Source organism: Kitasatospora sp. NPDC059599 (assembly GCF_042735125.1).
Taxonomy (GTDB): domain Bacteria; phylum Actinomycetota; class Actinomycetes; order Streptomycetales; family Streptomycetaceae; genus Kitasatospora.
The window spans coordinates 1-85718 of record NZ_JBHWCL010000023.1; the positions used below are offsets into that span (position 1 = coordinate 1).

67 protein-coding genes are annotated in these 85718 nt (G+C 74.2%); 24 read left to right on the plus strand and 43 right to left on the minus strand.

Translation table 11 applies throughout. The annotated features are described in order from the left end of the window. Positions 1 to 14: 14 nt before the first annotated feature. Positions 15 to 617: a superoxide dismutase gene (locus tag ACFV04_RS11325; protein WP_380345860.1), complete on the minus strand. Its 603-nt coding sequence runs from the start codon at positions 615 to 617 to the stop codon at positions 15 to 17. A 390-nt stretch (positions 618 to 1007) separates the two neighbouring features. On the opposite strand from ACFV04_RS11325, the gene ACFV04_RS11330 reads away from it, so the two are divergent. The 5 genes from ACFV04_RS11330 (at position 1008) to ACFV04_RS11350 (ending at position 6727) form a co-directional block, all read left to right on the plus strand. Continuing rightward, complete coding sequence (locus ACFV04_RS11330; protein WP_380345862.1) at positions 1008 to 3281, plus strand: M9 family metallopeptidase; 2274 nt, start codon at positions 1008 to 1010, stop codon at positions 3279 to 3281. Between the two features lie 345 nt (positions 3282 to 3626). Next, on the plus strand, positions 3627 to 3755 hold the full coding sequence (locus tag ACFV04_RS11335; protein WP_380528481.1) for a hypothetical protein: 129 nt from the start codon (positions 3627 to 3629) through the stop codon (positions 3753 to 3755). A gap of 128 nt (positions 3756 to 3883) precedes the next feature. Beyond that, the gene (locus ACFV04_RS11340) at positions 3884 to 4930 is read left to right on the plus strand and encodes a cytochrome P450 (protein ID WP_380345864.1); all 1047 of its coding nucleotides are present in this window, start codon (positions 3884 to 3886) and stop codon (positions 4928 to 4930) included. 81 nt (positions 4931 to 5011) lie between these two features. Next, the gene (locus ACFV04_RS11345) at positions 5012 to 6061 is read left to right on the plus strand and encodes a JmjC domain-containing protein (RefSeq protein WP_380528483.1); all 1050 of its coding nucleotides are present in this window, start codon (positions 5012 to 5014) and stop codon (positions 6059 to 6061) included. Between the two features lie 168 nt (positions 6062 to 6229). Further along, the gene (locus ACFV04_RS11350; protein ID WP_380528485.1) at positions 6230 to 6727 is read left to right on the plus strand and encodes a DUF6193 family natural product biosynthesis protein; all 498 of its coding nucleotides are present in this window, start codon (positions 6230 to 6232) and stop codon (positions 6725 to 6727) included. Here ACFV04_RS11350 and ACFV04_RS11355 read toward each other — a convergent pair. Together ACFV04_RS11355 and ACFV04_RS11360 are read right to left on the minus strand one after the other, a co-directional pair. Beyond that, positions 6706 to 9972, minus strand: coding sequence for a type 2 lanthipeptide synthetase LanM family protein (locus tag ACFV04_RS11355; protein WP_380528487.1), 3267 nt, complete (start codon positions 9970 to 9972; stop codon positions 6706 to 6708). The genes ACFV04_RS11350 and ACFV04_RS11355 overlap by 22 nt on opposite strands. 164 nt (positions 9973 to 10136) lie before the next feature. Beyond that, positions 10137 to 10316 (minus strand): hypothetical protein, encoded by a 180-nt coding sequence (locus ACFV04_RS11360; RefSeq protein WP_350525036.1) that lies wholly within the window; start codon positions 10314 to 10316, stop codon positions 10137 to 10139. Between the two features lie 340 nt (positions 10317 to 10656). On the opposite strand from ACFV04_RS11360, the gene ACFV04_RS11365 reads away from it, so the two are divergent. Then, positions 10657 to 11229 carry a hypothetical protein gene (locus tag ACFV04_RS11365; protein WP_380528489.1) on the plus strand — a complete coding sequence of 191 codons (573 nt, stop codon included), beginning with the start codon at positions 10657 to 10659 and terminating at the stop codon, positions 11227 to 11229. A 54-nt stretch (positions 11230 to 11283) separates the two neighbouring features. On the opposite strand, the gene ACFV04_RS11370 is transcribed toward ACFV04_RS11365, so the two are convergent. Together ACFV04_RS11370 and ACFV04_RS11375 are read right to left on the minus strand one after the other, a co-directional pair. Then, positions 11284 to 13677: an FtsX-like permease family protein gene (locus ACFV04_RS11370; RefSeq protein WP_380528491.1), complete on the minus strand. Its 2394-nt coding sequence runs from the start codon at positions 13675 to 13677 to the stop codon at positions 11284 to 11286. After that, positions 13674 to 14396 (minus strand): ABC transporter ATP-binding protein, encoded by a 723-nt coding sequence (locus ACFV04_RS11375; protein ID WP_380528493.1) that lies wholly within the window; start codon positions 14394 to 14396, stop codon positions 13674 to 13676. The genes ACFV04_RS11370 and ACFV04_RS11375 overlap by 4 nt, the downstream gene beginning before the upstream one ends. 205 nt (positions 14397 to 14601) lie before the next feature. Between ACFV04_RS11375 and ACFV04_RS11380 the strand changes: the two genes are divergently transcribed. Both ACFV04_RS11380 and ACFV04_RS11385 read left to right on the plus strand, forming a co-directional pair. Further along, positions 14602 to 15843 carry a sensor histidine kinase gene (locus ACFV04_RS11380; protein WP_380345878.1) on the plus strand — a complete coding sequence of 414 codons (1242 nt, stop codon included), beginning with the start codon at positions 14602 to 14604 and terminating at the stop codon, positions 15841 to 15843. Beyond that, on the plus strand, positions 15840 to 16529 hold the full coding sequence (locus tag ACFV04_RS11385) for a response regulator (RefSeq protein ID WP_380345880.1): 690 nt from the start codon (positions 15840 to 15842) through the stop codon (positions 16527 to 16529). Before ACFV04_RS11380 ends, ACFV04_RS11385 begins: the two co-directional genes overlap by 4 nt. Positions 16530 to 16678: 149 nt before the next feature. Here ACFV04_RS11385 and katG read toward each other — a convergent pair whose 3' ends face one another. Next, entirely contained in the window at positions 16679 to 18898 is a 2220-nt protein-coding gene (katG, locus tag ACFV04_RS11390) for a catalase/peroxidase HPI (protein WP_380528495.1), read from the minus strand. 279 nt (positions 18899 to 19177) lie between these two features. Between katG and ACFV04_RS11395 the strand changes: the two genes are divergently transcribed. The 3 genes from ACFV04_RS11395 (at position 19178) to ACFV04_RS11405 (ending at position 21588) form a co-directional block, all read left to right on the plus strand. Next, the gene (locus ACFV04_RS11395) at positions 19178 to 19591 is read left to right on the plus strand and encodes a Fur family transcriptional regulator (RefSeq protein WP_380345884.1); all 414 of its coding nucleotides are present in this window, start codon (positions 19178 to 19180) and stop codon (positions 19589 to 19591) included. A gap of 392 nt (positions 19592 to 19983) precedes the next feature. Next, positions 19984 to 21072, plus strand: a complete 1089-nt coding sequence (locus ACFV04_RS11400) for a PP2C family protein-serine/threonine phosphatase (RefSeq protein WP_380528498.1) — start codon at positions 19984 to 19986, stop codon at positions 21070 to 21072. A gap of 99 nt (positions 21073 to 21171) precedes the next feature. Next, positions 21172 to 21588: a hypothetical protein gene (locus tag ACFV04_RS11405; RefSeq protein WP_380528500.1), complete on the plus strand. Its 417-nt coding sequence runs from the start codon at positions 21172 to 21174 to the stop codon at positions 21586 to 21588. Here the strand turns inward: ACFV04_RS11405 and ACFV04_RS11410 are convergent. Beyond that, positions 21583 to 22926 (minus strand): cytochrome P450, encoded by a 1344-nt coding sequence (locus ACFV04_RS11410; RefSeq protein ID WP_380528502.1) that lies wholly within the window; start codon positions 22924 to 22926, stop codon positions 21583 to 21585. The two genes, ACFV04_RS11405 and ACFV04_RS11410, sit on opposite strands and share 6 nt — an antisense overlap. A 94-nt stretch (positions 22927 to 23020) precedes the next feature. Between ACFV04_RS11410 and ACFV04_RS11415 the strand changes: the two genes are divergently transcribed. After that, positions 23021 to 23641: an L-threonylcarbamoyladenylate synthase gene (locus ACFV04_RS11415; protein ID WP_380345892.1), complete on the plus strand. Its 621-nt coding sequence runs from the start codon at positions 23021 to 23023 to the stop codon at positions 23639 to 23641. A gap of 24 nt (positions 23642 to 23665) precedes the next feature. On the opposite strand, the gene ACFV04_RS11420 is transcribed toward ACFV04_RS11415, so the two are convergent. Further along, on the minus strand, positions 23666 to 24388 hold the full coding sequence (locus ACFV04_RS11420; RefSeq protein WP_380528504.1) for a hypothetical protein: 723 nt from the start codon (positions 24386 to 24388) through the stop codon (positions 23666 to 23668). Between the two features lie 229 nt (positions 24389 to 24617). On the opposite strand from ACFV04_RS11420, the gene ACFV04_RS11425 reads away from it, so the two are divergent. Continuing rightward, a complete protein-coding gene (locus ACFV04_RS11425; protein WP_380528506.1) occupies positions 24618 to 25280 on the plus strand; it encodes an NADPH-dependent F420 reductase in 663 nt (220 codons plus the stop codon). Positions 25281 to 25361: 81 nt separating this feature from the next. Here ACFV04_RS11425 and galK read toward each other — a convergent pair whose 3' ends face one another. From galK to ACFV04_RS11470, 9 genes are all read right to left on the minus strand, one after another. Then, entirely contained in the window at positions 25362 to 26492 is a 1131-nt protein-coding gene (gene galK, locus ACFV04_RS11430) for a galactokinase (RefSeq protein WP_380528508.1), read from the minus strand. Further along, positions 26489 to 27595 carry a galactose-1-phosphate uridylyltransferase gene (gene galT / locus ACFV04_RS11435; RefSeq protein WP_380528510.1) on the minus strand — a complete coding sequence of 369 codons (1107 nt, stop codon included), beginning with the start codon at positions 27593 to 27595 and terminating at the stop codon, positions 26489 to 26491. The genes galK and galT overlap by 4 nt, the downstream gene beginning before the upstream one ends. A 255-nt stretch (positions 27596 to 27850) precedes the next feature. After that, entirely contained in the window at positions 27851 to 29005 is a 1155-nt protein-coding gene (locus ACFV04_RS11440; protein ID WP_380528511.1) for a LacI family DNA-binding transcriptional regulator, read from the minus strand. Positions 29006 to 29047: 42 nt separating this feature from the next. After that, positions 29048 to 30778 (minus strand): glycoside hydrolase family 36 protein, encoded by a 1731-nt coding sequence (locus ACFV04_RS11445; RefSeq protein ID WP_380528513.1) that lies wholly within the window; start codon positions 30776 to 30778, stop codon positions 29048 to 29050. Positions 30779 to 30780: 2 nt separating this feature from the next. Next, on the minus strand, positions 30781 to 31608 hold the full coding sequence (locus tag ACFV04_RS11450; RefSeq protein WP_360263703.1) for a carbohydrate ABC transporter permease: 828 nt from the start codon (positions 31606 to 31608) through the stop codon (positions 30781 to 30783). Next, positions 31605 to 32543 (minus strand): carbohydrate ABC transporter permease, encoded by a 939-nt coding sequence (locus ACFV04_RS11455; protein WP_380345903.1) that lies wholly within the window; start codon positions 32541 to 32543, stop codon positions 31605 to 31607. Before ACFV04_RS11455 ends, ACFV04_RS11450 begins: the two co-directional genes overlap by 4 nt. Next, entirely contained in the window at positions 32540 to 33886 is a 1347-nt protein-coding gene (locus ACFV04_RS11460) for a sugar ABC transporter substrate-binding protein (protein WP_360263697.1), read from the minus strand. The genes ACFV04_RS11455 and ACFV04_RS11460 overlap by 4 nt, the downstream gene beginning before the upstream one ends. 356 nt (positions 33887 to 34242) lie before the next feature. After that, positions 34243 to 35610 (minus strand): diaminopimelate decarboxylase, encoded by a 1368-nt coding sequence (gene lysA, locus ACFV04_RS11465; protein ID WP_380528516.1) that lies wholly within the window; start codon positions 35608 to 35610, stop codon positions 34243 to 34245. Positions 35611 to 35660: 50 nt separating this feature from the next. Continuing rightward, positions 35661 to 35840: a hypothetical protein gene (locus ACFV04_RS11470; RefSeq protein ID WP_380345907.1), complete on the minus strand. Its 180-nt coding sequence runs from the start codon at positions 35838 to 35840 to the stop codon at positions 35661 to 35663. Between the two features lie 320 nt (positions 35841 to 36160). On the opposite strand from ACFV04_RS11470, the gene kdpB reads away from it, so the two are divergent. The 3 genes from kdpB (at position 36161) to ACFV04_RS11485 (ending at position 40033) form a co-directional block, all read left to right on the plus strand. Then, complete coding sequence (gene kdpB / locus ACFV04_RS11475) at positions 36161 to 38347, plus strand: potassium-transporting ATPase subunit KdpB (RefSeq protein ID WP_380528518.1); 2187 nt, start codon at positions 36161 to 36163, stop codon at positions 38345 to 38347. A gap of 169 nt (positions 38348 to 38516) precedes the next feature. Beyond that, entirely contained in the window at positions 38517 to 39002 is a 486-nt protein-coding gene (locus tag ACFV04_RS11480) for a universal stress protein (protein WP_380345911.1), read from the plus strand. Between the two features lie 566 nt (positions 39003 to 39568). Beyond that, positions 39569 to 40033, plus strand: coding sequence for a hypothetical protein (locus tag ACFV04_RS11485; protein ID WP_360266557.1), 465 nt, complete (start codon positions 39569 to 39571; stop codon positions 40031 to 40033). On the opposite strand, the gene ACFV04_RS11490 is transcribed toward ACFV04_RS11485, so the two are convergent. The 7 genes from ACFV04_RS11490 to ACFV04_RS11520 form a co-directional block, all read right to left on the minus strand. Next, on the minus strand, positions 40021 to 40644 hold the full coding sequence (locus ACFV04_RS11490; RefSeq protein WP_380528521.1) for a hypothetical protein: 624 nt from the start codon (positions 40642 to 40644) through the stop codon (positions 40021 to 40023). The two genes, ACFV04_RS11485 and ACFV04_RS11490, sit on opposite strands and share 13 nt — an antisense overlap. 419 nt (positions 40645 to 41063) lie before the next feature. Further along, positions 41064 to 41540: a hypothetical protein gene (locus ACFV04_RS11495; protein WP_380528523.1), complete on the minus strand. Its 477-nt coding sequence runs from the start codon at positions 41538 to 41540 to the stop codon at positions 41064 to 41066. Between the two features lie 159 nt (positions 41541 to 41699). Then, on the minus strand, positions 41700 to 43040 hold the full coding sequence (locus ACFV04_RS11500; protein WP_380345917.1) for a nitrate/nitrite transporter: 1341 nt from the start codon (positions 43038 to 43040) through the stop codon (positions 41700 to 41702). Then, positions 43037 to 43396 carry a nitrite reductase small subunit NirD gene (gene nirD, locus ACFV04_RS11505; protein ID WP_380345919.1) on the minus strand — a complete coding sequence of 120 codons (360 nt, stop codon included), beginning with the start codon at positions 43394 to 43396 and terminating at the stop codon, positions 43037 to 43039. Before nirD ends, ACFV04_RS11500 begins: the two co-directional genes overlap by 4 nt. Further along, entirely contained in the window at positions 43393 to 46002 is a 2610-nt protein-coding gene (nirB, locus tag ACFV04_RS11510; protein ID WP_380528525.1) for a nitrite reductase large subunit NirB, read from the minus strand. The genes nirD and nirB overlap by 4 nt, the downstream gene beginning before the upstream one ends. Continuing rightward, positions 45999 to 47249 (minus strand): NAD(P)/FAD-dependent oxidoreductase, encoded by a 1251-nt coding sequence (locus tag ACFV04_RS11515; RefSeq protein WP_380528527.1) that lies wholly within the window; start codon positions 47247 to 47249, stop codon positions 45999 to 46001. Before ACFV04_RS11515 ends, nirB begins: the two co-directional genes overlap by 4 nt. Beyond that, positions 47246 to 49468, minus strand: coding sequence for a molybdopterin oxidoreductase family protein (locus ACFV04_RS11520; protein WP_380528565.1), 2223 nt, complete (start codon positions 49466 to 49468; stop codon positions 47246 to 47248). Before ACFV04_RS11520 ends, ACFV04_RS11515 begins: the two co-directional genes overlap by 4 nt. A gap of 192 nt (positions 49469 to 49660) precedes the next feature. On the opposite strand from ACFV04_RS11520, the gene ACFV04_RS11525 reads away from it, so the two are divergent. Both ACFV04_RS11525 and ACFV04_RS11530 read left to right on the plus strand, forming a co-directional pair. After that, positions 49661 to 50782 (plus strand): uroporphyrinogen-III synthase, encoded by a 1122-nt coding sequence (locus tag ACFV04_RS11525; protein ID WP_380528529.1) that lies wholly within the window; start codon positions 49661 to 49663, stop codon positions 50780 to 50782. Then, positions 50782 to 51486, plus strand: a complete 705-nt coding sequence (locus tag ACFV04_RS11530; protein WP_380345927.1) for a sirohydrochlorin chelatase — start codon at positions 50782 to 50784, stop codon at positions 51484 to 51486. The genes ACFV04_RS11525 and ACFV04_RS11530 overlap by 1 nt, the downstream gene beginning before the upstream one ends. On the opposite strand, the gene ACFV04_RS11535 is transcribed toward ACFV04_RS11530, so the two are convergent. Further along, on the minus strand, positions 51463 to 52365 hold the full coding sequence (locus ACFV04_RS11535; protein ID WP_380345928.1) for an alpha/beta fold hydrolase: 903 nt from the start codon (positions 52363 to 52365) through the stop codon (positions 51463 to 51465). The two genes, ACFV04_RS11530 and ACFV04_RS11535, sit on opposite strands and share 24 nt — an antisense overlap. 57 nt (positions 52366 to 52422) lie before the next feature. On the opposite strand from ACFV04_RS11535, the gene ACFV04_RS11540 reads away from it, so the two are divergent. Beyond that, positions 52423 to 53031, plus strand: a complete 609-nt coding sequence (locus ACFV04_RS11540) for a TetR/AcrR family transcriptional regulator (protein ID WP_380345930.1) — start codon at positions 52423 to 52425, stop codon at positions 53029 to 53031. 222 nt (positions 53032 to 53253) lie between these two features. Here ACFV04_RS11540 and ACFV04_RS11545 read toward each other — a convergent pair whose 3' ends face one another. Further along, entirely contained in the window at positions 53254 to 54873 is a 1620-nt protein-coding gene (locus tag ACFV04_RS11545) for a purple acid phosphatase family protein (protein WP_380345932.1), read from the minus strand. A gap of 366 nt (positions 54874 to 55239) precedes the next feature. Between ACFV04_RS11545 and ACFV04_RS11550 the strand changes: the two genes are divergently transcribed. Then, positions 55240 to 55902, plus strand: coding sequence for a transglycosylase family protein (locus ACFV04_RS11550; RefSeq protein WP_380528532.1), 663 nt, complete (start codon positions 55240 to 55242; stop codon positions 55900 to 55902). Between the two features lie 218 nt (positions 55903 to 56120). Here ACFV04_RS11550 and ACFV04_RS11555 read toward each other — a convergent pair whose 3' ends face one another. The 3 genes from ACFV04_RS11555 to ACFV04_RS11565 form a co-directional block, all read right to left on the minus strand. Beyond that, positions 56121 to 57932, minus strand: coding sequence for an amino acid transporter (locus tag ACFV04_RS11555; RefSeq protein WP_380345945.1), 1812 nt, complete (start codon positions 57930 to 57932; stop codon positions 56121 to 56123). A gap of 486 nt (positions 57933 to 58418) precedes the next feature. After that, positions 58419 to 60140 (minus strand): multicopper oxidase family protein, encoded by a 1722-nt coding sequence (locus ACFV04_RS11560; protein ID WP_380528534.1) that lies wholly within the window; start codon positions 60138 to 60140, stop codon positions 58419 to 58421. A 107-nt stretch (positions 60141 to 60247) separates the two neighbouring features. Further along, positions 60248 to 60817, minus strand: coding sequence for a hypothetical protein (locus ACFV04_RS11565; RefSeq protein ID WP_380528536.1), 570 nt, complete (start codon positions 60815 to 60817; stop codon positions 60248 to 60250). A 250-nt stretch (positions 60818 to 61067) separates the two neighbouring features. Here ACFV04_RS11565 and ACFV04_RS11570 point away from each other — a divergent pair, with 250 nt between their 5' ends. Further along, positions 61068 to 63464, plus strand: a complete 2397-nt coding sequence (locus tag ACFV04_RS11570; RefSeq protein ID WP_380528538.1) for a collagenase — start codon at positions 61068 to 61070, stop codon at positions 63462 to 63464. Between the two features lie 73 nt (positions 63465 to 63537). On the opposite strand, the gene ACFV04_RS11575 is transcribed toward ACFV04_RS11570, so the two are convergent. Continuing rightward, the gene (locus ACFV04_RS11575) at positions 63538 to 64437 is read right to left on the minus strand and encodes a LysR family transcriptional regulator (RefSeq protein WP_380528567.1); all 900 of its coding nucleotides are present in this window, start codon (positions 64435 to 64437) and stop codon (positions 63538 to 63540) included. Positions 64438 to 64564: 127 nt separating this feature from the next. Between ACFV04_RS11575 and ACFV04_RS11580 the strand changes: the two genes are divergently transcribed. After that, positions 64565 to 65623: a YncE family protein gene (locus ACFV04_RS11580; protein ID WP_380528540.1), complete on the plus strand. Its 1059-nt coding sequence runs from the start codon at positions 64565 to 64567 to the stop codon at positions 65621 to 65623. Between the two features lie 157 nt (positions 65624 to 65780). Continuing rightward, the gene (locus tag ACFV04_RS11585) at positions 65781 to 66182 is read left to right on the plus strand and encodes a YccF domain-containing protein (RefSeq protein ID WP_380528542.1); all 402 of its coding nucleotides are present in this window, start codon (positions 65781 to 65783) and stop codon (positions 66180 to 66182) included. A gap of 135 nt (positions 66183 to 66317) precedes the next feature. Here ACFV04_RS11585 and ACFV04_RS11590 read toward each other — a convergent pair whose 3' ends face one another. From ACFV04_RS11590 to ACFV04_RS11635, 10 genes are all read right to left on the minus strand, one after another. Beyond that, entirely contained in the window at positions 66318 to 67583 is a 1266-nt protein-coding gene (locus ACFV04_RS11590) for an APC family permease (RefSeq protein WP_380528544.1), read from the minus strand. Positions 67584 to 67711: 128 nt separating this feature from the next. Then, positions 67712 to 68152: an SRPBCC family protein gene (locus ACFV04_RS11595; protein WP_380528546.1), complete on the minus strand. Its 441-nt coding sequence runs from the start codon at positions 68150 to 68152 to the stop codon at positions 67712 to 67714. Positions 68153 to 68278: 126 nt separating this feature from the next. Next, positions 68279 to 68467 carry a hypothetical protein gene (locus ACFV04_RS11600; protein ID WP_380528547.1) on the minus strand — a complete coding sequence of 63 codons (189 nt, stop codon included), beginning with the start codon at positions 68465 to 68467 and terminating at the stop codon, positions 68279 to 68281. 167 nt (positions 68468 to 68634) lie between these two features. Continuing rightward, complete coding sequence (locus tag ACFV04_RS11605; RefSeq protein WP_380528549.1) at positions 68635 to 70275, minus strand: AMP-binding protein; 1641 nt, start codon at positions 70273 to 70275, stop codon at positions 68635 to 68637. 162 nt (positions 70276 to 70437) lie between these two features. Continuing rightward, positions 70438 to 70677, minus strand: a complete 240-nt coding sequence (locus ACFV04_RS11610; RefSeq protein ID WP_380528551.1) for a chaplin — start codon at positions 70675 to 70677, stop codon at positions 70438 to 70440. 95 nt (positions 70678 to 70772) lie between these two features. Then, on the minus strand, positions 70773 to 71093 hold the full coding sequence (locus tag ACFV04_RS11615; protein WP_380528553.1) for a hypothetical protein: 321 nt from the start codon (positions 71091 to 71093) through the stop codon (positions 70773 to 70775). After that, complete coding sequence (locus tag ACFV04_RS11620) at positions 71090 to 73660, minus strand: Hsp70 family protein (RefSeq protein ID WP_380528554.1); 2571 nt, start codon at positions 73658 to 73660, stop codon at positions 71090 to 71092. Before ACFV04_RS11620 ends, ACFV04_RS11615 begins: the two co-directional genes overlap by 4 nt. Before the next feature lie 31 nt (positions 73661 to 73691). Then, entirely contained in the window at positions 73692 to 74558 is an 867-nt protein-coding gene (locus ACFV04_RS11625; RefSeq protein WP_380528556.1) for a nucleotide exchange factor GrpE, read from the minus strand. Next, positions 74555 to 74980, minus strand: a complete 426-nt coding sequence (locus ACFV04_RS11630) for a hypothetical protein (RefSeq protein WP_380528558.1) — start codon at positions 74978 to 74980, stop codon at positions 74555 to 74557. Before ACFV04_RS11630 ends, ACFV04_RS11625 begins: the two co-directional genes overlap by 4 nt. 176 nt (positions 74981 to 75156) lie before the next feature. Then, positions 75157 to 79341 (minus strand): hypothetical protein, encoded by a 4185-nt coding sequence (locus ACFV04_RS11635; protein ID WP_380528559.1) that lies wholly within the window; start codon positions 79339 to 79341, stop codon positions 75157 to 75159. A 226-nt stretch (positions 79342 to 79567) separates the two neighbouring features. Here ACFV04_RS11635 and ACFV04_RS11640 point away from each other — a divergent pair, with 226 nt between their 5' ends. After that, on the plus strand, positions 79568 to 81358 hold the full coding sequence (locus ACFV04_RS11640; RefSeq protein ID WP_380348850.1) for a hypothetical protein: 1791 nt from the start codon (positions 79568 to 79570) through the stop codon (positions 81356 to 81358). A 46-nt stretch (positions 81359 to 81404) separates the two neighbouring features. Here the strand turns inward: ACFV04_RS11640 and ACFV04_RS11645 are convergent, their stop codons facing one another. Genes ACFV04_RS11645 through ACFV04_RS11655 form a run of 3 tightly spaced genes read right to left on the minus strand, consistent with a single transcriptional unit; the run spans position 81405 to position 85068 of the window. Beyond that, positions 81405 to 82439: an ABC transporter ATP-binding protein gene (locus ACFV04_RS11645; RefSeq protein ID WP_380528561.1), complete on the minus strand. Its 1035-nt coding sequence runs from the start codon at positions 82437 to 82439 to the stop codon at positions 81405 to 81407. Further along, the gene (locus tag ACFV04_RS11650) at positions 82436 to 84001 is read right to left on the minus strand and encodes an ABC transporter permease (RefSeq protein ID WP_380528563.1); all 1566 of its coding nucleotides are present in this window, start codon (positions 83999 to 84001) and stop codon (positions 82436 to 82438) included. Before ACFV04_RS11650 ends, ACFV04_RS11645 begins: the two co-directional genes overlap by 4 nt. Beyond that, the gene (locus tag ACFV04_RS11655; protein WP_380348855.1) at positions 83998 to 85068 is read right to left on the minus strand and encodes an iron ABC transporter substrate-binding protein; all 1071 of its coding nucleotides are present in this window, start codon (positions 85066 to 85068) and stop codon (positions 83998 to 84000) included. The genes ACFV04_RS11650 and ACFV04_RS11655 overlap by 4 nt, the downstream gene beginning before the upstream one ends. Positions 85069 to 85718: the final 650 nt, after the last annotated feature.

The window sequence follows — 85718 nt, forward strand, 5'->3', positions numbered from 1 at the left end:
CCCGGGGCCGGCGGTCAGGCGCCCGTGACGGCCGCGAAGCGGGCCGAGACGTCCTGCCAGTTGACGACGTCCCACAGGCGGGTGACGTAGTCCGGGCGGACGTTGCGGTACTGCAGGTAGTAGGCGTGCTCCCAGGCGTCGAACGCCAGCAGCGGGGTGGTGCCCTGGCCCACGTTGCCGTGGTGGTCGTAGACCTGCTCCACGATCAGGCGCTCGCCGAGCGGCTCCCAGGAGAGGATGCCCCAGCCGGAGCCCTGGACGCCGGTGGTCGCGGTGGTGAGCTGCTTCTTGAAGGTCTCGAAGCTGCCGAAGTGCTCGGTGATGGCGTCGGCCAGCTCACCCTCGGGGCGGTCGCCGCCCTCCGGGGAGAGGTTCTGCCAGAACAGCGAGTGCAGGACGTGGCCGGACAGGTGGAAGGCGAAGGTCTTCTGCAGGCCGACCAGGCCGCCGAACTGCTCCTTGTCGCGCGCTTCGGCGAGCTGCTCCAGGGTGTCGTTCGCGCCCTTGACGTAGGCGGCGTGGTGCTTGGAGTGGTGCAGCTCCAGGATCTCGGCCGACATCGCCCGCTCAAGCGCGGAGTAGTCGTACGGGAGGTCGGGAAGCGTGTAGGTGCCCATCAGGACACGGCCCCTTTCGGCGGGTTGAACGATGCTGATCGTGCCGGGACAACACTATTGCGTATGACTTGCAGGAGCGAAGTATGGGCTCCCGCTTATTCCGCACGTCACATCGGGCACCACGGCCGCCGACGCCGGGTACGGGTCCCGCAGGGGCGCCGCCGACGTCGGGCGCGGGCCCCTCGGGGGCGCCGGCAACGCCGGGATCCCGGCCCTTCCGGCCGAGGCCTGCAACGGACCTGACAACGTTTCGGTTTCGGCCGGCGGCAAATCCGTTCCCGGGGCTTCCCTCCGCGTCAACCCGTGTGCCATTTTACATGTCACACATCAGGAACCCGTGCGCCCCAATCACCGCACGACCTCCCTCAACGGCCCCGGAGGCCCCCACACATGCGTCCCTTCCGGATAGCGAAGGCGAACGCGCGCAGACTCCCTGCGCTCGGCGCCGCTTTCTTCATCGCCCTCGGACTCTTCGCACCGCAGGCCCAGGCGGCTCCCACCGCCGGTCCCCAGGCCAAGACCGCCGCACCCGCCGCCAAGGCCGCCGTGCCGCACGCGATCCCGGTCCCCAAGTCCCCTGACACACCGAAGGACGCGCGCCCCCTCGCCTCGGACCCGCAGGCCAAGGCCACCGCCCCGACGGCGGGCAGCACCGTCGGGGCCGCCAGGACGGCGAAGCAGCTCACCGCCGCCGCCAACGCCTGCGACGTCTCCGCGTTCACCGGCAACACCGGTGCCGCACTGGTCCAGCAGGTCAAGGCCGCCGGGCTCGACTGCGTCAACTCGCTGTTCACCCTGACCGGCACCAACGCCAAGGCCGCCTTCAACGAGGCCCAGATGGTCAGCGTCGCCAACGCCCTGCGCGACGCCTCCGCCGCCTACCCCGGCGACGACTCCACCTCCGTCGGCCAGTTGGTGCTCTTCCTGCGCGCCGGCTACTACGTCCAGTGGAACAACAAGGACGCCGTCGGCCCGTACGGCGCCACCCTGCAGACCGCCATCCGTGGTGGGCTGGACGGCTTCTTCGCCGCCCCGCACAGCAAGGACGTCACCGAGGCCAACGGTGCCACCCTCGCCGAGGCCGTCACCCTGATCGACAGCGCCCAGGAGAACGCCCGCTACACCGGCGTCGTCAAGCGCCTGCTGGACGGCTACTCGAGCGCCTGGACCGGCTCGATGGCCACCGCCGTCGCCAACACCGAGACCGTCATCGAGCGCGGCTTCGACCTGCCGGCCTTCACCGCCGCCCTGCAGGCCGACCCCTCCTTCGCCACCAGCATGGCGGGCTTCGTCACCCGCAACAGCTCCCAGCTGAACGGTTCCGACCCGGTCACCTCGATCGGCATCCAGCTCGGCAACCTGGTCGCCAACGACGCGCTGCGCGCCCAGGGCCGCCCGATCCTCAAGGACCTGATCAACCGCTACCCGCTGGTCGGCAACACCGGCCCGCTCACCATGAACCTGCTCTGGTTCGCGGAGAAGAAGGACAGCGGCAACTGCTCCTACTACGGCACCTGTGACGTCCCGGCCAGGCTCGTCCCGCTCGTGCTCACCGTCGACCACACCTGCAACGCCAACCTGCGCATCCGCGCCCAGGACATGACCGCGCAGCAGCTCGCCGACACCTGCACCAGCCTGGTCAACCAGGACGCGTACTTCCACAAGGTGGTCAAGGACAACGGCCCGGTCGCCAACGACAACAACACCAGCCTGGAGGTCGTCGTCTTCGACGACTACTACAACTACAGCCTCTACGCCTGGGAGATGTACAACATCGCCGTGGACAACGGCGGCATGTACGAGGAGGGCAAGCCCGACGTCGCCGGCAACCAGGCCCGCTTCATCGCCCACGAGGCCTCCTGGCTGCGCCCCCAGTTCCAGATCTGGAACCTCAACCACGAGTACACCCACTACCTCGACGGCCGTTACGACTTCTACGGCGACTTCGACGCCGGCATGACCACCCCGACCGTCTGGTGGGTCGAGGGCCTGGCCGAGTACGTCTCCTACAGCTACCGGGGCGTCCACTACGACGACGCCGTCGCCCAGGCCGGCAAGGGCACCTACGCGCTGAGCACCCTGTTCGACAGCACCTACGACAACGCCGACTCCACCCGGATCTACAACTGGGGCTACCTGGCCGTCCGCTACATGCTCCAGTCGCACCCCCAGGACGTCGACGCGCTGCTCGCCAAGTACCGCGTCGGCGACTGGAACGGCGCCCGCTCCCTGCTCAAGACCACCATCGGCACCCGGTACGACGCCGACTTCGCCACCTGGCTCAAGGCCTGCGCCGCCGACAACTGCGGCTCGCTGCCCACCTCCCAGGCGCCGCTGTGCACCGCCGCCGACGCCCGGCAGTTCGACAAGAACTGCCGCCGCGACGGCGTGGCCGCCACCACCGGGAACTACAGCTACAGCTTCCTGTACCTCCCGGCCGGCGTGCAGCAGCTGACCATCACCACCAGCGGCGGCACCGGCAACGCCGACCTCTACTACAACGGCGGCGCCTGGGCCACCACCGGCTCGTACCAGGCCAAGTCCACCGCGGGCGGCAACAACGAGACCCTCACCATCGCCAACCCGCCGTCCGGCTGGGTGTACTTCAGCCTCTACGGCCAGCAGGGCTTCGGCGGCGTCACCGTCACCACCAGCTACAACTGACCGACCGGGAGGCTCGGGCGACCGAGCGCTCCCGTACGCACCGGAGGGCCCCGCGGCGACGCGGGGCCCTCAGCCGTTCCCGCCGCCGTTCCCGCTGGCGTTCCCGCCGCCGGGCAGGCCGGTGGCCTCGGTCCTCAGCTCCATACCGCCATCTTCCCCCCACCCGCGGACGTTCCGGATCAGGGTTATAACAATTCCCCCAAGAATGGGCCGTCAACATTCCATAGAGATCCGATCATCTTCTGTCCGAGGGGTGTCGAAACACCGAACGGTCGGTTAGGGTCCAGGCACGAATGAAGCGCTTCGGAGTCCGCCAGCGGAATTACCGATTCGCTTCACGGCTCGGTGCGCACCCTGCGTCGCACCCACAACCACGAATTGGAGAAAGCCATGAAGATGATCAAGGCGATCGTCAAGAAGTTCAAGAAGGACGAGGACCTCGCCGCCAACGCCTGGGTCCTGCACGTCATCTGATGCACCGCTGACGGGTGGGGGCGCGGCGCGGCCGAGCCGCGTCCCCCACCCGACGGCGCGGCACGAACGCACGCCACCGACATTCCGACAAAGGCAGGGAACTCGTGGAAGAAATGGCGCCGGCCGCCGTGCGCAACCATTCCCTGGTTTATGCCCCGAGAATCCGCGACCTGCTGGACCGGACCGAGAAGGTATTCCGGATCGACCCGGCCACGGTCGGCGTCGCCGACTGCCGGCTCCTGGCCGACGTCGTCGCGGCACGCCCCGTGCGGTCCGACGAGCGCTCGGTCTACAAGCCGGCCGCGGGAGCCGACATCCCCCACGACAGCGCGACCCGGACGATCCGCGCGCTCGGACAGGACGTCATGGCGGGCATCCGGACACCGCCGCCCCCGGCCCGCGCACTCGCCGGCGCCTGGCCCTACGCGTCCACCTCCTACCTGCGCCGCTGGCTCTTCGCGTCCGACCCGCTGCCGATCTCCCTGCTGTCCAAGCGCGGCGTCACCCGCTCCGACACGCTCTCCCGGATCGTCGACCGCGCCGTCACCGTCCGGCCGGGCTCCGAGGCCGCAGGACGGTCGACCGCGCTGGCCGGACTGATCCGCGGAGCCTCCGACCCCCTGGACCGCAAGCAGGCCATCGCGATGTACCGGCGGGCGACGGCCACCCTCTGCGACGGCGTGGCCGCACTGGCCGGCAACGCCCTGTGGCTGCTGCGGCAGGAACGGGAGCAGCGGGGCGAGGAGCGGGATGCGGCCCCCGCCGACCTCACCGCCGCCCTCTGGGAGACCCTGCGGCTGCTCCCGCCCGCGTGGATGCTGTGGCGCAAGGGCGGGGACGCCTACACCGCACTGCACCCCGAGATCGGCCCCGGGGACGACGTCGCGCTGTTCCCGCTCCTGATGCACCGGCACCCGGACTACTGGTCCGACCCGATGGAGTTCCGGCCCGAACGGTGGACCGGGGTGGCGGACCCCGAGAAGACGCCCGCCTTCATGCCGTTCGGGTTCGACGGCGCGCGCTGCTGGGCCAAGCACCTGGTCGTCCCGCTGGCCGAACGCCTGCTGACCGTCGCCTTCGACAACGGCCTCGTCATCCGGGGACCGCACCGGGACGCCCCCGTCCCCCTGCGCTCCCTGCTCTCCGTGCGGTTCGACGCGGCGACCGGGGCCTGACCCGGCGGCTCCGGGCCGGAAGCCGCCGACCGCCGACCGCCGACCGTGAGAACCGAACCCCCTGACACCACGGGACACACCATGGAATCGCCCACGCTGGCCCACTGGGTCGGCGACGTCGAGAGCTTCGCCGACCACCGGTGGCAGCGCGAGCCCGCGGTCTTCACCCCGCAGGCCCCCGCCCCGCCGTTCGACCTCGACGCGTTGGACGACGCCTTCGACGGAGGGCTGCTGCGCACCCCCTACCTGGAGATGGTCCGCTCCGACAAGGTCACCGTCCCGGCCGAGGCCTTCACCACCCCGCGCGTCGTCAACGGCGTGACGTACGAGGGCTTCGCCGACCGGGCGAAGGTCCTCGCCCGCCTGCGCACCGGGGCGACGCTGCTGCTGCGGTGCGTCGACCAGTGGCACCGCCCGACCGGTGAGCTGGTGACCCGGCTGTCGGAGGAACTCGACCGGCGCGTCGAGGCGTTCTTCTTCCTCACCCCAGCCGGCAGCCAGGGCCTCGCGGTGCACCGCGACGACGCCGACGTGTTCGTCCTCCAGACCGCCGGACGCAAGACCTGGTACGTCCACGACGCGCCGGCCACACCGGACTGGTCCCTCGGAGAACTCCCGGACGACGAGCACTCGCCGCAACGCCTGCGCCGCGTCCTCGAACCCGGCGACGTGCTCTACGTCCCGCGCGGCTTCGCCCACCGCGCGGTGGGCGCCGGCGGGCTGTCCGCCCACCTGTCGCTGACCGTCCGCGACCTCTCCCTGGACGACCTGCGGACGGCCCTCGCACGCCGGCTCGCCGAGGGGTTGGACCTCCCGGCACGACCGCTCGGCCAGGCCGCGATCGCCGACGCCTGCGCCACCCTGCTCGGCCATGCCAGGACGCGGCTCGACACGGTCGAGCCCGGGGACCTGCTGCGCGCCGCCCGGGCGGCTCGGCCCTCCTCCGCGCAGCCGGCCTCGCCGGACGCACCGGCCGCGCGGAGGGGGCCCGGCACCGCGACGGAGCCGGAGACCTTCGCCGGCACGGCCCAGGCCTGGGAGACCGGCGGCCCCGGCACCGGACGCGCCGGGCTGGGGTCCGTCGGCCGCACCTGGCGCCGGCTGCGCGACGCTGCCCGCGCCGCCGACTGACGCCGGTCCGGCGGGGCGCCGGGCCACCGGGCCGCCGTTCGTCCGGCGGGTCCCGGCGGGTGTCCCTCGATCCGGGCGATTCCGAGCCGGGAACGCCGAGTTGGTGGCGGTCGATCACGGAGGAGTCCGTGCTGTCCGTTCCCGAACGGGACGGGCAGACTGTTCGGCATGCGATCCGACGATCAGAACGACATCCCGCCCAAGCCCGCGATGCCGGACGTCGCCGCCGCCCGCGCGATCGGTCCGGACGCGGCGGTGGAGGCACGGTGGCAGACGGTGATCCCCCGGTGGGAATCGACCGCACGCACCCACGGGCGCGGTCCAGGGAGTGAATGCGTCGACCTCGTCCGGCTGCTGCGGGCGGCGTACGCCGAACCCCGGCTGCGCCGGCTCTACCCCTGGACCAGCCACTACACCCTGCGGTTCAGCCGCTCGACGACCTCCCCGTGGACCGACGAGGGCAACCCGTTCGTGGAGCCGATGGGGGGCGGGGTCTACCGCGTCCACCCCCCGTCCGGCCACGACCCGCTCGGCAGTCCGGCCGGCCCGGAGGCGGCCGTCGCGCTGGTCGTCGAGCACCTCCCGCCGGACCTCGGACCGGTGGTCGACCGGGTCGAGGAGAAGGGGAACCGAGCCGGGGCCGGTCAGGGAGCCACCGGCGGGTGAAGGGCGAGGAGGGACGGCACGCGGGCCGGGGCGGCGAGGCGGAGGAGGCCGTGGCCGATGCCGGCGAGGCCGACCATGAGGGACGGGCTGTGGACGCCGTGCGGGAGCCCGCAGACCCAGCCGCGGGTGTCGAGGGCGTCCATGGTGGCGCGGGCCCGGGCGTGCCAGGGGACGCCGGCGAGGTGGAGGGTCTCCAGGTTGCCGAGGTCGCCGTGGCAGAGCGAGAAGTTGAGGCCGAAGCCCTCGCGGCGAACCGTGTCGAGCGCGGTGTCCCGCTCCTTGCGCAGCAACTCCGCTCCGTCCGGCAGGAGTTCGGCGAGTTCGACCCGGGCCAGGGCGATCCCGGAGGCGCCGTGGCACCAGAGGGCGGGAAAGGAGGGGCCGTCCGGACCGCCGTCCTCGCGGACGTCGCGCCAGTTGGCGGCGGACGGGTCGAACAGGGTGCGCTCGTAGTCGAGCGCGGCGAGCGCGAGTTCGGGCAGCGCCGGATCGCCGAGGCGGCGGCCGGCGCGGGCGAGGGCCCAGGCGATCCCGGAGCCGCCGTGGGCGAACCCGGCCAGGGGGCGGTCGGCGGCCCCGGCGAGGGAGGCGGGGAGCCAGCCGACGCCGCCCTCGGGGTGCGGGGCGGCGGACCGGGCCAGGCGTTCGGCGCAGGCGGCCAGGGCGGCGGTGACCGCCGGGCCCGGCCGGACGGCCTCCCAGGCGAGCAGGCCGCCGATGGCACCCGCGTTGCCGGAGAGCAGGTCGTGGAGGGTGTCCTCGGGTGCGGCGGCGGCGATCCGGCCGATCACCAGCCCGGCCAGGTCGTCGAGTTCGGTGTCGGGGTGGTGGGCGGCGAACTGCGCGAGGGCGTAGAGCACGCCGCCCGTCCCGGCCAGCCCGCCGCCGAGCCGGTCGGCACGGCGGCGGATCTGGCGACGGAGCGTCAGTTCGGCGGCGCGCGCGGCCTCGCCGTGCGACCGGTCCCCGGTGACGACGGCGAGCTGGTGCAGGAAGAGCGTGATGCCCGCGGTACCGCTGTAGAGGTCCGGGCCGAGTTCGGCGGGGGCCCAGCGGCCGGGCGGCGTCCAGTTGGGGCCGGCCCAGGCGAGGTCGGCGCTGCCCCGGTGGGCCTCGCGGAGCAGCTGCTCGCCCGCCTCGACGGCCTTGGCGAGGGCACGGCCGGCGAGCCCTGCCGCCTCGTCGGGCCCGGCCGCCTCGCCCGCTCCGTCGAGTTCGCCGGCCTCGGCGGGTAGGTCCCGCACATCGACGGTGCCCGTCCGGCGCGGCTCGCGAGCACCGTCGGCCGTCGTCACCGACAGCCGCAGGAGCTGGAGTTGGTGGGCGAGGTCCTCCTCGCCGAGGCCGTCCGCCTTGGCGAGCGCGAGGTCCAGGGCGGGCCGGTCGGTGACACCGGGGATGACGGCGCCGGTGGCGGAGCGGGCGTCGACGCCGTCCGGGCGGACGGTGAAGACGGGCACGTCGCCGCGCCACAGGTCGGCGCGCTCGTGGGCGACGAAGGCGAGGGCGTGCTCCTCCCAGGCGGCGAGCGCCCAGAGCCGGTCGAGGTGGCGGTCCTGGTCGAGGGCGTCGCGCAGCAGGTCGGGGTGGCAGGCGGTGTTGAGGAGGCTGCGGTACTCGAAGGTGTCGCGGCGCAGCAGCCGGGTCTCGTCCCCCGCGAACGCCCGGAGCAGCGTGCGGAGCCGGTCCTTGTCGGCGGCCAGCAGCCGGTAGGCCTCGGTGAATCCGGCTTCCAGCGCGCCGAGGTGGTCGGCCAGTCGCAGCGGCTGCCCGGCGGGGACCGGACGGCTGCCGGGCGCTTCGACGGGCAACCTCCGGTACTCCAGGCGCAGTTCGTCCGTTCCCTGGCCGACGAGGACGGGGGCGGGCCGGGGCGGGAGGCTGGCCGGGTCCCAGCCGAGGGCGGAGAGGTCGGTGCCGCCGTTGCCCTCGTCCCACATGCGTTCGGGGAGCAGGCCGGAGCGCAGGACCGAGTGCCGGGCCCGGTGGCGGGCGAGCCGCTCGGACTCGGAGAGGTCCTTGGCGGGCTCGTGCAGGTCGGGGTGGAGGAGTGCCTCCAGGTCGATGAGGACGGGCTGGTCGCGGACGGCGAGCAGGTTCTGGGCGTGGCAGTCGACCGCGTCCAGGACGTACATCAGCGCCGCGAGGGTTCCGGCCCGGTGGTAGAAGTCGCTCAACTCGGCTTCGTCACGGGCCGGTTCCGCGGTGACGTGGGCGACCCAGCCGTAGCCGTCGCCGGGCAGGTGGGCGAGGTCACGCAGGGGCAGCCGCAGCCGGGGGTTGAGCCAGTGCAGGAGTTGCTGGAAGTGCGTCTCGGCGCCGAACGGGCGCGGCTTGTGGACGATCCGGACGCCGTGCTCGAAGCGCAGCGAGCCGACCGTGGCGCCGCCCCGGTGCGGGTCGCCGAGACCGGTGGTGAGTTCGGCGAGCCGGCCGAGCGGGCGGCCGTCCGCGAAGGTGGCGGTGAGGGCGGGCAGATCGGCGGCGAGCCGGCGGAACAGGGTGAGGGTGGTGTCCGTCCACTGCTCGGCGGCGGTGACGAGGCGGAACGCCAGGACCGGGTACTCGGCGAGGAGGTGCAGTGCCCGCTCGGGGCGGGTGAGCCGGTCCAGGAAGTCGCGGTAGCGCAGCTCGGGGGTCTCGCCGGTCGACTCGCCGGTGAGGCGGGCGACATGGAGCTCGGTGATGACGGTCCGGGTGGCCATCCCGTGGACGGTCGCGGTGAGCGCGGGAAGGGCGAGCGCGGTCAGGTCCTCGGGGGTGCCGAGCGCGGGGGCGTCCAGCGCGGCGATCCCGGCGCACAGCCGGTCGCGGGCGTCGGCGAGCAGCGGTGCGACGAGCCGGGCGAAGGCGTGTTCCTCGGGAACGGCCAGGGCGGGCGGTACGGCCGGGGCGGGCGGTACGGCCGGGGCGGCTTGGCCCTCCGGAGCGGCCGCGGGGGCGTGGCGGTGGAACGCGGCGGCGAGGCGCTCGGCCCACGGGGGCACCCCGAGGCGGTCGGCGAGCGCGTCCGGATGCTCGGCGAGGAGGGCGCGCAGGGCCTCCGGGTCGAGGCCGTCGGCGGCGAGGCGACTCTCGAACCAGCCGTCCCGGTCGAACGGCGCCTGGGCCCGCCAGCGGTCCAGCTTCCGGCCGGCCCGTTCGACGGCCTCCTGTTCGAGGGCGCCGCCCTCCGGCACCGGGCCGCGGGCGGACAGCGGGACGGCTCGGGCGGCAGCCCGGAGGAGTTCGGACGCGTCGGCCACGGGGCGGTGCTGCCTCTCTGCTCTGGGCTGGGCTGCCCGGCACTGCATTGCGCTGTGCTGTGCTGCGTTGCGTTGCACAGCGCTGTTGGACGGCCGCCTCCGAAGGGTGCGGCACGGACCGACGCGGACCGCCGGTAGGACCGGCGGCCGCGTCGGCTCCGGTGTCAGAAGCTGCAGACGTGCCCGCAGCTCGACCAGCCGCCGCAGGTGCTCGCCTGCACGGCCGCGGTCACGTAGAGCTCGTCCGTCGGCTCGCCGGCCGGGTGGACCTGGTGGCCCTGACCGAGGGTGAGCCGGAAGTCCTCGTCCTTGAGCGCGCGAACCTGCTCAGCCGTGGGCTGCATGGTGCCTCCTCCAAGCGTTCGGTCTGGCACGGGTGTGCCGGGTCGGGATCCTGACAGCGGCCCACCCGTCACACCAGGGCTCGCGCATCACCGGTTCCGATTTCGGCCAGGATCGAAATAGCGTCCGCCCGGCGCCCTCCTCCCCGTTCCCCCAGGCCACGTCCGGCCCGTTCGCGCGACTCGGCCCCACAGACCCCCGCACACCTGTCCGAAAGCCGGACGGCTGCCACGGGGTGAACCCCGGCTGAGGTTTGAACGCCGCCCTCCTGTGGCACCGCCCTGCACCCAGGGTGACGATGGAGGCCCGGCCACCCGCCAGTCCCGGCCCGATCGGAGTGCGATGAGCGAGCAGCACAACGCCGTCCTGCTGACCTTCCCCGATGCCGCCGACTGGCGCCCGGCCTTCGAGGAGGCGCAGCACCTGCCGGGCCTGCGGGTGGCCGCCGCGCTGGAGCGCAGCACCGACGGGGTGCTCGACATCAAGGACACCTTCACCCGGGGCGCGGGCGTCGCCACCGTCGGCTCGGGCCTGCTGGGCGGGCTGGTCGGGCTGCTCGCCGGGCCGGTCGGCATGCTGCTGGGCTTCGCGGCGGGCGCGGCCCTCGGGAACGCGGCGGAGGAGCGGTACGCGTCCGAGGCCGGCGCCGCGCTGATCGTGCTCTCGACCCGGGTGCCGGACGGTGGCGCGCTGGTCGTCCTGGAGATGCGGGAGGCCTCGCCCGGCCCGGCCGACGACCTGGCCGCCCGGCACGGGGCGACGGTCGAGCGGATCGACGCGCACACGTTCACCGAGCAGGTCCGGGCGGCGGAGAAGAAGGCCGGGGAGCAGCGGGCTGCGGAGCATTCGAAGGAGCACCAGCCCACGGCACAGGGGCCCGCCGACGGGCCCGCCGAGGGGCCCGGCAAGGCCTGACCGCGCCGTCCGGCGCGCGCCGCCCGCCGCCACCCGGGCCTCCCGCGACCGCCGTCACTCCGCCCGCAGGGCGTCCACCGTCCTCGCCCGGGCCGCCCGGACGGCCGGGAGCAGCGCGCCGAGCACCGCGATCAGCACGCCGCCCAGTCCGAGCAACGCCAGCAGCGGGGTGGAGAGGACGTCCAGCGCCGAGGCCGGGAAGTTCAGCCCGGCGGAGTGGCCCATGGCCGGCACCGTGACCCGGTGCAGCAGAAGGCCGACGGGCAGGCCGAGCGCGCCGCCGACGGCGCCGACCAGGACCACCGAGGCGAGCACCGCGGCCACCGTCTGCGCCGGGGTCATGCCGATCGCCTTGGTGACACCCGTGTCCCGTCGGCGTTCCCTGATCTCCAGGACGACGGTGTTGAACACCCCGAGTCCGGCGACCGCCACCAGTAGCGCGGTCAGCGTGGCGGTGAGGGACCGCATCGCGAGGATCACGTCGCTGGAGCCGTGCGGCGCGTCGGCCTCGGCGGTCATGTGGGCGGGGGCGAGTGCGGCGCTGACGGCGGTGGCGAAGGCGGCGCGGTCGGTGCCGGGCTTGAGGCCGACGAACCAGACGGCCGGCGCGGGAGCCGTTCCGGGCGGGAAGGTGGCGGCGTCGGTGAACAGTTCGTCGGTCTGCGCGTGGGGGTCGAAGACCTCGCCGACGATCCGGACGGTGACGGCCCGTCCGTGGGTCGTGAAGGTCACCCGGTCGCCGAGCTTCGCCGAGGCCTCGGTCAGGAAGGTGGCGGGTGCGACGGCCTCTCCCGGCCCCCGGTACCAGCGGCCGGACACCATCCGGTAGCCGGCCCGGCTGCTGTCGCCGGTGAAGGCGGTCACCGTGGTGTCGCCGGCGACGCCGGGCACGGTGACGTCCTCGACGCCGGTGCCGTAGTAGGACGCGGTGCCGGGCTGGGCGGCCAGCGCCGCCGTGACGACGGCCAGGTCGGCCGCGACCGGCCCGGGCACCGGGGCCGGCCGGCCCGCGGCCGGCGCGTCGGGCCGTTGGGGGTGCACCAGGACGTCGGCGACGTCGTGGTTCTTCGCTTCCTGCACCCAGGCCATCGTGCCGCCCATACCGACGGCGAACACCGCCGCCGCCGTGCCGAACAGCACCGCCGCGAGCGTCCCGGCGGCCCGGGCCGGGCGGGCGAAGGGCTGGGCGAGGCCGAGGCTCAGCGGCCGGGGCAGCGGCAGCCGGGCGGCCAGCGCGGCGGCGCGTCGTGCGACGGCGTCCCGCCGGGTGCCGCCCGTCGTCCGGCCGACGGCGAGCGCATCCACCGTGCGCAGCCGTCCGGCACGGGCGGCGGCGGCCCAGGCGGTCAGCGCGACGGCGGCGAGGGTGCCGCCCGCCACCGCGACGTCGACCCAGGGCGCGATGCCGGAGGTGGTGGTGCCGTAGAGCTGCCCGGTGGTGGCGAGCACCGGGACGGTCAGCAGGTTGCCGACGACCACGCCGAGCAGGGTGCCGGCGGCGGCCGGGACCAGGGCCTGGGCGACGTACGCCCGCACCACCTGGGCGGGGGTGCAGCCGAGGGCCTTGAGGACGCCGATCCGCCGGGTCGCGGTGCCGACGGCGCCGGCCACCACGTTGCCCGCCACCAGGACGGACATCGCCAGGCCGAGCAGGCCGAAGGCGACCATGAACGGCAGGAACAGCGCGGTGTTGCGGTCGGAGCCCTGTCTGGCGGTGAGCCAGGACTGCGCGCCGGTGAGCGAGCCGGCGGGCGCGGCGGCGGCCACGGCGGCGCGGTCGGCGGCCACCTCGTCGGCGGTGCCGGCCCGGGCGAAGCGGTAGAGCAGCGCGTAGCCGGGGGTGTCGCCGGGCGCGGTGAGGGCGGCGACGGCGTCCGGGGTCACCCAGGCGTCGGAGGTGCGGCTGACGGACCGGGCGAGGCCGACGACCTTGAGCACCGGTGCTCCCGGCAGGCCGGGCAGGCGCAGCGTGCCGCCGATGTCCGCCTGCTGGTTCCGGTACCCGGTGTCGATCACCACTTCGTCCGGCTGCTCGGGCCACCTGCCCTGCAGGAGGTCGACGTCGTCGACGTCGGCGGCGGCCGGGACGCGGCCGGTGACGGTCATCGGCGCCATGGTCAGGCCGGGCGGGACGCCCGCGTCCGTTCCCGGGCCGGGTTCGGGGTCGACGGTGACGGTGCGGAACGGCCCGGCGGCGGCCGTCACCCCGGCGGCGTGCACGGCGGCGGCGAGCTGCCCGGCGTCCGTCCTGGTGCCGTCGAAGCGCGCGGTGAGGTGGGCGCCGTGCTGACGGTCGAAGGCCCGGTCGAAGGGGGCCTGGGAGGCGACCAGCAGCGAGCCGCCGAGGACCGAGCAGGTGGTCGCCACCATCGCGGCCAGCCCGACCGCGACCGACTGGGTCCGGCGCCTGCGGACCCCGGCGCGCACGACCCGTCCGAGCGCGGTCACGCCGCGACCTCCGAGTCCGCCTCGACCCGGCCGTCGCGCATCCGGACCGTGCGGGTCGCGCAGTCCTCGGCCAGGCTCAGGTCGTGGGTGACGAGCAGGACGGTCTGGCCCTCCTCGTGCAGGTCCCGGAACAGCTCCTTGACGTCCTCGCCCGAGGCCGAGTCCAGCGCACCGGTCGGCTCGTCGGCGAGCAGCAGCGTCGGCCGGTTCATCAACGCCCTGGCCACCGCGACGCGTTGGCGCTCACCGCCGGAGAGCCGGCCCGGGTGGGCGCGGGCGTGCCGGTCGATCCCGAGCGACTCCAGCAGTTCGCCGGCCCGGCGCCGGGCCTCGGTGCGCGGCACGCCGGCCAGTTCACCGGCGAGCACCACGTTGTCGGCGACGGTGAGGTCGTCCAGCAGGTTGAAGAACTGGAACACCATGCCGATGGTGGCGCGCCGGTAGCGGGCCGAGGCCGCCTCGCCCAGCCGGTCGACGCGGACCCCGGCCACGGTGACCGTCCCGGCGCTCGGCCGGTCCAGTCCGGCCACCAGGTTCAGCAGCGTGGACTTCCCGCTCCCGGACGGCCCGAGCACGGCCACCGACTCCCCCGCCCGCACGCTCAGCGTGACTCCGTCCAGCGCCGCCCGGGCCCCCGCGTAGTGGCGGCTCACCCCGTTCAGCTCGATCACCGGGCCGCCGCCCGGCCCCGGTCCTGTCACTCCTCGGACGCCGCTCATCCCCGCTCCTTCGCACGTTCCGCCTGGTGGTCGGCACGACGGTACGGACGGGCGGCGCCCGGTGGCGTCCGCCGCCCGCGGCAACTCCCGTACCGCGCCCGGCGGACCGGACGCGGCGTCATCCTTGCGACGTAGTCGGCGGATGTACCGGTCACCGCCGCCCGCGGGGCTGTGCCGGGCGGCCCGCGGCCCGCACAATGTCCCGGTGATCAACCATCCGACGGTGCGGCGGCTGCGCGCGGCGCTCCGCCCGGCCGACGGCCCGGGCGACGCCCCGCCGCCCCGGCCGACCCGGCGCGGCCAGGCCTTCGACGTCGCCCTGGCCCTCTTTCTCGCCGTCAGCAGCGGTCGCTACGCCACCATCGCGGACAATCCGCAGGTGACCACGGTGACCGGGCTGTTGCTGCTGGTCCCGCTGGTGCCGCTGCCTCTGGTGCTGCGCCGCCGCCACCCGCTGGCGGTGCTCTGGACGGTGCTGCCGGCCGCGCTGCTGGTCCGTCACCAGTCACAGGACATCGCGTACTCGGCGGGCGTGGCGGTGATCGTCGCCGCGTACAGCGTGGCCGCGTACGGGCGCCGTCCGGCGGCCGTGCTGCTCAGCCTCCCGGCCGCGACCGCCGCGCTGGTGCTGCTCTTCGCCGAGGCCAAGCTGCCGCACTTTCCCAACGGGGTGATCGCCGCCCTGGTGCTGGTGCCGGTGTTCGCGGTCGCCTACGAACTGCGGATGTGGCGCCGACGGGTGGACGAGGGGCGAGAACGGCTCTCCGCGCTGGAGCGCGCGCAGCTGGCCGCGCTGCGGCGCGCGGTGGAGCTGGAACGGGCGCGCATCGCGCGGGAGCTGCACGACGTCGTCACCCACAACGTGAGCATGATGACGATCCAGGCCGGGGCCGCCCGCAAGATCCTGGACACCGCCCCGGACAAGGCCCGCGAGGCGATGGCCGCGGTGGAGTCCGGCGGGCGTGCGGCGATGACCGAACTGCGGCACGTGATGGGCCTGTTGACCATCGATTCGGAGACCGGCGGGGACCCTGCCGCCGAGGCCGACCTCAGCCCCCAGCCCGGCCTCGGCCGGCTGGACGCACTGGTCGAGGGCGTCCGCCGGGCCGGGCTGCCCGTCGAGCTCGCCGTCCGCGGCGAGCACCGGTCCGTACCGCCCGGGGTCGAACTGGCCGCCTACCGGGTCGTCCAGGAGGCCCTGACCAACACCGTCAAGCACGCGGGCGGCGCCGCCGCCGCGGTGACCGTCGAGTACGCCCCCGGCCGGCTGACGGTGGACGTCACCGACACCGGCGGCCGCCCCACCGGCGCCGCCGCCACCGGCAACGGGCGCGGCCTGCTCGGCCTGCGCGAACGCCTCGCCGTCTACGGCGGCACCCTGCAGACCGGCCCCCGGCCGCGCGGCGGCTACCGCGTCACGGCCCTGATCCCGTTGGAGAGTCCATGAACGCGCAGCCGATCCGAGTGGCGGTCGCCGACGACCAGGCCCTGGTCCGCACCGGCTTCCGCCTGATCCTGGAGTCGGAGGGGATCGAGGTCGTCGCCGAGGCCGAGGACGGCGAGCAGGCCGTCTCCGCCGTCCGCCGGACCAGACCGGACGTCGTCCTGATGGACATCCGGATGCCCGTCCTGGACGGACTGGAGGCCACCCGCCGGATCCTCGCCGCCCCGTCCGAGCAGCCGCCGCGGATCATCATGCTGACCACCTTCGACCTCGACCACTACGTGTACGCGGCCATGGCCGCCGGGGCGAGCGGCTTCCTGCTCAAGGACGTCACCCCGGAACACCTGGCGGCCGCGGTCCGGCTGGTCCGCACCGGGGACGCGCTGCTCGCCCCCGCCATCACCCGCCGCCTGGTCGAGCGCTTCGCCCGCCCGGACGCCCCGACCGCCGCCGCGCCGCACCGGGAGCTGGGCACGCTCACCCCGCGCGAACTGGAGGTGATGGGGCTGCTCGCCCGCGGCCTCAGCAACGCCGAACTCGCCGCCCGGCTGCAGCTGTCCGAGGCGACGGTGAAGACGCACGTGGCCCGGATCCTCGGCAAGCTGGGCCTGCGGGACCGGGCCCAGGTGGTGGTCGCGGCGTACGAGACCGGGCTGGTCAGCGTGGGGTCGGTGCCCGAGCTGCCGTAGCGGCCGGGGCCGGGCGTGGGTCCGGGCCGGGGCCACGACGGGCCGGTCCCGTCGGCCGACCGTCGGCCGGGGCCGGGGCCGGGGCCACGACGGGCGGGAGCCCGGGGGTCGACCGCCCCCGGGCTCCCGCCGTCACCGCCGTGCGGGGATCAGGCGAGGTCGAAGCGGTCCGCGTTCATGACCTTGACCCAGGCCGCGACGAAGTCCGTCACGAACTTCTCCTTGGCGTCGTCGCTCGCGTACACCTCGGCGACGGCCCGCAGTTCGGCGTTCGAGCCGAAGACCAGGTCGGCCCGGGTGCCGCTCCAGGTGACCTTGCCCGAGGCGTCCCGCGCCTCGAAGGTGTTCGAGTCCCCCGAGGTGGCGGTCCAACGGGTGTCCAGGTCCAGCAGGTTGACGAAGAAGTCGTTCGTCAGCACGCCGGGGGTCGCGGTCAGGACACCGTGCGCGGACCGGCCGTGGTTGGCGCCCAGCACCCGCAGGCCGCCGACCAGTACGGTCAGTTCGGGGGCGCTCAGGCCCAGCAGGTTCGCCTTGTCGAGCAGCAGGTGCTCGGCCGGCAGCCGGTTGCCCTTGCCCACCCAGTTGCGGAAGCCGTCGGCCTTGGGCTCCAGCGCGGCGAAGGTCTCGGTGTCCGTCAGCTCCTGCGGCACGTCCACCCGGCCCGCCGCGAACGGCACCTCGACGGCGAGGCCCGCGGCCTTGGCCGCCTGCTCGACGCCGACGCCGCCGGCCAGCACCACCAGGTCGGCCAGCGAGACCTGCTTCCCGCCGCCCGCCTGCGCGTTGAACTCGCGCTGCACGCCCTCCAGGGCGCTCAGCACCGAGGCCAGCCGGTCGGGCTCGTTGACCTCCCAGCCGATCTGCGGCTGCAGCCGGATCCGGCCGCCGTTGGCGCCGCCGCGCTTGTCGCTGGAGCGGAACGAGGAGGCCGCCGCCCAGGCGGTGGAGACCAGCTCGGCCACCGACAGGCCGGTGGCGGTGATCCGCCGCTTGAGGTCGGCCACGTCCGCGACCCCGACCTGCTGGTAGTCGACCGTCGGCAGCGGGTCCTGCCAGAGCAGCTGCTCGGACGGGACCTCCGGGCCGCGGTAGCGCACGACCGGGCCCATGTCGCGGTGGGTCAGCTTGTACCAGGCGCGGGCGAAGGCGTCGGCGAACGCGTCCGGGTCCTCCAGGAAGCGCCGGGAGATCGGCTCGTAGACCGGGTCGAGGCGCAGCGACAGGTCGGTGGTGAGCATGATCGGCACGTGGCGCTTGGTCGGGTCGTGCGCGTCCGGGACGGTGCCCTCGCCGCCGCCGTCCTTCGGCTTCCACTGGTGGGCGCCGGCCGGGCTCTTGGTGAGCTCCCACTCGTAGCCGAACAGCGTCTCGAAGAAGCTGTTGTCCCAGGTGACCGGGGTGGGGGTCCAGGCGCCCTCCAGGCCGCTGGTGATGGCGTCGCCGCCGACACCGGTGCGGAAGCGGCTCTTCCAGCCGAGGCCCTGCTGCTCCATCGGCGCGTCCTCGGGGTCCGGGCCGACGTTGTCCGCCGGGCCGGCGCCGTGGGTCTTGCCGAAGGTGTGGCCGCCGGCGATCAGCGCGACGGTCTCCTCGTCGTTCATCGCCATCCGGTAGAAGGTCTCGCGGATGTCGCGGGCGGCGGCGATCGGGTCCGGGTTGCCGTTGGGGCCCTCGGGGTTGACGTAGATCAGGCCCATCTGGACGGCGGCCAGCGGGTTCTCCAGCTCGCGGTCGCCGGTGTAGCGCTCGTCGCCCAGCCAGGTGGTCTCCGGGCCCCAGTAGACGTCCTCGTCCGGCTCCCACTCGTCGACCCGGCCGCCGCCGAAGCCGAAGGTCCGGAAGCCCATGCCCTCCAGGGCGACGTTGCCGGCCAGGACGATCAGGTCGGCCCAGGACAGGCTGCGGCCGTACTTCTTCTTCACCGGCCACAGCAGCCGGCGGGCCTTGTCCAGGCTCGCGTTGTCGGGCCAGCTGTTCAGCGGGGCGAACCGCTGCTGACCGCCGCCGGCGCCGCCGCGGCCGTCGCTGATCCGGTAGGTGCCGGCACTGTGCCAGGCCATGCGGATCATGAACGGGCCGTAGTTGCCGTAGTCGGCCGGCCACCAGTCCTGCGAGGTGGTGAGCACCTCCTGGATGTCCCGCTTGACGGCCGGGAGGTCGAGCGCTTCGAAGGCCGCCGGGTAGTCGAATTCCGCTCCGAGCGGGTTGGCCACGGCGGGGTTCTTGGCAAGGATCTTGAGATTGAGCCGTTCCGGCCACCACTGGCGGTTGCCACCGCCCTGGGTGGGGTGCGGCGCGCGCCCGTGGTTCACCGGGCAGCCTTCCGCGTTCGCCCCTACGCCGGTTGCATCGTGGATGTCAGACATGGGAATCCTTCCCTCACAAGGCGGATCACGGTGTCTTCGCTGGCTGCCTTCGGCACCTGTCGGTGCTGTCCGGAGCTTCGTGCCACGTGTTGCTGCTGCGTACCACAGCAACGGGAGCCACGTGCTGTTGCTGACCAGGCTAGCGCCGGAGCCGATCCTACGATGGACGGAATCCAAGTCAAGAAAGACACCAAGCCCATATCCGATCGGGATCCGGAGGCCGCAGGATGTGTATTGGTAAACTCCGGTCTTCCCCTTGACCTGAATAGGTGAACCGATATGAGTGACCTGCTGGAGCGACTGCGCGGGCGCGGCTGGCGCCTGACCTCCCAGCGGCGTGTCGTGGCCGAGGTCCTGGACGGCGAACATGTGCACCTGACCGCGGACGAGGTGCACGCCCGGGCGGCCGAGCGCCTCCCGGAAATCTCCCGGGCGACGGTCTACAACACCCTCGGCGAGCTGGTCACGCTCGGCGAGGTCATCGAGGTCTCCACCGACGGGCGCGCCAAGCGCTACGACCCCAACGCCCACCGCCCGCACCAGCACCTGGTCTGCACCGGCTGCGGCGCCATCCGCGACGTCCACCCCCTCGGCAACCCGCTGGCCGACCTCCCGGCCGAGCAGCGCTTCGGATTCACCGTCTCCCAGGCCGAGGTCACCTACCGGGGGCTCTGCCCGGTCTGCGCGGGCTGACCGCCCGTCCCGCGCGGCCACGGGGACCCCTGACCCGCTTCCGCGACCCCAACCGGGATGCGCACGCCGTCGGGGCGCCGGGAGTTCGGCGCTCCGGATGCTCCTCCCGTACGGCGCGGGGGCGGTGACCGGCAACCTCGCCGCCGGACGGGCCACCGACCGCCGGGGACCCGACACCGTACTGACCGCCGGATACGCCGCACTGGCCGCCGCGCTCGGCGGACCGGCCCGGCTCGCCGCGGCCGCAGGGCTCCGCGGCGCCGCCGGCCGGACCGTCGGTGCTGCTCCGAGGCACCGGCAGCCGGTGCCGGACACGGTCACTGGCCCGAGGTGCCGCCTGCCGGGAGCCCGGAGACAGTGGAGGGTGGGGCCTTTCCCAGCCTGGAGGACACGTGCGTGCCGACAGACCGGACGGGATGCCGCCGCTGCACCTGCCGCGGCACACGAGGCTGCTGCTGTTCTGCGCGTTCCTGCTGCTGGTCGCCGCCGTCGTGGCCGACCTGGTGACCGGGCCCGGGACGACGCTGTCGCCCGTGCTGGCGGTGGCGCCGGTGCTGGCCGGGGCGACCACCCGCAGCGCCCGGGTACCGCTGGCGGCCGGCGGTCTGGCCGTGCTGGCCGTCGGACTGCTGGAGACCACCAACACCGAGCTGCCGACCGAGGTGCACGTCACCGCGCTGATCACCGTGCTCGCCGCGACCCTGGCCAGCGCGGCCAACGTGGTGCTGGTGGCGGCCCGCGAGCGGGAGCTGTTCCAGGTCCGCACGGTGGCCGAGGCCGCACAGCGGGCCCTGCTACGGCCCCCACCGGAGCGGATCGGACCACTGCGGGTCGCGGTGCGCTACGTCGCGGCGGCAGCCGAGGCCCGGATCGGCGGCGACCTGTACGCCGTGGTCGAGACCCGCTTCGGAGTACGGATCCTCCTCGGCGACGTCCAAGGACACGGGCTCCCCGCCGTGGAAACCGCCGCGGACGTCCTCGGAGTGTTCCGCGAAGCCGCCCGCACCGAACCCGACCCGGGCCGGCTCGCCCAGCGACTGGACGCGGCACTCACCGCCCGCCCGGACACGGACCGCTTCGCCACCGCACTCCTGCTCGACGTACCCCCGGACCGGGGCCCGGTCCGGGTCGTCAACTGCGGCCACCCACCCCCACTGCTCCGCCGCTCCGGCCGCGTCAGCGAACTGGAACCACCGTTCCCGGCACCCCCACTGGGCCTGCTCGGACTGACCGACGACCAGTACCCCACACGACACTTCGACCCCGAACCCGGCGACCTGCTGCTCCTGCACACCGACGGCGTGACCGAGGCCCGGGGCGCCGGGGGCGTCTTCTACCCGCTGGAGGAGCGCCTGCCGGGGCTGCCCGCAGGGAGCCCCGCCGACCTGCTGGACGCCCTGCTGGCAGACGTGGGGGAATGGGTCGGCGCCGTCGGCCTGACCGACGACGCGGCGCTGCTCGCGATCCGCTGGGAGCCGTGATCGGAGCCGGGAGCGGCGGCGTCGTAGAAATGAGCACCCCGGCGGCAACCGAGACATCAGTCTCGCCTTGGCTGCGAACGCACAGGATGGAGCCGTGAGTTGGAGCAGACGTACGTCCTTCTGATGACGAATGGTGAGAACCGTCGCGCCGGCTGGCAGATCTGGGCGAAGGACCTCTTGGCGCAGGAAGTGGGTCGAGGCCACGCGCGGGTCGTTTCAGAGCTGCACATCGTCCCGAGCTGGGAGCACCGCCTCTACACAGCCGATCTGCGCACGACGTCCGGCCGACGGGCCAAGGTCGGACTGCTCTTGGCCGAGCCCGAAGACCACCCGCGGATGAAGGACTTCTTTCCTGGGCTGGCGCTGCTTGCCCCGGCTTGGGACGGCGGCTACCGGGACCTGGTGAGGCGGTGCGCCGAGGTGTTCGTGCCGTACCTCGAAGCCGGTGTCCCGATGGATTGGGCACTCCACTGCGAGCGCCCCCTTCGTTCCGACTCTGCCGCGCCGGAATCATGAGGTAAGAGCCATCGGCTGCAGCCGGGGAGCACCTGTCCATCCCCAACGAACACGCAGATCTTTCAGCCCGTTCTGGAAGTTCGAGACCAGTCGCTTCGGCGGCACGGCCGAAACGAGCTCCAAACCCGGCAGGTCGGCGACGATCCGGTGGATCAAGGCCGACATCTGGATCCTCGCAAGTCGCGCTCCCACGCAGAAGTGGGGGCCGAACCCGAAGCCGACGTGGTCGTTCGGCGTGCGAGCGATGTCCAGGCGGTCCGGCTCCGGAAAAACCGCTTCGTCTCGGTTGGCGGATGCGTGGTAGACGACCACCTTGTCCCCGCCGCGGATCAGCTGCCCGGCCACCACCACGTCTCGGGTGGCGGTGCGTCGGAAGTCCAGTACCGGGGGCCAGAATCGAAGCAGCTCATCCACCGCCGTGGGCATCAGGCCCGGCTGTCGACTCAGGCGGGCGTACTCGTCGGCATGGGTGAGCAGGGAGTACAGCCCGCCGGGCAGACCGTTGCGCAGCGTCTCGTTGCCGGCGACGGCGAACAGGAAGAACATCGTCTCGAACTCGGCGGCGGTCAGGCCGGCTTCGCGCATGCGGGCGACGATGCTGCCCGGCGGTGGCTGTTCGGCGAGTGCGTGGGCGTAGGCGAACATGTCGGCGAGCGCCGTGCGGGAACGCGGGTTGAGCGGGCGGCCGTCGGGGGTGGTGAGGGCCGCGGGGCGGTGGGCGAGGGCGGCGCGGCCGAGGTCGGTGAGGTGGGACGGGTCGGCGGTGCTGGATTCGGCGTGGTCGGGGTCCTGGTATCCGATCACCCGGTTCGACCAGTCCACCAGCAGCTGCCGGTCCTGATCGGGCACGCCCAGGATCCGGGCCAGGGTCCACACCGGCAGGTCGGCGGCGATCGGCACGACGTCGGCCTCGCCCAACGGACGGATCGCGGCCACGAGTTCGGCCGCGCGCCGCTCGATGGCGACGGTCAGCTCGGCCAGCGCCCGCGGGGTGAACGCCGCGGCGACGGTGCGGCGCAGCCGGGAGTGGTCGGGCGGGTCCTGGTTGAGCATCATCGCCCGGGCGAACTCCAGGTCGGCCGGGGTGTCGAGGTCGCGGATCTGGGTCGCCCCGAGGTGCGAGGAGAACACTTCCGGTGTGCGCAGCACGTGCTTCACGTCCGCGTGCCGCAGTACCGCCCAGTAGCCGGTCCCGGCCGGCCAGTCCCCCACCGCCGGCTCCTCCACCCAGCACACCGGCGCCTCGGCCCGCAGCTCGCGGAACAGCTCGTACGGCACGCCCTCGGCGTAGGTGGCGGGTAGGAAGATCCGGTTCGCCCGCGCCTGATCGAAGCCCATGCCGACCGACCGTACGCCGTGCCCCGGCGACCTGCCAGGACGCGGGACGACGCGGCTGCGGGCTTCGGTAGCCGGGATCCCGTAGGGTCGGCCAATGGCGAAGTACTTCGACGTGCATCCAGAGTCCCCCCAGCCGCGCACGATCGGCACCGTGGCGGACAGCCTCCGGTCCGGGGCCCTCATCGCGTACCCGACCGACTCCTGTTTCGCCCTGGGCTGCCGGCTGGACAACCGCGACGGCCTCGAACGGATCCGGTCGATCCGGCGTCTCGACGAGCGCCACCACTTCACCCTGATGTGCGAGGACTTCGCGCAGCTGGGGCAGTTCGTCCAGCTCGACAACAACGTCTTCCGGGCCGTCAAGGCCGCGACGCCGGGCAGTTACACCTTCATCCTGCCCGCCACCAAGGAAGTCCCCCGCCGCCTGATGCACCCGAAGAAGAAGACGGTGGGCGTCAGGATCCCCGACCACGTCGTCACCCGGGCCCTGCTCGCCGAACTCGGCGAGCCCCTGCTCTCCAGCACCCTGGTCCTCCCCGGCGACGACGAACCGATGACCCAGGGGTGGGAGATCAAGGAACGGCTCGACCACGTGCTGGACGCCGTGGTGGACTCGGGCGACTGCGGCACGGAACCGACGACGGTCGTCGACTTCTCGGGCGGCGCACCGGAGATCGTCCGGCGCGGGGCCGGGGACCCGTCGCGCTTCGAGTGAGCGTCCGGCACCGAGCGGAGCGTCTCAGCTCCCGGCCGGGCCGGGCGGGGCGGCCGTCGCGGTCGTCACCAGGACGTCGTGCACGGTGAAGAGCTGTTCGAGCGGGCCGGATCCGTCGGTCCGGTCGATCGCCTCCTCGACGGCGCGCCGGAGGGCCGGGCCGCGCAGCCACGCGGTGAAGGCCAGGTGGGCGGCGCCCCCGCGGTCCCAGAAGGCGTTGCGGGGCCTGCCGCCGCTGTCGAGCAGGAACTCGTGCAGCCTGTCGACGGCGGTCGCCGTCGCCAGCCGCTCCCACGCCGCCAGCCGGCCGTCGGTGCCCGCCGGGTCGGCGGCGGCGAGGGCGCACAGGACGGCCTCGGCGTCCCACCACGCGGGTCCGGTCAAGACGTCCGACCAGAGCGCGTCCAGGAGTTGGCGCAGGTACGGCGCCTCCGGCCAGTCGGACCAGCCCGCCCGGGCCAGCTTGAGGCAGAACGGCTCCAGGTCGGGGAGGGTGAGCTCGCCGGCGAGGAGGAGCTGGAGGATCCGGGGCGTGAAGTACCGCAGGTCGGCCGGGGAGCCGACGGTGTTCAGCACCGATGCGGCGTACCGCGTCAGGTCCTCGGGCCCGAGCCGCTCCCGGGGCGTGCGGAGCAGGGTGTCGATCGCGACCTGCGGGGTGCAGCAGGGGCAGGCGTCGATCACGGTGGGTCGCGGCGCGGCGGCGAAGGCGTCGGGCAGGCCGTCGACGAGGTTCTGGAGTCCCATGGTGGGGTCATTCAACACGGGTCGCGGGCACGCCTCCGGGTCCGGCCGCCCTGCGCCCCCGTCCCCGCCCTGGGCGTGTTCCCGGGTCCGGGCGCGGGCGCGGGCGTGGGCGTGGGCGCGGGGCCGGGAAATTCACCCCTGTGCGGGGAATCGCAGCGATCACCGGGTGGTTGGGCCAAGGCGACGAGCCAGTACGGACATCGCGGTACTCGCAGACGAGGGGCTTCCCATGAAGATCGGCATCATCGGCGCGGGCAACATCGGCGGCAACCTGACCCGGCGGCTGACCGCGCTGGGGCACGACGTCTCGGTGGCCAATTCGCGCGGCCCGGAGACGTTGAAGGGCCTGGTCGAGGAGACCGGCGCGACGGCGGTGACGGTCCCCGAGGCGGCGCGCGGCGCCCAGGTCGTGGTCGTGACCGTCCCGCTGAAGAACGTGCCGGACCTGCCCGCCGGGCTGTTCGACGGGGCCGCCGAGGGCGTGGCCGTGATCGACACCGGCAACTACTACCCGAAGGAGCGCGACGGCCGGATCGACGCGATCGAGGACGGCGGCATCACCGAGAGCCGGTGGACGGAGCAGCACCTGGGGCACCCGGTGGTGAAGGTGTTCAACGGCACCTACGCGCAGGACCTGCTGGAGCGGCCGCTGCCGGCCGGCGACCCGGAGCGGATCGCCGTGCCGGTGGCGGGTGACGACGAGGCGGCGAAGCGGGTCGTCCGAGCGCTGGTCGACGAGCTGGGCTTCGACACGGTGGACGCGGGCGGCATCGACGACTCCTGGCGCCAGCAGCCGGCCACGCCGGTGTACGGGCTGCGCGCCGGGGTCGCGGCCGTGACCCGGGCGCTCGCGGAGGCGTCCCCGGAGCGCCCGGCGGCCCACCGGGCCTGAGCCCGGTGCCCGTGCCCCGGGGCCTGCGTTCAGGCCTTGGGGCACCAGCACCGGCACCAGCGCCGGGCGCCGGGCGCGGCCTCAGGCGAGCCGGCGCGCCCCCTCGGCCGGAACGGCGGTGAGGGTGCGCGGCTCGGCGTACCCCGCGGTGCGGAAGGCCGCGGTGACCTCGGCGGCGACGCGCCCCGCCTCGGCCGCGTCGACGAGGGCGATGACGGAGCCGCCGAAGCCGCCGCCGGTCATCCGGGCGCCGTGGGCGCCGGCGGCCAGGGCGGCTTCGACTGCGAGGTCGGTCTCCGGGCAGGACACCCGGTAGTCGTCGCGCAGCGAGGCGTGTCCGGCGGTCAGGACCGGGCCGAGCGCGGCCGGGTCCCCGGCGTCCAGGTGGGCGACGGCTTCCTCCACCCGAGCGTTCTCGGTGACGACGTGGCGCATCAACGGGCGCAGCTCTGCGGGGAGTTGTGCGAGCGCGTCGGCGAGTGCGGACGGCTGCAGGGAGCGCAGTGCGGGCAGCCCGAGCAGGGCGGCGGCCCGTTCGCAGCCGGCCCGCAGGGCCGCGTACGCGCCGTCCCCGAGGTCGTGTTTGACCCGGGTGTCCAGGACCAGCAGCGCGAGGCCCGCACCGGCGAGGTCGACCGGCACCTGGCGTGCCGTCAGGTCCCGGCTGTCCAGGAACAGCGCGGCGCCGGGGCGGCAGCACATCGAGGCCATCTGGTCCATGATCCCGCACGGCACGCCGACGAAGGCGTTCTCGGCCCGCTGGGCGAGCAGGGCGAGTTCGGGTGCGGTGAGGCCGAGCCCGTACAGGTCGGCGTAGGCGGTGGCGACGACGCATTCCAGGGCCGCCGAGGAGGAGAGTCCGGCGCCGCCGGGGACGTCGCTGTCCAGCCGGATGTCGGCGCCGCCGACCTGGTGTCCGGCCTCGCGCAGCGCCCACACCACTCCGGCGGGGTAGCCGGCCCAGCCGGGCACCGCGCCGGGCGCGAGGTCGGCGATGCGCAGTTCGGTGACCGGCCCGCGGCCCTGGGCGGACCAGAGCCGCAGCCGGCCGTCGTCACGGCGGGCCGCCCGGGCGCGGACGGTCTGCGGGAGGGCGATCGGCAGCACGAACCCGAGGTTGTAGTCGGTGTGTTCGCCGATCAGGTTCACCCGGCCGGGGGCGGCCCACTCGCCTTCGGCGGGGCGGCCGTAGAGCTCGGCGAAGGTGTTCACGGGGCGACCTCCCGCAGCCGCCGGGCCGCGTCCTCGGGGGTGACGTCGTTGACGAAGGCGTCCATGCCGGATTCCACGCCGGCCAGGTACTTGAGTTTGTCGGCGGTGCGCCGGATGGTGAACAGCTCCAGGTGCAGGGCGAGTTCGGCGCGCTGCCCGGCGGGCGCCTGGTGCCAGGCGGAGATGTACGGGGTGCGGCCGGCGGGGAAGAGCCGGTCGAAGCGGCGCAGCAACTCCAGGTAGATCGCCGGGAATTCGGCGCGCTGCGGTTCGTCGAGGGCGGTCAGGTCGGGGACCCGGCGGTGCGGGTACAGGTGCACCTCGTAGGGCCAGCGGGCGGCGAAGGGCACGAAGGCCGTCCAGTGGGTGCCGGTGAGGACGGTCCGCTCGCCGTGGGCGCGTTCGGCGGCGAGCAGGTCCTCGAAGAGGTTGCGGCCGGTGGCGGCTCGGTGGTCGGCGGCCCGGACGGCCGTCCGGGCGGTGCGCGGGGTGGTGAAGGGGAAGGCGTAGATCTGGCCGTGCGGGTGGGCGAGGGTGACGCCGATCTCGGCGCCCCGGTTCTCGAAGCAATAGACCTGTTCGACGCCCGGCAGCGCGGAGAGTTCGGCGGTGCGGTCGGTCCAGGCGTCGAGGACGAGGCGGGCCCGTTCGGGGGTGAGGTCGGCGAAGGAGGCGTCGTGGTCGGCGGTGAAGCAGACCACCTCGCAGCGGCCGGCGCCGGGGCCCGCGGTCCACAGGCCGTCGGCGTCCCGGGAGGGGGCGGCCGGCGGGCCTGCGAGCGAGGGGAAGCGGTTCTCGAAGACGGCCACCTGGTAGTCCTCGGCCGGGATCTCGCTGAGCCGCCCGTCCCGGGACGGGCAGAGCGGGCACTCCTCGGCGGGCGGCCGGTAGGTGCGGGCCTGGCGGTGGGCGGCGATGGTGACCCGGTCGCCGGTGACGGGGTCGAGCCGGACCTGGGAGCCGGGGACCTGCGGGTCCAGCGGGCGCCGGTCGACGGCGTTCCGGGGGGCGGCGGTGCCGCGGTCGTAGTAGATCAGCTGCCGACCGTCCGCGAGTCCGGTCACGGTCCTGCCGGTGGGCTGAGTCAGGGTTGTCCCCGCCATGGCCTTCTTCCTCCGAGTGAAGCCATTGGAATCAACAGAAAGCTACAATCTCAAACATTATCCACCAGCACCACTGGCCGGCCGTGGTCGAAGGAAGCCTCCCGACGGCTGACAGCGCGCGGTTGGTCTCCTCCTCGGCCGGGGTGGGCGTGGTCGGCCCCGCCCCGGGGAGAGGCCGTGGCAACTGGTCGGCGAGCTGATCGTCGCCCCGGCCCCCGGCCGGCTGCCGGCCGTCACCCAGCCCCCGGCCGTCGCCTAACGTCCGGCCGCCGTCGGGCCGTCGGCCGCCGCCTGCCCATCGGCCGCCGCCCCGCCGTCGTCCGCCGACTGACGGCCGGGCAGCGGCCACCCGCTGCTCCCCCGCACCACCAGCTCGGTCGCCAGCTCCGCCCCGGCAGCCGGCACCGCCCCGTCCCGCACCTGGCCGAGCAGCCGGTCCACCAGCGCGGCCGCGATCGCCCGCAGCGGCAGCCGGACGGAGGTCAGCGCGGGGTGCAGGTGGCGGCAGAGCGGCGTGTCGTGGAAGCCGGTGACGGCCACCCCGCCGGGCCCGACCACCAGCCCCTCCGCCCGGACCGCCTCGTACACGTCCAGCGCCAGCAGGTCGCTGCCCGCCGCGAAGGCGGTCGGCCGCTCGGGCCCGCGCAGCAGCGCCCGGACGGCGGTGACCGCCGGCCCGGACCCGCCCGGGCCCGCGGCCGCCGCCCCGGCCGTCCCCGGCTCGGGGAGCGCCACCGCGGACAGCCCCAGCCGCCGGGCCTCGGCGAGGAAGCCCGCCCGCCGGGCCGCCATCCAGGGCAGGTCCTCGGCGGTCCCGAGGTAGCCGATCCGGCGGTGGCCGAGCTCCGCGAGGTGGCGTACCACCGCGGCCGTCGCCGCGTCGTTGGCGATGTCCACCCAGTGCTGCGGCTGCCCCGGTCCGGTGCGGCCGAAGCTGACGAAGGGGACGCCGAGCCGGGCGACGTGCGCGATCCGGGCGTCCTCGGCGAGCACGTCCGCCAGCACCAGCCCGTCCACCTGACGGGCCGCCACCAGTTCGTCGATCGCGGCCGCCGGGTCGCCCGCCGGCGGGGCGGGCCGGAACAGCAGCACCCGCTGGCCCTCGGCCCCGGCCGCGTCGACCAGGGCCTCCAGGAAGCCGGCCATCAGCGGGTTGGGGTCGAGCGGGTCGTCCACCGGGGCGAGGTAGCCGAGGGTGCGCCGGGCACCGCTGCGCAGGGAACGCGCCGACTGGTCGGGCTGGTACCCGAGTTCGCGGATCGCGGCGGTGACCCGGTCCAGGGTTTCGGGGCGGACCCGCTGCGGGGCGTTGAGCGCGTTGGAGACGGTCTGCCGGGAGACCCCGGCCGCGCGGGCGACCTCCTCGATCGTGCTGGCGCCGCGGCGCGGCCGCTGCGGTCCCTCGGGCATGCGTCCCCTCCCAACTGGTACGGCGGGCCCGGCCGGGCACGGTCAGCGGCGGCGCAGGGTGAGCAGCCCGCCGCGCGGTACGGGGACCGGCTCCGACCGGTCCAGTGCGACCTCGCCCTGCCGGACGATACGCCCCCGGGCGTCCTGCACCGTCATCGCGGCCGTGCCGCTGCCGCCAGTGAGCCTGACGTCCGGGTCGGCGTCGGCGTTGGCGACCAGCAGGGTGCGCCAGTCGTCGCCGGAGGCATCCACCGGCAGTGCGGCGTAGCGGGCCACCGCGACGGTGTCGACTCCGCGCGCGGTGACCATCGGGTAGCCGAGGTCGGGGCGGACCGGGAGCAGCTCGCCGAGTTGCAGGGTGGCGGTGTGCTCGCGGAAGACGCCGAGCCAGAAGGCGATCGCCTCGCGCTGTCCGTCGTCCTGCGCGGCGAGGTCGACGGAGATCTGCGGGACGGAGAAGAGCACGTTGATCAGGTGGCAGGCGATCTGCTCCGGCGGCTCGGCCGGGTGCCACATCAGCATGTCGGCGTGGACCGGGACGGGCCCGGCGGCGAGCCGCACGTCGACGGTGCGCTGCCGGTTCTCCTGCGGGCTGAGCGGGCAGTCGGTGGCGCGGATCATCGTGACGTACGGCCACAGGCCCGGGCTGACGTACGGCTGGCGGTGTTCGATCATCGCCTCGGGGTTCGCGGCGGTGATCCGGCGGCGGATCTCGGCGAGCAGCCGCTCGACGCCCTCGTCGACGCTCGCGCAGTCCGCCTCGGGGCCGACCGCCGGGGCGTCGTCGCGGTCCCGGCCGAACCAGTCGACGAAGTCGACCTTGAGACCGTCCATGCCCCACTCCTCGACGGCGCGGGCGAGCCGGTCGGTGAGGAAGTCGCGGACCTCGGGGTAGCGGGGGTCGGCGACGATCGCGCCCATGTGGGCGGCGTCGGCGAGCGCGTGGTGGCCGATCTTCCGGTACGCGGCGCTGTCCTTGCCGATGAACGGCAGTGCGTACCAGAGCAGGTAGCGCACCCCGAGGTCGTGGACGCGCCGCACGTGGGCGGCGGTGTCGGGCAGCGAGACCGGCTCCCAGTCGCCGCAGTGGGCGTAGCCGCGGGTGCGGTCGGCGGTCATCCAGCCGTCGTCCACGATGATCACGTCCAGGCCGAGTTCCTTGCCGAGCGCGGCCTGGGTCTCGACGCCCTCGGGCGAGACGTCCTGGTGCATGGAGTACCAGGTGGAGTACGCGGGGCGGCGGGCGGCCTCGGGGATGTCGGCCGTGTGGTCGGCGCCCCACCAGGCGGTGAGGTCGGCCAGGCAGCGGGCGTAGTGCCGGCGCGAGGTGTCGATCCGGACGGTGAGGCCCTCGGGGGCCTGGGCCCAGAACCGGAACTCGCCGGTCTCCTCGACGACTCCGGCGCCGGCCAGCACGTCCGGGCGCCCGGCGGCGAAGGCGCAGAGCGCGACGTCCCCGGTGCCGACCAGTGCGGCGATCGGCGCGCCGACGGTCAGGCCGGTGCGGCGCGGGGCGCTCCAGGCGGCGGGCAGCCAGCCGGTGCCGCGCGGCTCGGGCGTCCACAGGGCGGTGGCGTCGACGCAGGGGACGCGCCATTCGATCCGGACCTCGCCGGAGTCCTCGGCGGTCACCTCCACCACCCCGTCGGCGACCTCCCGGGCCGTGGCGGCGCCGCTGACCAGCAGGTCCAGCCCCTGGGCGTGGAGCGGACGCAGGCCTCCGGTGGCGGCGGGGGCGTGCGGTTCCCAGATCTCGGTCGTGCTCTCGGTCATGCTCAGCCTTTCGTGGCGCCGGCCAGCAGGCCGGAGATGAACTGCCGCTGGAGGACCAGGAAGAGGACCATCATCGGCAGGGTGGAGAGCGCGGTGCCGGAGAGGATCGCGCCGTAGTCGGTGTTGCTCTTGTTGCCGTGCAGCGTCGCGAGGGCCACCGGAAGGGTCTGCATCTCGGGGCTGCGCAGGGCCACCAGGGGCCAGACGAACTGGTTCCAGGAGCCCAGGAAGAGGAAGATCGACAGGGCTGCCAGCACCGGTCGCATGACCGGCACGACGACGCTCCACAGCACCCGGAACTCGCCGGCGCCGTCGACCCTGGCGGCGTCCAGGAGTTCGTCCGGCAGGCTGGTCAACGACTGCCGCATCAGGAAGATGGCGAACGGCACGCAGAGGCCAGGCAGGATGAGCGCCTGGTACGTGTCGAGCAGGCCGAAGTTCATCATCATCTTGAACAGCGGCACCAGCATGACCTGTTCGGGCACCACGAGGGTGGAGAACAGGAGTGCGAAAAGCACGGTCCGGCCGCGGAAGCGGAACTTGGCGAAGGCGTAGCCGGCCAGCAGCGCCACGACGAGCGCGCCGAGCGTCTGGATCCCGGCCACCAGCAGCGAGTTGCCGACCACCCGGAGCAGTCCGATCTTGGCCTGGAGGTGGTCGAGGTTCTCGCCCAGGTGGCCGCCGGGCAGCAGTTTCGGCGGCCAGTCGAAGATCTCGGTGTCCTTGCGGGTGGAGGCGACCACCAGCCAGTAGAACGGTCCGATGGACAGTCCGGTGACCGCCGCGAGGGCGAAGGTCAGCGGCCAGCCCCGCAGTCTTTTCAGGTTCACTGGTCGCGCTCTCCCATCAGGCGCATCTGGACCGCGCCGAGCACCGACACCAGCAGGGTGAGCGCGTAGGCGATGGCGGAGGCGTAGCCGAAGTCGAAGTACCGGAAGCCGTTCTGGTACAGGTACATGGAGACGGTGAGGGTGGCGTTGTCCGGGCCGCCGCCGGTCAGCACGTAGGGCTCGTCGAAGAGTTGGAGCGTGCCGATGGTGGACAGGACGACGGTGAACAGCAGTACCGGGCGCAGCGCGGGCACGGTGATGGCGGTGAAGCGGCGGATCGGCCCGGCGCCGTCGACCATCGCGGCCTCGTAGAGCTCCTTGGGGATGCCCTGCAGACCGGCCAGGTAGATGACGGCGTTGTAGCCGGTGTAGTGCCAGGTGAGCACGAGGACGACGGACATCCGGGCCCAGAACGGATCGCCCAGCCAGTCGACGGCGGGCAGGCCGACGGCGTTCAGCGCCCAGTTGACCGCACCGTCGTCGGTGTTGAGCAGGAAGGCGAAGATCACGCCGGTGGCGACCAGGCCGGTGACGGAGGGCATGAAGACGCCGAGCCGCCACACGGCCCGACAGCGCACCACCGCCGAGTTGATGCCGACGGCCATCAGCAGGGCCAGGCCGAGCATCAGCGGGACCTGGACGACGAGGATCTCGGCGGTGTTGCGCAGGGCCGTCCAGAACAGCGGATCGTCCAGCAGACGCTGGTAGTTGGCGAGGCCGGCGCCATGGGTGGCGGCGCCCGAGCCGGTGGTGAAGGACAGCAGCAGCGAGTCGACGACCGGGTAGGCCTTGAACACGCCGAAGGTGATCAGGGCGGGGGCGAGCAGGAGGTAGGGCACGGCCCTGCGGCGGGCCCGGGCCCTGCGGTGGGACCGCCCGGCGGCGGTGACCGCCACCGGTTCGCGCAGCGCGGCGGGTCGGGTGGTGGCGGTCATGCGATGCTGCGTCCGGTCTGCTGGGCGAGCTGCTTGGCGGCGTCCTGGAGGACGGCGGCCGGGTCTCCGCCCTTGAGGAAGACCTTGGTCTGCGCGTCGCTGGCGAGCTTGAGGGCGCGGGCGTAGTCGCCGGAGTAGTTGGTGGATCCGCCGCCGTCGAGGGCCAGTTCGGTGAAGGTCTTCAGGACGGGCTGGTCACCGTAGAAGGCGCTGGGCTTGGCGTACATCGGGTCGGTGTACGCCGCGGTGAGGGCGGGGAAGACGCCGCCGGCGGTGAACATGCTGTTCACCGAGGCGGTGCGGGTGAGCGCGTACTCGACGAACTTCCAGGCGGCGCGGCGGCGCGGGCTGGAGGCGGCGACGGCGAGGTGGGTGGAGTTGACCAGCGCGGTGCGCCTGCCACCGGGGGTGACCGCCGGGGGCTTGGCGAGCCGCCAGTTGCCGCTCTGGTCGGCGAACTTCTTCTCCAGGTAGTGCGCGGCCCAGGCGGGCATCGGCGCGACGGCGATCTTGCCGGCCTTCATCAGGTTGCCCCAGCCCTGGTCACCGGGGGCGTCGGCGATCAGCCCGGCGTCCTCCAGGTGCTTGACGGTGGTCATCGCCCGGACGTCCTCGGCCGAGCCGAGGGTGATCTTCCCCTGGAGGTCGAAGTAGAAGGCTCCCTGGAGCTGCATCAGGGACTGCAGGAAGTCGAGGTCGGGGCTGGGGTTGGCGGCCTTGTTGAGGCCGATCAGGGAGACGCCGGGGTTGGCGGCCTTGAAGCGGTCGGCGACGGCGATCAGGTCGTCCCAGGTGGCGAGGGCTTCGGGGTCGATGCCCGCCTTGTCGAAGTAGTCCTTGCGGTAGAAGAAGCCGAGCGGGTTGACCTCCCAGGGCAGCGCGTAGGCGTGGCCGTCCTTGCCGGTGACGACCGGCCACAGGCCCTTGGCGAACTTGTCCTTGTGGGCGTCGGCGCCGAACTCGGAGAGGTTGGCGAGGCCCCCGGGGAACTTCTCCATGTACCCGGGCAGGTAGTCGCAGCCGATGTGCAGGACGTCGCCGAGGCCTTGGCCGCCGGCCGCCATACCGACGGTGATCTTGTCCCAGATGGCGGGTTCGCCGATGTCCTGGACGTCGACCTTGATCCCGGGGTTGTCCTGCTCGAAGGCCGGGACGACGCCGCGCAGGGCCTCGGCGGCGGTGGCCCAGGACCAGACGGTGACGGTGCCGCTGTCGGCGTCCCCGCCGGAGGCGCCGCCCGAGCCGGAGCCGCCGCCACAGGCCGCGAGGGTGCCGCCGGCGGTGAGGGCCAGCAGGCCCGCTCCGGAGGCGCGGAGCAGATCGCGTCGAGAAAGGTGTGACATTGCATTCCTTTCGGTGGGGCGGCACTGGAAGACAGAGGAAAGGGAGGGGTGGCGCTCATCCTGATGCTTGTTCGGTGTTTTGAACGTTCAAACACACAAAACAAACCAGAACCAAACAGGTTCCAACGAGCGGGTCACAGCAAACGCCCGCCCTCCCCGTGCCGTCAAGACCTGGGCACGGGAAGGACGGGCTCCGCAACCGTTCCGTTATCGACCACCGACGCCGGGCCTCGGCGACAGGGGCCCGTGCCGACGACGAGATGACGGCGCAACAGCGAGCGGCGAACTCTCCGACACCTGAACGCACATGCGCGGGAAGTCGGCCCGGCCGACTTCCCGCGCACCGTCAAGGCTTCTCAGCGGCCGACCTCCCGTGCCCGGAAGTCCTCGACCGTCTCCCGCCGGATCAGCAGCCGCGCCCGGCCGTCGCGAACCGCCACCACCGCCGGGCGGCCGACCAGGTTGTACCCGGAGGCCATCGACAGCTGGTACGCACCGGCCGCGGGCACGGCCAGCAGGTCGCCGGGGCGCAGGTCGGCGGGCAGCACCGCATCGCGTACCAGCACGTCGCCGGCCTCGCAGTGCCGGCCGACCACGTCCACCCGGGCCTCCCCCGCCTCCGAGCGGCGGCCCACCAACCGGACGCTGTACGGCGATCCGTACAGGGCCGGCCGCGGGTTGTCGCTCATCCCGCCGTCCACCGCGGCGAAGCAGCGGCCGTCGGCGCCGTGCTTGACCGACAGCACCCGGTACACCGCGACCGCCGCCGGGCCGGCGATCGCGCGGCCGGGCTCCACCACCAGGCGTGGCACCTCCAGCCCGGCCTCGGCGCAGCGCACCGCCAGCCGGTCGGTCACCCGGACGGCGAACTCGGCGACGTCCAACTCCTCGTCCCCGGGCAGGTAGCGGATGCCGTGGCCGCCGCCGAGGTCCAGTTCGGGCAGCTCCACGCCGTGCCGCTCGCGCACCTCGGCGAGCAGCCGCACCAACGTGTCCACCGCCCGCAGGTACGGCTCCGCGTCGGCGATCTGCGAGCCCAGGTGGCAGTGCAGACCGGCGAGTTCGAGTCCGGGCTGGTCGAGCACCCGGGCGATCGCGTCGGACGCGTCACCGCCCTCGATCGGGAAGCCGAACTTCTGCCCGCCGACGCCCGTGCGCACCGCCGCGTGGTGCCCGGCCGCGATCCCCGGCACGACCCGGACCAGCACCTTCTGCGGGGTGTCGGCCGCCACCAGCGCCGCCAGCCGGGCGATCTCGGCCGGCCCGTCGATGACGATCCGCCCGACCCGCAGCCGCCGGGCCAGCCGCAGCTCGTCCGGGGACTTCGCGTTGCCGTGCAGCAGGATCCGCTGCGCCGGGAAGCCCGCCGAGACCGCCAGCCACAGCTCGCCGGACGAGCAGACGTCCAGGCCCAGTCCCTCGTCGGCCACCCAGTCGGCCATCGCGCTGCACAGGAAGGCCTTGGCCGCGTACAGCACCTCGGCGTGCGGCAGCGCCCGCCGGTAGGCCCGGGCGCGGGCCCTGACCTCGCCCTCGTCCAGCACGTACAGCGGGGTGCCGAACCGCTCGGCGGCCTCGGCAAGCCCGACCCCGCCGACCAGCACGTCGGCTCCCCGGCCGGGCCGCGCCGAGGCCGGCCAGGGGCTGCCGAGTGTGTCGGCGGGGGCCGTCGCCGGGGACGGGACGGGCGGGGACGGCACGGGCGGGGCGGTGAGCTGGGTCATGGCAGCTGCTCCTACGAAGGGTCGTGCGGGGGTGGGTCGCGGTCCTCGGTTCAGTCCTCGTAGTGCATCGCGAAGCGGCAGTTCGCCGGGCGGGTGCGGAGGCGGTCGCGCTCGGCCGCCGGGCCCGGTTCCGGCGGCTCGGGCTGGTCCTGGCTTCCGGCGGCGGATACCAGGCGGATGGTGCGCTCCAGCGGCCGGTCGACGTCGATGACGAGGGTGGCGGTGGTCACGGCGGGGTCCTTTCGGGCGGTGGGCCGGACGACCGGAGACTCGGTTCGTACGGCCGGACACCTCCAGTGGAGACCCTCCGCACACCGACCGCATCCCTCCTTGACGCAGGACCTACGCCCCCGCCGCCGACCTTGACGCCCTCCTGACAGCCCCGCACCGACCGCGTCAGGGTGGTGTCAAGGACGGCTGTTCCGGCGCCAAGCCCGTGTCAAGAACGGCATGGCCCGTAGGCCGCCGGTGGTGGGCTGTCCGCCGTTCCCCGTCGCTCCCCGAACCGCCGCCCCACCCGACCGGGCGGCCCGGAAGGTCCCCCGAGACGATGCGCCGTTCGGCCCTCACCACCCCGGACCACACCTCCGACCAGCAGAACTGGTTCCGTCGCCCGGAGCGGCTCGCGGCCCCGGCGCCCGAACCGCCGCCGAGCCACCGGCCCACCTCACCCGGCGGCCGCCGTCGGCTCATCACCCGGAAGCAGTTGGCCGAGGCCCTGCCCGCCGCCGTCCGCAAGCTGCACCCGCGCACCATGGCGCGCAACCCGGTGATGTTGGTGGTCGAGACCGGCTCGGCGCTCACCACCATCAGCGCCGTCCTCCACCCCGGCGTCTTCGCCTGGGTGATCTCCTTCTGGCTCTGGCTGACCGTGCTGTTCGCCAATCTGGCCGAGGCCGTCGCCGAGGCCCGCGGCAAGGCCCAGGCCGAGTCGCTGCGCCGCGCCCAGGCCGGCACCACCGCGCGCCGCCTGCTGCACTGGCGGGTCGGCACCCGCGACCACCGCCACGAGACCATCCCCGCCGAGCAGTTGCTGCTGCACGACATCGTGCTGGTGCCGGCCGGCGAGGTCATCCCCCAGGACGGCGAGGTCGTCGAAGGCGTCGCCGCCGTCGACGAGTCCGCCATCACCGGGGAGTCCGCGCCCGTCATCCGTGAGTCGGGCGGCGACCGCACCGCCGTCACCGGCGGCACCCGGGTGCTCTCCGACCACCTGGTCGTCCGCGTCACCTCCCGCCCCGGGCAGAGCTTCATCGACCGGATGATCGCCCTGGTCGAGGGCGCGAACCGGCAGAAGACCCCGAACGAGATCGCGCTCAACATCCTGCTCGCCTCGCTCACCATCGTCTTCCTGCTCTCGGTGGTCTCCCTCCAGCCGATGGCCATCTACGCCGGTGCGCCCCAAACCACCATCGTGCTGGTCGCGTTGATGGTCGCGCTCATCCCGACCACCATCGGCGCCCTGCTCTCGGCGATCGGCATCGCCGGGATGGACCGTCTCGTCCAGCGCAACGTGATCGCCCTCTCCGGCCGCGCGGTGGAAGCCGCCGGGGACGTCGACGTCCTGCTGCTCGACAAGACCGGCACCATCACCCACGGCAACCGCCGGGCCGTCGCCCTGCAGCCGCTGCCCGGCGCGACCACCGAACAGCTCGCCGAGGCAGCCCAGTTGGCCTCCCTCGCGGACGAGACCCCGGAGGGCCGCTCCCTCGTCGACCTGACGAATCGTCAGTACTGGGTGCCGCCGCGCTCCCCCGGCGAACTCGGCGAACAGCAGCCCGTCCCGTTCACCGCCCACAGCCGGATGAGCGGCGTCGACCTCACCTGGCCCGACGGCACCACCTGCCTGATCCGCAAGGGCGCGGCCACCGCCGTCGCCCGCTGGGTGACCGACTCCGGCGGACACCTGCCTGTGGAGGCCGAGCCGCTGGTCGACCGGATCGCCGCGGCCGGCGGCACCCCGCTGCTGGTCGCCGTCCACGACCGGCACGGCGCCCGCGCCCTCGGGGTCGTCGAGCTCAGGGACGTGGTGAAGGAGGGCATCGCCGAACGCTTCGCCGAACTGCGCCGGATGGGCATCCGCACGGTCATGGTCACCGGCGACAACCCGCTCACCGCCAGGGCCATCGCCGAGGAGGCCGGGGTGGACGACTTCCTCGCCGAGGCCACCCCCGAGGACAAGCTCGCCCACCTGCGGCGCGAGCAGGCCGCCGGGAACATGGTCGCGATGACCGGCGACGGCACCAACGACGCCCCCGCGCTCGCCCAGGCCGACGTCGGCGTCGCGATGAACTCCGGCACCCCCGCCGCCAAGGAGGCTGGCAACATGGTCGACCTGGACTCCAACCCGGCCAAGCTCATCGACATCGTCCGGGTGGGCAAGCAACTCCTCATCACCCGCGGCGCGTTGACCACCTTCTCGATCACCAACGACGTGGCCAAGTTCTTCGCGATCATCCCCGCGATGTTCGCGAACGCCTACCCCGGCCTGCACCACCTCAACATCATGGAACTGCACAGCCCCACCTCTGCCATCGCCTCCGCGATCATCTTCAACGCCCTGATCATCGTCGCGCTGATCCCGCTCGCCCTGCGCGGCGTCCGCTACCAGCCCGCCTCCGCCACCGACCTGCTCCGGCGCAACCTGCGGGTGTACGGCCTGGGCGGACTGGTCCTGCCGTTCCTCGGCATCAAGGCCATCGACCTGCTCATCCAGTTCGTCCCGGGCCTGGGCTGAGGACCACCGCCGGGTGCGCCTGTCAGAAGGCCGTCAAGATGTTCGCGCCTGGCGTCATGGTGGTGTCAGCGCCGGTACGGAGGAGGCCGTTCCGGGGTTCACTGGAGTCATCCGAAGCGAGGAGCACCCGACCGGAGAACCCCCACCGGAGAGACGGAGGCGAACGGCCATGACCGGGACCACCCGAGTGATCGTCGGCCTGAGCGGATCACTGAGCAGCCTGGCCGCCCTGTACCACGCCGTCGGCGAGGCGGCCCGGAACGAAGCGGTTCTGGTGCCCGTCGCCGCGTGGACCGCCGGCGAGCAGGACGGGCTGCGCCCGAACTCCGAACCGGAACACGCCGCCCGGCGCCGCCTCGACATCGCCTTCGAACAGGCCTACGGCGGCTACCCCTCCGGCCTGGTCATCCACCCGGTGGTGATCAACACCGAGCCCGGGCGCGCCCTGGTCGGCGCCGTCACCGGCCCGGACGACCTGCTCGTCCTCGGTGCCGCCACGCGCCGCCGCTTCGACCGGCTGCGCCACGGCTCGGTCGCCCGCCACTGCCGCCACCGGGCCGGCTGCCGCGTGGTCGAGGTCTCGCCCTCCGCCCTGCTCACCCGCCTCGAACTCCCCGCCCGCACCGGCGCACCGCTGCCACTGCTGGCCCACTGACCCGCCGGCCTGCCGGCCCGCTGGCCCACTGACCCGGGTGTCGGCGGGCGGCCGAACGGTCCGCTCCTCCCCTTGCCTCGATCCCGCCGCCTCTGCCGGGCCGGGCCGCCCGGACGGGCGCCCGACCAGGACGGGAGCCGGCGGGATCGGCCGTTCCCGGGTGGTGACGCCGCCCGATGACCGCGGAACCGGTGGCCCGCACTCGCGGCCACCGGGACGACACCGGGCGGCACCTTGCCGTACGGCCGGATTCCACAACTTCGACACCGCTGTCGAATTTGGCATGGCCAGGCTATCCTGACCCGAGGTCCGAAGAAGAGCTCCCTGCCCCGTCGATGAACGCGCCCCGCGGCGCGCCCGACCGGAAGGAGGCGCGACCCATGAGTCCGGGATGACGTCCAACCCACAGCACACACACGCATTCTGACGGAACGTCAACACCGATACCGCGCTTCACCGCCGAGCCCGTCGGGGCGTGCCCCGGGCCGCCCGCCGCCGTTGTACGGAAGGTGAATCGCCGCGCCCGCCCGAAAGCCCCGGTCACCCTGCCGAGGAAGAGGTTCCGCATGTCGACGTCCCGGCTCCACCCGCGCCCCGGCGAGGCCGCGGCCCTGCTCACCGTGCTCGGCCTGCTCGTCCTGGAGGAGATCGCCCTCGGCATGGCCGAGGAGGAGGACCGCCCCGTCATCGGCGGCATCCTGATCGGCGCCTCCGGCGCCGGCCTCCTCGTCGTCGGCGCCGTTCTCCTCACCCGCTGGCTCGACGCCCGCCGCCCGCTCCCCCTGCCGCCACTCGGCCCCAACGGCCGCGAGTACAGCGCCCGCGCCCTCGAAGGCTTCCCGATGGAAGCCGTCCGCCCCCTGCTGCTCGGCGAGGACGCGCCCCAGCTCGGCCAGCTCTACTCCGCCTGGATGCTCGCCCGCACGGGCCGCCCCGCCGCCTGGATCGCCCGCCGCCTCGACATCCCCCTCGACGCCGCCCACCTCCTGGTCGACGCCGCCCGCTCCTCGCAACTCCGTCAACGCCGCTGACCGGGCGAGGCGTTCGCCTGCGCCACCAGGTACGGGAGCAGCCCGCGCTCCGCCAACGCCGCCCGCCAGGCGTCCCGCGCCAGGACCAACTCCCCCGGCCCGTCCGCCTCCTCGCCCGGCGCCTGCGCCGACCGGACCGCCGTACCCAGCAGCCCCAGCCCGCCGATCAGCAGGCTCACCGCCGCCGCCCCGACCGCCACCCACCCGGCACTCACCAGGGCGTGCGCCAGCACGTCCAGGTCCTCCACCAGGCCCAACAGCCAGCCCAGCAGCAGGAAGACCGCCGCCGCCACCCCGGCGACGATCGGCACGATCACCCCCAGCACCCCCCACCAGCCCGACCCGCGCCCCCGGGGCGGCGCCTCCACCGGCAGGCGCGCCACCGCGTCCGCGTCCGCCCGCAGCGTCGCGTACCGCTCGTACTCCGGCGCCGCCGCGGCCAGCACGAACTCCGCGTTCTCCCGCGCCACCCGCCGCAACCACTCCACCCCACGCGCCTCGGCCCCGCCCTCGCGCAACGCCTCGCGCACCTGCGGAGCCGCGAGCGCCCGCCCGAGCTCCGTCTCGAAGTCCGCCCGATCCTGCTGCGGCAGCCGTAGCGGCCTGTCCATGCGCGTCCCCGTCCTCCGGTCATGCAGTTCTACAGCACTGTAGAACAAGGGGGCGCATCGTAGCAGCCCTGCTCACCGGCGGACCTCCGCGGACGAGGGACCGGCCGTCGGCACGCGTGCGAGGGCGGCCCGGATGGTCTCCGCCGGATCCGGAACGGTGGCGCTCCACTCGCGCAACCGGTCGACGGTCTGCGGGGCCCCGTCGCTTCGACATCTCCGACGGCCGTGCGGACTGCGGCCGCCAGGGCGTTCCCGGACCGGCTCCGGCACGCCCCCGGGCCCGGACGAACTCCGTCACCGCACACGGCGGGACGCCCTCCGGCAGATCACCGGTGGGCGCCCCGGTCCCGGACTCCCCGGGAGGCTGACGGCCACGGCCCGTGCCCCCGGATCCGGGGGCACGGGCGCAGGGTCCGTCCTCAGCTCGTGGGCTCGGGCGTCGGCGTGGCCGCGGGAGCGTCCGCGGTGACGAGGGTGACGCGCCTGGCGTCCGCCGCCGCCGGCGGGGTGGCGCCGATGTTGGAGACGGTGGCGGTGAGGACGGCGTCGACGTCGGGGATCCAGTTGAAGGTCTTGGACTGGACGACGATCTGGCGCTGCTGCGGCGTGCCGTCGCAGATGACGTCCGCCTCGGCCGTCCGGCTGGAGCCGAAGGCGATCGAGGAGGAGTCCTGCGGGTCCTTCTGCTCGACGGAGACGGTGAGCGACCGGGCCTCGGCGCCGACGGAGCAGACGTATCCGACGTCGACCCGGACCTTCCCGGGCAGTTTCGCGTCGATGGTGGCGTCACCGAGGGTGACGGTGGTGATGGCGGGTGCCGGGTCGGCGGCCTGGGCGGGGGCGGCGAGGCCGGTGAGGGCCGCGGTCACGGCCGTCAGGATGATCCAGCGTTGCACTGCAACCTCCCTGTGCTGAGGACGGGTTGCGGCCGACGCTAACCGCCCGGCCGGACCACCGCGCGCCGAGGCCGTCCGGTCGTCATACCAACAGCCCAGCGCCTTTGCCACAGCCGCCGCACCGCCCCGCCGCCGCACCGCCACGCCGCCGCAGCCGCCTCACCGCCGCCGGAGCCACACCGCCCAGGTCAGCACCGAGCAGAGCACGTACGCCCCGAGGAACCCGAAGTACGCCGCGTCCCCGTTGTGGCTGGCGAGGAAGGACTGCCGGAACGCCAGGTTCACCAGCACCCCGCCGAAGGCCCCGATCGCCCCGGCGAGCCCGATCAGGGCGGCGGATCGGCGCCGGGCCTCGGTCTCGGCGGCCGCCGGGTCGGCGCCGGCCGCGACCGCCGTGCGGGCGACGGCCTGGTAGTGCGCCGGGATCATCTTGTACGTCGAACCGTTGCCGATCCCGCTGAGCATGAACAGCGCGACGAACCCGGCCAGGAACAGCGGCAGCGAGCCCGCCCGCGACGCGGCGAGCACCACCCCCGTCCCGGCCCCCATGGCGAGGAAGGTGCACAGCGTGACGACCGCCCCGCCGTACCGGTCCGCGAGCCGCCCGCCGACGGGCCGCAGCAGCGAGCCGAGCAGCGGCCCGAGGAAGGTGAGCGCGGCCGCCTTGACCGGGGTGTCGAAGCGCTCGTGGAACTGCACCTGCAGCACCTGCCCGAAGGCGAAGCCGAAGCCGATGAACGAGCCGAAGGTCCCGATGTACAGCGTGGAGACGGCCCAGCCGTACGGGTCGCGGGCGACCTCGCGCAGTGCCCGGCCCTCACCGGACGAACCGGCCTGCGCCGGCGCCAGGTTGTCCATCCGCCACCACGCCCCGGCCGCCGCGAGCACGATCAGCGGGAGATAGATCAGCGGCAGCAGCCGGGGGTGGGCCGCGCCGGCGGTGGCCAGGACGAGCAGCCCGAGCAGTTGCACGGCCGGCACCCCGAGGTTGCCGCCGCCCGCGTTGACGCCGAGTGCCCAGCCCTTCAGCCGGTGCGGGTAGAAGGCGTTGATGTTGGCCATCGAGGAGGCGAAGTTGCCGCCGCCGACCCCGGCGACGCAGGCGACGGCGAGCAGTGTGCCGTACCGGACGCCCGGTTCCAGCACCAGGGCGGCGAGCGTGGTGGGGACGAGCAGCAGCAGGGCGCTGATCACCGTCCAGGTGCGTCCGCCGAAGCGTGCGACGGCGAAGGTGTACGGCAGCCGCAGCAGCGCGCCGAGCGCGGTGGGGAGGGCGGTGAGGGTGAACTTCCCGGCGGTGTCGATGTGGTACTCGGGTCCGAGGAAGAGGACGAGGACCGACCAGAGGCTCCACACCGAGAAGCCGATGTGTTCGGAGAGCACCGAGAACACCAGGTTGCGGCGGGCGATCCGGGCGCCGGCGCGCTCCCAGAACTCCTCGTCCTCCGGGTCCCAGTCGGCCGGCGGGGCGGGCTTTCTCGCGTCCAGGACGGTGGTCATCGCGCACCCCCGGTCGCGGCCACCCGCACCGGCCAGCGCCGCAGGACGGCGGGCGTGCCGTCGGGGGCGGTGTCCTCGTCCAGGCAGCGCCCGTCGGTGAGGTCGTACACCTGCTTGTACATCGGCGAGATGAGCGTGGGCCTGTCGCCGCGGCTGCCGAGCAGGCCCCGGGAGAGGACCGGGGCGCCGCTGAACGGGTCGAGGTTGTCGACGGCGTAGAGCGTTCCGGCGCGGTCACGGAAGAGGGCGACCTGACCGGCCGCCGGGAGCAGTACGGCGACGCCGCGGCCGGGTTGCAGGTCGGCGAGGGCGCAGACGGTCCGCCAGCCGGTCCCGTCGTGGATTTGTACGGTCACGGGGTGAGCACCTCCAGTCGGGCCCCGGCGACGAGCACCGGGGAGTCGAGGGTGTGGCCGGCCTCGCCGGGGCGGGCGGGCCGGATCTGGCCGCGTTCGGGGACGAAGGTCACGGCGGGGTCGGGGGTGCCGGGGGCGTTGACGAAGGAGGCGAAGCGCCGCATCCGCTCGGGGTCGGCCAGGGTCTCGGCCCATTCGTCCCGGTAGCCGCCGATGTGACGGCTCATCAGTTCGTCCAGTTCGGCGGCGATGCCGAGCGCGTCGTCGAGCACGACGGCCCGCAGGTGGTCCAGGCCGCCTTCCAGCCGTTCCAGCCAGACCGAGGTGCGTTCCAACCGGTCGGCGGTACGGATGTAGAACATCAGGTAGCGGTCGATGGTGCGGATGAGCGTGTCGCGGTCGAGGTCGGCGGCGAGGAGGTCGGCGTGGCGCGGGGTCATGCCGCCGTTGCCGCCGACGTAGAGGTTCCAGCCGGCCGAGGTGGCGATGACGCCGAAGTCCTTGCTCTGCGCCTCCGCACATTCGCGGGCGCAGCCGGAGACGGCGGCCTTGAGCTTGTGCGGGGAGCGCAGGCCCCGGTACCGCAGTTCGAGTTCGATGGCGAGGGTGGTGGAGTCCTGGACGCCGAAGCGGCACCAGGTCTCGCCGACGCAGGACTTCACGGTGCGCAGCGACTTGCCGTAGGCGTGTCCGGACTCGAAGCCGGCGTCGACCAGCCTGCGCCAGATGACCGGGAGCTGGTCGACGGTGGCGCCGAACATGTCGATCCGCTGACCGCCGGTGATCTTGGTGTAGAGGCCGTGGTCGCGGGCGATCTCGCCGATCGTGATCAGGCCCTCGGGGGTGATCTCGCCGCCGGGCACCCGGGGGACGACCGAGTACGAGCCGTTGCGCTGCAGGTTGGCGAGGAAGTGGTCGTTGGAGTCCTGGAGGGTGCCCTGCTCGCCGTCCAGGATGTGGCCGTTGCCGAGGCTGGCGAGGATGGAGGCGACGGTGGGCTTGCAGATCTCGCAGCCTTCGCCGCCGCTGCCGTGCCCTGCGAGCAGTTCGGAGAAGCCGGCCACCCCGGTGACCCGGACGATCTCGTACAACTCGGCCCGGGTGTGGGCGAAGTGCTCGCACAGGCCCTTGACGGTGCTGACCCCGGCAGCCTCCAGCTCCTCGGTGACGACGGTGCCGAGCTGCTTGAGGCAGCTGCCGCAGCCGGTGCCGGCCCGGGTGCACTTCTTGACGGCGGCGACGCTGTCGGCGCCCTGCTCGCGGACGGCGGCGCGCACCGCGCCCTGGGTGACGTTGTGGCAGGAGCAGAGCACCGCGTCGTCGGGCAGCGCGACCGCTGTGGCGGAGGCGAACCCGGCGGGCAGGACGAGCTGTTCGGGGGCGACGGTGAGCGGTTTGCCGGCGACGGCGAGCGGGCGCAGGGCGCCGTAGCCCTCGGTGTCGCCGACCAGGACGCCGCCGAGCAGTGCGCCGTCGGTGCCGATGACGAGCTTGCGGTAGACGCCGCTGCGGCTGTCGCTGTAGAGCACGTCGAGGGCGCCCTCGGCGGTGCCGTGCGGGTCCCCGAAGCTGGCGACGTCCACGCCGAGCAGCTTGAGCTTGGTGGAGGTGTCCGCGCCGACGAAGCCCTCGCCCGCGGGGCCGCCGCCCTCGCGGTCGAACGCGGCGAGGGTGCGCGCCGCCGTCTCGGCCATCTGGTAGCCGGGGGCGACCAGGCCGTAGACCCGGCCGTCGACGGCCTGGGCGCACTCGCCGACGGCGAGGATCACCGGGTCCTCGGTGCGGCAGTGCGCGTCGACCACGACGCCGCCGCGCGGGCCGACCGGCAGTCCGCAGTCCCGGGCGAGCTGGTCGCGGGCGCGCACGCCGGCCGAGAACACCACCAGTTCGGCGGGCAGTTCGCGGCCGTCGGAGAGGGCGAGGCCGCGGACCCGGCCGTCCGGGCCGGTGAGGACTCCGGCGGCGCCGGCGCCGGTGTGGACGGTGACGCCGAGGTCCTCGATCTTTCGGCGCAGTGCGGCGCCGCCGCCGTCGTCCACCTGGACGGCCATCAGCCGGGGCGCGAACTCGACGACGTGGGTGTCCAGTCCGCCGGCCCGCAGCGCGCCGGCCGCCTCCAGCCCGAGCAGGCCGCCACCGACGACGACGCCCGTCCCGGCGGCCACGGCCCCGGCACGGATCGCGTCGACGTCCTCGATGGTGCGGTAGACGTGGCAGCCGGGGGCGTCGGTGCCGGGCACCGGCGGCACGAAGGGCACCGAGCCGGTGGCCAGCACCAGGGCGTCGTAGCGGACGCCGGCGCCGGAGCGGGTGCGTACCAGCCGCCGTTCGCGGTCGACCGCGGTGGCCGGGTCGCCCAGCCGCAGGTCGATGCCGTGCTCGGTGAGGAAGCCGGCCGGGCAGAGCCCGAGGTCGTCGGCGGTGCTGCCGGTGAACAGCGCGCTGAGGTGGACGCGGTCGTAGGCGGGCCGGGGCTCCTCGGCGAGCACGGTGACCCGCCAGCCGCGGGCGGCCGGCTGCTCGGTCCAGGCCTCCAGGAAACGCTGGCCGACCATGCCGTGGCCGACCAGGACGAGGTCCCGGACAGGGCGGTCGTCAAGGGTCATCGCGCTACTCCAGTCATGGCGGTTCCTCGGGTGAGCAGGTGCAGGGGGTGGCCGGCGAGTGCGCCGTCGTCGGCGAAGGCGCCGGCCAGCGCGTCCACGGTGGCCAGGTCGCCGAGCAGGATGGCGCCGACCAGGCGGTCGCCGCGCAGGACGAGCTTCTTGTAGCTGCCGCGGGTGGCGTCGGTGAGCCGCAGGACGTCGAGGCCCGGGTCGAGGGTCTCGTCCACGGTGCCGAAGGCCGCGTACTCCAGGCCGCCGGTACTGAGCCGGGCGCGCGGGCGGGTGCCGGGGTAGCGGGCGTCCGGTTCGGCGCCGGAGAGCCGGCGGGCGAGCACGTCGGCCTGTTCCCAGGCGGGGCCGGCCAGGCCGTGGACGGTGCCGCGGTGCTCGGCGCAGTCGCCGATCGCGGACACTCCGGGGGCGACCGCCAGGCCGTCGTCGACCAGGACGCCGGTGGCGACGGGCAGTCCGGCGGCGTGGGCGAGCGCGGTGCGCGGCCGGGTGCCGCAGGCCAGGACGACCAGGTCGCAGTCGAGCCGGTAACCGTTGGCGAGCTCGACGGCGCCGACCCTCCCCGGGCCTTCGGCCGGGGGGACCAGCGCGGCGCCGTGCACGGCGCGGGCGCGGTTGCCGGTGTAGCACTCGACCCCGAGCGTCCGCAGCCGCTCGCGCAGCACATCGGCCGCCTCCGGATCAAGCTGACGTTCGATCAGATGTGGTCCCTGGTGGACGATTTCGGTGCGGACGCCGAGCGCGGCCAGCGCCCGGGCGGCGCTCACCCCGAGGACGCCGCCGCCGATCACCACGGCCCGCCCGGCGCCGACGGCCTCCTCGGCGAGCCGGGTGCAGTCCTCCAGGGTGCGCAGCGTGTGCACGCCCTCGACCAGCCCGTGCCCGTCGGCGCGGCGCAGTCCGCGGACGGGCGGCAGCACGGGGTTGGCGCCGGTGGCGAGGACCAGTTCGTCCCAGCCCTCGACACCGCCGTCGGCGAGCCGCAACGTCCGGGCCGGCAGGTCGAGCGCGACGACCTCGCAGCCGGGCCTGGCCGTCGCCCCGCCCAGCGGCAGCGCGATCGACTCCGCGTCGTAGCGGCCGCTCAGCACCTCGGCGAGCAGCACCCGGTTGTACGGGCCGCGCGGCTCGGCGCCGTACACGGTGACCGTGCCGGGCCCGCCGAGCGCCCCGTACCGCTCGGCGAAGCGGGCGGCCGCCATGCCGCCGCCGACCACGGCGATCCTGGGGGTCATGACGTCACCTCCGGGTGTGCGCGCTCCACCCGGACGGCGCAGATCTTGAACTCCGGCATCCTCGACACCGGGTCGAGCGCCGGGTTGGTGAGGCTGTTGGCCCGGCCGGCGCCCGCCCAGTGGAAGGGCATGAAGACGGTGTCCGGCCGGATCGCGTCGGTGACCCGCGCCGGGGCGACGGCCCGGCCGCGCCGGCTGGTGACCGCGACCGGCTCGCCGTCCGCGATCCCGAGCCCTTCGGCGAGCCGCGGGTGCAGTTCGACGTAGGGGCCGGGCGCGGCCGCGTTCAGCTCGGCGACCCGCCGGGTCTGCGCGCCGCTCTGGTACTGGGAGAGCACCCGGCCGGTGGTCAGGTACAGCGGGTACGCCTCGTCCGGTTCCTCGGCGGCGGGGCGGTGGGTGACGGCGGCGAAGCGGGCCCGGCCGTCCGGGGTGGCGAAGCGGTCCAGGAAGAGCCGGGGTGTGCCGGGGTGGTCCTCGGACGGGCAGGGCCAGAACACCCCGTCCTCGGCGGCGATCCGGGCGTAGCTGACGCCCGCGTAGTCGGCGTCGCCGCCGGCCGAGGCCCGGCGCAGCTCGTCGAAGGCCCGCTCGGCCTCGGCCGGGAAGCCGTCCGGCACGCCGAGCCGGGCGGCCAGTTCGCGCAGCACCCACAGTTCGCTGCGCACGCCCTCCGGCGGGTCGACGGCGCGCCGGCGCAGGATCACCCGGCCCTCCAGGTTGGTGGTGGTGCCGTCCTCCTCGGCCCACTGGGTGACCGGCAGCACGACGTCCGCGAGCCGGGCGGTCTCGGAGAGCACCAGGTCGGCGACGACCAGCAGGTCCAGCGCGCGCAGCCGCTCGGTGACGTGCCCGGCGTCGGGCGCGGAGACCGCCGGGTTGGAGCCGGCCAGCAGCAGGGCCCGCACGCCGTCGGGGCGGCCGAGGCCGTCCAGCAGCTCGTAGGCGGACTTGCCGGGGCCGGGCAGCGCGGCCGCTTCGACGCCCCAGACCGCCGCGACGTGCGCCCGCGCCGCCGGGTCCTCGATCGAGCGGTAGCCGGGCAGCTGGTCGGCCTTCTGGCCGTGCTCGCGCCCGCCCTGGCCGTTGCCCTGGCCGGTCAGGCAGCCGTAGCCGCTGTACGGGCGGCCGGCCTTGCCGGTGGCCAGGCAGAGGTCGATCCACGCGCCGACGGTGTCGGTGCCCTTGCTCTGCTGCTCCGGGCCGCGGGCGGTGAGCACCATGCCGGTCCGCGCCTCGCCGAACAGCCGGGCGGCCTCGCGCAGCCGGTGGGCGGGGACGCCGGTGATCCGTTCCACCCGGTCCGGCCAGTGGGCCATCGCCGACTCGCGGGCCCGGTCGAAGCCGGTGGTGCGCCGCGCCACGAAGTCGTGGTCCACCCGGCCGTCCGCGATCACCAGGTGGAGCAGGCCGAGGGCGAGCGCCAGGTCCCCGCCGGGGCGCGGCTGCAGGTGCAGGTCGGCGAGTTCGGCGGTGCGGGTGCGGCGCGGGTCGACCACGATCAACGTGCCGCCGTTCTCCCGCAGTTCGCGGAAGTAGCGGACGGCGGGCGGCATCGTCTCGGCCGGGTTGGCGCCGACCAGGATCAGGCAGTCGGTGTGCGGGATGTCGGCGAGCGGGAACGGCAGTCCGCGGTCCAGGCCGAAGGCCCGCCGGTGCGCGGCCGCCGCCGAGGACATACAGAACCGGCCGTTGTAGTCGATGTTGGCGGTGCCCAGCACCACCCGGGCGAACTTGCCCAGCAGGTAGGCCTTCTCGTTGGTCAGGCCACCGCCGCCGAAGACGCCCACCGCGTCCGGCCCGTGCTCGGCCCGGGTCCGGGCCAGCCCGGCCGCGACCCGGTCCAGCGCCTCCGGCCAGCCCGCCGAACGCAGCGGCCCGCCCGGCCGGTCCCGCAGCAGCGGGCCGGTCAGCCGGACGCCCCGCGCCAGCAGCGCGGGCGCCGAACGGCCCTTGCCACAGAGCGCACCGCGGTTCACCGGGAAGTCCGGGCGTTCCAGCACCTCGACCGGAAGCACCTCGACCGGAAACACCCGGCCCGGGAGCGCCTGGGCCGGGGCGGCCCCGCCGGGTGCGCCGGGTGCGCCGGGTGCGCCGGCCGCGCCGGACGCGCCGACGCCCGGCGACAGCCGCATGCCGCACTGCAGCGAGCAGTACGGGCAGTGCGTGTCGATGGCGGCCGGCGGGGCCGCGGCGGCGTTCGGGCTGGTCAACGTCATGCCGAGAAAGCTCGCCGCCCGCTGTTTCGCGACCGGGTCGCGGATGTTGCGGGCGCGGTACACCTCGCTCACGGCCCCCGGGCGCCAGGGTGCACGGCCCGACATCTGCCGTAACCGCAGCGGCACTTTCGCTTACCGGCAGGTGACGGCCGGGCAATCCCGCCGTAACACGTGAAGCGGAGGCTGGCCGGCATGGCCCCCCTCACCCCGTCAGGACCGCTCACCGGCTTCACCGTCGGCGTCACCGCCGCACGCCGCCGCGAGGAGCTCACCGCCCTGCTCACCCGGCGCGGCGCCCAGGTGGTCGAGGCGCCGGTGCTGCGCATCCTCCCGCTCGCCGACGACCTCGCCCTGCGCGAGGCCACCGACCGCTGCCTCGCCGGCCCGCTCGACTACGTGGTGGCCACCACCGGGGTCGGCTGGCGCGGCTGGATGAGCGCGGCCGAGGGCTGGGGCCGGGGCGCGGCGCTCGCCGAGGCCTGCCGGGGCGCCGTGGTGCTCAGCCGCGGCCCCAAGGCCACCGGCGCGGTCCGGGCCAGCGGGCTGGACGAGGAGTACTCCCCCGGGACCGAGGCCACCGGCGAACTGCTGACCTGGCTGCTCGCCCGCCCGCTGACCGGGCGCCGGATCGCCGTCCAGGAACACGGGGTGCGGCTGGACGCCTTCGCGGCGGCGCTGCGCGAACGCGGCGCCGAGGTGATCTCCGTCCCGGTCTACCGCTGGGCGCCCCCGGAGGACCCGGGCGCGGTCCGACGCCTCCTCGACCAGACCGTCCGCCGCCAACTGCACGCGCTCACCTTCACCAGCGCCCCCGCGATCACCGCCCTGCTCGCCGCCGCCGAAGCCGAGGGACTGCACGGCGCGCTGGTCGACGCCCTGCGCGAGGACGTGCTGCCGGTCTGCGTCGGCACCCTGTGCGCCCGGCCGCTCACCGATCTCGGCCTGCCCGCCGTGCACCCCGAACGTGGCCGGCTCGGCTCGCTGGTCCGACTGCTCGCGGACGTCCTGCCGGGCCGCGGCAAGCGCGAAGTCGCCCTCGCGGGGCAGCTGTTGACCCTCCAGGGGAACGCCGCCATGGTCGACGGGGAGAGCCACTGGCTCAGCCCGCGCGGCGCCGCCGTCCTGCGCGCCCTCGCCGAACGCCCCGGCCGGGTGCTCAGCCGCGCCGAACTCCTGCGCGCCGCCTGGCCGGACGCCGGCGCCGACGAGCACGCCGTCGAAGCCGCCGTCGGCCGGCTCCGCGCCGCCCTCGGCCCGCACGCGACCCTGATCCGCACCGTTCCCAAGCGCGGCTACCGACTGGCGGCAGGCTGATGGCACCGGCCCTGCTCGCCGTCGCCCACGGCAGCCGAGACCCGGCGGCGGTCACCGCGACCCGCGCCCTGCTGCGCCGAGTCCGCTCCCTACGGCCCGAACTGGCCGTCCACTGCTGCTTCCTGGACCTCGCCCGCCCCACCCTCCCGGACGCGCTCGACCGACTCGCGGGCAGCCGGCCGATCCTGGTCCCGCTCCTGCTCGGCACCGGCTACCACGTCCGCGTCGACATCCCCGCCGCCCTCACCGCCGCCGGACTCCCCCACCCCCACCTCGCCCCCGCTCTCGGCCCGCACCCGCTGCTCGCCGAGGCCCTCGCCGACCGCCTCACCGAGGCCGGCGCCCCCGCGGACGCCCCGGTGGTCCTGGCCGGAGCCGGATCCTCCGACCCCGCCGCGCTCGCCGACACCGCCAGGACCGCCCGGCTGCTGGCCGCCCGCCTCGGCCGCCCGGTCACCCCCGCCCACCTGTCCGCCGCCGCACCCACCCCGCACCGGGCCGTCGCCGACCTGCGGGCCGCCGGCCACCCCCGGGTCGCCCTCGCCACCTACCTCCTCTCCCCCGGCTTCTTCGCCCGCCGCGCCGCCACCACCCCCGCCGGCTGGACCAGCGCCCCGCTGGGCGCCCACCCGGCCGTCGCCCGGCTGGTGCTGCGGCGCTACGACGAGGCGCGGGCCGCCTCAGTCCTGCCCGCCGCCGCCTGACGCTCCCCCGACGAACGCCAGCAGCCGCTCGTTGACGAGCTCCGGCCGCTCCAGGTTCAGCCCGTGCCCGGCCCGGTCGACGATCTCGGCCCGCACCCCGGGGACCAGCCTCGTGACCCGCTCCACCACCTGCCGCGGCCGCAACAGGGCACTGCGCCTGCCCACCAGGACCAGCGCGGGCACCCCGACCGAAGCCAGTTCCTCGTCCGTGAACGGCCGGGCCGGCGGACGGGAGCCCGGCTTGTAGCTGCGCATGGCGAGCATCAGCGGCGCGATCATCTCGCGCGGCGCGCCGAGCGCCGGGTTCGCCAGCAGCCGCCCCAGCGCGGGGCGCAAGCGTCGCGGGGCGAGCATCCCGAACAGGCCGGCGACCATGTGGACGTAGAACCGCGCCGGCACCTTCTCGATCCCACCCGGATCCAGGGACGCGACCGAGGCCAGCCGCCCGGGCGCGTGGATCGCCTGGTTGAGCGCCAGCCACCCGCCGTACGAGACCCCGACCAGGTGCACCCGCTCCAGCCCGAGGCCCGCGAACACCTCACCGAGCCATGCGGCGTTCTCCGCCGATCCGGCCGCGACGACGCGCTGCACGCTGCGCCCGGGGTCGTCGAGGGTGTCGACCGCGTAGACGGGGTGCCGCTCGCCGAGGGCGGCGATCTGCGGGTACCAGTTGGACGGGTGTCCGGCGTGGCCGTGCAGCAGCACGATCGGCTCGCCGGTCGTCGCGCCGTAGTGGTGGACGTGGACGCTGCCGTACCCGGTGTCGACGTCGAACTCCTGGCGCGAGTCCGGCCACAGGGTCATCGCGCGGTCGTACGCCTCGAGGAACGTCGCGCGGGCCTGCTCGCTGACGAAGTGTCCGACGCTGGTCCTGGTCATGATCCCTCCCGATTTTGATGGTATGTTTGTACCACAAAAATATTCGAAGGGAACCCGATGCCGAAGCTGGTGGACCACGAGGAACGGCGCGCCCACATCATCGACGCCCTGCTCCGCTCCGCGGCGAGCAACGGCCTCCACTCCGTCACCATGCGCTCCGTCGCGGTCGAGGCCGACGTCTCGGTCCGGCTGGTCCAGTACTACTTCGACACCAAGGAGAAGCTGCTCCTCGCCGCCATGACCCGCCTCGCCACCCGCATGGGCGAACGGGTCCGACACCGGGTACACGCCACCGGCGCCGGCACCGACCCCCGCACCATCGTCGAAGCGGTCCTCCTCGAAGCCGTCCCCACCGACGAGGAGAGCCGCGCCTTCCACCTCATCTACACCGAGTACGCCGTACTCTCCGTCACCGACCCCGCCCTCGGCGGCCGACCCTTCCTCGCCGCCCCCGACGAGATGGAAGCCTTCCTCGCCGCCCAACTGACCGCCGCCCGCGGGGCCGGCGACGCCGACCCGCACCTCGACCCCCACCAGGAGGCCGTCGTCCTCCTCGCCGTCTCCGCCGGCCTCGGCCTCAGCGTCCTCCTCGGCCAGCGCACCGCCGACCAGGCGACCACCGTCCTGCGCTACCACCTCGGCCGCGTCTTCCCCGGCCGCCCCTGACCCCGCCCGGAGGACAGTGGTGCGAGTCTGCGGTGGCCACCCGTCGGGGAGGTCGGGCAGCGCGATCGCGGCAGTGTCGATCACCCTGCGGTAGGTCGAGGTGCAGCCGTACGGTTCGGGGCCTACGAGCGCGGGGCGGAGACGTAGGCGACATCCACATCCGGGCTACTGGCACGTGAAGGGCCCGCCGCACGGTCGACGGGCCCCCAAAACGCGGCACGTTTACCGCTGGCCGGCGGCGGCCCTGGTCTGGGCGCCGGTGTCCTCGTCCTCGCCCTGGTCGTCGTCGCCCCAGCCGTCGCTGCGGTCGCGGTAGAGGGTGAAGCGGTCGTAGAGCACCGGCGTCGGGAAGGGGCCGGCGGCCGTGGCCGGGACGGAGTGGTAGTAGCTGACGGTGATGGAGGTGCGGCCGCCGGGGACGAGACCCGGGTCGACGTCGAACACGGCGACGCCGTGCGGGAAGTGAGTGTCCGGGTCGGTGACGGCCGACCAGTGGGCCTTCTCCTTGGCGTCCGGGTCGGCCTTGAAGGTGAGCCGCTGGGTGCGCACGCTCGCCTCGCGGATGCCGTTCCCATCGGCGGGCAGGTAGACGTCGTCGTGCCCGGCCGTGCCGCCGCCGCCCAGGATGAGGTGGACGGTGCCCTGCGAGGTGTCGATCTGCCGCAGGTCGTCGTCGGCGACGGCCGGGGTGAGCAGGCCTCCGGGCTCGGTGCCGCGCACCGGGTGGGTGCGCTCGTAGTCGTGGTCGTGGCCGGCGAGCACGAGGTCGACGGAGTGACGGTCGAGCAGCGGCAGCAGCTTCTCCCGGATGCCCATGTCGCCGCCGTGGCTGGCGGCGGACGAGGACATCGCGAACTGGTGCAGGTAGACCACGATCCAGTCCACCGAGCAACCGCCCCGGGCACGCTCCAGCAGCCGCTCCAGCCAGCGAAGTTGGGCGCCCTCGCTGTAGTCGCTGATGTAGATGGACCGGCCGGTGGCCGGGTCGATGCTGGCGTCGTCCTCGACGGCGATCTCGTTGCCGTCCAGGCTCACGAAGAGCACCGAACCGACCTGGAAGCCGTACCAGTTGCCGCAGTGGTCGCGGGTGCCGTTGTCCGGCAGCTCGAAGCGGGTCAGGTACGAGGCATACCCGAGGTCCCCGCCGCCGGCCTCGACCTCGTGGTTGCCGGGTGTGGGCATCCAGGGGCGGTTGGCGGCCGACTTCGCCATGTTGTTCATGAACGCGTTCCAGGCCTGCGGCTGGCGCTGCGGGTTGTTGTTGGCGTACGCGAGGTCGCCGTTGAGCAGGTGGAACAGCGGGTTGAACTGCTCGACCTGGCGGACGGCGGCCGCGCCGTGGATCGAGGACTTGCTGAACACGTTGTCGCCGGTGCCCAGGTCGCCGAAGCTGGTGAAGCGGAACGCGGCCCGGCCGCGCGCGGGCGCCGTGCGGAAGGTGCCGCGCACCGGCTGGGTGCCGTCGTGCAGCACCTCGTAGACGTACGTGGTGTCAGGCCGCAGTCCGGTCAGCCGGGTGTGGTGGGTGAAGGTCTCGACCTTGTTGAGCCCGTCCACGTAGCTGCGGCTGCGCGCGTTCACGGTTCGGCCGGCACCTTCGCGCGGGGTGCCGATCCGCACCCGGGGGCGGCTGACGCTCGCCGCCGTCGCCCAGGACACCGTCATCTCGCGGGACGGCTCGCTGCCCCACTGCAGGTGGATCTGCTCCGGGCCGGGGGTGCCGGCCACCGCCGGCTGTGTCCACAGCAGGGTGGACGCGGGCAGCGCGCCGAGCGCGCCGACCGCCGCCCCCGTCCGAAGGATGGTTCTGCGCGAGGGATTCGTCGAAGGGTGTGCCACCACTGCCGCCTCCTGGGCTCGGGAACGCCCAGGAGGCTCCCAGCCGGACCGCACGGCCGGGCCACACCCGACCGTGCGCACGGCGAACGGCAGTTGAACACCGACCGGCCGGAGAACATCTGCGCACAACCTTGCGGGCCGATTCGGGACCCGGGCAGCCCGGCGGCGACCCCGTCCAGGGCCTGCGAGCAGAGGCAGCCCGCTCGGCGGGTACGGCCGGATGGCCGCGGGCCGACTTGATGGTCCCTGGCGGCCGTGCGGGTGACCTGCCCGACGTGTCGGCGCCCGAGTGCCCCACCCGTCGTGCATGGGTGGGAGTGCGCCGTCTCCGGACGGCGCGTGTCCTGTCCCCGGAGCTGAGAGCCGCCCATGCCTACCACCGCCCGTCTCCGCAGTCTGGTCCCCACCGCGCTCTGCGCCCTCGCCGTGGCCCTCGCCGCCCCCGCGGCCCACGCCGCGCCCCCGGGCCGCGACACCGGGTCCGATCCCGGCCGACCGGGCGGCGGCCGGTACGACTGGGACAGCGTGGCGGCCTGCGAGAGCAGCGGGAACTGGCGCGTCAACACCGGCAACGGCTACTACGGCGGCCTCCAGTTCGACCAGGCCACCTGGCGCGAGAACGGCGGTCTCGCCTACGCCCCGCGCGCCGACCTGGCCACCCGCGACCAGCAGATCGCCGTCGCCCAGCACCTGGCGGGCCACCGCGGCCTCTCCCCCTGGCCGGTGTGCGGCGGCCGTGCCGCCCGCGGCCGCGACCGCGACCGCGACGGCGCCCCGCCGCCCCCCGCGTCCGCCCCGCCGCGTCGGTCTCGCCCGTCGCACCCGTCGCACCCGGCCGCCCCCGCGGCCCCGGCAGCGTCCGCGACCGCGGACGGCACCTGGACGGTCCGCGAGAACGACACCCTCGCCGACATCGCCGATCGCCTGCGCATCCCGGGCGGCTGGCCCGCCCTCTACGCCCTGAACCGCTCCGCCGTCGGCGAGGACCCGGACCTCATCCAGCCCGGTCTGGTCCTCGACCTCCCCTCCTGACCCTCCCGGGTCCTCTCCCCACCCCTGATCCGCCGCCCACGCCCTCCCCTCCCGGGCGTGGGCGGCGCCGTGTCCGGTCGGGGTTGCCGCCGGACGTGCCCCCGGGGACGCCGTGCCCCCGGGGACGCCGACGGCCCGCCCGCTCGGATGAGCGGACGGGCCGTGCGGGCCGTGCGGGCCGGGTTACGGACCGGCGTGGCGGTGGTGGGGCGCCGGGGTCAGCCGACGTGCACGCGCGGGCGGCGCGAGCGGTCGGGCTCGGCTTCGCGTAGCACCTCGCGGGTGACCGGCGCGACCTCGCCCTGGCCGAACAGGAAGAACCGCAGGAACTGGGCGAAGGGGTTGCCCTCGGTCCACTCGAAGTAGAGGTGCGGCCGCTGCCCGGTGCGGTCCCGGACGGTGAGCGCCAGCGCCGCGATCGCGTTGGGGATGCTGGAGCTCTCCAGGGTGAGCACCCGGTAGCGCCCGTGCAGGACCTCGCCGCGGACGGTCAGCTCGGACTCGAAGTCGGAGGCGTCGCGCACGGTCACCTCGACGAAGACCAGGTCGTCCTCGCCGGGGATGTCGTTGTCGGCGCGGATCTGGCGGATCTTGTCGCGGTACTCGGCGTTGTCGCGGTGGCTCGGCTCGTTGGCGATGAGTCGCAGCGGACGGTGCGCGTAGTCCCTGATGAAACGTTCCGCCACCTCGTCCAGCTCGACGTTCGTGACCCGCAGCTCGAAGGCGCGGCGCAGCCGCGACAGCAGCGAGACCAGGATGATGCCGGCGATGAAGCAGGCGCCGATCTTGAGACCGTCCGGCCGCTCCATGACGTTCAGCACGGTGGTGTAGAGGAACACCGCCGCGATCACCGCGAAGGCGATGGTCCAGCCGCGCTGACGCTTCCGGTACGCGGCGATGGTCACCGCGATCGCCGCCGAGCTCATCAGCACCAGCACACCGGTCGCGTAGGCGCCGCCCTGGGCGTCCACGTTGGCATCGAAGATCCAGGTGATCAGGAAGGCGACCAGGGTGAGCACGATCACCATCGGGCGCACCGCGCGCGCCCAGTGCGGGGCCATGCCGTAGCGCGGCAGGTAGCGGGGGAGCAGGTTGAGCATGCCCGCCATCGCCGAGGCACCGGCGAACCAGAGGATCGCGATGGTCGAGAGGTCGTAGACGCTGCCGAAGGCGCCGCCCAGGTACTGGTGGGCCAGGTACGCGAGGGCTCGGCCGTTGGCGTCTCCACCCGGCTTGAACTGGTCGGCCGGGATGAGCAGCGTGGTGATGAAGCTGGTGGCGATCAGGAAGCAGCTCATGATCACGGCGGCCGAGGTGAGCAGCTTGCGGGTGCCGCGGATCCGGCCCGTCGGGTTCGCCTCGGTGTCGCCCGGGTCTCCCTGGATGTGCGGCATCACCGCGACACCGGTCTCGAAACCGGACATGCCCAGTGCGAGCTTCGGGAAGAGCACCAGCGCCACGCCGATCATCAGGATCGGGTTGCCGTGCTGGGTGGTCAGCGCGTCGGTCCAGTCGGAGATCACGTGCGGAGCCTGGATGATCTTCCAAAGGCCCACGGCGACCACGACCACGTTGAGCACCAGGTAAACGCCGACCAGAGCGACTGCCAGGCCGATCGCCTCGCTGAAGCCCTTCAGGAAGACTGCGCCGAGGAGCGCGACCAGGAGCAGCGTGATCAACACCTGCTTGCCGCCGAGGACGCCGGTCAGGTGGGGATTCTCCACCAGGTGCGCGCTCGCGTCGGCGGCGGACAGCGTGATGGTGATGATGAAGTCCGTCGCCGCGAAGCCGAGCAGGGCGAGGACGAACAGCTTGCCCTTCCAGAAGGACAGCAGCCGCTCCAGCATCGAGATCGAGCCCTCGCCGCGCGGGCTCTCCTTGGCCACGCGGTGGTACACCGGCAGCGCTCCGAACAGGGTGACGAGCACCAGCACGATGGTGGCGATCGGCGACAGCACGCCCGCGGCGAGGGCGGCGATGCCCGGCTGGTAGCCGAGCGTCGAGAAGTAGTCCAGGCCGGTCAGGCACATCACCCGCCACCAGCGCTGGCCGGCGTGCGCACCGTGCGCGGCGGAGTCCCCCGCCGCCGCGCCCTCGTGCGGCGCCTCCGGACCGTCGGCCGGGCCGGACGGCTGCGCGGGTTTCTCCGCGCTCACGTCCGCCAGCAGCCAGCTCCGCAACCGTATTCGCGCCGACGGCGTACCCACCGCCGTCGTCCCCGTCGGACCCGACGAAACCACGTGACACCTCTTGTTTAAAGACCCCGTAAAAGCGCCGTCGGGCGACGGCAGTGCGCCAGGCTATGCGACCTCCGTTAAGGAGACGTCATCGGCCCGCGTTAAGAAAACGTCATGAACGCGCAGGTCGGCGCGGGTGGCACGGCGCCGCGGTCCGGGTGCCGCAGCGGGCGGGGGCCCGGCGGTGCCGCACGGGTGCCGCACGGCCCGCCCGGACGATCACGAGCCGCCGGAGCGGAACCGGGGTCCCGCCGCCGCGGCTCGTGATCGTCCGGAGGGTCAGGCCCGGTAGCCGAGGACGGTCATCATGCCCGTCTCCGCGTGGTAGACGTTGTGGCAGTGGATCATCCACAGTCCCGGGTTGTCGGCGTCGAAGTCGACGGCCAGCGTCGAGCCCGGCAGCACGATCGCGGTGTCCTTGCGCGGGCCGTCGCCGGGCAGCGCGAAGCTGTGGCCGTGCAGGTGAACGGGGTGCCACATGCCCGTGCTGTTGCGGAACTCCAGCCGCACCCGCTCGCCCGCCGCCACCGGGTGACGCTGCGCCGGGTCGTACCTCCGGCCGTCGAACGCCCAGTCGGCCTTCGCCATGCCGCCGGTGAGCTCCAACTGCACCGTGCGATCGGGGGACTTGGCGGGCAGTCGGACGCTCGGGTCGGCCTTGAGCGAACCGGCCGTGACCAGCCTGCCGTCCAGTTCGGCCGGACGCACCGAAGCGCCGGGCGCCGCGCCGCCACCGGTGCGCAGCACGGCCAGCGCGGTGGCGCCCTTGCCCTCGGCGAGCGCGGTCAGCGGGAAGACCCCGTCCCCCGCGGTGACCAGGACGTCGTAGCGCTCGCCCATGCCGAGCAGCAGGGCCCGAGTGGTGGCCGGTTCGACCGGGAAGCCGTCGGTGTGGGTGACGGTCAGCTCGTGACCGCCGAGCGCGACCCGGTAGGCGGTGTCGCCGCCCGCGTTGATCAGCCGGATCCGGATCCGGTCGCCGGGCCTGGCGGTGAAGGTCTCGGGCGCGCCGGGGAGACGGCCGTTGACCAGGTGGAACGGGTGGGCGACGTCGCCGGCGTCGCCGCCGAGCAGGGGGCTGCGCGCTCCCATCGGCATCCGGGACGGCCCGGCGCCGCCGCCCGACGGGCTCCCGGCACCGGGCGCCCCCGGCATCCCTGGCATCCCTGACATCCCCGGCGTCCCCGGCGTCCCGGACATGTCGTGGCCGGAGCCGCCCGCGTGGTCCATGCCGCCCGTGCCACCCATGCCGCCCATGCCACCCATGTCGCCCATGCCCTTGGCGAGTTCGGCGAGGACGGCGTCCGGGGTGCTGCCGTCGACACCGTCCACCCAGTCGTCCAGGACGACGACCCACTCCTTGTCGTAGCGCAGCGGCTCCTTCGGGTCCTCCACGATCAGCGGCGCGTACAGCCCGCGGTCCTGCTGGACGCCGGAGTGCGGGTGGAACCAGTACGTGCCCGGGTGGCCGAGCGCGAAGCGGTAGTCGAACGAGGCGCCGGCCTTGACGGCGGCCTGGGTCAGACCGGGCACGCCGTCCATGTCGTTGCGCAGCGCGAGGCCGTGCCAGTGCAGCGAGGTGGGCTGCGGCAGGTGGTTGGCGAGGGTGAGGGCGAGCGTGTCGCCGACGGTGGCGCGGACCTCCCGGCCCGGCAGGACGTCGCCGTACGCCCAAGTGCGGACGGTGCGTCCGCCGAGGTCGAGGGTGGTCTCGGCGGCGATGAGCGTGACCTTCCGCTCCGGGCCGGGGTTGCGCCGGGCCTCGGCTGCGGCGACCTCCGGACCGTTCGGCAGGACGAAACCGGCGGGGGCGGAGGCGGCGGAGGAACCGGTGGGGGCGGCGGAGGGGCCAGCGGGGGCGGCCGGGCCGCCCGTGGCGCCGCGGCTACCGGACGAGTGGTCCATGCCGTTCGTGGAGTCGGACGAGCAGGCAGCGAGCAGGCCGGTCCCGGCGGCCGCGAGCGCGGCGCCGAGGACGGTACGACGGGTGGGTGTGCGCATGACGGAGTGCACCTCGTGCGGTGGTGTGGGCGTACAGGACGTCGCGTCGGCCGTTCCGCACGCGGGCGCTTCGCAGCGCGCGCGGGCGCGGGACGGCGGCCGCGCGCCTACTGACGCAGCACCGAAAGCCGGGTGAGGAGGATCCGTCCGCCCCCGGGCGGGGGCAGCGCGCGCACGGCCCGCAGCAGCCGGGCCCGCACCTCGGCGGCGGCGTCACCGCTGCGACGCAGCAGCGGGCCGACGACGAGGAGCACCACGGTCCAGGCGGCGAGGACGGCGAGGCACACCGCCATCGGGTCCATGCCGTCGGCGGCGGGGTCGACCCCTGGCGCATGACGGGCCGCCGGGTGACGGTCGTCGTCCGTCAGCCGGTGCCCGGTGCCGGCTGCGTACCCGGCTTGTGATTGACGGGCCGCCGACTGACTGGCCGCCGGGTGACGGGCCGCCGCATGACGGGCCGCCGCATGACGGGCCGCCGGGTGACGGTCGTCGTCCGTCAGCCGCTGCTCGGCTCCGGCCGCGTGCCGGGCAGCCGGGTGCCGGTCGTGTCCGCCGTGCGCCCCGGCCGGGTGTCCGAGCGTGTGCATCGTCACGATGCCCAACAGGAGTGCGGCGAGGAGCAGCAGCCGCGGCCCCCACGGGACGCGGGGCCCGAACGACCGCAGTGGCTGCGTCATCGTTCGCCTCCCCACCACTCCCGCCGAACCGTACCCCCACAGGGTATCCCGGAGGGGAGCGGCGAACCGGGCCGGGGCCAACCTCGTTCACCCTCTTGGCAGGTGCAATTTCACATTGCTATGTTACGGCTCACACCGAGGGCGGCCAGACCCCACAGCGTCCGCCCCCGCGTCCCCCGGCAGGCCCGGGCCGGAACCCACGGCACTGCCGCCTCGCACCGCCCTGCCACTTCCCCCTCCAGGAGATCCGGTGTCAACTTCCCGCGTTGCCAGGCGAGTCCTGCTCGCCTCCGCGATGGCCGCCACGCTCACGCTGCCCACCCTGCAGACCGCCCAGGCCCTCACCCCGACACCACCGGCCGCCTCCGCGCCGAAGGCCACCACCGCCGCACCCGCCCCGGCCGACTCCGACCGGCGCACCGCCTACGACGACGTCGACCACCTCGGCACCGACACCGCCAAGCCCGGCGCCCCCGCCCCGGCCCCCGGCGGCGGCTCGCTCGGCACCACGCTCGTCCCCGGCCTCCTGCCCGACCACGTCGGCGCGCCCGCGCCCACTGCCGACCGGCTCACCGCGACTGCGGCCAGCACCCTCACCGCGCGCACCGCCGCCGGTGTGCCCTGCACCCTCGACGGCCTCACCGGTCTCGGCGCCGACCAGTTGGTCGCCTTCCTCACCGATCCGGCGGTCACCGCCGACGGCTGTCTCAACTCGATCCTGTGGACCTGGGACGCCCGCTTCACCACGACCATGGACAACACGCACGTCCAGGCCGTCGCCAAGCGGATCACCCAACTGTCCGCCACCGACGACGGCACCGGCTCCTCGCACGTCTACGAGCTCTGGACGTACCTGCACGCGACCGTCTACCACGCCTTCGGCCACCACGAGTTGAACCTCGGCGACCAGGCCACCCTCGGCGCGGTCCAGCAGGCGATCACGGCGTACGCGGGCAGCGCGCACGCCTTCGACCGCACCGACCTCGCCGCGAACGTCCTGCGCGAGGCCGCCATCACCGCCGGCGCCGACGGCCTGCGCCAGAACAACCTCGGCCTCGCCCGGCGCATCCTCGGCGTGCTCGCCCCCGGTACCACGGTGGCCGACAGCGCCGCCTGGGGCAAGGCCGTCCTCCAGGCGCTCAACCTCAACTACCTGGGCATATACAACCAGGACCCGGCCTTCCTCGCCGCCGTCGCCGCCGACGCCGACTACCGCGCCGCGTTCCGCGCGTACGCGTCCTGGGGTCACCTCAAGGGCACCAAGAACGCCTGGGCCGCCCGCGACGCCGTCGCCGAGGCCGGCCGCTTCGGCCAGATCGCGGCCCTGCACGACGCCACCGTCGCCGACCTCGGCTCGCTGATCGGCGCCACCAAGGCCGCCTTCGGCGAATGGTCCGACCCGTGGGCCAAGGCCATCGGCTGGGCCGCCACCTACGGCGTCTGCAGTCAGTACGGCGTCTGCGTGTCCGACCTGGAAGCCAAGATCTTCCCCCACACGTACACCTACGACAACGGCGCGATCGAGGTCCACACCGCCCTCGACAGGGCCACCGTCGACCAGATGTACTACGCGAGCAAGCAGGTCAAGACCCAGTACTTCCGCGTACTCGGCACCGACCAGCCGCTCGCCGGCGACGTCAACACCACCCTGCACATCCACCTGTACGCCTCGCGCGCCGACTACGAGGTCTACCAGCCGATCCTGACCGGCTACAGCACCAGCAACGGCGGCATCTACATCGAGCGCGGCGCCACCTTCTACACCTACCAGCGGCGCGTCCCCCAGGACTCCCAGCTCACCCTGGAGGAACTGTTCCGCCACGAGTACGTGCACTACCTCAACGGCCGCTGGGCGGTGCCCGGTTACTTCGGTGACCCGCGCTGGTACGCGGACGACAAGACCACCGCGATGGACGAGGGCACCGCGGAGTTCTTCGACGGCTCCACCCGCGACCAGGGCATCCTGGTCCGCAAGTCGCTGGTCCGCAAGCTCGCCGCCGACGAGGCCGCCGGCATCCCCCGGATGACCGTCGCCCAACTCCTGCACGCCCGCTACACCGACACCCCGGCGTTCCACTTCTACAACTACGCCGGCACCTTCTTCGAGTTCCTCTGGCAGCAGCACCCCTCGCTGCTGCGCGAGATGTACGGCTACGAGCGCGCCGACGACCCGGCCGGCTTCGACGCCTGGCGCGACCGCGTCGGCGCCGACGCCGCCCTGCAGAAGGAGTACTCGGCCTTCCTCGACGCGCAGATCAAGAACGTCGACAACCTGTACGTCCCGTCGACCACCTTCGTCCCCGACGGCTCCCTCGACCTCGCCTGGGCCGACGACGTCCAGGAGGAGTTCGCCGCCGCCACGTCCTCCACGCCGAACTGCAAGGACAACGGCGACTGGGCCAACAAGCCGATGCGCTTCGTCTGCACCGGAAGGATCACCGCCAACCTCTCCGACTCCACCAGCCCGGACAAGGTCTTCAAGGACATGTCCGACACCGTGGACTACTTCATCCTCACCCGCACCAAGAACGTCGAGGGGGCCAACAACCTCAACGACATGAACTGCAGCTTCGGGAAGGTCGACGTCTGGACCGGCGGCAAGGCCGGCACCGCCGACTACACCTGCGAGGGGCCGCTCCGCCGGTAGCCCCGAACGGCCGGTCCCGGTACGGACGGTGGGATCCGTACCGGGACCGCGCGGTCGCGCGGCCGCTCCCCGGTCACGGCGCCGCCGCGTCCACAACGGCGGCCGCGACGTGCTCACGGAACCAACGGTGCGCCGGATCGGCCGAGTTGCGCGGGTGCCAGGCCATCCCCAGCTCCATCGGGGCGAGTTCGAGCGGAATCGGGAAGGTCCGCAGCCCCAGCGCGTCGACGGCGCCCGGCAGCCAGTCCGCCAGGCCCAACGCCACCAGGTCGGTGTCCCGGGCCAGCAGCATCGCGCTCGTGTGGCTCGGCACGACGACCGCCACCCGCCGCCGCAACCCCAGCTCCGCCAGCGCGCCGTCGATCGGCCCGCGGCGCTTGCCGCGCCGCGAGATGCCGATGTGGTCGGCCTCCGCGAAGCGGCGGGCGGTGATCCGGCGGCCGTCGAACAGCGGGTGGCCGCCGCGGGCCACGCCGACCAGCGGAGCCCGGAGCAGCTGCCGGGTGCGGACCTCCGGGTCCACGTGCCCGAGCACACCCACCTCGACGTCGACCAGCCCCTGCCGCAGTGCCGGTCCACCCTCCAGCGCCTCCGGCAGGAACACCACGTCCACCCGCGGGGCCTCCGCCCGGATCCGCTCGGTGAGCACGCCGGCCATCCGCACCAGCATCAGCTCACCGGCCTGCACGGTGAACGTGCGGTCCAGGTGCACGGCGTCGAACCCGGCTCCGGGCCGTAGCACGTTGTCGCAGCCGCGCAGCAACGCGCCGACCTCCTCCCGCAGTTCGAGCGCCCGCGGGGTCGGCACCATCCCCTGCCCGGCCCGCACCAGCAACGGGTCCCCGACCGCGCGGCGCAGCCGGGCCAGCGTCCGGCTCACCGCCGCCGGCGAGCTGCCGAGACGCTCGGCCGCCCGGGTCACACTGTTCTCCTGGAGCAGGGCGTCCAACGCCCGCAGGAGGTTGAGGTCCATCATGCACGGCTCCTGAACTGCGCTTTTACACCTGGGGCAACTATTCGATGCTCATCCTTGCATTGTTCCGGCGTCCCCGGGCGGACGAGAGTGGAGCCGTCCACGAACCCCGTTCCACGGAGACCCCATGTCACAGCGCCCGTCCCCCGTCGACCGTTCCGGCCTCGCCGGTGACGTCCTCGCCGTCGTCAGCCAGAGCGGCCCGACCGTCTCCTTCTTCGACGCCGCCACCGACCGGCTCCTCGACACCGTCGAAGTCCTCGCCGAGCCGCACGAGTTGTGCTTCGACCCGACCCGGCGGCTGCTCTGGTGCGCCACCGCCTACGACTCGGGCTACTACCACGCCCACAGCGGCAAGCGCACCGAACTGACCGTCATCGACGCCGACACCCGGCGCATCGTCGAGGTGGTCGACCTCGCCCCCGAACACGGCCCGCACGGACTGGCCCTGGACGCCGCCCGGAACCGGCTCTACGTCAGCGTGGAGGGCGGACCGGACCGCCCGGGCGGCGTCGTGGTCATCGACACCGGGACCCGCCGCCCGATCGGCCGGATCGACACCGACGCCCCCGGGCCGCACTGGTTCGCCGTCTCCCCGGACGGGCGCACCGGCTTCGCCAGCAACAAGGAGGCCCCGTTCGTCTCCGTGGTCGACCTGGAGCGTGGCGTCCTGACCGCCAAGGTCGAGGTCCCGGGCAGCGAGGGCGTCGCCGTCTCCGCCGACGGCACCCGGGCGTACGTCGCCGGGCCCTACCTCGGCTTCGCCGGGACACCCGGTGCCATCCCCGGCATCCGCGTCATCGACGCCGGGTCGGCCTCGGTCGTCGACACCCTCCCGACCGGGTCCGCCGCGCTCCCGGTCCACCTCACCTCCACCGGCAGGCTGCTGGCCGGCGAGATCCACTCGGCCCCCGGCGAGGAGACCGGGCTTGGCCACCAACTCCCCGGCCGGCTCACCGTCTTCTCCGCCGACGACCACCGACACCTCGGTTCCGTCGAGGTCGGCCTCTTCCCCCTGACCATCACGTCCTCCCCCGACGGCCGCTTCGCCTACGTCTCCGGCGTCGTCTCCTCCACCGTCGACGTCATCGCCCTCGACACCCTCACCCGCGTCTCCCGCCTCACCGTCCCCAAGCGCGCCGAACCCGGTGCCCACGGCCTCGCCTACATCCCCCGCCCCGCCTGAACCCAGCCCGTCCCGGGCCCGAGCCGGCCTCGGCGACCACCCCCGGAGGCACCCTGACCTCCCCCTGGAAAGCGTCCCCCAGGGGCGTGGACACGCCCGCGGGCGGGCAAGGGCCAGTCGTGGCAGCAAGCACGCGCGACGTGAGAAGGTACGACCCATGAAGCCGATCAAGTTCATCCTCAATGTCATCTGGCTCATTTTCTGCGGCATTTGGATGGCACTTGCCTACGTGGTCGCCGGCATCATCTGTTGCATCCTGATCATCACGATCCCGTTCGGGATCGCTTCGTTCCGGCTCGCCGGCTTCATCCTGTGGCCGTTCGGGCGGACCGCGGTCGAGCGGCCGGATGCCGGGGCGGCGTCCTGTGTCGGCAACGTCATCTGGCTGGTGTTCGCCGGGTGGTGGCTGGCGCTGGCGCACCTGATCACCAGCATTCCGCTGTTCCTGTCGATCATCGGGATCCCCTTCGGCTGGGCCAACCTGAAGATGATCCCGGTCTCGCTGACGCCGCTGGGCCGCGAGATCGTCTCGACGGACGAACCGTGGGGCGGGCGGTAACCGCCACAGATCTCGACGGCCGGCGAAGGGCAGCAGCCTTCGCCGGCCGTCGGCGTTCCCGCACCCGTCGGTGTCCTGCTTCCCGTCGGCGTTTCCGGCCGGCTCGTGCGGGGCGGACCGAGAACGTCCGCCCGGTCAGCGGCGGGCCGCCGTCCTGCGCACGCCGTACGCGGCGGCGCCGAGGGCGAGGACGGCGGCTCCCCACAGGACCGATTCCGCCGGGAGGGCGAGGGCCAGCGCGAGGCAGCCGGCCGCGCCGACGACGGGGACGACCCTCGGCGGGCGGCCCTCGGCGGCGGTGAGGGTCCAGGCGGAGGCGTTGGCGACGGCGTAGTAGGCGAGTACGCCGAAGGAGGAGAAGCCGATCGCGCCGCGGACGTCGCCGACCGCCGCGAGGACGGCGACGACCGCGCCGACCGTCAGCTCGGCGCGGTGCGGCACGCCGAAGCGCGGGTGGACGGCGGCGAGCGCAGGGGGCAGGTGGTGGTCGCGGGCCATCGCGAGGGTGGTGCGGGAGACGCCGAGGATCAGGGCGAGCAGCGAGCCGAGGGCGGCGACCGCCGCCCCGATGCGCACCACCGGGACCAGCGCGGGCGCGCCGGCCGCCCGGACCGCGTCGGCCAGCGGCGCCCCGGCGTGGGCGAGCCGGTCCGGGCCGAGGACGGCCAGGACGGCGAGCGCGACGGCGGCGTAGACGACCAGGGTGATGCCGAGGGCGAGCGGGATCGCCCGGGGGATGGTGCGCCGCGGGTCGCGCACCTCCTCACCGAGGGTGGCGATGCGGGCGTACCCGGCGAAGGCGAAGAACAGCAGGCCGGCGGCCTGCAGTACCCCGTGGAACCCGGCGTCCGCGCCGACCGCCCAGCGGCCGGGGTCCGCCTCGCCGCCGGTCAGGCAGGCGGCGACCACGGCGGCGAGCACGCCCAGGACGAGGGCGACGATCGCCCGCGTCAGCCGGGCGGCCTTCTGCACGCCGACGTAGTCGACGGCGGTCAGCGCGACGACGGCGGCGACCGCGACCGCGTGGGCCTGCCCGGGCCAGACGTACGTGCCGACGGTGAGGGCCATCGCTGCGCAGGACGCGGTCTTGCCGACGACGAAACCCCACCCGGCGAGGTACCCCCAGAACTCTCCGAGCCGCTCCCGGCCGTACACGTAGGTGCCGCCGGACTGCGGGTAGCGGGCGGCGAGCCGGGCGGAGGAGGTCGCGTTGCAGTACGCCACCACACCGGCCAGCGCCAGCCCGATCAGCAGACCGGACCCGGCTGCGGCCGCCGCGGGCGCCAGCGCGGCGAAGACGCCCGCGCCGACCATCGACCCCAGCCCGATCACCACGGCGTCGAACACGCCCAGGTGCCGCCGCAGTTCGCCCGGTCCGGCCACTGACGCCGCCCCACTCATCGACCTGCACCTCTCCTCGTCGGGCTCGAACGGCGACGCACGATACCGGAGGCAGGGAAACGCCCGGGGCGGCGCGGGGCGGGCGGCCGGCGGGTGATCGGCGGGTGATCGGTCGCGCGGGCGGGCGGTCAGCGGGTGAGGCGGGCTTCGAGGGCGCGGAGGTCCGCGGCGAGGGAGGTGCGGACCGGGCGGGACAGCAGTGCGGTCAGGCGGTGGACGCCGGTGGAGCCGCCGCGCACGCGGATGCGGGCGAAGGTGCCGCCCTGGGTGGGTTCGAAGGTGTAGGTGACGTGCATGGGCATCGGCCCGGCCGCGGAGACCATGTCGAGCACCACCGGCGGGTGGTGGCCCGCGACCCGCAGGACGTAGTCGAAGCGCCGGCCGAGGAAGTGCGCGGTGCGGGTGACCTCGGCGCCCACGCCGAAGCCGCCGGCGTCGGCTTCGCGGGTGAGGGTGGCGTGGCGGATGCCCCGGGTCCACTCGTGGTCGTGGCGCCAGTCCATGGCGTAGGCGGCGACCGTGGCGGGCGGGAGGGGGATCAGGCGTTCCACCGTGACGTCGAGGCGCATGATCACACTCTCCCGCCGGGAGGCCGGGTCCGCCTTCCGGCGTGGCCGGTCAGCGGCTGCGGGAGTCAGGAGCCGTGGGGTCGTCGGCCGTGGGGTCGGTGGCCCCGCGGTCAATGGCCGCAGGGGTCAGTGGCCGCAGGGGTCGGCGGTGTCCCGGTGGAGGTCGGCGGGCCGGTCCGCGCAGGCGGCCACCGGTCCTGCCGATCCTGCCGGGTCGGCGAGGGCGGGCGCGGCGGGGTGGGCGAGGGCCAGGGCGAGGACGGCGGCGAGGACGGCGTCCGCCGGCAGGGACCGGACCTGGGGGTGAGCAGTCATGCCGGGACTGTGCGCACACCAACGGCTCGGCATTCCCGGACGGCCGCCCGTCCACCCGCCCGGGCGAGCGCACAGCACCGGCACGCGCCGCCCCCGCGGCCTCCGCCCCACGACCCCCGCCCCCGCGGCCCCCGCCTCCACGACCTCCGCCCCCGCGGCCCGGAGCACTACAGCCCCAGGATCCGCAGCGCCGCCTCCCGCATCTCGACCTTGCGGATCTTCCCGGTGACCGTCATCGGGAACTCCTCCACCACGTGCACGTAGCGCGGGATCTTGACGTGCGCGAGCCGGCCGGTGCAGTACTCCCGGACGGCCTCGGCGGTGAGCGGCTCGGCGCCCTCACGCATCCGGACCCACGCCATCAGCTCCTCGCCGTACTTCGGGTCGGGCACGCCGATGACCTGAACGTCGAGGACGTCCGGGTGGGTGTACAGGAACTCCTCGATCTCGCGCGGGTAGAGGTTCTCGCCGCCGCGGATGACCATGTCCTTGATCCGCCCGGTGATGGCGAGGTAGCCGTCCCCGTCCATCACCGCGAGGTCCCCGGTGTGCATCCAGCCGGCGGCGTCGACGGCCTCGGCGGTGCGCTCGGGCTCGTTCCAGTAGCCGAGCATGACGGAGTAGCCGCGGGTGCACAGTTCCCCGGGCTCGCCGCGCGGGACGGTGTCCCCGGTGGCCGGGTCGACGGCCTTGACCTCCAGGTGCGGGCCGACCCGGCCGACGGTGGAGACCCGACGCTCGACCGGGTCGTCGACCCGGGTCTGGGTGGAGACCGGCGACGTCTCGGTCATGCCGTAGCAGATGGAGACCTCGGCCATGCCCATCCGTTCGATGACCGCCTTCATCACCTCGCTCGGGCAGGGCGAGCCGGCCATGATGCCGGTGCGCAGGCTGCCCAGGTCGTACTGCTCGAAGTCGGGGTCGGCGAGTTCGGCGATGAACATGGTCGGCACGCCGTACAGCGAGGTGCAGCGCTCGGCGGCGACGGCGGCCAGCGTGGCGCCGGGCTCGAACGAGGGCGCCGGGATGACCGTGCAGGCGCCGTGGGAGGTGGCGGCCAGGTTCCCCATCACCATGCCGAAGCAGTGGTAGAAGGGCACCGGGACGCAGATCCGGTCCTGTTCGGTGTAGTCGAGCAGCTCGCCGACGAAGTACCCGTTGTTGAGGATGTTGCGGTGGGACAGGGTCGCACCCTTGGGGAACCCGGTGGTCCCCGAGGTGTACTGGATGTTGATCGGGTCGTCCGGGGTCAACTCGCCCTGGCGTTCGGCGAATTCGGCGAGCAGGTCCGGCGCGGCCCGTCGGCCGGCGGCGAGCACGGCGTCCCAGGCCGGGCCTCCGGTCAGCAGCACGCGCTCCAGCTCCGGGCAGCGGGGCCGCACGTCCTCGATCATCGCGGCGTAGTCGGAGGTCTTGAACCGCTCGGCGGCGACCAGCAGCCGGATGCCCGCCTGGTTCAGCACGTACTCCAGCTCGTGCGCACGATAGGCGGGGTTGACGGTGACCAGGACCGCGCCGAGCTTGGCGGTGGCGTACTGGGTGAGCGTCCACTCGGCGCAGTTGGGCGCCCAGATGCCGACCCGGTCGCCCTTGGCGATGCCGAGTTCCAGCAGGCCGAGGGCCAGGGCGTCGACGTCGGCGGCCAGTTCGGCGTACGTCCAGCGGCGGGCGGTGGGGCGGTCGACCAGGGCGTCGCGGTCGGGGAAGGCGCGCACGGCGCGGTCGAGGTTCTCCCCGATGGTGTCGCCGAGCAGCGGGACGTCCGAGGTGCCGGAGGCGTGGCTGCGCTGGGCGGGCGTGGTCGGCACGTGCGGGCTCCAGGGTCCGGCGGGGCGGGTCGGGGACCATGGTCCCGGTCGCGGGGCCGGCCCGCCACCCCCGAACGGGGGTACCGCAGCGGAGCACGAGCCGGACACGGCACCGGGGCCGCCCGTCGGGTTCGACGGCCGGCCCCGGGGCCGGAGCGCGGGTCAGGCGTTGATGCAGGTGTTGCCGATCGTCGGGTTCAGGATCGAGATGACGCCGATCGAGTTGCCGCAGACGTTGGCTTCGAGGTTGATCGGGATCTGGATCTGGTTGCCGGACAGGACGCCCGGCGAGCCGAAGGCGACACCGTTGGCGGTGGCATCGCCGGCGGCGGCGGTCCCGGCACCGGCGAGGACGCACACCGCGGCGACGGCCGTGGCGGCGAGGTAGGTGCGAATACGCATTCTTGCGTCACTCCTTGTGAGGGTGGCGAACATCCTTGTGACGATCACACTCGCACCGATGGAACGCGACGGCAGTCCGGGAACGTCCGAATTGGTCAGTCGGAGGGCGTGTCGCCCTCCCGATCCACCGCCGCGGGAGCGGCAGATCCGGCCACGCTCAGTGATTCCAGCAGCTCACGCGCCGGGCCCAGGTCCGGCTCGGCCGCCAACGCGGCACGCAGCAGGACCACCGTGGCGGCCGGGTCACCCGCGCGCAGGGCGTCCAGTGCCCGGTTGTAGTCGATCCGACCGGCGTAACGCAGCCGGAACAGCGCGGACAGGTCCTCCCGGCAGGACGGACAGCACAGGCTCTGCCGGTCCGCCGCGACCCTGCACAGCGGGCAGGACACGTCGAGGTCGGCCACGACACTGCTCATCGCGGCCCCGCCTCCTCCGGGCGCACCGGGCCGAGCGACTCGGCGGCCGGCTCGCTGCCCAGCTCCCGCTGCGCCTGCGCGTACAGGGCCAGCAGGTTCGACATGTGCGTGTTGACCTCCTCCATGTTGGGCGCCTCCACCGCGGCGTCCAGCCCCCGCAGTTCCGCCATGATCAGCTGGCCGAGGGCGGGCGAGACCATGTTCTGGGTCACGTAGACGTTGCACATGGTGAGCATCCGCATGGTGTGGCCGAGCGCGTCGCACAGCTCGTCCGCCCGCTGCGCCGCGCGCATCGCGCCCTCCCAGTCCGCCGCCTCGCGGCGCAGCCGCAGCTCGGCGGAGACCGACCGCAGCCGGTCCAGGTCGCTCGGGTCGAGGTGCTTCTCGCAGTAGTGGATGAACAGGCTCAGGTACGCCTCCGAGCCGCGCACCCAACGCTGGGCCTTGAGCTGGCGCTGGGCCCGCTCCAGCGCCTCGTCCACCGAGCGCCCTCGGGTCTGGCCGGCCGCCAGGTCGTCCAGGGTGTCCATCAGCTGCTGGGCCTCGCGCATCTCGGCCTCGGTCAGCTCGCCGCCCCAGCGGTCGGTGAAGGTCTCGATCTGCCGCTGCTGCTCCTCGACCTGGACCTTCAGCTCCGGGTCTAGGGTGACCCGCTCCAGCTTGACGGTCTTCTCCGCGCCGCCCTGGATCCGGACCGACAGGGTGATGGTGCGGTCCCGGTCGAGGCCGAAGGCGACCTCCACCGGGGTGCGGCCGCCGAGGCCCTCGGGCAGCCGCAGGGTGAGGTGGCCGATCAGCTCGTTCTGCTGGGCGATCTCGTGCTCGCCCTCGTAGACCGCCACCTCCAGCCGCTGGCGGCCGCTGCCGGAGACCACGAACTCCCGGCTGACCGGCGAACTCGTCGGGTAGCTGGTGTTCTTGGGGATGATGACGGCGAGGCGGCCGTCGTTCAGCTCGATGCCGAGGTTCTTCGGGGTGATGTCGAACGGGTTGGTGACCTGCATCAACTCGCCGCAGCCCGGGCAGACCTCGCTGCCGGGCGGGTTGACCACACCGCAGGAGGCGCAGCGCAGGCCGACGTCCTCGGCGGCGGTGGAGATCACCTTGGTCAGCCCGGGGGCCGCCGAGTTGAGCGGCTCGCCGCACAGTTCGCAGGCGGTGACGCCGGGGGCGGCCGGGGTGCCGCAGCGCGAGCAGTTGTCGCTGCGCACCACGGTGGTGGCCTGCGTCTGCTTCGGGACGGTCACCCCTCCGGTGCCCGGGCCGTTCATGTCCTGACCGCACTTGGGGCAGTCGGCGGCCTCGGAGTCCACCGGGACGTGGCAGGTCGGGCAGGAGACCCGGGGCGCACCGAGCAGGGAGGTCGCGCAGTTGGCGCAGTTGGAGGCGGAGAGGTCGCCGGGGGCCCGGCACTCCGGGCACTCCACCTCGCCGACCAGTGCGGACTGCACGGCCGCACCGAGCGCCACGCACTGCATCGGGTTGACGCCGCGCCGGATCCGGCGGGGACCGAACACCTCGCCGAGCCGCCGGGCGACCAGCGGGATCGCGGTCGAGCCGCCGACCAGCACCACCTCGTCGACGTCCCCGACGGTCAGGTTGGCCTGCATGATGGCCTTGTGCGTCAGCTCGATCGTGCGCTCGATCTGGGCCTCGATCAGTTCCTCGAAGCGGGCCCGCTCGAACTCCGTCTCCAGCACCAGCTGTCCGGCGCCGAGGCCGGGCAGGATGACCTCGGACGCCTCCTGGTTGGAGAGTTCGATCTTGATGGTCTCGGCGGTCGAGGCGATCTTGGGGCGGTCGCGCAGGTCGGGCTGGTAGTCCGAGCCGTACTCCTCGCGGATGTCCTCCAGCAGCGCGGTGGTGATCGCGCGGTCGAAGTCGTCGCCGCCGAGCAGGTTGTCGCCCTCGATGCCGAGCACCGAGACCGAGCCGGGCACCAACAGCAGGATGGAGATGTCGAAGGTGCCGCCGCCGAGGTCGTAGACGAGCACGGTCTTGCCCTCGTCGCCCGCCTCGGAGGTGATCCCGTACGCCAGCGCGGCGGCCGTCGGCTCGTTGATGATCCGCAGCACGTGCAGGCCGGCCATCCGGCCCGCCTCCTGGGTGGCCGCGACCTGGCGCTCACCGAAGTACGCCGGGACGGTGATGACGGCCCGCGGGAAGGGCTCGCCGAAGCGCTGCTCGGCGTCCTCCTTGAGCCGGTGCAGGATGATCGCGGAGATCTCGATCGGCGTGTACGAGCGGCCGTTGAACCAGACGTTGACGTCCCCGTCGGTGCCCGCGGTGACCTTGTAGTCGACCTCCTTGAGGGCCGCCTGGACCTGCGGGTCCTTGAACTTGCGGCCCATGAAGCGCTTCACCGAGCGGATCACGTTGGCGCCGTCGATGGCGATCCGGCCGCGCGCGGTGGAGCCCACCAGCAGCTCGCCCTTGCGGCCGCTGCCGACCACGGAGGGCGTGGCCTCCTGGTTCTGCCGGTTGAAGATGATCTCCGGCTCGCCCCGGCGCAGGTGGGCGACCACGGAGTTGGTGGTGCCCAGGTCGATGCCGAGTGTGCGGTACATGTCGTTCCCCTCTTGCCCCTCGTGGTCCTGGCTACTTCTTGCGCTTGGCCCGCTTGGCCCCGGCCGTGGCCTTGCGGCGGGCCCGGGGCGGGACCGCCCTGGGCTGGGCGCGGGTGGCCGGCACCGCGGCGGCCCCGGTCGCCACGGCCACGGCGGCCTCGGTCACGGCCCCGGGCTCCTGCGGGTGTTGCGGGTCCTGCGGCTGCTGTGGGTGTTGCGGGTCCTGTGGGTCCTGCGGGTTCGCCGCCCGCCCCGGGTGTTCCGGGTGTTCCGGCTGCTCCGGCTGCGGGCCCTGGAGCGCGTCCTCGACCTCGGCCGAGGTCAGCACCGGTCCGGCTGCCGCGTCCGCCTGCTGCTCGGGCACCGGCTCGGCCACTGGCTCGGGCTCGGGCTCGGGCACCGGCTCCGGCTCCGGCTCGGGTGCGGCGACCACCACCTGGGCCCGCCGCAGCACCTCGTCCCCCCAGAAGAACCCCGTCACCACCGTGCGCACCACCGTCTCCGGCGCCACCCCCGACCGGGCCTCCACCCCGACGATCTCGGCCAGGTCCGGGTCCGCCGTCAGGCCCTCCAACCGCATCGGGCGGACCTTGGCCTTGGCCAGCCGGCCCAGCAACCGCCGCCGGGTCGCCTCGATGCCCTCGCCGCGCCCGAGCGCCACCAGCTCCCGGTCGAGGCCGAGGGCGGCCAGCGCGTCGTCCACCTCGACCAGGATGCCGAGCAGTTCGCGCTGCTCGGCCCGGGCGGCCTGCTGCTGCTCCGTCAGCTTGTTCCCCAGCAGGGATGCCCGGAACAGCAGTTGACCGAACTTCCGCTCCAGGTCGACGTCCTCGACGCCCGGCGGGATCTCCAGCCTCCGGGGGCCGTCGAACGGGTCTGCGGTCGGTGTGTCGGTCACTCGGGTACCTCGATCTGCGGCAGTACGGACAGGTCGGCCGCGTAGCGGGCGGGGACGGGCGGTTCGGGATCGGCGCCGCCCGGGGCGGGCTCGGCGAAGTCGGCGGCCAGCTCGGCGCGGTGCAGCACCAGCAGGGCGGGGACGGGCGGCAGCGGCGGGCGCTCGATCACCAGCAACGGTTCGGCGAGCGCGGGCGCGAGCAGCTCCGCGGCCTGGTCGACGGGCTCCGGCGGGAGGGGCTGCTGCAGGTCCGACTCCAGTCGCCGGTCCGGGTTCCGCAGCAGTGCGGCGGCCTCCTGGATCTGCTGACGGGTGTGGCGGCCCGCCCGCATCGCCGGTCCGACGGCGAGGTTGATCTCGCGTACACCGGCCGTGAGCGGGATGCCCAGGACCTCGTACGGCGACGGTTCAGGCAGTGGCATGGCGGGCTGTCTCTCTCCTCACGACTCACGGCTCACGACTCACGGCTCGGGACTCGGGACGGCTGCGACGACGGACGGGCTGGCGGGCTGGCGGGCTGACGAGCGGGACGGGCCGGCCGGCGGGCGGGGGCAGTTGCGTACGGTCTAGGACGACCGCAACTGCCGTGCGGTTGCCGTCAGTAGAGCGCGTTGATCCGCCGCTGCATGGCACGCAGGTCCGCGTCCTCCGGGCTGTGCTCGACGGCCTTCCGGGCCAGCTCGCGGGCCTCCCGCAGCTGTCGGGCGTTGGCCCGCTGGACGGCGTACGAGCCGTAGACGATGCCGAGTTCGCGGTGCAGTTTGCCGACGTCCTCCGGGGTGCGGGACAGGCCGAGCGCCTCCTCCAGCAGTCGGATCGCCTCGACGTAGCGGCGGGCCTCGTAGTGGCCGATGGCCTCGCCGCGCCAGACGCTGACCATCAGCTGCCGGATGTCGGCCGAGTCGTCGTAGGACTTGGCCTTCTGCAGCATCGCGGCCTGGGCGGTGAACGGCTTGTCCTGCATGTCGTCGAGGACGTGGTTGGCGAGCATCACCCCGACCCGGCGCGGGGCCTCGTGCTCGGCGTCGCCGTCCCACTCCGGGTCCGCGTCCAGGGCCTCCGCCATCCGCCGGACGGCGCGGGCGCGGTCGTCGGCGAAGGCGGCGGAACGGGCGAGGTGGCGCAGGACGAAGGCGAGTCCGAGCCGGTGGTCCGGGTCGGGGTTGAGGGCGATCAGCGCCCGCCAGGCCTCGGCGGCCTCCTCCAGCTCGGCCACGGAGGCGTCGGTGCGGCTGAGCTGGCCGGCCCGGTTGCCGAGGGCGGCCTCCAGGAAGTGCCGGGCGGTCGGGTCGCCGGGGGCGAGCTCCATGCTCTTCTGCAGCAGGTCCAGGGCGCGGGTGTAGTCCTTGTCCTCGTTGTTGATCTTGCGGGCCCACTGGGCGTACGTGGCGCCGAGGTCGCCGCGCACCTCGGGGTCGTCGGGGGCCAGCGCGTACGCCTTCTCCAGCAGTTCGGCCGCGCCGGCTTGGTCGTCGACGGTGCTCTTGAGCAGCGCGCGGGCGGCCCGGACGCCGCACTCGGCGGCGATCGTGGCGGCGTCGGCCGGCAGTGCGGCGCCGGGGACGGCACGGGCGCGGGTGAGGCAGTCCAGGGCCTCGCGCCAGTCCTGGTTGCGGTGGTGCGCACGGGCCTGGCTGACCAGGGACACGCCGAGAAGTTCCTGCCAGTCCTCGCCGCGCTCGCCCTCGGCCACCCCGTCCAGGGCGGCGACGGCAGCGGCCTGACGGCCCTGCAACTGCAGGTAGTGCTGCGGGCCGAGCGCACCGAACAGGCTGAGGGCCCGGGCGATCGGCGGTGCGTCCGGCCCGGCGGCGGCGCGCCGCCGGTCCCCGACGGCCCGCTCGAAGGCCTCGGCCCAGGCTGCGGGTCCGGTCCGGGCGCGGAGCAGCCGGTCGAGCGTGGGGCCGACCGTCAGCCGGCGGGCGGGGCAGCCGGGCAGGGATATCCGGACGTCCTCCTGGGCGAAGGCGTCGGCGCTGTGGGCCTCCATGCCGAGGAGCAGCGTCCAGGCGGTGACCTCGTCGCCGCTGCGGCCGACGGCGCGGTCGAGGACGCGCAGGTCGTCCCGGAGGCGGTCGATGAGCCCGGTGCGGGCGGCGGCCAGCCGCTGCGGTTCGGCGGTGCGGCCGGTGATCCGGGCCGACTCGGCCCACAGGTCGGGTTGGTGCAGGGCCGCGACCAAGCAGCCGAGCGTCCAGGCCCAGACCTCCTCGTCGGCCGTACCGGAGCCGGTCGTACCCGAGCCGGCGGCGCCCGAGTCGACGGCACCGGAGCCGGCCTCACCGGGGGCCGGGGCGGCGGCCGCCGCGAGCCGGTACCCGGCCAGGCCGAGGGCGTGCAGCAGCCGGGGGTGCGCCGGGTCCTTCAGCAGCAGCTCGCGGTAGGCCTCCCAGGCCTCGCGGTGGCGGCCCTCGGCCGCGTACTGGTGCGCCTCGTGCTCGGCGAGCACGACGAGCGTGCCCGCTGCCTGCGGGTGTTCGGGGGCGAGGGTGAGGGCCTGGCGCAGGTCACCGGCGGCGCGGCCGGGCTGCCCGGCGGCGAGGGCGGCACCGGCCCGCCGGACCAGGACGGCGGCGCGGACGGCGGTGGCGTCGGCCGGCAGGTCGGCCAGCGCCTCGTCGTGGCGGCCGAGTTCGGCGCGCAGCAGGGCGAGGTCGAGCCGCACCGGTGCGGCCGCGGCGCTGTCGCCGAGCGCCGCGGCCCAGGCGGCCAGGACGGGTTCGGCCTGCTCGGGTGCGCCGACGCGGCGGGCGCAGTCCAGGACGGCGCGCAGCGCGGGGCCGGCGCAGCGGACGCAGCGGGGTGCGCCGGTGCCCTCGGGCGCGTGCAGGTGGTCGGCGCAGGCCTCGCGGCCGCAGCCGCCGCAGGCGCCGGTGGCGGTCGAGGTCCGGTCGCAGACCGCGCAGTCGCCGGCGCGGCCGGCCGCGGAGGACCGGTCGGCCCGGGTGGCCGCGGTCAGGAAGTGCCGGTACCAGTCCAGCGCGGCGGCCCAGTTGCCGGCCCGTTCGGCGAGCAGGGCGCGCAGTCGGGCGACCGCCGGGTCGCCGGCCGGGTCGGGCGGGCCGAGCAGGGCGATCGTCTGGGCCGGGCGGCCGGCCAGCAGGGCGACGGCGGCGAGGTGGTAGCGGTCGCGCAGGCCGCCGCCTGCGTCCAGCAGGGTGGCGGCCGTCTCCGGCGCGCCCTCGGCGAGGGCGAGGGCGGCGCGCAGCCGGGCCTGCCGGTGGGTGAGGGCGCCGGGCAGGGTGTCGGCGAGGGCGAGCGCGGCGGTGGCGCGTTGCCGTGCCTCGGGACGGTCGCGGCCGGTGGCCAGCAGGTGGGCGGCCTCGCGCAGGGCGGCCTCGCGCAGCGCCGCGCGGTAGCCGGGGGCGGCCGGGTGCTCGGTGGTGGCCTGCTGCCAGAGCTCACGGGCGGCGACCGGGTCGGCGGCCAGGCGGGTGCGGGCGAGCCGGTCGCGGGCCAGGGCCCGGCGCTCGCGCAGTTCGTCGTCGTCGAGGGGCTCCCAGCGGGCGAGGGCGCCGGCCGGGTCGTCGGTGCGGGCGAGGGCGAGGCCGTGGTGGAAGGCGGCGATCCGGGTCCAGCGGGAGCCCGGGTCGGTGTCGGACTCGGCGCGCAGCAGCGGCTCGGCCTCGGTGGTCCGTCCGGCGGCGAGCAGGGCGGCGGCGAGCCGGATCCGGGCGGGACGCCAGCCGGGGGCCTGGTCGAGGCCGGCGCGGTAGTCGGCGGCGGCCTCGGCCGGGTGCTCGGCCCGTTCGTGGACCAGGGCGAGGCCGAACCGGGCCGGGGCGTGGGCGGGTTGGAGGGTCAGGGCGGCGGTGAACTGCTCCCGGGCCTGGTCGTCGGCGCCGAGCAGCAGGGCGAGCCGGCCGAGGGCGTAGCGGGGGCGGGGGTCGGTCGGGGTCTCGACGGCGGCGGACGCGAGGTCGGTCCAGGCGGCCTCGGTGCTGCCGAGCCGCTGCCTGGCCAGGCCGCGGAAGAGCAGGCTGTCGGTGCGCAGCGCCGGGCCGCGGCCCCAGGGGGAGGGTTCGCCGGGGCCGCGCCGCAGGGCCTCGTCGAAGGCGGCGACGGCGGGTTCGTCCCGGTGCAGGGTGTACAGCTGGGCACCCCAGCGGAACCACAGTTCGCCGCTGCCGCCGGGGGCCGCGGCGGCGAGCAGCGCCTCGGCCTCGGCGGCCCGGTCGGTGTCGCGGAACAGGGCGGCGCGGGCGAGCACCGGCCAGTCGCGGCCGGGCAGGGCGGCGAGGACGCGGACGGTGGTGTCCTCGCGCTGTCCGGGGTCGCCCTCGCGGCAGCGGCGTTGCAGCCAGTCGACGGTCCGGGCGGCGGTCTCGGCCTCCTCGCCGGGTTCGGCGCCGGCGGCGGTGGCCCGCAGGAGGGCGAGCAGTGGTCCGAGGTCGCCGTCCGGGGCCTGCATCCGTTCCTCGGCGAGGCGGCACAGGGTCCACCGGGGCAGTCGGCCGGCCGGGTCGGCGAGCAGCGGGAAGGCCTCGCGGTAGAGGGCGAGGGCGGCCGGCCGGTCGCCGGTGGGGAGGGTGGCCTCGGCCTGGCCGATCAGTGCGAGGCCGCGCTGCGGGCCGAGTTCGGCGGGCCCGGTGGCGAGGCTCCCGGCCAGTCGGGCGTAGCGGCGGCGGGCCTGGGCGGTCTTGCCGGCGGCGAGCCGTTCGGCGGCCGCGGTCAGGGCCTTCGCCACCGTGTCGGCGTCCAGGGCCCGCCGGCGGCGGGCCAGTACGACGACGGCCGCACCGGCCAGTGCCACCACGATCAGCAGCACCGCTAGCAGCGCCATGCACCGTCCCCCTGTGTCAGGATGTCGTCCACTCATGATCAAAATGGCGCGGGCGACCATGAATTGACGTCGTGTCGTGATGTTGCTCGGGCGCCATCAGAATAGGCCCTCGACCGGACAGACGAACAGGAAAGAGCACTATCCTGGGCAACGCATCAGCAGGGCGTGAACAAGCGCGTCAACAGCGGTCATAAGCGTCGAGCGGTTCAGAAGCGTCGGGGGTCGTGTGTCCGAGTCGCGTTGGGTGCCCGGGCTCCGGTTCGGGCCGGAGTTCGACCCCGAGCAGTACGAACTCCTGGAATTCCACCACCGGGGCGGCGAAGCCGAGGTGTGGCGGGCGGTCCGGACCGGCCACAACGGCCGCAAGGAACTGGTCGCCGCGAAGATCATGCTGGAGCGCGACCCGTCCGAGGTCCGGCGCTGGCTGGGGCGCTGGGACGACGTCTCGCACAACGCCCATCGACTGGGCGTCACCGACCTGGTGGTGCCCAGCTTCCTGCTCGGCCCCTCCCCGCACCGGCCCGGGGCGGTGCCCTCCGGCGGGCTGCTCGGCTACCAGATCTCGCCGTGGGTCGAGGGCGTGCCGCTGCACACCTGGGCCCGCGCCCAGCGCGGCGGTCCGGCGGCGGTGGCCGAGGTGCTGTCCCGGCTCTGCCGGATCGTCGACGACCTGCACCGCAAGCGCTGGGTGCACCGCGACATCTCCCCCGCCAACGTCCTGGTGGACGGCCAGGGCCAGGTCAAGCTGATCGACCTGACCTTCCTCGCCCCGCTCGACCACACCCTGACCGTCGCGGTGTTCACCCCCGGGCACGTCCCGCCGGAGGCCGAGCAGGTGGGCGGCTTCCCGACCCTCGCCAAGGACCTGTTCGCGGTCGGCACCCTCGCCCGTACCCTGCTGCTGCCCGACCACGGCCGGCTCGACCACCGGCTCGCCGCCGAACAGGCCCGCGCCGAACTGCTCGCGGCCGGCTACGCCGACGAGCTGGCGCGCTGGGCGTGCGAACCACTGGCACGCGACCCGGAACGCCGCCCCGCACCGCTCGGCCCGTGGGTCGCCCGCGGCCGCGAACTTCTGCGCTCCCACCGGCCGGTGGCCCGCACCGCGGGCCTGGCCGTGCTGCCCGACCGGGCCGGGCGCCCACTGGTGGTCACCGGCGGCTCCGAGGGCACCGCACTGACCGGCCCCGGCCACCCCGGACAGCGCCTTCCGGCCGGCCAGGGCCCAGGAGCCGTACGGGAGTTGACGGCCGGCTGGGCCGGGCGCCAGGGCGAGCTGGTGGTCTGCGCCGAGGACCGCGGCAACACCCTCTGGATCGGCACCTCGGCCGGCTGGTGGGAGGCGGCGCGTGGCGTCAACGGGCTCGCGGGGGCAGTCGGTCCGGGCGGGGAGATGACGGCGTGGACGGCCGTCGGCGGCGCGCTGCGCTCCTACCGCTGGGCACCCGGCCTCACCCTCACCGGCCAGGAGCTGCCCGGCTGCCCCGCCGACCGGGTGCTCGCGGCCATCGAGGAACGGCCCGGCTGCTGGCTGGTCCTGGTCGAACACCGCGGCCGGATCCTGAGCTGGCGGCCCGGATCCGCCGAACCGCCCGCCCCGCTCGGCCCCGACGGCGCCCTGCGCGCCGGGGCGCTGGCCCGCGCCTCCGGCGGACCGCAGGCAGCCACCCTGCGGCCGGACGGCTCCGTCCAGCTGCACGCCCTCGGCTCCACCGGGCCCGGCACCCAGATCGGCGACGGCGAACCCTCCCTCGACATCGCCATGGTGGGCCACCGCGGCGGCCCCACCGTCGCCCTGGCCGGCGCCGGCGGCGTCCGGCTGCGACTGCCCGCCGGCGGCGCCTCCCGCCGCCCGCGCTGGTGGCGCCCGACCCTGCGCCCGGCCACCCGGGTCGCGCTGGCGATGGGCGACGACTGGCGGCTCTGCCTGGCCGCGGTGGTCGAGGGCGAGCTTCAGGTCTGGCAGGAGGACGCGGCGTACCGCTGGCAGGCGGTGGAGCTGCCGGAGGGGGCCTGAGCCGCACGGCCCGGGGCCCGGCCCGGCCCGCTCCGGTGGCGAAGGGTCAGGCTTGCGACACTACGTGCACCGGGCCGACCGCGCTCACGTACGCCTCGCCGCCGGTCGGCCAGGACCGTTCCGAGGCCGCGACCAGGATGTCGGGCAACCCGGATGCCTCGGGCCGGAGTTCGACGCGGTGGTCGTGGCCCCGGAAGTCACTGTCGAGGACCTTCGCGGGGAAGGAGCCCGCCACCGGTTCTGCGGTGAGCCGGAGTTGGCCCGGACGGAGCAGGGCGAGGCCGCTGCGGAGCGCCGGGACGGGCCCGGCCAGCGCAAGGGCGCCGAGGGCGGTGTGGGCCTCGACCTCCTTGATCTCGGCGGGGATCAGGTTCGCCTCGCCCAGCACCCGGGCCACGGCGGCGTCCGTCGGGCGGTGGTAGAGCTCGTCGGGGCTGCCGGACTGGGCGATGCGGCCGTCGCGCAGGACGGCGATGGTGTCGGCGAAGGAGAGCGCCTCGTCCTGGTCGTGGGTGACCAGGACCGCCGTGGTCCCGGACTGCCGGAGCGTGGCCGCGACTTCACGGCGCAGCTGTGCGCGCAGGGTGGCGTCCAGCGCGGCGAACGGCTCGTCCAGCAGCAGGAGCCGCGGCCGCGGCGCCAACGCCCGGGCCAGGGCGACGCGTTGCTGCTGGCCGCCGGAGAGCTGGTGCGGGCGGCGCTCAGCCAGTCCGGGCAGGCCGACCAGGTCCAGCAGGTCGCCGACCCGGGCGCGCCGCTGTGAACGAGGCAGGCCGAAGCCGATGTTGGCGGCGACGCTCAGGTGCGGGAAGAGCGCGCCGTCCTGCGGGACGAGGCCGATGCCCCGGTGTTCGGCGGCAAGCCGGCTGCGGCCGTCGTCCAGGACGCGGCCGTGCAGCACGACCTGCCCGCCGGCAGCCGGGTGGAAGCCGGCCAGGACCCTCAGCAGGGTGGACTTTCCGCAGCCGGAGGGGCCGAGGACGCAGGCGAGGGCGCCGTCGGGCACGGTGAGGTCGATGCCGTGCAGGATCGGGCCGTGCCCGTGCGCGGCGTGCAGGTCGAGGACGGACAGACCGGTCATCGGCTCTTCCCAGGACGGCCGAGGGTTCGGCGGGTCAGCAGGAGGACGGAGGGGACGGACAGCGCGACCATCAGGGCCGCGTACGGCGCCGCGGCCCCGTAGGCGAGGCCGCTGGTGTAGACCCAGAACTGGGTGGCCAGGGTCTGGGTGCCGGTCGGGCGCAGCAGCAGGGTGGCGGTCAGCTCGGTGGAGGCGGTGAGGCCGACCATGGCGACGGCCGCGCCGAGGCCGGGCAGGACCAGAGGCAGGGTGACCCGGCCGAGCACGGCGAGCGGCCGGGTGCCGAGGGAGCGGGCGGCCTCCTCGACGCCGGGCGGGACCTGGGCGAGAGCCGCGCGGACCGCGGTGAGCGCGAGCGGGAAGAACAGCACGACGTACCCGGCGATCAGCATCGGCGGCTGCTGGTAGAGGGGCCGGGCCCAGCGCACGGCGAAGTACACCACCGAGAGCGCCACCGCGATGCCGGGCAACGCCCGGGTGAGGTAGGCGACCCGCTCGACCACGCGGGCCGGTCGGGTGCCGCGCCGCCAGCCGTACAGGGCGACCGGGACGGCCGCGGCGGTGGCGACGACGGCCGCACCGAGCGCGTACCCGAGGGTGGCGGCGGTGGCGCCCAGGACGGAGGCGGAGGGCAGGGTGGTCGAGCTGCCCTTGAGCAGCCAGTACGCCAGCGCGTAGAGCGGCACTCCGAGCGAGACGCCGACCAGCGCGGCCAGGGCGAGGAGCGCCGGGACCGTCCAGCCGCCGAGGCGTGCGGGCGGCGCGGTGCGGGCGACCGCGCCGTGCCGGGTGACGCGGGTCCGGCGGCCGGCCCAGGCCTCCAGGCCGACCAGCAGCAGGGCGAGCGCGACCAGGACCAGGGTGAGCAGCGAGGCGGAGGCCGCGTCGAAGCCGAGCTTGTACTGGGTGAACACGGCGGTGGCGAAGGTGGTGTACCGCAGCATCGCGAAGGCGCCGTACTCGCCGAGCAGGTAGAGCGAGACGAGCAGGACGCCGCCGGCCAGCGCGGGCCGGGTGAGCGGGAGGGTGACCCGCCACAGGGTGGTCAGGCGGCCGCGGCCGAGCGAGCGGGAGACCTCCTCGGCGGCGGCGTCGCCGTGCCGCAGGGCGGCCGCGACCGGCAGGAAGACCAGCGGGTAGAGCGAGCAGGTCATCACCAGCACCGCGCCCCAGTAGCCGTGGACGGAGCGGAACAGCGAGACCCAGGAGTAGCCGCGGACGAACTCCGGTACTGCCAGGGGCAGGGCGAGCGCGACGGTCCAGGCGCGACGCCCGGGCAGGGCGGTGCGTTCGACCAGGTAGGCGGCGCCGAAGCCGAGGACGGCGGTGGCGAGGGTGACGGCGGCGGTCAGGCCGAGGGTGTGCCCGAGCAGGGTGGCGATCAGCGGGCGGCCGAGCATCCGCCGGGTCTGGTCCCAACCGGCCTGCGCGGCCTGGGCGATGACGAAGCCGAGCGGCGAGGCGACCACCGCGACGACGGCGATGGCGGCGGGTGCGAGCAGGCCGGTGGCCCGCCACCGCCGCAGCGGGGACGGGCCTTCGGGTCGGAGGGGGAACGTCACTGGAGCAGACCGGCGTCCTGCAGCAGCGCCAGGGCCTGCTTGCCGTCGCCGAGCCGGGCCGGGTCGGCGACGGTGCCGATGCCGTCCAGGGCGGGCAGTTCGGGCTTGCCCTTCACCCCGTCGACGAGCGGGTACTCGTAGCTCGCGGAGTTCGCGATGACGGTCTGGGCGGGGGCGGAGGCGAGGTAGCCGAGGAAGGCCTGGGCGGCGGCCTGGTGCTTGCCGTGCTTGAGGACGGCGGCACCGGAGACGTCGACCAGTGAGCCGGGGTCGCCCTTGGGGAAGTAGTGCAGGGTCGCGTGGGTCTCGGCCGCGCCCTTCTCGTCGCGCATCCGGTAGAAGTAGTAGTGGTCGACCACGCCGCCCTCGACCTCACCGCTGTTGATCGCGTCGGAGAGGGTCTCGTTGCTGTCGTAGACCTTGGCGTTGTCCTTGAGGCCCTTGAGCCACTGCTTGGCGGCGTCCTCGCCCTTGGCCTTGAGGACCTGGGTGACGACCGGGGCGAAGTCGGTCTCGCCGGGGGCGATGCCCAGGCGCCCCTTCCACTCGGGCTTGGCCAGGTCGAGCACGGAGGCGGGCGGCGCGGTGTCGGCGGCCTTGCCGGTGGCGGCGAGGAAGGCGGCGCTGCGGGCGGAGACGCCGACCCAGTCGCCCTTGCCCGAGCTGTCGGCGGCCGGAACGGACTTGAGGGTGTCGGGGGCGACCGCGGCGAGCAGGCCCTTGTCGCCGAGGACGGTGAGCGCGGGCGGGTTCTCGGCGTAGAAGACGTCGGCCGGGGAGGCGTCGCCCTCCTGGAGGATCTGGTTGGCCAGTTCGGCCTCGTCGCCGGAGCGCAGCTCGACCTTGATGCCGGTGCGCTGGGTGAAGTCCTCGGTCAGCGCCTTGACGGTCTGTTCGTGCTGGCCGCTGTAGAGGGTGATGCTCTGGCCGGCCAGGGCGGTGCCGGAGGCTGCGGGCGCGCCGTCGGCGCTGCCGCTCGCGCTTCCCGAGCTGCCGCACGCGGTGAGCGCGAGCGCGCAGACGGCGACGAGGGACAGGCCTGCGAGGGGCCGGACGGTTCCGGGCATGGTGAGGGTCCTCCGGGGAAACGGGATCGGCCGTACGAGCCTGCGGCAGCTGCGGGGCACCGGCCTGACGGCACGAGAACCTAGAACAGGGAAGGCTTGCCTAACAAGTTTCGGAGCGTCACATCTCGGACCAGTCGCGGCCAGGTCGCGCTTCGGCCGCCGATCCCCCAAGTCAACGCAAAACACCCTTCAAGTGCAGGTCATAGCGGTCGCACACGGATGAATCGGGCGCCGTCCGGGGATCCACTGCCGGCGATCTTCACTACCGTGCGTCACGGCGGCCGGAGGTACCGGAACGGCCCGGACGCACCAAGGCCCCCGATCCACCGACGGCCGGAACACACCGAGGCTCCGGGACCCCGATCGGGGTTCCGGAGCCTCGGCCCGGCGGTGGAGAGTGGTCAGGCACCCCTGCGGATCGCCGGAAGCGACGCAGTGGAAGCGGGTCAGTGGGAGCGGGTCAGGGGGAGCGGCGCGGTGGAACCGGGTCAGCGGAAGCGGCGCAGCCGGAGGCTGTTGCCGACGACGAAGACCGAGGAGAAGGCCATGGCGGCGCCGGCGATCATCGGGTTGAGCAGTCCGGCGGCGGCCAGTGGCAGGGCGGCGATGTTGTAGCCGAAGGCCCAGAAGAGGTTGCTTCTGATGGTGGC

What these genes read in the sequence shown, in the direction of transcription:
- ACFV04_RS11325 (WP_380345860.1), bottom strand. Translation starts at nt 617, where the DNA reads ATGGGCACCTACACGCTTCCCGACCTCCCGTACGACTACTCCGCGCTT.
- ACFV04_RS11330 (WP_380345862.1), top strand. Translation starts at nt 1,008, where the DNA reads ATGCGTCCCTTCCGGATAGCGAAGGCGAACGCGCGCAGACTCCCTGCG.
- ACFV04_RS11345 (WP_380528483.1), top strand. Translation starts at nt 5,012, where the DNA reads ATGGAATCGCCCACGCTGGCCCACTGGGTCGGCGACGTCGAGAGCTTC.
- ACFV04_RS11350 (WP_380528485.1), top strand. Translation starts at nt 6,230, where the DNA reads ATGCGATCCGACGATCAGAACGACATCCCGCCCAAGCCCGCGATGCCG.
- ACFV04_RS11360 (WP_350525036.1), bottom strand. Translation starts at nt 10,316, where the DNA reads ATGCAGCCCACGGCTGAGCAGGTTCGCGCGCTCAAGGACGAGGACTTC.
- ACFV04_RS11365 (WP_380528489.1), top strand. Translation starts at nt 10,657, where the DNA reads ATGAGCGAGCAGCACAACGCCGTCCTGCTGACCTTCCCCGATGCCGCC.
- ACFV04_RS11375 (WP_380528493.1), bottom strand. Translation starts at nt 14,396, where the DNA reads ATGAGCGGCGTCCGAGGAGTGACAGGACCGGGGCCGGGCGGCGGCCCG.
- ACFV04_RS11385 (WP_380345880.1), top strand. Translation starts at nt 15,840, where the DNA reads ATGAACGCGCAGCCGATCCGAGTGGCGGTCGCCGACGACCAGGCCCTG.
- katG (WP_380528495.1), bottom strand. Translation starts at nt 18,898, where the DNA reads ATGTCTGACATCCACGATGCAACCGGCGTAGGGGCGAACGCGGAAGGC.
- ACFV04_RS11395 (WP_380345884.1), top strand. Translation starts at nt 19,178, where the DNA reads ATGAGTGACCTGCTGGAGCGACTGCGCGGGCGCGGCTGGCGCCTGACC.
- ACFV04_RS11410 (WP_380528502.1), bottom strand. Translation starts at nt 22,926, where the DNA reads ATGGGCTTCGATCAGGCGCGGGCGAACCGGATCTTCCTACCCGCCACC.
- ACFV04_RS11415 (WP_380345892.1), top strand. Translation starts at nt 23,021, where the DNA reads ATGGCGAAGTACTTCGACGTGCATCCAGAGTCCCCCCAGCCGCGCACG.
- ACFV04_RS11420 (WP_380528504.1), bottom strand. Translation starts at nt 24,388, where the DNA reads ATGGGACTCCAGAACCTCGTCGACGGCCTGCCCGACGCCTTCGCCGCC.
- ACFV04_RS11425 (WP_380528506.1), top strand. Translation starts at nt 24,618, where the DNA reads ATGAAGATCGGCATCATCGGCGCGGGCAACATCGGCGGCAACCTGACC.
- galT (WP_380528510.1), bottom strand. Translation starts at nt 27,595, where the DNA reads ATGGCGGGGACAACCCTGACTCAGCCCACCGGCAGGACCGTGACCGGA.
- ACFV04_RS11440 (WP_380528511.1), bottom strand. Translation starts at nt 29,005, where the DNA reads ATGCCCGAGGGACCGCAGCGGCCGCGCCGCGGCGCCAGCACGATCGAG.
- ACFV04_RS11445 (WP_380528513.1), bottom strand. Translation starts at nt 30,778, where the DNA reads ATGACCGAGAGCACGACCGAGATCTGGGAACCGCACGCCCCCGCCGCC.
- ACFV04_RS11455 (WP_380345903.1), bottom strand. Translation starts at nt 32,543, where the DNA reads ATGACCGCCACCACCCGACCCGCCGCGCTGCGCGAACCGGTGGCGGTC.
- ACFV04_RS11460 (WP_360263697.1), bottom strand. Translation starts at nt 33,886, where the DNA reads ATGTCACACCTTTCTCGACGCGATCTGCTCCGCGCCTCCGGAGCGGGC.
- lysA (WP_380528516.1), bottom strand. Translation starts at nt 35,610, where the DNA reads ATGACCCAGCTCACCGCCCCGCCCGTGCCGTCCCCGCCCGTCCCGTCC.
- kdpB (WP_380528518.1), top strand. Translation starts at nt 36,161, where the DNA reads ATGCGCCGTTCGGCCCTCACCACCCCGGACCACACCTCCGACCAGCAG.
- ACFV04_RS11480 (WP_380345911.1), top strand. Translation starts at nt 38,517, where the DNA reads ATGACCGGGACCACCCGAGTGATCGTCGGCCTGAGCGGATCACTGAGC.
- ACFV04_RS11485 (WP_360266557.1), top strand. Translation starts at nt 39,569, where the DNA reads ATGTCGACGTCCCGGCTCCACCCGCGCCCCGGCGAGGCCGCGGCCCTG.
- ACFV04_RS11490 (WP_380528521.1), bottom strand. Translation starts at nt 40,644, where the DNA reads ATGGACAGGCCGCTACGGCTGCCGCAGCAGGATCGGGCGGACTTCGAG.
- ACFV04_RS11500 (WP_380345917.1), bottom strand. Translation starts at nt 43,040, where the DNA reads ATGACCACCGTCCTGGACGCGAGAAAGCCCGCCCCGCCGGCCGACTGG.
- nirB (WP_380528525.1), bottom strand. Translation starts at nt 46,002, where the DNA reads ATGACCCTTGACGACCGCCCTGTCCGGGACCTCGTCCTGGTCGGCCAC.
- ACFV04_RS11515 (WP_380528527.1), bottom strand. Translation starts at nt 47,249, where the DNA reads ATGACCCCCAGGATCGCCGTGGTCGGCGGCGGCATGGCGGCCGCCCGC.
- ACFV04_RS11520 (WP_380528565.1), bottom strand. Translation starts at nt 49,468, where the DNA reads ATGACGTTGACCAGCCCGAACGCCGCCGCGGCCCCGCCGGCCGCCATC.
- ACFV04_RS11525 (WP_380528529.1), top strand. Translation starts at nt 49,661, where the DNA reads ATGGCCCCCCTCACCCCGTCAGGACCGCTCACCGGCTTCACCGTCGGC.
- ACFV04_RS11530 (WP_380345927.1), top strand. Translation starts at nt 50,782, where the DNA reads ATGGCACCGGCCCTGCTCGCCGTCGCCCACGGCAGCCGAGACCCGGCG.
- ACFV04_RS11535 (WP_380345928.1), bottom strand. Translation starts at nt 52,365, where the DNA reads ATGACCAGGACCAGCGTCGGACACTTCGTCAGCGAGCAGGCCCGCGCG.
- ACFV04_RS11540 (WP_380345930.1), top strand. Translation starts at nt 52,423, where the DNA reads ATGCCGAAGCTGGTGGACCACGAGGAACGGCGCGCCCACATCATCGAC.
- ACFV04_RS11550 (WP_380528532.1), top strand. Translation starts at nt 55,240, where the DNA reads ATGCCTACCACCGCCCGTCTCCGCAGTCTGGTCCCCACCGCGCTCTGC.
- ACFV04_RS11555 (WP_380345945.1), bottom strand. Translation starts at nt 57,932, where the DNA reads ATGTGCCTGACCGGCCTGGACTACTTCTCGACGCTCGGCTACCAGCCG.
- ACFV04_RS11560 (WP_380528534.1), bottom strand. Translation starts at nt 60,140, where the DNA reads ATGCGCACACCCACCCGTCGTACCGTCCTCGGCGCCGCGCTCGCGGCC.
- ACFV04_RS11565 (WP_380528536.1), bottom strand. Translation starts at nt 60,817, where the DNA reads ATGACGCAGCCACTGCGGTCGTTCGGGCCCCGCGTCCCGTGGGGGCCG.
- ACFV04_RS11575 (WP_380528567.1), bottom strand. Translation starts at nt 64,437, where the DNA reads ATGGACCTCAACCTCCTGCGGGCGTTGGACGCCCTGCTCCAGGAGAAC.
- ACFV04_RS11580 (WP_380528540.1), top strand. Translation starts at nt 64,565, where the DNA reads ATGTCACAGCGCCCGTCCCCCGTCGACCGTTCCGGCCTCGCCGGTGAC.
- ACFV04_RS11585 (WP_380528542.1), top strand. Translation starts at nt 65,781, where the DNA reads ATGAAGCCGATCAAGTTCATCCTCAATGTCATCTGGCTCATTTTCTGC.
- ACFV04_RS11590 (WP_380528544.1), bottom strand. Translation starts at nt 67,583, where the DNA reads ATGAGTGGGGCGGCGTCAGTGGCCGGACCGGGCGAACTGCGGCGGCAC.
- ACFV04_RS11595 (WP_380528546.1), bottom strand. Translation starts at nt 68,152, where the DNA reads ATGCGCCTCGACGTCACGGTGGAACGCCTGATCCCCCTCCCGCCCGCC.
- ACFV04_RS11600 (WP_380528547.1), bottom strand. Translation starts at nt 68,467, where the DNA reads ATGACTGCTCACCCCCAGGTCCGGTCCCTGCCGGCGGACGCCGTCCTC.
- ACFV04_RS11610 (WP_380528551.1), bottom strand. Translation starts at nt 70,677, where the DNA reads ATGCGTATTCGCACCTACCTCGCCGCCACGGCCGTCGCCGCGGTGTGC.
- ACFV04_RS11615 (WP_380528553.1), bottom strand. Translation starts at nt 71,093, where the DNA reads ATGAGCAGTGTCGTGGCCGACCTCGACGTGTCCTGCCCGCTGTGCAGG.
- ACFV04_RS11620 (WP_380528554.1), bottom strand. Translation starts at nt 73,660, where the DNA reads ATGTACCGCACACTCGGCATCGACCTGGGCACCACCAACTCCGTGGTC.
- ACFV04_RS11630 (WP_380528558.1), bottom strand. Translation starts at nt 74,980, where the DNA reads ATGCCACTGCCTGAACCGTCGCCGTACGAGGTCCTGGGCATCCCGCTC.
- ACFV04_RS11635 (WP_380528559.1), bottom strand. Translation starts at nt 79,341, where the DNA reads ATGGCGCTGCTAGCGGTGCTGCTGATCGTGGTGGCACTGGCCGGTGCG.
- ACFV04_RS11645 (WP_380528561.1), bottom strand. Translation starts at nt 82,439, where the DNA reads ATGACCGGTCTGTCCGTCCTCGACCTGCACGCCGCGCACGGGCACGGC.
- ACFV04_RS11655 (WP_380348855.1), bottom strand. Translation starts at nt 85,068, where the DNA reads ATGCCCGGAACCGTCCGGCCCCTCGCAGGCCTGTCCCTCGTCGCCGTC.